This is a genomic window from Spirochaetota bacterium (assembly GCA_004297825.1).
GTDB lineage: Bacteria > Spirochaetota > UBA4802 > UBA4802 > UBA5368 > FW300-bin19.
Genome location: SCSX01000036.1, coordinates 170,814 through 286,156, shown reverse-complemented (window position 1 = coordinate 286,156; position 115,343 = coordinate 170,814). Strand labels below are relative to the sequence as shown.

The following is a 115,343-nucleotide window of genomic DNA, read 5'->3' as shown; positions in this document are numbered from 1 at the left end:
TTCACCTGTTCGAACGGATTGAAAATCATTTCCAGGCTCCGGGACGGGATGCCGATGCCATCGTCCCATACCCCGATCTCAAGCCAGTCCCCGTCCGCATGCGCATTCACGCCCACGCGCCTGCCATAATCCGTGAACTTGATCGCGTTCGAAAGCAGGTTGTAAATGACCTGTTTGATACGCACCTCGTCCCCGTCCAGGCGGCCCAGGCCGGGCTCCACCTCCACCACCAGGGTGATATTCTTCCGGTCCGCGAGCGCCTTGACCGCGGAAGGCGAGCGGGACAGCATGAGCCCTATGTTGAATGGTTTCTTCAGTATCTCCACCTTGCCGGCCTCGATCTTCGTGAGGTCGAGCACATCGTTCACCATTTCCAGGAGATGGCGCCCGCCGTCCCGGATGAAGCGGATGGATTCCATCTGCTTATCGTTCAACGCACCGGAGCCCTGCATTTCCAGGAGCTGGCTGAAACCGAGTATCGCGTTCAACGGGGTACGGAGCTCGTGGCTCATGTTCGCGAGAAATTCGCTCTTCGCGCGGTTTGCCGCATCGGCGGCCTCTTTCGCCCGGCGCAGTTCGTCCTCAACCCCTTTTCGGGCCGAAATGTCCCGAACCGCGACAGATCGCGCCTCAATATCCCCGAACTTGAACGGCCTTCCAAGTATCTCGGCGTCCATGATCGAACCGTCTTTTCGTCTTATTTTTATTTCAAGCCTGGATATTTCGTTGTTCTTGACGATGCCGAGCAACTCCTCGTGAAATTCGGGAAGTACGAGATCCATCCAGTTCATGTCGATGAGCTCGTCGCGCTCGCGCCCGACGAACCTGCATACCTCTGCATTGACGTCGAGAATCCTTCCCTTTTCGAGAATGATGATGCCCTCAAAGGTCGCGTTCGCGATCTGGTGAAAGCGTTGTTCGCTGTCTACCAGCGCCTTCTCCATGGCACGGCGCGCGGAAATGTCCTCGACGATACTGATGAAATACTCCACCTTTTTGTCTTCATTGCGCGCGCAGGAAACGTTGACGCGCACCCAGGAGCCGGAGCCGTCCTTTTTCCTGGTGCGCTTTTCCATGACGTAGGAATCGCGCATCCCCAGGTGGATTTCCTGGAAAAACTCGTACTCCCGCGGGCAGTCGTCCTCGTGGGTATACTCCTTGAAATGCATGCCCACAAGCTCCCCGCGCCCATAGCCCAGGAGCTTCGAGAAGGCTCCATTGGAGAAGATTATCCGTCCGTCGTTTCCCGTGAGCGCCACTCCCACGGAGGAATTTTCGATGATGATGCTGAGCTTGGCCTCGCTTTCCCTCAGGTTCTGCTCGGCGCGCTTGAGCGCGGTAATGTCCCGAAAGCTTTCAAGAAGCCCGATCGGGTCCCCGTCGAAATCGACGATCGGCTGGGAATGGAAAATGAAATGGGCATTCCCCCCGTCCGGCATCCTGGTCTCCACGAGGCTGTCCGGAATCATGGCTCCCGATAGCGCCTGCTGCCGGGGGCACGACTCCGTATCGCAGAAAGGGGTTTTGAGAAACTCGGAGCATACGCGTCCCTCGATCGCGGAAGGCTCAAGGCCGTTCAACTCGGCGTACCTGCGGTTGACCTTGATAATGATCCCTTTTGGGTCCACGATCCGCATGCCCTCCGAGGAGATATCGAAAATGGAATTGAGGAGACGCTCGTTCCGCCTGAGCGCCTGTTCCATTCGTTTCCGACCCGTAATATCGGTCGCGGAGCCCATGATGTATGACGGCTCGCCGCGGTCGTCGCGCACAAGGCTCGCGGAGAGGTACATGTTGAACCGCGTTCCATCGCGGCGTATCCCTTCCATTTCGCCTTCCCAGCCCTGATCCCCGCGCATCAGGGCCTCGAATATCGGCTCCGCGCTCTCCGGCTTCATAAAAAAAGACGGCCCGTATTCGCGCGCGGCCTCGTCGAGACTCGACAAACCATGCATCGTGAGCCATGAAGGATTCGCATACGTGATCCTCCGGTCCAGGTCCACGAACGCGATCGCGTTCGTAGCCGCGTCGATCGCAGCGCTCGCCTGCCGGTATTTCTCTTCCGCGACCCTGTTCTCGATCATGGCACCGAGCCTCGCCGCAACGTCCGCGACCAGGGCATGCTCCTCGGGCAGGAACTGTTCCGCCCCCGGGTCGCCCCTCTCTTCTAGGTATGCGATCTCCACGAGGCCTTCCCCGGTGCCCGAAACGATGATATTCGATGAAAGCATCCAGGGCGTTTCCCTGAACCCGGCGGTCACGGCGCGCGCGCGCCCATAGCAGATGCGTGCGGCGGCTATTTCAGGGTATTGCATTGCGGGCGGAAGCAGGGCGACGGCCTCCTCCAGTATGTCGGGAATGCGGGCGCTCGTCCTTTCGCCCAGCGCGCTTATACGATGAAGGCAGTTGAGCTCCTTTACGCGTTCGCGCACCTGGCTCTCGATGGCGTACCGGGCAAGCGCCGTATCGATGGATACGAGAAGCTCGTTCCTCCGCACCGGTTTCTCAAGGAAGCCATAGGGAACGGCGTTCCGGACCCGCTCGAGGTCCGAACGCTGGTCGCTCCCCGTCACCAAAATCACCGGGACGACGCCGGATTCGCGGATGAGGCGGGCCGCCTCGATCCCGTCGTATTCTCCCGGCATATCGATATCCAGCAGGACAAGGTTGGGATGCATCTCCCGCGACAGCCGTACCGCGAGCGCGGCCGACGCCGCGCGCGGCATCACGGCGAAACCAGCCTCCTCGAGCAGGCGCTTCGTGGCGGAATACCGGATGATATCATCATCCGCGATAAGGATGGCGGCATTCTTCATAGTGATTCTTATCCGCAATCGCGGCCCGGAGATTCGATCGAACCATGGAACAAATTTAGCAAGTCCGCGTTACGATTCAAATTTTCCCAGGGGACACTATCGACTGCCGTTCCGCGCACGCGCCCGTACGACGCTCATTTCCGGGTGCATACAAGCAGGTGGTCATCGAACACGCATCCCATGATGAAGCGGTTCCCGAACGGGGCGGCCACGCTCGCCGCGGAAATTCCCTTTCCGTCATCCATGTACACCTCCGATACCGCGGCCCCCTTACCCGCCGCGTACTCGATCCGGAGGACCTGGGACGGGGAAAATACCCCGGGATTATTCGCATGCCTCAGGAAGGTGATCAACCTTGGATGGGCCGCGATCCAGAGTGCGCCCGTCTCGTCCAGCTCGATGTTGTCGGGCCCCGTGGTCAGTCCTATCGAATCGACCAGGCTCAGCGCCCCGCTTGCCTCGTCGCGCCGGTATACCTCGATCCGGCGCCCCACGCTGGCTGCCGCATACACGGTCTTCCCGTCCCGGCTCATCGCGATCCCGTTGGCGTGGGCGAGCCCCTGGGCGGCGACGGTCATCCTGGTACCGTCGAAGTACACGATATACGAGGCCGCGCGCTGCAGAAATTCCTCCACAGTCCTGCCGAACGCCGAGCGCGCGCCGTGATCGTTCGAGGCGTAGAATTTGCGCGGTCCCACGGGGAGCACGTCGTTGGGGCTGTGCATGAGCGGGTTGCCCACCGATTCGCGATGAATGAGCGCGCCCGCCCGGTACTCGAAAATCTCGACGAAGGGGCCGTCGGCGCGATGGTTGACGACGAACAGGAGCAGGGCGCCCCCCGGTTCCCGGAAGAGGCCGATCCCGTGCGGATGGAAATCCCCGTCGAACCCGGCGCTGATCTCCCGGGGGCGCAGCGCGCGCGCGTTCAGGTTTGCGGCGTACACCGCGCCGCGCGGGACGGGGCCATTCAGTGCCGCATAACGGTCGTCCGCCGAGATGAATGCCGTGCCCGTCTGCGCGTCAACCGTGACGTCCTCGGCGCCCCGAATACCGGGGATATTCTCGCATTCGCAGTCGCAGTGCGGCTCGATCGCGCGGAATTCGCCCGCGTCGCTGAAAATCTTCGCGGCGAAAATCCCGATTCCCGCGAGTACGAAGAGCGTTCCCCAAAGCCATTTCTTTTTCATAATCCTGCTCCCTTCAATCGCGCTACGCTCGCGCTCCACCTCTGCATTATCCCCGAAAACGCGCGGAGTCAAGATATTATCAGCACGCCCGTAAATATGATTGCACCTGTCACGCGGTTACCGCATATAATAGCATACGCGCCGATCGCCACACCAGGGATCGCGGGGGCCGATACTGCTTCATTCAAGGGAGGGCGTGGATGCTGTTCGAGATACGCGAGGTACGACAAATCCCCGGAGAGGGATTGCGCCGCTGGTTTTCCGACGAGTACTTCGATCTCATCGTGTGGCACGACGACCGCGATGAAATAAGCGGCTTCCAGCTGTGCTATGACAAGCAGGGATACGAACGCGTGATGACGTGGCGCCGCGGGCGCGGATACACCCACGACCGCATCGACGACGGTGAAGTCCCCGGGGAGCCCAAGAAAACGCCCATCCTCGCGCTCGACGGCGCGTTTGAACCTGCCGGAACCGCGCGGACGTTCCTGGACGCGAGCCGTGACATCGATCGCGGCATTGCCGGCTTCGTATACGAAACCATCCGTTCTTACGGGTAAGCCCTGCCTGCCCCCGCTAAAAATTGTTTGACCCGCAGCCGCACCTGGTTTAGTATTACTACAAAATATAATTTCTGTGCTCCCCGCGCCATCGTCCGATCCCCCATGCATCCGGGAGGCTTTCCCATGATGAATTACCCGCTCCTGATCACGACGTTCATGAATCGTGCCGCGCGCTATTTTTCAAAAAAGGAAATCGTGTCCGTGTACGCGAACGAGACCTTCCGCTACGATTACGGCCGGTGGTATAAGCGATGCTGCCAGCTCGCACATGCCCTGGAATCGCTCGGCATAAAGCGCGGCGACCGGGTCGCCTCGTTTTCCCTGAACAACCACCGGCATTTCGAGCTGTACTTCGGGGTCCCCTGCATGGGCGCCGTGCTCCATACCCTGAACGTCCGCCTCTCACCGGAGCACCTCGTCTACATCGTGAACCATGCGGAGGACAAGGTAATCTTCATCGACGAGGACCTCTGGTTCATGCTCGATCCGGTCAAGGACCAGTTGAAAACCGTAAAGCATTTCGTGATCATGTCCCAGAGCGGGACCATGCCGCCCACGACCCTTTCCCCCGTGATGCTCTACGACGAGTGGATCAGGGATTTCCCCGAGGAATACCCCTTCAGCATCGACCGGGATGAAAACGACCCGGCCCTCATCTGCTACACCTCGGCGACCACGGGCGACCCCAAGGGCGTGGTCTACAGCCACCGCGCGCTCGTGCTTCACAGCTACACGGTGGGGCTCACCCTCGGGGCGATCGAGCGCGACTGCCTGCTTCACGTCGTTCCCATGTTCCATGCCAATGCCTGGGGCGCCCCCTTCCTGGGCGCGGCGCTTGGCTGCAAGCAGGTCCTCCCGGGCCGGCAGATACTCGACATGAAGGCCTTGTGTAAAATAATCAGCGATGAGCGCGCGAGCTTCACGTGCGGGGTTCCCACGATCTGGCTCATGCTGCACAAGTACCTGGAGGAGGGCGGTGAGCATGACTTCTCGTCCATCCGCACCGTGGTGTCCGGCGGTTCGGCGATGCCGCGCCACCTCATGGAATCGTTCAGGGACAAGTACGGCTTCAACATCGCCCAATGCTACGGCATGACCGAGACTTCGCCCTTCGTGAGCGCGGCCATACCAAAAAGTTACATGGACGGCCTGTCGGACAAGGAGCTCTTCGATATAAAAACCACCGTGGGGATAATCGCGACCGGGCTCGAGGTACGCCTCGAAAACATCGATACCGGGGAGGAGGCGGCAATGGACGGGAAGGATATGGGCGAGATATGCATCAGGGGTCCCTGGGTTGCCTCCGAGTATTTCAAGGACCCCGAGCGGAGTAAGGCGACCTTCAGGGACGGGTGGCTTCACACCGGCGACATCGCGACCATGAACGAGGAGGGCTACATGAGCCTGGTCGACAGGACCAGGGACCTCATCAAGAGCGGCGGCGAATGGATCTCGTCCGTGGACCTCGAAAACGCGATCATGGCGCATCCCCTGGTCCTCGAGGCCGCGGTGATAGGCATGCCCGACCCGAAATGGCAGGAGCGCCCGCTCGCCTGCGTGGTTCCCCTGCCCGGGAAGGAAACCGAGATCAGCCGGAACTCCGTCATGGAATTCCTCCAGGACAAGATCGCCAAATGGTGGATCCCGGAGGAGGTCGTGTTTCTCAAGGAGATTCCCAAGACCAGTGTGGGAAAGTTCAACAAGAAGGAGCTCCGGAAATCGGTGCTGCCCGCATTGCAGAAATAAAGTCGCCACCAGGCCGGGCACATCCGCTCCGGAATTCTTCTTGAATAAAATGCGTCCCTGCATTCAGGTTAACGCATGCAACGCTTCTTCTCATTTCACGCGACTTCCCGGATAATCCTCGCGTCCGCATTGACGTGCGCGGCCATGACCGCTTCCCCCGACCCCGTGCGCGCCGATGCGCACGACGCGCCCGCGATCGAGGAGCGCGGCGACACGGAGCTTAATGCCGCCGGGTTCGCCGCATTCGAGGAGCGCCGCTTCGCGGAGGCGGCGCGGCTTTTCGGACTGGCTATCGCGAAAAACCCGGGCGCGAAAATTTACCACAACAACGCGGCCGCGGCGCTCATGAACCAGGGAAGATACGAGGAGGCCTACCGCGCACTCGAGCGGGCGCTGGAACTCGATCCCCGGTTCTGCAAGGCGCTTTCAAACATGGCGGTCACGTGCTTCCACCTGGGCAAATACCGGGAGGCGTACGGGTATTACCGCCGTGCCAGGGAGGCCGACAGCGCCTATACCGGCGAGCGCTTCGAACGTGGGAGGGTGACCGAGAAGCTTCGCAGGATGCGCGAGGAGCGGCCAGACAACGGAGACATTGAAAGCATCTACCAGGGGCTAAAAAACGGCGCGGGCATCCCCGATGACACGGGGCGCTGACTAGAAGGCCCGGGAGCTGTCCAGGAGTATGGTGACGGGCCCGTCGTTTACGATCTCCACATGCATGTCGGCGCCGAACCGTCCCGTTTTCACGCCGGGAAACCCGGACGCGCACATTTCCACGAAAGCCGCAAATCTCCCGGCAGCGTCCCCAGGCGGCATCGCCTCGGAGTACGAGGGCCGCCTGCCCTTCCGCGCGTCGCCGTAAAGGGTAAACTGTGAGACGACCATGAGTTCGGCGCCCGCCTCAGCAAGGGAGAGATTCATCACGCCTGCCTCGTCGTCGAACACGCGAAGACCCAGGATCTTGTTCGCAATGTAGGAGAGGTCCTCGTCCGTATCGGCGCGATGCAGCCCGGCGAGCACGAGAAGCCCGCGGCCTATCGACGAGACAACTTTACCATCGACCTGGACCTGGGCGCGTAGAACCCGCTGTACGACCGCTCTCATAGCTGCTCTTTACCCATATCACAAAACTGCTTCAGGAGGCCCCCAAAATCCCCCGGAGGGGGACTTCAGCGATCGGCAGAATATGCATTTTCAACCATTGGTAGATACCGTTGCCCCCCGCCGGGTGGTATGGGGGGGCCGGGGATGCCGCCCCGGTGTGGAGGCGCTATTTCAGCTTGGCGCTGAGCACGCCTTCCGGCTGCACTCCCTGCAGGCGCTCGAGGACCTCGCCGTTCTGGAATATGATCAGCGTGGGGATGGCCTGGATGCCGTATTTCTGCGCGGTCTCGGGATTTTCATCCGTGTTCAGCTTGGTGATCTTGGCGTTCACCGTACCGGAGCTCACGAGCTTCTCGAGAATGGGGGTCTGCATGCGGCAGGGTCCGCACCAGGGGGCCCAGAAATCGACCAGGGTCTTGCCCGGGGCCTCAAGGACCTCCTTGCCGAAGTTCTTATCGTTCACTTCCAGTAATCCAGCCATGATGACGCCTCCTGCTCGATTCTCAGCCTACCGCAGCAATCCCCGATGTCAATACAAATTGGAAACCCGGGTGAATTATTGCCTGCAAAATCCGCGCGCGCGTGCCGATAACAAGGACAGACACGTGTCCGTTTCGGCGCGGACGCGGTATATTAGAACCACGAGGATCGGACCCATGAAAAAGCTGTGTGCGGTGCTTATGACCCTGAGTCTCGCGGGAACCCCCGGCGGGCTCCTTGCGCGGGACGCTTCGGAGGCGGACAAGGATAAAAAGGCGGCGGCGCCCGTTTCCGATAAAAAAGGGATCGAGGGATACAGCAAGGCCAAGTGGGGCAGCCCCATGGCCACCGTGAAGAACGAGGTGATGGGCAAGATCAGCTACACCGACGACAAGCGGGTGATCGAGGCTCGCGACGGCGACCTGAGCTATCACTACGGCTTTTTTTTCAAGGAAAAGGTCGGGAAGGACAACAAGACCGAGCAGGAGACGCGCCTCTTCTTCGTGAACGTGCAGTTTCCCTACCTTAACACCGCGGACGTCGCGAAGAAGCTCGAGGAGCAGTACGGCGCACCCACCGGCGACTCGGTGAAGAACAATTCGGGCGCCCTGACCTGGGAGTTCGAGAAGACCACGATCATCCTCTGGGTGGACCAGTACGAGAGGAAGCCGTTCAGCCGGAAGATCACCTACCTGAGCAAGGATCTCACCCGCGAGCTCGCGGATTACCTGAAGGAGCTTTTCAACGCCCAGGAGATCCAGACCATGGGCAAGATCACTCCCTGAGCGCGCCCGTTTCCCGCGCATTACAACAGTCCGCGATTGGATATTCTAAGGTCATTGGCTGGCGCCGATATTACCCGTCCTGCCGGGACGCGTTTCCCCGGTCCCTGAAACCCGCCTCGCGCATGAGCTGCCGGACTCGCCCTCCCGAACGCTTTATCCGTGTTCATCCGTGCGAATCCGTTGCCCAAGCCCTTTTATCAGCCGCGGATTTTCACGGATTTACACGGATTTCGACTGCAGGTCGGAGACCGCTTCAATTCACGGGAATCGTGCCGAATAACCTTTGACGATCCGCGATCATCCGTCAAACCGTGGCCAATACCATTTTTTCAGCGCGCGGATTAAACCTGCAATATCGGACCCCTTCCGATTCTACCTTGTGATATCTAACGACCGGTCACGAAGATGGGAATCACGCCTATCCCGTCCTCCAGCCCGTCCAGGGCCTTTCCCAGAACCGTCCCGATTTTTTCGAACGAATCCACCGTGCCCGCCATCCCGCAGCCGGGCGTAGCCGAGGTTACGATCAGGTCGCCCGGGCGGACCTGGCGGCCGCGCGCGTCGATCTTGCACATCGCCCTTCCGGCGAGCGCGACCGGGTAGAGCCTTTTGTCGCCGGACGCGTTCAGCACGAGCGCGGGATTGCCCGACACCACGCCTATGACCGCGCGCGAATATTCCGAATCCGACCGCGCGAGCACGCCGCCCCCGCGCTCGCTCGCCACGAGCACGTCGCCGTAGGAAATGTGGTCGGCCCCGTCCACCTCGAACATCTCGGCGATGTTCGGGGGAACCCCCTCCGCCGATACGCGCGCGAGGGTGACGGTCCCCGTGAAGTCGCTCGTCCCGTTCACCTTGAGCGCCTCGCCGTTTCCGACCAGGTTCAGGCTGTCGTCGTACTCCTCGATCTTCCCGAACCCGTCCACCACGAGCGAGTATCCGTGCTCGCTGGCGAACACGCCGCCCGCCCCGAAGCGCGATACGCCCAGGACCCCGCATCCCCTGGGCCCGGGATCGGTGCTCCCCGCCGACTGTCCGCGCACGCCGGTAAACCTGCCGTGCCCCAGCACCCCGCAGGAATGCTCCGCGTGTTCGTAGGTGCCGTCCGCCACCCCCGCGATTCCCACGGCGCCCGCCGCGGGGGACTCGTTTTTCGCGTAGATCACCGCGGCGCCGTCGGGCGGCGGGACCACGCCGGTATAGCGCTCGCTGCGCGCGCCGCTCACCGCGATGGTCCCCGCGTGCGCTGAAAATTCATGCACGCGCGGCGCGTAGTCATGGGTATGGGCGGCGGGCTCCCGCGCGTCCGCTAGGCGCGGATCGTCCGCCTGTACGGCGAAGCCCTTACGGCTCTCGCCCGGCTCGGCGAAGCGGACGATGCCGGGCTGCGATTCGTTCGCGTATCGCAGCCGCCGGTCGCTTCCCTGAACCGCGAGCCCGGGGGCGTCCTCGCCGTCGTCGGCGAGCTCCACGATGCCGCGGGCGCCGGTGCTCGCCGGCTTGAGCCGCCGGTCGCTCCCCTGCACCACGACGTGGGGCGCGTCCTCACCGTCCTCCGCGAGCTCCACGATCCCCTTCGCGACAGTGCTCGCGTCCTTGAGGCGCCGGTCGCTCCCCTGCACCGCGACGTTGGGCGCGTCTTCCCCGTCCTCCGCAAGCTCAACGATTCCCTTCGCGGCGGCGGTCGCGTCCCTGAGCCGCCGGTCGTTCCCCTGGACAACTACGCCCGGGCGGTCTTCCCCGTTATCCGCGAGCTCCACGATGCCCTTCGCGACGGTGGTCGCATCCCTGAGACGCCGGTCGCTCCCCTGCACGACGACACCGGCCGCGTCCTCGCCGTCCTCCGCAAGCTCGACCACGCCCTTTGATACGGTGGTCGCTTCCTTTAGTCTCCGGTCGTTACCCTGTACCGCAACGCCGGGTGCGTCCTGGCCGTCCTCCGCAAGCTCCACGATGCCCTTTGCCGTGGTGCTCGCGTCCCTGAGCCGCCGGTCGTTCCCTTGCACCGCGGCGAGCGAAACGGCCTCACCGTCACGGGCAAACCGCATTATTCCCTTCGCACCCTCGGCCGCGTCCTTGAGCCGCCGGTCGCTGCCCTGAACCACGACGCCCGGGCGGTCCTCGCCGTCCTCCGCGAGCTCCACGATCCCCTTTGTGATCGTGCTCGCGTCCCTGAGCCGCCGGTCGTTCCCCTGCACCGCAACGCCGGGCGCGTCCTCGCCGTCCTCCGCGAGCTCCACAATTCCCTTCGCGATCGTGCTCGCGTCCCTGAGACGCCGGTCGCTCCCCTGCACCGCGATCCCGGGCGCGTCCTCACCGTCCTCCGCGAGCTCCACGATCCCCTTCGCGATCGTGCTCGCGTCCCTGAGACGCCGGTCGCTCCCCTGCACCACGCACTCAGCGGCCGACTCGCCGTCGGAGGCGAGCCGCACTATCCCGAAGTTCTCGGCCGTTGCGCGAAAGAGCCTCTTGTCGCTCCCGCGCACCACGCTCAGGTCGGAGTAGATCCCGTCGGGACAGAGCTTGACGATCCCGAAGCTCGATTCGGTGGCCTCTTGAAGCCGGGTATCGTTCCCCTGGACGACGGCCCCCTGCTTGGATTCCCTGTCGAAGGCGAGCCGCACGATCCCGTACTTAGCCTCGGTGGCCGGCTTGAGCCGCCGGTCGCTCGCCTGCGTCGCGAGCCCCGGGGCGTCCTCGCCGTCCTCGGCGAACTGCATGATCCCCTTGAAGATGGTAGTCGCCTCCTTGAGCCTTCGGTCGCTCGCCTGGACCGCCGCGCCCATGAGGTCTTCGCCGTCTTTCGCCATGCGCACCACGCCGTGCTGGAAGACGGAGGCATGCGGTGTCATCTCGCCCGCGTGATGCGTGTGGTCGAGGCTAATGGGCGCCGAAAATACCTCCAGCCCGGCGAGGCGCACGCCGTGCACCTTTCCCTCCAGGGGAACCGTATTCATCTCCACGCGCACGTATCTGGCCTGCGCCAGCGGCACGTCCCAGCTGTAGCGCGTCGAGGGCTCCGCGAGGAAGCCCTTTTCCTCGAAAAGCGGGCTCCACACGTTTTTATCGGTGCTGTATTCGAAGTAGAAGTGCTCGGGGAAACCGTTCGGGACCATGTCGGTCGACCAGAGCGCGAGACGCGACACGGGAAGCACGCGCCCCAGGTCCAGATAGACGAACTCATTAGCGGGGGCGCTTTTTAGATCTGACTCCCACATGCTGCCCTTCTGCCGGTCGAGGAGCTTCTCGGCGCCGTGCATGTAGGATGACGCCCCGCTCGCCGATATCTCGCGAACCCCCGCAATACCCGCCGCGAATGCCCCCACCTCCGCGAAGAAGCGCGTCTGCACCTTGCGCGTTTTGAGCGCTACGAACTTCATGAACCGCGCGACGGTGAACGGGATGTCGAGCACGCACACACCGGAGTCGCCCATCTCGTATTTTCTCTCGGTATGGACGATCCGCCACTCCGCGCCGTCAAGGCTCGCCTCGACGCGAAAATCCGCGGGAAACGACTCCGGGCCCGAGGGCGCCGCGTGAACCTCCACGGTGTTGAGGGGAAGGGGCGACCCGTAGTCGATGCTGAAATATTCCCGGGTTATCGCGCTGCCCTTCTGGCTGCACCAGTATCCGCCCTCCTTTACCACGAACGCGGCCGCGTGCGGCTCGTCGAGCTGGCTCGAGAACGCGGCGACCTTTCCTCGGTGAATCAACCGGGCGCTGATATTGATGTGGTTCATCGGTATTCTCCAATTGGAAATGTACCAGATGATTGGCTCCGGAAAACCCGGTTGTCAAATATTTTATTCGCGCCTAAAAAGTGATTGAATTGCCGCCGGACAGCGGTATTTTTCATGTGATGGAATATTCGGACTTCATAGAAGAAAAATCACCCAAGGGGATGACCCTCAAGATATTCCCCAAGAAAAGCCAGTTCCTCGTTTTCGACCGCAGGGGGAAGAGCGTCTACTCCGACGATCAGAATACGAAGGTGCTCCACCGCATGCAGGCGGTGTATTTCGTAGGGGTGAGCTTCGCGATCCGGAACACCCACCAGGAATTTTCGCTGCTCAAGGTCATAAAGAACCAGATGGTGCTCCCCTACGTGGACCTGGAAACCAGGTCGCGGAAATACCTCTTCCTTGACACCCTGGGCCCGGTGGACATCATGCCCACCCGTCTCCGGGCCTTCGACAACACGGCCTCGCTCGTCCGCGAGACCGACGCAACGGACAAGCCGGACGCAATCGTGGTGTCGCGCGCCATTTCGGGTAACGACATCATCGTGATAAAGAACCGGTTCCCGGCGGCCGTGATCATCACCGCGGGTGTCGAGCGCTCCCTCGACATGATAGAGGAGTCGCCCGCGAAATCGGGCGCGGACGGCGAGGTCAACCTGAACATGATGTCGACCAATCCCGTGTTCCTCGCGCGGGTGCACCTGCGCGACATGAACGTGATGAAGGTGAACCAGATTATGCTGGACTTCGACCTCACCGCGATCGAGGCCGAGTATATCCTGAGCTTCATCCGCGGCATGCTCAAGGACGCGGACGCCAATCCCGATATCGCGAAAAACCGCCCCAAGCTCGAATCCCTCGCCGAGTCGCTCAGGTTCTACATGGGTCTCCTGAATAAGGACACCCAGGAGGTTCAGCACATGATCGAGGCCCTCTCGGACATGAGCCTGCTCGCGTCGTACTCCACGCTCATCACGAAGGTGAAGCTCATGAACCCGGAGAGGGACAACCAGCTCCTCTACACGGACTACGAGAACCTCGTGTACGAAAAAAAGATTTCGAAATAGCCGCCATGTATCGTATCAGGAAGATGGACGACGCCTCGATCGAGCTTGCGCTTGGGTCCGGCCTCCGTGTCTGGGGGGCGGCCATGGCAGTCCTCGGGATTCCGCTCGCACTCCTGGGGATCGCGGCCTTTGCAGGTACCGGCTCCGCAGCCTCGCTCGGGCTGGGCGGGTTCGGCGCGGTCTTCTCCTGCGCCGGTTTTGTCATGCTGCAGGCGCGCCGCGCCCATCCCCGCCGTCTCGTGTTCGATAACGCCGCACAGCACTTCATAATGCGCGGCCGGGGAAAATCGGAGGCGCGGATCGGGTACGGGGAAATCCTGGGCATCCGCGAGCGCTACGTCCGCGAGAGGGGGCATATCGTTTTCCTTCACACGCGGGGGGGCGCGATCTTCGACCTCTGGAGCACGGGGTGGACGACGTCAAAAAAGGGTGAGGCGCTTGCGCGCCGATTAAACGAGACGGTGAAATTCAAGGGCTCGTCCGAGGTCGACGACCGGAGGGAACTCCCGGGATGGATAACCACCCGAGAATCGGGCGGCACGCGGTACTACGCGTGGAAAGACCGCGGCGCGGTGTCGCGGCTCCTGCTTGGGCTCGGAATTTTTTGCGGCCTGGTCATCACGTCCGCCGGCTTCATGTCGGGCGAGGCCCTTTCGGCGACGGCGGCGTATATGGTGCTGGCCCTCGCGGGGGCCGCGGCCGCGGGAGCGGCCGCCCTCGCGGTCCCCATGCTCACGCGCGTGAACGTGCTCGCCGCGGGGCCCTCCGGCGTGCGCTACGGGAGATCGCGCTCCATCGATACCGCTATCCGCGGATTCAAGGTCAAAAAATCCATGGAGCGCGGCAACCTGGTCGGCGTCCGGTACTCGTTCGATACCGCGCAGGGGCTCGGGGAATTCATCGTGTTCCTGGACCGGGAGGCGTATGACCTCCTGGAGGACCTGCGCGACGGGCGCGTGCAGTTCTCTAAAATCGGGAAGACGCTGGGGGCGTACTTCCGAATATTCCGCGTTCACATACCGGGAAGGGACGCATCGGACCTGCTTAATTTCGCGAGATACCTGGGGAAGCAACTTGACATTACATAAGATTCTGCGCCTCACCGCCGTCGCACTCACGCTCTCCGCGCTCACGCTCTCCGCGCTCGCACTCTCCGCGCAGGAGCGCTGGTGGAACGTCTACTTCACCGCGCCCGAGGGGGCGCCCTTTACCGAAAATCCCGAATCGGCGCTCGTTGCGCGCATCGACGCCGCGCGCCGCTCGTTCCACGGGGCGTTCTACTCGATCACCTCGAACCGCATCATCCAGACGCTCCTTGCGGCGAAGGCGCGCGGCGTGGACGTCCGCATCGTCACCGAAACCGACACCGTCGCATCCGGGGTGCGCACGCTCGTGAACGCGGGGATACCCGTCGCGGTGGACGACCGGCGCGGACTCATGCACGACAAGTTCGCGATCATCGACGGCGAGCAGCTCTGGACGGGCTCCTACAATCTCACCGACAACGGCGCTTTTAAGGACGACAACAACGCGATCGTGATCCGCTCGGCGGAGCTCGCATCGATCTTCCAGGCCGAGTTCGACGAGATGCATGCGGGCGGGGTGTTCGGCAACAGGAAGGAACCGGGCCTGTTTGGTTCCCTGACAAAAAAATATTTCGTGAAAATCGCCGACACGAATATCAACGCCTACTTCTCCCCCGAGGACAACATCGAGCGCATAATCCTTGAACGGCTGAAAAAGGCGAGGCGTTCCGTCCATTTCCTCGCGTTCTCGTTCACGAGCGACCCGCTGGGGGAAGAGCTCATCCGGCTGCATAAAAAGGGGATCGCGGTGAAGGGCGTGATCGAGCGCGAGGGATCCGACACCGAAAACAGCGAGTACAACAAGCTCCGCGTCGAGGGGATCGCGGTTAAGATCGACCGCAATCCCGGCCTCATGCATCACAAGGTGATCATCATCGACGAGGCGCTTCTCATCACCGGCTCATTTAATTTCTCAAAGGGAGCGAACGTCAAAAACGACGAGAACGTCATCATCCTCGACAACGCGGAGATCACCGGGGAATACATGAAAGAATTCGCGCGGGTGTACAATTGAAAGCGCGGGCGAAGACGGTACGAAACACCGCGGACGATCGGCTACTCGTGCATGGCATATTTCTCTCTATCGAGGGCGAGACAACCACCGCGGGCTTTCCCTCGGCGTTCGTGCGGCTTGCGGGATGCAACCTCACCTGCTCGTGGTGCGATACGCCCGAAGCCAGGGAAGGCGGCGCGCGTATGAGTGTGGATGAAGTCGTGAAGAAGGTCGCGCGCCTGGGCGCCGTTCATCATGTCACGCTCACCGGGGGCGAGCCCCTTCTGCAAGGGAACAGCATCCCGCTCATCCGGAAGCTTCTCGCGGCGCGACGAAACGTCCAGGTTGAGACGAACGGAAGCATCCCGTTGGACGCCGTGCCCCCCCACGCGAGGATCATCGCCGACGTCAAGACGCCCTCGAGCGGCTGCGCGGGCTCGTTCGTTCTCCGGAACCTCGAGTTCCTGAAAGCCTCCGACGAGATCAAGTTCGTGATCGCCGGCGGGGGGGATTACCGGTTCGCGAAAAGATTCATTAAAAAATATCTTGCGGAATCGGCCGCAGTTGTCAACCTGTCGCCCGTGAGCGACAGGATGCGCCCCGATGAGCTCGCCCGGCTCATCCTGAACGACAGGCTCCGGTGCAGGCTGAACCTGCAGCTTCATACCATCATCTGGCCCGGCGGCGAGCCGAAGGATTTGTGACATGGATTACGTAGGACACGTTATAAGGCCTCCCAGCGAGGCGTACAGCATGATCATCCAGGTGACCGTGGGGTGCTCGCACAACCAGTGCACCTTCTGCGGAACCTACAAGGAACAGAAATTCTATTTCAAGGATATCGCGACCATCAAGCGCGACATAGACGAGATGTCCTCGCAGTACCGGTTCCAGCGCGCATTTCTCGCGGACGGCGACGTGCTCATCCTCCCGACGGAGACCATACTCGATATCATCGCGCATTTAAAGAAGCGGAGCCCCTGGATCGAGCGCATCGGCGTGTACGGCAACACAAAGGCGATCATCAAGAAAACGCCCGAAGAGCTTCGCGCCCTGCGCGCGGCGGGCCTGGGCATCGTCTACCAGGGGATCGAAAGCGGGAACCGGGAGGTGCTCAGGCGCATCAAGAAGGGTGCGTTCCCCCATCGCCAGCTCGAGGCCGCCGAAAAAATAAAATCCGCCGGGATACTCCTCTCGCAGACGGTGCTCCTGGGCATAGGCGGAACCGAACTCTCCGAGGAGCACGCGATCGACACCGGGAAGCACCTGGGCGCGATGTCGCCCGACTACGCCGGCGCGCTCACGGTGATGCTCCTTCCCAACACCTCGCTCTACGAGGATTACGCGAAGGGCACATTCGCGCTGCCGGACAAGTTCGGCATGCTCAACGAGCTCAGGCTCATAATCATCAACATGAAGGTGAAAAACAGGTGTTTTTTCACCTCGAACCACGCGTCGAACTATCTTCCCATCCGGGCCACTCTGCCGGACGATCGCCACAAGGTGATCGCGCTCCTGGAAGACGTGATCCGGCGCGGCGACGAAAAACTGCTCAAGCCCGAACACATGCGGGCGCTCTGAGCGGGCCACGAAAGGACAGGGGGGCCGATATGGACTCATCGATCGAGGACGCCATGAGATTTATCAGCGCGGAGCTCATGGAAAATCCCAAGGCGGACAGGCTCAAGCTCATCGAGGAGGCGTGCCAGCGCTTCGACCTCAATCCCATGCAGGGGGAATTCCTCACCAGCAAGTTCGTGACGAACACCTGATCCCCGCACGCCGGGGCAATTGAAATTAATTTCGCATAACGTTAAATTCGAGTTGCACAAAACGCGTTTTCCTTCAGAATCTTTCCGAAAAGCCCCGGATCGCCGGATGGAGGAATTCGCGCCCATGGACAGACCGCCCCTTGCAATGGAATCCATCATGATACCCGTGAACGGCACGGACACCCTGCACCTCCGGCGCATGCGCGCCCGCGAGGGCGGAAGGCCCGTGCTCATGTTCCACGGGGGCGTGGAGAACGGCAGGATATTCTATTCGGACAGCGGCAGGGGATTCGCCCCTTTTCTCGCGCATAACGGGTACGACGTCTTCGTCGCCGACGCCCGCGGGCACGGGGGAAGCGTTCCTCCCGCGGGGCGGGCGTCCCTGTACGGGCAGCATGAGATGATCCTCGATGATATTCCGGCGTTCTCCCGGGCGATCCGCACGATCCGGGGTGACGCGCCCCAGCTCTGGGTCGCCCATTCCTACGGCGGCGCGCTGGCCGCCTCGGCGATCGCGCGCGACCCGTATTGCCGCGCGTCCGCGGCCGCGCTGGTGTACCTGGGCTCCCGGCGGAGGATCGCGGTGCGCAACCCCGCGCGCTTCATCCAGATCGATTTCTTCTGGCGCTTCCTCGCGCGGGGGGTCTGCGCGGCCTGCGGCTACCTGCCCATGAAGGACCTGCACCTGTTCCTGGGCGACGACAACGAAACGCGTATGTTTTATCGCGACAGCGTGGAATGGCTCGTTTCAAAAACCTGGCGGGACACGGTGGACGGGTTCGACTACGGGGAGGCCATACGGGGCATCACGCTTCCGCCGGCCCTCTACGTCGCCTCGGAGGGCGACCGGTGTCTGGGGAATCCCGCCGATGTGCGGCGATTCATGCGGGAGTGCGGCGACCTGAAGGGCGCGCTCATGGTGCTCGGGAAAAAGCACGGCTCGCTGCGCGACTATTCGCACATCGAAATGCTCACCCACCGGGACGCGGTCCTGGACCACTTCCCCCGCATTCTCGCATGGCTTTCCGGCGCGGCACCGGCCGCTATTTGACGACGAACTTTACGACGAACCGCTTGGCCGGCTTCTCCGGAGGCCCGAACGGGCGCGCGTAGGCGAATTCCACCTCGTCCTCGCCCGCGGCGAGCGCGGTGACCTTCATCACCTGGATGTCGATCCCCCCGACGATCCCGCCGCCCGCCGATTCTATCGCGTGCTCCTTCACCGCCACAAGCCCCCGGGCGGGATGAGCCTCCCACCGGTACCCGGTAGAAACCTGGGCCTCGATCCTGACGAGCATCTCCGATCCCAGCGCGAGCGGGATCGCCCTTCCCTCGTCTGCGGGGGATAGTGCCTGCTCCGGGAGCGATGCGCATCCCTGGATGAGCATGACGGCGCACAGCAGGCACAGGGGGCCGATACTCAGGTTTGTCGTTAATCGTTTCATTGCTCCGCTCCTCACATTCCCTCGACCACGACCCACGCCGCGCCGAAGCCTATATTGTTGCACCCGTACTCGACCCACCCGTATCCGTCCTCGCCCCAGTCGGTGCTCCACGAATTCTTGATGAGGTACGATTTTTTGGAATCGTCCCATCCTACGATCACGATGCCGTGATTGATGTCCCGGGGGCCCCAGGTCGAGGCGAACTCGTCGAACACGCCGCTCCGGTACGCCTGGAAGGCCGGGGTCGCCTTGATGCAGGCCGCCAGCGGCCCGTACTTGCAGAGCGCCGCCTTCATTTCGTCAACCGAAGGGTTACCGGCGTCGGCTTGAACGTAGCCCCACGCGGCGATGCGCAGGGGCACCTCGCTTCCCTTCCTGCACGCCTGTTCGCGCGCCCCGTAGGGGACGCTCGCCTCGTCCACCGGGGAGCTTCGCGTGAGGAAATCGAAGGCGTACCCGTACCACCCGCCGCCGCAGCTCCCGGCGTCGCGGCCGCTCTTGTCGACCGCGCAGTCCACCAGGAACTGTTCCGAAAGGTCCATTTCCCGGTTGTTCACGATGAGCGCGCTCGACTCGACGACCGCCACGGAGGAAAACGCCCAGCAGCTTCCGCAGTTTTCCTGGAACTTGACGGGGGTCACCTTGCCGCGCCGCACCCAGCTGAACGAAGAAGCCTTGGGGTCGGCGTCGGGAGCGAGGGCGGGTTCTTTCTTGGGCTCCTCGACCGGGACCTTGTCCTTCCCGGCGGGCTCTTCGGTCTCGTCCGTGCGCGCGCCCTCGTCGCGCCGTTCATTCGCATCCGGCTCGACCTTCTCTTCGGGTTCCTCCGCGCGTTTTTCCGGCTCGGTCTTTTCCGGCCTTTTCTTTTTCTTCTTAGCGCGTTCGGCCTCGGCGAGCTTTTTTAAAAACATCTGGAACATCTGGTTTCCCAGGCTGCTCTGGACGCGCGCCTCCTTCTCGACACCCCGCGGCACCTCGAGGCCGGTGATCTCCTTGATGTCGCGCTTGATCGCCTCGGTGATATCGACCTTGAACTTGTAGTTTCGCCGCACAATCTCCTGGCGTATCACCTCGACCTTCATCTTGACGAGCTCGATGTCCTTTTTCCCGATATCCTTCTGCTTCTCGACGTCCTGTTTGAACCTTTCCTTCGTCTGGGACTCCACCGCGCGGGGACCCGCGACGAGGGCGGTCGTTATCAGAAGCAGTCCCGCGACGACATTCCTGGTTTTCATGGCGCACACCCCGGCTAGATGATGTGAAAACACGGCACCGTGCGGCGCCGGTCCGGATTACTGTATATGGGCGCGAGGGAAATGCAAGCGAATATCGGCGCCCCGCGCCCCATTAAAAATTGATTGAAAAAGGCCGCGTGTGGTGGTTTGAGTGTACTCCCGCGGCCGCATTCTGCGGGAAGATGAATCTAATCCGGACGGAGGAACCATGAATACGCGCAGCCTGAGAAGCCTCATCGCCGCAGCGGCGCTCGTGACAGTCGCGTGCGTCATGCTTTCCTGCGTATCGGGAAAGCTCTCCGACCGGGAGCGCTGCCTCCTGGAATGCGACTCGCTCTACCGCGAATGCGCCGACGCCTGCGGGGGCTACCGCATGGGGGACACGCAGGACGCCCGGCGAAAGGACGCAGTGCTCTACGGCGGGGGCAAGTGTCTGGAAGGGTGTAACACCAGGCACGATTCGTGCAGGAAAGACTGCGAACAGTTCAAGTCCTATGACCGGATAGAGGAAAAATAGTATGCCGCGCAGGAAGCTCAGGGACATACAGTCCGAGGCCCCGGGCATTAGGGACCTTCCCATAAACAAGGTCGGGGTGAAGGACATCTCCTACCCCGTGGTCGTGCTCGACCGCGCCGAGGGCAGGCAGCACACGGTCGCGCGCGTGAACATGTACGTGGACCTGCCCCACCACTTTCGCGGGACGCACATGAGCCGGTTCATCGAGATCCTGAACCGTTACCGCGAGGGGATCAGCACGCTCAACATCCGGGAAATTCTGGACGAGATGAAGTCCCAGCTCAAGGCGCGCAACGCCCACTTCGAGATCGAGTTCCCGTATTTCATCACGAAGGGCGCGCCCATATCCGGGGAGAAGGCGAAGATGGAATATGCCTGCAGGCTCTCTGCAAATTCCTACGACGATTTCTACACCCTCGCGGTCCGCGTTCCGGTGCTCTCGCTGTGCCCGTGTTCCAAGGAGATATCCGAGTTCGGGGCGCACAACCAGCGCTCGATCATGACCATCACCGTCCAGGCGCGCGAGCGCATCTGGATCGAGGAAATCGTCGATCTCGCGGAGAAGTCCGCGAGCTCGGACATCTACTCGATATTGAAGCGCGAGGACGAAAAGTATCTCACCGAAAAATCGTACGAGAACCCCATGTTCGTGGAGGACATGGTGCGCAGCGCGGCGGCGAAGCTCGCGGGGCTCGACAAGATCCTCTGGTTTTCCGCCGAATCCGAGAACATGGAATCGATCCACAACCATTCCGCCTACGCGCAGATCGAAATGGACCACAGGCGCTCCTGATCCCGCCCGCTGCACGGCACCCTGAATGAAAAAGCCCCCGGCACCGGGAGCTTTTTTACATGGTTTCGATATTTCCGGATTTTCCGGCGCTAATACCGGGGAACGTTCAGGTCCGTGTCGTAGAGCTTGCGCGGGATTATCAGGAAAAGCATGAGCATGGTGATGGACAGGATCACGAGGAGCGACATGCCGACGAGTATGATCATCTGGTTCTTGATCTCGTCGATACGCTCGAGCGAAACGCCCGTGCGCACCGCCCCCCAGTGCCTTCCCTTAACCGTGACGGATGCCGCGATGTCCCAGATCACCTTGCCCGTATCCTGGTAATAAAGCTGGCGAATGGGCTCCTCGTCGTTGTGGCGCGCCGCGCGGATCCCCGTGGGATCGTCGAAAATGCGCTTGCCCCGGCTCATGCGGATATTCTGCAGCGGGTCCGCGGTGGGAAGCCCCGAATACTTGGAGTTGTGCGTGGGCGCGTACCCGTTCACGTCCACCAGCACCGCGTAGGTGAGATCCGGGTCGGCGAGAAACTGGTCAAGGGTTTTCTGGATGAGTTTTTCAAGGAGCTTGTCGTAGCGGGTCGTGTATTTTTTCGGCGCGGTCCCGGGTATCTCCACGTAAGTGGTGTCGAAGAGATCGGCCTCCGTGAGCGTGCGCGCGTCAAGGAGCTCATCCATGAACGCCCCCATGACGTGGGCGCCCACGCGGGCCTCGACCCTGCATTTCTCGTAGAGCTGGCTTTCTATGTTGTCGAACATTTTCGCGATGATGAGATAGGAACTGATGCACAGCAGCCCGCAGAGGCCGAGCACCGTCATTATTTTATATTTCAGGTTCATAGAGCCCGCTGCCTTCCGGATTTGCGCCTTGGCCGGGAGGGCCTGGAAACGCCCTGCCCGCCTGTTCAATTCTGCTGGACAGTATAAATAAATGTCAATAATTTTTATTCGGCGTCCAGGAGCGCATCGGCGGGCCGCGGGACGGTTTTAATCCCCGGCGGGGCGTACGGCATGGGAGATGAGCTCCCGCCTGGCGGGTGCGATAAACGGCACGGGACGACGGCCGGGGGTCCGATATCGCACAGGCCGGAAGGCGCGGGGCAACGGGGGCGCCCTGGAACGCTTCACGTGAATCGGCGCCCGCCCCGCCGTGATCGTCGCGAAGTCCCTTCCGCGTGACGCGCGATTATCAATTGACAGGCCCGGCCGCGGGCTGTGTACTCGTACAGCCGGAAGGAGAACCCTGCATATGTCCGGAGGTTGCCATGAATAGAACGCTTATCAAGGAACTGCTCGTCTCGGGCGCCGCGGGGACGCAGGTGCTCGCGCGCGGGTGGGTGCGCACCAAGCGCGACGCAAAGGGATTCAGCTTTCTCGAGCTGAACGACGGCTCGTGCCTCCGGAACATCCAGGTGGTCGCCGATTCGGCCCTTGCCGGGTACGAGGACATCCAGAGGCTTTCCACGGGATGCAGCGTCGAGGTCACTGGCACGCTCGTCGATTCGCCGGCGAAGGGACAAAAGTACGAGATCGCCGCGTCCGCCGTGAAGGTGTACGGCTGGGCGGACCACGAGCATTATCCGCTCCAGAAAAAGCAGCATTCGTTCGAATTCCTGAGGGAGATCGCGCACCTGCGGCCGCGCACCAATACGTTCGGCGCTGTGCTCAGGGTGCGTAGCGCCCTTTCCTTCGCGATCCACGAGTTCTTCCAGTCGCGCGGCTTCATCTACGTGCACACGCCCATCATTACGGCGAACGACTGCGAGGGCGCGGGCGAGATGTTCGGCGTCACGTCCCTTGACCTGGCCGACGTTCCGCGCCGCGAGGGGAAGGTCGACTTCGAGCGCGATTTTTTCGGGACGAGGACCGGGCTCACCGTGAGCGGACAACTGGAGGGCGAGCTCCTCGCCTGCGCCATGGGCAGCGTCTACACCTTTGGCCCCACCTTCCGCGCCGAGAATTCCAACACCGCGCGCCACCTCTCAGAGTTCTGGATGGTGGAGCCCGAGGTCGCCTTCGCGGAGCTTCCCGACGACATCATTCTCGCCCGGGATTTCCTGAAGCACATCTTCCGCGCGTGCCTGGAGAAATGCCCCGAGGACATGGAGTTTTTCAACGCGCGCATCCAGCCCGGGATCATCCAAACCCTGGAAGACATCGTGAGCGCGCCGTTCGAAACGATCACCTATACGGAGGCCGTGGACCTGTTGCAGAAATCGGGCGAATCGTTCGAATTCCCGGTGAAATGGGGCAGCGACCTCCAGTCCGAGCACGAGCGCTACCTCACCGAGAAGAAATTCAAAAAGCCCGTCACGGTCACCGATTACCCGAGCGGGATCAAGGCCTTCTATATGAAGCTGAACGACGACGGGAAGACGGTGCGCGCGATGGACGTGCTCCTGCCCCGCATAGGCGAGATCATAGGCGGGAGCGAACGCGAATACCGGTACGACGTGCTGGTCGAAAGGATGAAGTCGATGGAGCTTAATCCCGACGACCTGTGGTGGTACCTGGACATAAGGAGATACGGCACGGTCCCGCACGCGGGCTTCGGGCTTGGGTTCGAACGCGCCGTCCAGTTCATCACGGGCATGCAGAATATCCGCGACGTCATACCGTTCCCGCGCACGCCGGGCAACGCGGGGTTTTAGTCGGACGCAACGGGGCAGGAATATATCGGTTAAGGCATCTAATTCATTCCCCCTCCCTCGATGGGAGGGGCTGGGGAGGGTGGAAAGCTCCTCCATGAATCAGGAATTCAACAATGCGAACGGGCGCCACCCGGGAAATTTACCAGGAGACTATCATGAAAATAGCGATCGGATGCGACCACGCGGGCGTGAGGCTCAAGGACAAGATCAAGGCGGCCTTTCCCGATATCGAGTTTCTCGACATGGGGACCAACAGCGAAGAGTCCACCGACTATCCCGATCACATTGCGAAGGTCGCGCGCGCGGTGCAGGAAAAAACCGCCGAGCGCGGGATAGGCATCTGCGGGACAGGGATCGGGGCCTCCATCACGGCAAACAAGCACCGGGGGATACGCGCCGCGCTGTGCGGGAACGAGTTCATGGCCGAGATGTCGCGCATGCACAATGATTCCAATATGCTCATCCTGGGCTCCCGGGTGACGGGGGAGGACCTGAGCTTCGCGATCGTGCGCCGCTGGATCGCCACCGGTTTTGAGGGCGGCAGGCACCAGCGAAGGCTCGACAAGATCGCGGGCATAGAGAACGGGCAGTGCGGTGGCAATCTGTAGAGACGTCAATCCGTAGAGACGTCCCGCCGGGACGTCTCTACGGATTGACGCCGACCGGTTTTTAACCCCCTTGAAATAATGCCGTCCTGCCTTAAAATGTTGCTTTACTTGCGCCCCGTTTTGTGCGATTAAGAATATACAGAAATAAATTACCGGAACCACCCATGCATAAAATGCGCACACGCTACATTCGATATCTCGTTCCCTTCATAGCCTTCATCCTGCTTTCCCCGGCGCCCGAATTTTCCGATTCCGTGAGGTTCGGCCCCAGGGGACTCGACCTCTACAACGTCAGGATGACGCGCGACGACCGTGGAAGGGAGGTTTACCGCCTGGACGACAATTCCTACCGGGAAAAAAACGTGCCGTCCGTGACAGACCTGGTGCTCTCGTTCAACGGGCCCGCCTCCTCGTCGGTGCGCGATGATACCGGGAATTATACCCTCCGTTCATCGGTCTACGACAGCGCGACCGGGAACGGCGTGCTCGGGGGCGGCGGCGCGTCGTTCTACAAGAAGGAGCACCGTGTCGAGATCGAATCGGCGCGCAACCAGTGGATGGGATCGTGCGAGGACCTGGGATCATTCACCATCGAGATGCGCATCTACCCCGTGGCGCTGCGCGAGGACGCGGTGCTGCTTTCGCGCATGGGCCAGACATCGGGCGCGCGGATTGGGATCGAGCTCGTGATGAAAAACGGCCATATCGTCGCCCGGCTCAGCCGGCTCTTCAAGGAGGAGGACGGACGGCGGACCGGGGACTTCGTCCTCAATCGGGGGCGTCTCCTCGAGGAGAAGCGATGGTACCACGTGAGCCTTTCCTTTGACAGGATAACCGGAAAGCTCGCGCTGTTCATTAACGGCGAAGAGGACGAGATGGTCTACGCCTCCGAGCGGGGCGAGCCGGGCGTAAAAGTCTACAAGCCCTGTTTCTCCTGCGAGGACCTTCCCATCGCGATCGTCGGGAAAAACTTCTACGGCATAATCGACGAGCTCCGCATCTCGTACCGCCATTTTGACGATTTAAAGAGGGAGAGCGACATGGCGATCCGCGCGCACGGCGAAGCTGGGCGGATCGGCCGCGTCCCGGTCAACCGCGAGGGCGTAGTCACGAGTCCCGTCCTGGAGTTCCCCCATACGGGAACCGGCGTGCTCCGCTTCCAGTGGGGCGAGACCCTTCCCGCCCACACCTTCATCTGGTTCGAGTTCCGCACCGGGGACGACCTGTTCACCATGAACGCCGACGCGCCCCGCTGGTACCGCATCGAAAACGGGCAGCGGAATATTTACATGGAAAAATCCGGCAACGGCTACCTGCGCGGCCGGTACTACCAGTGGCGCGCGCACTTGGCGCCCTCGCCGGACGGCAACCGCTCGCCGGAGCTTTTCGACATATCGCTCAACTACCTCGACGACGACCCGCCCCTTCCGCCCCGCGCGGTGGAGGCGGTGCGCACGTCGGATAATGGGATACGGCTCCGCTGGCGCAAGTCGGTGGAGGAAGACATCCTGGGTTACCGCGTATATTACGGCACGCGGTCCCGTGCCTACGACGGGGTCATAGGCACGATCGGGGGCGCGCGTATTTCTAATGACACAAGCGCCGATCCTGCGTATATTGAAATAGAGATTACGAACAAGGTGATCGACGAGAACATGAAGAGGGACGGCAGGAAAATTCTTGAGTACCCGCTGTTGAAAAACGGCGTTCTCTATTTCTTCGCCGTAACCGCGTACGACACCTACAGGCCCGATTCCGGGTATAACCACGAATCGAGGCACTCCGAGGAAATCTCGGCGCGCCCGTTCGCCGGTTCGGAGATCACCAGGTAATGGAGGTGCCCATGGGGCTCCAGAACTATACGATTAAGGATCTCTCGGCAAGCCTGCGCCTCATCCCCTACTTCAAGGAAGTAAGCCCCGTCGGGGTCCTCCGGAGCATGGACTTTTTTTCCGACGTCAACGAGGACACGATCGCGTCGATTGCGGCGGACGTGTTTATCAGCGAATTCCCCGAGGGCACCGTGGTGTGCCGGCACGGCAAGTTCGACGAGCGTTTCTTTATAATCCTCTCGGGAACCGCCCGCGCGGTGATCCCCACCGAGGACAATCCCCGGTTCGAGCTCTACAGGCTGGGACCCGGCGACTTTTTCGGAGAGGAGATCGTCCTTTCCACGGAGCCGCGGGGGGACAGCATCATCGCGGAAACGGCCTGCGTCATGCTCGCCATGCCCTCCGAGATACTTAAAACGCTTATCGGCGCGTCGCCGCACGTGCGCGGGCTCATGGACGCGCGCTACATAGAGCGCAACCTGCGCGGCGACCTCAGGCGTATTCCCCTCCTCACCAACCTGGGCGACGATATCTTCGAGCGATTGCTCAAGGAGGTCGAGCTCCTGGACTACACGACGGGCCAGATCGTCTTCCGCGAGGGCGACCCGGGTGACGCGTTCTACCTCATCCGCGAGGGCAAGGTGGACGTATACCGCACGGTGGACGGGGACCGGAAGCTCATTGCCATACTCGCCGACGGACAGTATTTCGGCGAGATGTCGCTCATGTCCGACGAGGTGCGCAACGCCACGGTCGAGGCCGTAAGCAAGGTCTCGCTGGTGCGCATATCGCGCAACGTCTTCATGAAGATCGCCGGGAGCGACGCGCGCGTCCGCGGCGAGTTCCGCGATGTCTTCGCCGAGCGGAGCAAAAACCGCGAGGACATCCTTAAAAACCCGTATATCGCGCACATGACCCGGCAGCTCCTGGACCTTAATCGCGACATCAACATTCACATGGACATCCTGTCGCAGTGCGTGATCGACACGGAGCGCGGCGGGGCGCTCCTGGCCACCATGCCGGGCTCGCGCTACCCGTACGTGTATCCGCGCGACAGCGCCTGCGCCTCGCGCTTTCTCTTCAAGGTCATCACGAGCCCCCTTAAGGCCGGCGACAGCGCCTTCAGGCTCCTGGGGGAGATCGCGCGCTTTATCCTGGAGTGCCAGCGCGCCGACGGCTACTGGGGCCAGCGTTACGGCATCGTGGGCGACGACAAGGCAATCTACAAGCAGGAGGACAACGTCGCGCACGGGATTGCGATCCTCTGCAGATATTTGCTCGCCTGCAAGCGCCGCGGCGCGCCCACGCCCCTCCTGGAACGCATGGTCTCCGCGATCGAACACGGCTTCGATTACGCGAAGAAAAACTACTACCGCAATGAGATTCACCTCTTCTACTCGACCACATCCATCCATGAGTCCGCGATCGAGGAGGGCTATTCGATCTGGGTCAACTTCGCCTACCTGCTCATGTTTCGGCTCATGGAGCGCGTGGCCTGCGATTACGGCATGGTAGAGCGTTTCGCCGACGCGATGGAAATGAAAAGCGGATTCGAGAGCACGATCGAAAAAATCTTCACCATGTCGGGACGATTCGTGCGGCGGCTGAAGCCCAACGGCGAGATCGACCTGAGGCCCGACATCACCCTCATGAGCCCCTTCTTCTTCGGGAGCGGCCTCGTGGAGGATTTTTTCATGGATTCCGAGGAGTTCCGAAACTCCATCCAGTATATCGAACAGACGCTCTGGGACCCTGACCTGGGTATGCTCCAGCGCTACCTTCCCTTTATCGAGGACCCGCACACGCACGTCCACGCGGGGAACGGACCGTGGGTACAGTACACCTCGATGCTCGCGCAGTATTATTTCTATACAGGGAACATGGAGCGCGGCAATAAAATACTTGCAATAATCGACTCGTACAAATCTAAAGAGGGATACTTGTGCGAGCACCTCACCACGCCGGAGCGGTATTTCGAGTTCAAACGCCTTGAATGGCTTTCGGGGGACGATTTCGACAAGGAATTCGCCCCGGGCATTCTTGTCCCCGGAATCCCCTACGACCTCGTGGTCGAGGAGCTCACCCACATGAAGAAGTCTTACGAAGAGGTGGAGCGCCGGTGCGCCGAGGTCGGCAAAAACGGGCACATCTCTTTCGCGACACCTCTCATGTGGTCGCACGCCGAGTACGCGATGGCGCTCATGCTGCGTACCGAGAAAGAGCTTGAGACGCTTAGGGGCAGTTTCGATGAAAACGCTGCACAGGGAAATACGACTGCCTGAAGATACCGCGGGCGATGTCAGGACGATCGCCCGCACGCTGAACGACGCGGGCTTTGAATGCTACCTGGTGGGCGGTTCCGTAAGGGATCTCCTGCTGGGCGGAAACGCGTTCGATTACGACTTTGCTACGGACGCGCTCCCGGAAAAGGTGACCGGCCTGTTCCGGCGGGTGGTCCCCACGGGAATCAAGCACGGCACGGTGTCGGTGCTCCTGGGCGCACGGCAGTACGAGATCACCACATATCGCGCCGACGGCGCGTACGCGGACGGGAGGCACCCCGAGAGCGTCCGTTTCTCGAAGACGCTCGAGGAGGACGTCGCCCGGCGCGACTTCACGATAAACGGAATCGCCTTCGACGTATTGAAGAACGATCTCATCGATTATCCCGGCGGGCTGGAAGACATGGAGCGGAAGATCATCCGCACCATAGGCGATCCGCTCGCGCGCTTCGGGGAGGACGGGCTGCGCCCCTTTCGCGCCTGCCGGTTCGCCGCGAAGCTCCGGTTCGTCATCGAGGAATCGACCTGCGCCGCGATCGGCATGACGCTCGACATCGCGGCGCAGGTTTCGATGGAGCGGGTGCGCGACGAGCTCATGAAGCTTCTCGAGGCACATGAGCCCTCCATCGGGTTCGAGTACATGCGGGAGTCCGGTCTCATGAACGTGTTCCTCCCGGAGCTTGCCGCATGCTACGGGCTGAAACAAAACAAGTACCACATGTACGATATATACTATCACAGCCTGTACTCGACGGACGCAGCGCCGTCCGGTGAGCCGATCATCCGGCTTTCGGCGCTCCTGCACGACCTGGGGAAGGTGCCGGTCCGCCAGGAAGGCCCCGACGGCGAATCCACCTTCTACAACCACGAGGTCGTGGGTATGAGGATGGCACGCCGCATATTAAAAAGGCTCAAGTTTTCGAACGAGGACTCTGCGAAGGTCACGAACCTGGTCGCCAACCACATGTTCCATTACACGGACGAGTGGACCGATGGCGCCGTACGCAGGTTCATGCGCAAGGTGGGACTCGAAAACCTTGACGATCTCATCCAGCTCCGGCTCGCCGACCGGCGGGGCAACGGCATGCGGGACGGCATCCCCCAGCCCATACGGGAGCTCAGGAAGCGGATCGATAAAATAATCGAGGCCGAGAACGCCATCACCGTGCGCGACCTGGAAATAGACGGATACGCGATCATGGAGGAATTCAAGGTGAAGCCGGGGCCGCTTATCGGCGCCATCCTGAACGAGCTCCTCGAGATCGTGCTCGATCATCCGGAGGTCAACGAGCGCGCGCAGCTCGTCGAGCGCGCCCGCGAAATACACGGGAGACTTAAGGATACGGACTTATATATGCGATCAAATAAAAACAACGTGGAGGACGCATGAGGGTACCGGAAGTCACTGTAAGGGACAAGGTCGCGCTGGTCACCGGGGCGAGCCGCGGGATCGGGGAGGCCGTGGCGAGAACGCTGGGCGTGTTCGGGGCCAAACTCATACTGGTCAGCAGGAAGATGGACGATCTTAAAAAGGTCCAGCGCGACATCGGCATCGAGGGCGGCAAGGCCGAGTGCTTCGCGGTCAATACCGGGGAGATGGACCAGATCAACGATCTGTTCAAGCAACTGCGCGAGAAGTACCCCAAGATCGACATTCTCGTCAACAACGCGGCAACCAACCCCTTCTTCGGGGACGTGCTGAGCGCCGACGAGCGCGCGTGGGACAAGACGCTCGCGGTGAACCTGAAGGGATGCTTTTTCATGGCCCAGCACGCGGCGAAGTGGATGAAGGAAAAGAACGGCGGGTGCATCGTGAACGTATCGTCCGTGAACGGGATTCGCCCGGCGCCCATGCAGGGGATTTACTCGATCACGAAGGCCGGGCTCATCGCCCTCACGAAATCATTCGCGAAGGAGCTCGCCCCGTTCAACATACGGGTGAACGCCGTGCTCCCCGGCCTCACCGACACGAAATTCTCGGCGGCGATCACGAATAACGAAGACATCATGAAGCTCGTGCTTCCCTCCATCCCCATGGGACGCTTCGCGCGCCCCGACGAGATGGCGGGCACGGTGCTGTATCTCTGCTCCGACGCGGCGACCTATACGACCGGGTCGTGCATCGTGGTCGACGGCGGCATGCTCGCCTGAGCGCATCCGTCCCGAAAACTATTCTGGACCGACAGGGGGATCGATAGCCAATGCCCGCATTCAGCCACGCATTATCGCTGTCACAGTTTCTTATCCCGCCCATCTGCATGGGCATCCTCCTGGGCGGCTTCCTCCTCTACGTGTACATGTACGGCCGGTACCGGCTCCCGCTCTACGGCGGCATCACGCTCCTCACCGCGCTCGGGATCGTGTTCGTGGGGAGCGAGACGCTCCTGCTCTCCTACGGGTCATGGCTGCACAACCGTGAAATCGCCGTCCAGTTTCATCGCATCGAGCAGGTCGTCGGGGCGTTTTACCTCTTCGCGCTTCCCTATTCGCTCATCCACATACTCCAGCTCAACCGGCAGTGGCAGCGCCTGAACAGGGCCCTCGCCGTAGGAGGGCTCGTATTCGCGGCCGTGATCGCGGTATTCGCATTCGTCCTTCCCGACAGCTTCATCTCCCTCACCGGGCACAAGCCCACGTGGCTCACCTTCGAGGCCGATTACGGGAGGGGGCGGGAGGGTGTGCTCTACCAGGCCAGGGACGCGCTCATAGGGCTGTACGTGGTGTACAGTGTGATCGTTTTCCTGGCCGATCTCAGGATGCACCGCAACTTCAGGTTCCTGGTCTACCCCGTGGCCGGGCTCATGTGCGCCTTTTTCGGGGCGGTCATCGATACGCTGTTCGTCCACCTGGGCGTATTTTACGGCCCGTTCCCCGACGACTATTTTTCCCGCTTCAGCGTGGGCCTCACGATCATGATCATGTGCTTCATAGCCGCCGCCACGCGCCGGTTCATCGACACCGCGAAGGAGGTCGAGGTCGCGCACCGGATTATAAGCATCTCGGAGGAAAAGTACCGCCTCCTGGTGGAGGGCACGAACGACTGCATCATTTCGCTCGACACGGAACTGAACATCCTCAACGCGAACAAGGCGGTGTTCAAACAGCTCCAGGTTCCGGCGAGGGACTGCGAAGGGAAAAAGCTTTTCGACATCCTGTATTTCGATCCCGCTGCCGGGGGAATCGTCGAGCAGTTCATCCGCGAAAAAGCCAGAGAGTTTTTCGAAACCGGCAGGCCCGTCTCGTTCAAGGCCGCGTTCCGCGCGCACGGCACCGGGGAGCCGCGCGAATATTTTGTCCGGCTGGAGTCCATCAATATCGGCGAGAAGAACGAGGTGCTGCTGCGGGCCTCGAGCATCTACGACGATACCCTGATGAAGTATCTCGAGTCGGAGCGGATGCGCTTCTGTATCGGAAACTACCTCATCGCCTCCGAGGAGATCAGCAAGCGGCTGGTGCTGAACCTCGCGAAATTCATGAACCAGAAGGCCGTGAACCACATCAGGATGGGGCTGCGCGAAATAATCATCAACGCGATCGAACACGGGAACCTCAACATCACCTTCGACGAAAAATCGGAGGCCACGATGCAGGGGAACTACCTCGAGTTCATCTTCAGCCGGCAGCAGGACCCGCGGTACCGGGACAAGCGCGTGACCATCGAGTTCCTCCTGAACGCGGAGCGCGTCGCCTACAAGATCGCCGACGAGGGCAACGGCTTCGACTACAAGTCGGTGCTGGCGCGGGCGCGGGACGGTGTGAACGAGGAAATGCTCGCCCACGGGCGCGGCCTCCTCATGGCCTACAATATTTTCGACGAGGTCACGTTCAACCGCCGGGGCAACGAGGTGCTGCTGGTTAAGAGGTTTCACACCGCCACGGGTGATGCGCCCGACGAGGAGGCGGTTTCATAAGGGGTCCGATACGCTTTTCTCCTGCCGGACCCCTATTCCGCCTGATCCTCCCTGCCGATAATAACAATGAGCACAATCACCCAGGAGAGGTACCCAGTCATGGTTGAAGCCCCCGAGATAGGCGCCATTCCCTTTGACCGCATGAAGGAACAGGTGGAACGTGAGATCGTGTCCTTCCTGGAGCGGCGCAAGTACCCGGACGACATCACCCTCCCGCGCATCAGCTACGAGAAGGGCACCGCGCAGGTAAGCTTTTCGATCCCCGCGCTGGGGGACTCGATCCTCAACCGGTTCATTGGCGTCGTCAAGAACCACCTTGACCAAATCCGTATCCACGCCTTCGAGGACGGCTACTACGCGCTCCAGGCGCTCAACAAGAACCTCTACAAGACCGAGAACCTGTACGACAACCTGAAAATCGAATTTCTGGGCCTCTCCTCCCAGTTTCGCGCCGAGTTCTCCAAGAAGGGGAACCTCTCCCAGGAGGAGATCACGCTCGTCATAGAGCTCTTCAAGACCGCCTATTCGCAGATGAAGGACGACCCGATCGTACGACTGCGCAAGCTGGGCGCGTCGCCCTATATTGAAAACGCCAACCTGGACTGGTCCTACATCGCCGGCTACGACGAGGTGAAGCGGAAGATCAGGGAGTCCATCATCATGCCGCTTCAGACCCCGGAGGTGTACGATTCCATAGCGCGCCTCACGCGCCGCAGCTTCGAATCGAACCGCCCGCGCGCAATCCTTTTCGAGGGCCCCCCGGGCGTGGGCAAGACCACCATCGCGCGCCTCATCGCGGGCGAGGTGAGCGTGCCGCTCGTGTACGTACCCATAGAATCGATCATGTCGAAGTGGTACGGGCAGTCGTCCCAGAATCTCTCCCTCATTTTCGACGCCTGCGAGGACCTGGGGGGTTCGATACTCTTCTTCGACGAAATAGACTCGCTGGCCGGGTCCAGGGACCAGAACATGTTCGAGGCGACCCGCCGCGTGCTTTCGGTGCTGCTGCGCCGTCTCGACGGGATCGACGCCGTGGGCAACACGATCACCATAGGAGCCACAAACAGGAAAAACGACCTCGACCAGGCGCTCGTGAACCGCTTCGACCAGACGATACGCTTCCCCCTGCCGAATGAGAAGGAGCGCGCCGCGATATTCGCCAATTACGCGACGCATCTCTCCGCGGAGGAGACGACGGCGCTGGGGGTTGCCTGTGAGGGGCTTTCGGGACGCACGATCAAGGACGTATGCGAGATCGCGGAACGGCGCTGGGCCAGGAAGCTCATCATCAAGCAGCAGTCCGCCTCTCCACCGGATTTCGACTATTACAGGCATTCGCTCCGGATCTGGTCCGATGAACAGAAAGGCTGAGAGGGGCTCCTGGAAAGTAAATCGCGCGCCCGGGATGCGCGTTGATATCGGCCCCCGGGCCACCGCCGAAAATGCCTTCACCCGCGGCCGCGTTCTTCGCCGCGATTCAGCTTATCCCTTCCTGACGAGTTCGGCGATCTCACCGGCGAGGGTGTCGAATATCGGATAACGGGCGGCGCGCCCGGCGGTGAAATCGTTATCGTCCGCACCTGACTCCATCCGGCCTATGATCGTCTCCGCGGCTCCCGTGTGTTCGGCGATCCTCCCCAGGAAATAGTCCCGAAAATTATCGTTGGATATTCCAAACGCCCAGTCCGATGACTGGAGGAGCATGATCTCGCGGGCGGCCGCGAAGATACTGTGCGGGTCCGCGCGCCGGGAAAGTGCACACAGCCGGTCGAACAGGCCGGCCGCGCGCGAATAGACATCGATCACGTCCGGGTTGAGCCAGGTGGCCCCGTAGCCCCCCCTCCCCCACGAAGATTCCGCGGGAACGACCAGAGGCATATCCAAACCCCCGGGAAAATCGTCCGGGGTGACAAGCTCCAGGTCGTCCGATTGTTCGACGGCGCGCAGGACGCGCTCCAGGAAAAGCGGCCCCTCGTACCACCAGTGGCCGAAGAGCTCCAAGTCGAAGGGCAGCGTGAAGACAGGGTCGATGCCCGCGAGCTCCCTCACCCTTGCCGCGCGCTCCCGGACGGCCGCGATGAAGCCTTCCGCGTGCTCGTCGCAGGCGAGCGACGCCTCTCCCGGGTCGTAAAACTTTTTTTCCGAAGAGCCGCCGGTGATGCCGAAAAGCCTTAGCCCGAACGGGGACCGGGTAACGCCGTGAGAGGAGAGCTCCCCCTCGGGGATATCGTACGTGTAATCACGGTGAAACTCGCGATACCGCACGTCGCCCGGGTAACCCGATTCCCTCGACCATATCCGGTCCGAGAGTCCCGCATCGCGCGGGAATACGCGAAGCCCCGTCCCGGTGACCACGGGGAAAAAATTTCCCGTCGGGGGAACCGTGGGTGTCGCGTACAGGCTGTGCGCGCTCAAGAACGTATAGTCGATGCGCGCGTGCGCGAGGAGCCCGTCCAGGCCCGCATAATAACCCATTTCCGGAAGCCAGAAACCGTCGGGCCTGGACCCGATAATTTTCTCGAAACAGCGAAGCCCCGTCTCGACCTGGAGCCTGACCATCCCCGGGGAATGCCTCCACGCGGGCAGGAAGGCGTGGGTAGCGGCCGTACAGATCAGGTTTACCCCGTGTCCGGCCGCCGCGCGTATCGCGCCGACCAAACCACGCTCCTGCCGGGCGAGCCAATCCCCCGATTCCGCGGCCCGGCGCGCGAGAAAGCCTGCCGCACGCGCCGCGTCGAATCCCCCGCGCTTCGCGGCTATCCCGCAAAGCTCCTTCAGCACGGCAAGGTAATCCAAAAACCGCGCGGTGAAGTAGGGATCGTCCAGCATGGAAATCAGCGTAGGGCTGACGGACAGTGTAATTTTGGGGGGAATGCCCGCAGGCCACAGATGCTCGACCATTTGCAGAAAGGGTATGTATGAATCGAGCATCGCCTGGTACAGCCACAATTCCTGAAGGGGAAAGCGCTCCTCCGGGATGCGCACCCAGGGGATATGGGCGTGAAGGACGAACGCGAGGCGCGCACGCGCGCCTTTACCGGATCCCATGGTACTATGTCATGAGGACGAGGACGATCCGCCCGTCTCGCCCCCCGCGCCGGAAATGTCGTATAGATCCTTTACCCCGTTTTTGCGGAGGGACTTGTCCAGCGCGGCGCCGGAGAGCGGCACGTCTATCTCGCCGGATTCGGCAATTATCACGCGGTAGCCGTGCAGGCTCTCGGCGGTGAGGCTAAGGCGGACGCGCCTCCCGGCGAATTCGCCGGTAACGAAGATGTGCCAGCGGTTTTCCCTGCCGTACACGGGATACTCGGTGCACAGCGTGGAGCGACCCTCCATCACGATCCATACTTCGAGAAAGAGGAAGGGATCGCCCTGGTAATCGGCGATCGAGGCCGCCTTCTGTTTTTCCCACACCTGGGACTCGATATGCCACTCGGTGAAGATCAGGTTTTCATCGATGAGCAGGCAGACGAATTTCGTGCTGGAATTCGGTTCCATTTGCTCACCACCGCGCCCTGTGTTCCTCTGCCCAGCCGGTGAGGCCGTCGATACGCTGCTCGCGGCCCGCGTCGGTACGCAACGTGCCGCGATAGGTCCCGAACATCTGGTGGACCTCGCTTGCGATAACAAGAAGGTTCGTCTTCGCGACCCGCTCGAAAAACGGCGTGAGCGTGAGGTTCAGCCTGCCGTCCCGCGAGCTGAAATACCAGGGACGCATGTACGAGGACGGGTCGTACGAGATATCCACCCAATCGAGCTTGGTCATCGCGCCGTTTATGAAGAAGCAGTTTTCCGTGGCCGCCGAAAGGTCGCCGAACCCGCACCCCAGGTTGAGACCCACCGACCCGCCGCCGGGAAGGAACCCCGATGCGCTCGCCCAGTTCCAGAAGCTGGAATATTCCCACACCCCGCGTCCCCAGTCCAGGGTGCCCATGGCGTCCTTCCTGGAAAACGTGCGTTTCTTTCCCGCCACCGTGACGCTTCCCTCCGCGGGCATGCAGTTGATCTTGCGGTTATAATAGAAGCGCTTCGCGCCGATAGGCGTGGTAATCACGAGGGAATCCATCCGCGGCTCGAACAGCGTGATATTCGCCTCGCAGTCGCCTTCATGAAACCCCTTCCACCACACGGAAAGCTCGCGCCGATCGCCTTTTTTGACGAAAGAAAGCCGCGCACCCGGGTTCTCGAACAGGATATCCCCCTGTTCGCTCGAATGCGGGAGATCGCACCCCTTTCCGAGCGGGATGGTGATGCTCCGCTCCACGCAGAAGCCCTTCGCGAAATCGATGAAGTACACGAAGACCATACCCGCGTAGCCTATATGGGACACCGTCGCCGAGAAGAAAAAATCCCGGGCAGTGATTCCATAATAATCCCATTCCTTGAGGCGAAGCCGGTTGAGCGCCCTGCCGGGGTATACCCGTATGTTTTCGGGGTTGTATTCCTGCAGGGGCGAGCGCGCGTATCCCGGTCTGGTGAGCCTGCCATTCCCAACTAACAGCTTTTCTCGTTTCGTTATCTCGGTTTGCATGGAAAAACTATACTATCTGCCGAAGAAAAGTCAAACACGGAATTTTCGCGCCATAAATTGTTGACATTACGGCTCGAAAAGTCACCATACTGGAATTACCGCGCCCCGGCCGCGGAGGGTGTGTATCGATGAGACAAATGGCCCCTATACTCTGCATGGCGATCCTTGTCATGACCGCGACGGTCTCGCAGGCTTCCGATGAAGCCGCAAGCATCGCGGACGCGGTGAGTATCAGTGCCGCCCTCTCCCGCCAGAGTCATACCTTCAGCATCTCCGAAACCGACAGCGAGCATGAAATTCCCTACGAGACCAACGTGACGTGGGACCTTGGCATACGAACAAGCTATCTCGGGGCCGCGCTTGGGTTCAGCGTGGACGCGCCGTGGTCCCGGGGCGTGGAGGACAAGGGGCAGTCCGATTATTACGCGGTGGAAGGCAGTTACTTCCGCCGCTCGTTCGGGGCGGAGGCGAGCTGGAAGCGGTACCACGGCTTTTACGTGCCCAGGGACTCCCTGCGCAATCCCGTGAACCACGACTATCCCCAGCAGCCGAATCTCACCTGCACCAACGCGGGTCTTTACCTCTATTATTTTTTCGACGAACGATTCTCCTATCGCGCCGCGTTCCAGCAGACCGAGCGCGCACACGCGATCTCATCCTCGTTCATACTCATGGGTTTTTCCACCTTCAGCCGGAACGAAAGCGACCGCTCGCTCATCCTTCCCTCGGAATCGACCTACTTCGAGGGACTGTCCGGCCTGGAATCTTTCAGGTTTATCAGCACGGGCCTGTCGGGCGGGTATGCGTTCAGCATTCCCCGCGGACCCTTCTTTCTCTCCTCGGCGCTCCTGTTCGGGGACGCGGTGCAGCACCAGCGCTTTTATACCACGGGGAAAACGATAAACCGCGTCATGGCGTGGAACCCGTCCATGCTCCTGCGCGTTGCGGCGGGATATACGGGCGACACATATTTCGGAGGCATGCTCTTCACCGTCGATTCGAACCAGACGCATTATCGCAGGGTCCGGATAGACCTATTGACTGTCCAGTTTTCAATCAATTCCGGGACAATGTGGTAATCCCGGTTCACGCACCGGCGCCGGCCGGCATCTATCGACCCAGGCGCCGCGCGGCGGCGGCGCGGGAGGAGGAGGAATGATCAGCAGGTACTTCAGGCTTAACGAGCTCGGCACCAGCGTACGGCAGGAGGTGATGGCGGGGCTCACCACCTTTGTCGCGATGGCCTACATCATCATCGTCAACCCCAAGATACTCGAGGCCGCGGGCATGCCCTTTGGCGCCTCGATGGCGGCCACGATCTACACCGCGTTTATCGGGACAATGCTCATGGGCGTGTACGCGAAAAGGCCCTTCGCGATTGCGCCGTACATGGGCGAAAACGCATTTATCGCCTACACGGTGGTCAAGGTGCTGGGTTTTTCCTGGCAGACGGCGCTGGGCGCGATCTTCCTGGGGGGCGTGCTCTTTATCATCATCACGGTGCTCCGCGTGCGCTCGTGGCTCGCGATGGCGATCCCCCAGAGCCTGAAGATTTCCTTCGCGGTGGGCATAGGGCTCTTCCTCACGTTCATAGGGCTTAACGAGACGGGCATCGTCGCGGTGGGGGTTCCGGGCGCCCCCGTCCACGTGGGCAACCTCCGCGACGTGACCGTGCTCCTGGCCATAGGCGGCTTCCTCCTCATCGCGTTCCTCATGATCAGGAAGGTCAAGGCCGCGATGCTCATTGGCATCCTGGGCGTGACCGCGGCCGCGTTCGCGATTCAGACCGCCGCCCCCCATCTTTCCATCATCCGGATACCGGACCGCATCGTGAGCATGCCGCCCGACATCTCCCCGGTATTCATGCAGCTCGATATCGCGGGCGCGTTCACCTGGGGATTCTTCTCGGTGATACTCACGATCTTCATCATGGACTTCATCGACACCATGGGGACGCTTATAGGCCTCTCGTTCAAGGCGAAGCTCCTGGACGCCCACGGCAACCTGCCCGAGATCGAGAAGCCCATGCTCTGCGATGCGGTCGCGACGACGGCGGCCGCGCTTATCGGCACCTCGACCGCCGGCGCGTACATCGAATCCGCGGCCGGGATCGAGGCGGGCGGCCGCTCGGGGCTCACCGCGGTGGTCACGGCGATCCTTTTCCTGCTCGCGCTCTTTTTCGCGCCCTTCCTCACTGTGGTACCCTCGTACGCCTACGGGCCCGCGCTCATCATCGTGGGCATGCTCATGATCGCGCCCATCGCGCGCATCAACTTCGACGACCTTTCCGAAGTGATACCGGCGTTCACGATCATCGCGCTCATGTGCTTCACCTACAACCTGGGCGTGGGCATGACCGCGGGCTTCGTGATCTACCCGCTCATCATGCTGTTCTCCGGCAAGCTCCGCCAGGTGACCTCGGGCGCATGGTTCCTGTGCGCGATGTCGGTTCTGTTTTTTATTTTTTATCCGTATTCGTAAGGGGCGATGCGGCATGGGGTCCGATACGCATACAGGCGCGAAGCGGACCCCCGCCCCTTACCGTGAGCCGTCGCGATCGCGCGTCGCCGCCGGATAAACGCGAAAATGCGCAACCGGCTTATTGAGCAGCTGTCTCTGTATATAACTATATATCCGGGAGAATAGTGTGATTGTACTGAGAAAAGAAAGGGTATCCGTTTACACGCACCTCGCGGGGGTGGCGCTCGCCGTAGCGGGGACCGTCTTCCTGGCGTTTACGACCCGCAAATCGGCAAGTCTGCTGGGGGTATCCCTGATATACGGGTTCTCGGCAATATTCCTCTTTTCCGCGAGCTCGCTTTATCACGCGTTTAAAAGAGAAGAGGACGAGGTTTCGTTCTGGAGGAAGCTCGACCACCTCGCGATTTTTTTCATGATCGCGGGGACCTACACGCCGGTCTGTTACGCGTACCTCGATGGCGGATGGCGCTGGTCGATCATCGGGGTGCAGTGGGCACTGGTGCTCGCGGGCCTGTTTATGAAGCTGTTCTACCTGAACGCGCCGCGCTGGCTTACCGCCGGGGTATACGTCATTATGGGCTGGATCGCGATAATCCCCGTGCATAGGCTCTACGGCATCATGCCCGCCGATGCGCTGCTCTACCTTGCGCTGGGCGGGGCCGCGTATACGTCCGGTGCGATAATCTATGCGATCGAGCGGCCGCGCCTCCTGCCGGGGGTGTTCAGTTTCCACGAGTTGTTTCATGTGCTGATATTACTGGGGGGATTTTTTCACTTCCTGCTCGTATACGTGGCTATGACGGGGGCGCTTAACGCGGCATGATTTGACTACGCGGTTTCAATCCCCGCCCAGGGACCGATAAAGGCGGTCCGCGTCCGCGCCCTCGGTCCCCTCACCGGGAATTTTCAGCGATCCGCGCAAGGCCGTGAGCTTCGCGCGCAGGCCGGGGGTTTCGACCTCGTAAGTGATCGTGCAGTCGTCGCTCTCCCCGTACCGCTCCTCGACTACCCGTCCCGCCAGGATCGCGTCCCGGAACGCGCCGAAAACGGCGTTCCTGCACGCGAGCACCCCGGACGGATCGTCCAGGGAATCGCCCCCCAGTATCCAGGCGAGCTCCTCGACCACGCGCGCCCGTGCAAGCGCCACCGCCACCGTCTTCGCCGAGAGCCTGCGTGCCAGTTTATCGGCGGCATTTTTGTCGGGGACGCCGGGCGCGACCACGCGATAGGCGTTGTCGTTCACCCACTCGCCCGCGAAGAGGAGGGAGGGGAGGAGGAGACTCGACAGCATTACAACAGCGAATATTCTCATTAATAAATTATTCTGCAGCGGGGCAACTTCGCCTGTAACCGCTGTACTCCTTCCTTTGTTACTTTTGTCCCTGTTAGCATTATTGAAATCAAACCATTAAACGATTCAAGATGCTTTAAGCCATCGTCGGTTATATCCGTGTTACCGAGAGTTATTGTTTGAAGTTTGCTAACTAAGTTAGGCATCAAACTCAACGAAACAAGGCCATTATCTGTAATCCTAAGATTATTTAAAGTTAAATACTTTATATTGACCAAGTTTTCAAAATGTTTAAGACCATTATCTGTTATTTGCGTATTCATAGCTTTAAAAATCTCTAATTTACGCATGTTTGAAATATAATCCAGCGAGCTGTCGTCAACATTAGTATACGAAATATCTAACTCAATTAAATTTATTAAATTATTCAGGTGTTTAATTCCGATTGAAGAAATGGCGGTTCGAGACAATCTGATACGTTCCAATGAAATTAAGTTACGAAGATGAACTAATCCATCATTTGTGATGTTTGTTTTTTCTAGACTAATCACCCGAGCTTGTGTAAAATATTGTAGAAATATCAGATCCTTATCATTTATCATTGATACGGAATTCAAATTTATAACTTGATCATCAACTTCTCCGCCCCTAGAATTGAAATAATTAATCGCGTGTTTAATGTCTTCTGCAATACTAAAATTGAATGGAACAATCAAATAGAGACTAAAAATACTCAAAATAGAGATTCTACTCATTTTTTCATCCCCATATTTTAATGATTTATAACTCGTAAAAAATCATATCTCCAAAAATTTTGAGAAGTCACTGAATCCTTTGCCTTCGTTCCATTATAAACTGTTGGCCACCCAGTACAACCCAAATACTTAACCCCATTTTCCGTATATACCATCATATTATGTCCCGCATTTGGACCAAATTCAGGCATATAAATCCTCACCGATCCAAAACAATTTGGATCATTTTGGATCAATTTTTTATACTCATCCCAGGACTGAATTATACACAGTTCAATACTTTCAGTATTGATCGTATATTTCGAGACAAGTTCCGCGGGCTTGTCAATAAATCCATTTTCTAATCTCACGCTGCCATCCATTACCGAATTCGCATAAAACTCCGCAAAGGATTCCATTCCCGAATTTCCGTTCCGAACAGCTCCACTATTTTTCAGCAAGGTATAATAATTTTCAATAGTACAGACCGATTGAGCGAGAATACTTGTGTTAATCTTACTCGTATCATATCCTTTCTCTGCCAACCTTCTCATCGCGCTATTAAGCTCGGTTATTATTCCAGGCCCATATTGCGCAAGTCTCTCAACATCACTACGCACTTCTACGGGGTTATATTTATTATACTCTCCCCGTACATCCAATCCAATCGATCCATCTTCTCTAACCGCAAAATCATATTCCCCATTAATAAGCTTCCCGCTCCTCAACAGCATCAGCTTATCAAGCGTTCCGTCTTTCCACATGCGGTCCGCTTCCGCGATATCGGCTTCCTGGCGGCGCTGGGAGGCGAGTTCTGCCAGCGCGGCTTCGACCTGATTCCTCGTATTGTTATCGACAAAACCGTTTCCCTGCATCCAGTTCACCGCGCTCTGCCCGAGTCTCTGCCCCAATCCCTGGGACAGGGCGAACTCGTTCAACGAATCGAGCATGCCGTTGAACGCGCCCGAAAGCATTCCCCGGCGGTTAAGCGCTTCGTACAGGGCGAAGGATGCGTCCTCCTGCCGGCGTAGTGGGTCTGTATCGGCCCCCGTGCCTTCGCGGGGCAGGGAATCGCTCTCCCGCGCCGCGATAACCTGTTCGCGCGCCTCCAGGTATCGGGCGCTTCCCCTCCCCGCGCCCTCCCCCATGATCCCGGCGAGGTCGCCCCAGGTGAAACGCGCGGCGTCCCAGTTCCATTCCGTGAGCATGTAGTCGTCCACGCGGCCGCCCCGGCTGCCCAGCTTATACGCCATCAGGAGCGAATTGGAGACAAGGCCCGCGGCCATTTTTTCCTCGTACGCGTTTTGCGTTCCCCCCGAGGCCCGCTGCGCGGCGGTTTCTGCGGCGGCGATGGCGAGGGTATCCGCGCCCAGGTTCGGCTCGTACCACTCGCCGCGCCCCTGGGCAATCCCTGCATTCGCGTAATTGGCCGCAAAGTTGTACGCAAGGTTTTTATCCATCCCGCCCGCGGTGCCCGCCATCGCGAGCAGGGTGCTAGTTCCCGCGGCAAAGGCGTCGCGCCTGGTGATTTCATATCGTAAGCCGCCATTCCTGTCAAGCTTTGCCCCGGAGGCCGCAAGCTGGATCCCGCCGCGGATACCCGCGGTCGTATATGCCCCCAGTTGCAATTCCTTCACGTAACCCCCCGCTGCGGTCGCGGCCATCTGCACGAGCGAGAGCGCCATTTCCCCGCGGCCCAGGTTTCCTTCCGCCGCCCGCTCGGCGAGCATGAGCGACTGGATCCCCAGTGAAACCGCGATCCCGACGGGTCCGAAAAAGCTCGCGGCGGCCGATATCCCCTGGAGCGCAATGGTGCGGTTGGCCAGGGACTTGCCTATTTTCTTTTCGTTATGCATGGCGCGATCCAGGATGCGCGCGCGCTCCCCCGTGCCGCCGCCGGTACGTTCCCCGTCTCCGTTATACTGCGAGTACTCGCCCATGTGACGCTTCGCATTTTCAATCTCTTTCCCGAACGCGAGCTCGAGGTCGGTCATGAGCGTTTTCATGAGGTCCCCGGCCCCCGGGTCGTCCAGGGACAGGAGATCGACCGCCGCGTGGCTTCCCTCGCTTTTCAGTTTTCCAAGGTAATAACTCACCCGGCCGTCCAGGAGCGATTCGGCGTCGGCGGTATAGTCACGGTACCCTCCAATGCTGAAATCGAAGCCGTTCTCGGTTTTTCGGTACTCGTTGCCGTCCGCTTTTACATACGAGTACCCCATGAGAAGACCATCGATCTCCGTGTGCATGTACTCGTTCATTCGCGCCACCGAATCCCGGTATCCGTCCGCCATCGCGTTCATCCATTCCAGTTGGCGTATCCGCGAGGTACGTTCGAGTGCGAGACCGTATTCCCCGAGCGCCCCCTGGAAATCGTCGAGCACCGTTCCCCCCGGCTTCCTGGCCGAAAGGCCGGTCATCGTAACCGGAAGGGCGCGGCCTTTCCCGGATTGAATGAATTCGTCGGTAAGACGGCCCGGCATATACCTCATGAGGTCGGAAAGCACGGCGCGCGCATCCCCGGCGGAGACGCCATCCCGCTCCGCGCCATGGAACCGCGCGTCCGCGATCATGCCGTTCACCATCTCCGCAAGCCGGGTTGCGAGGTCCAGGGTATCCTTGTATCCCGCATCGTCATATGCCCTGGACAACCACGCCCTCTCGCGCTCTTTCAAATCGTTCGACAAGGCTTCCCACTCCCGTTTCTCATCGAGCGCGCGGCGTCCCGCTTCCCTGCGCCACTGTTTCCACTCCTGGATAAATGCGCGCTCCATCGCGTCCCACTGCCGGTTCCCGCGGTTGAATACTCCCCGGACCCGCGCGTTCCATCGTCCATGCTCCTGCTCCAGCAAATCCCTTTCGCGCCCCCAGGCATATTCCTGGAGCGCTTCCCGGCGCGAAAGCTCCAGGTCGTTCACACCCTGCCTGTCGCGCACCAACTCCGCGAAACGCTCATGAATCGCCGGATCATGCGAGTCCTCCATTCTTTCAAGTTCCCGGAGATCGGCGACGGTGAATCCCTCGAGGATGCCCGCATACTCGGTCATTGCTTTTCTGTAGGCGGGGTTCTCGCGTCCCGCCTCCGCCGCGGAGGTTTCCAGCCCGGGGGCGATCTCCGCCGCGAGCGCCCCAAAAAGCTTTTCCCTGGCGCGCAGCACCACCGTTTCATCATACGCCGCGTCGCCCCGCGTGCTCATGCCCGAGGTATAATCGAGATAGGTTTCAAGGGCGTCCAGCCGGCCCTGCTCGAGATGCGAGCCGTACGCGGTACAGACCTCCGCCGCATTCCACACCCGCATGTGCTGGTCCGTTTCTTCCAGGTCCTGGTCCAGCCGGGGCGCTTCATGCCAGTAGAGGTCCGCATTCATCGGATCATTTTCTCCGGAAGCACCCCGCACCAGGAGATCGAGGTCCCCCTCGCGAAGCTCGGCGCCGTTGCGCGCGGCAATCTCCCTGATGACCGTCTTCAGGCTTTGTTTGTCCATGGTCTTCGAGTTTCCCTTTTCGTCACGGTACGCGATCACGCCCGCGGCGCCGTCGTCGTCCAGGCTCTCTATCTGCGTCAGCGCCGCGTACCCGAGCCCCGCCTTCTGCATGATGCTCTTTCTCTCACGGAGCTTCGCGCATGCCTCGTTGAGCTTCCGGACCTGCGCCGATGCGTTTTTCAGATTCGTTGCCGCCTTCCGGTAGACGTCGTCCATGTTTCCCGCGATCTGGTCGAGACCCTTCTCCGCTTTTTTCAGGGCGTAACGGAATCCGCTTAAAAGCGCCTTGAGCGGCTTCTTCATCCAGCTCCACTTGACGCGGTCGATTTTCCGTTCGACGGATTTTATCGAATGCTGTATCTTGTGCATGCTTTCATAAAGAACGAGAAACGCGCTGCCGCCCCCGATGTACCTGAACCATTTCGCGACGTTGTCCCTGTAGCCGAGGTATTGCCGGGCGTAGGTCGTAATCGTCGCGTGGATTTCCCCGCCCGCGTATGTTCGGTTTTCCTCATCCTCCCCGTATGCCTGCTCCATGTAATCCATGAGCTCGGGCGCCTCCGGATCGAACGCATCGGTTACGGTGAGAGCCTCGACCACGGGACGCAGCATCGCCAGCGGCTCGGTCCGATACACGTCCTCCACGTTCTCGTCGTACCAGCGCGCAACCTCGGAGAGGTCGTTTTTCATCACGATGGGCGGCAGGATGTAGCGCAGCATTCCCGAGAAGATCGATTTCCAGGGATTCGAGAAATCCTTGCTCGAAAGCGGGGCGGCATCAAGCGTGTAATCGCGCTTCATGAGCCAGTCCAGGAACCGGTCCCTCGACCGGGCATTCTCCTCTCCCGGCGCCGAGGCAAGCATCGCATTTTTCAACTCATCGTATTCCGCCCGCGCGCGCTCATAGGCGATAGAGCGCTCCTCGACCTCGCGGCGTACCAGGTATTCCACCTTCGCGATCCGGTACGCCCGCGAGGCTTTTTCCACGAGATCACGCTCGACGCGCACGTAGCCGGCATCGTCCGTCACGCGCTGCTCCTTGACCCTTTCAACCTCGCGTTCACCGGCATGAAGCCTTTCGAGGCAGGCCCGGTACATCGTTTGTGTTTCGCCGAACTCCTCGGCGGCATCGATGGCGAGTCCGTTATCCTGTCCCGCATCGTCCGCACCCGTTTCCGAGGCGTAAAGATAGGCGCTCGACGCGTACTCGTACACCGCCTGCTTCGTGTCGAAATCCTGCTGTGCGTTTTTAAGACCCGCGTACAGCGCGGCGATGACATTTAACTGACCGATATACCCTTCCTGCGCCGCGCGGTACGCCGCCTGCCTTTCCAGGACGGCGTCCTCGGCGACGCGAAGCGCCGCCCCCGCAAGGCCGTGCGCATCCTTCGCCGCCCCGTATTCGCTTCCCTGCAGGTATCCCTCGGCCCCGCCGGTTATCAGGTCCAGTATGTCCGAAAGAACGGCGATCCGGCTTTTGGCCTCGTCATTTTCGCGGAGCGCCCCTTGTAGGCGGTCGTATTTTTCCGCGGCGGAATGCAACTGCGGGGTATCGAACTGCGCCCTTATGCGGCCGATCATGTCCTCGAGTTCCTGTCCCCATGGCAGCACTTCACCCTCGCTGTCCACGCTCCTGCCGGTATCCACATTGTAAACCTCACGGTAGGCGCGTATCAGATCCGATTCATCCGCGATTTCCGTCCCGCCCGCCTCCTCGTCCGCAAGCGACGCAAGCGCGGTTTCCTCCACATCGGCGGCCGTTTTCAGCCTTTCGAGCGCCCGGCTGAGCCCGGTCAGCGCCTCTACGAGCCCGTTATCCAGCGAATGTCCCGGAACGCCTGCATCCACGAAACCAAGAGTGCTCTCCCCGGCCCGATCCGCCGCGAGGAATCCCGCCTCGAGCCTTCGCGCCGCGAGCGGGTATTCATTCTGTTCGGACATGAAGGTCGCCATGATCCCGTCGGGGACTTCGTACTCGGTCCGCGACAACTTCCGTATGACCAGGTCATCCGCATATCGGGCGGTTTCGATGTCCGATATTTTGCCGTCACCGTCGTCATCGCGCGGAATCTTTTCCCCGGCCGGCACCACGACAAAACGCGCGTCACGGCCCGCCTCGACGAATTTTCCGATATAATAGTCCCAGTTCGCGAGCGCGTCGCTCCACGCGGACCGGTAATCCGCGGACCCGTTCGCACCGTGCATCGCGTAGTCAAGGAGCGCCGCCGCGTCCTCCGCGTCGCCGAGCAGGACGGCATAGCGCGCCTCCACCGCGCCGTACAGTCCGCGTGCGTCCCCGTCCCCTCCCGCAATCCGTCCGATAAGTTCACCCACGGTGGACGAAGCCCCGCGCGCAGCAAGGGCCAGCGCGCACTCGTTCACCATTTCGAGACATGCATAGGGGGACAGCCCATCGGGGACCGCCGCGAAGGCGCGCATGCGCCCCGCCAGCGCCTCGTCCTCGATTCTGCGCGCATCCAGGTACGCCTCGACGTCCGCACCAGGCCCCATGCGCATCGACTCTTCATAGGCGCGCTCGTCCGTATCAAGCCCTTCCCGGAAGAAGGCGCGCTGCTCATCCCCGGGAGCGAGACCGCACGCATCCAGGAATTCATCCACATCGAGGTATTCCCCGGCCATGAATCCCGAATAAAAATCACCCCTCAAAGAAAGCAGGGCAGTCGCGGGATCAAGCTCCCGTTCGATGAACACCGCCGTGTGTGACGCCGCGGCGTCATACGCATAGTGCAGATCGAGACCTGAAAGCGCCGCGGACGGATTGTCCGCCGCAAACGCCGCCCAGGCTGCCGCGTATTCGGGCAACCGTCCCTCGCTCGCTTCCCTGCGGCAGTAATCGAGAAACCGAAGTGCGCATGCATACGCGCGAAATTCCCCGGCGAATTCATCCGGACGAGCCATCCCTTCAGCGGTCGAGCCACGAACGCTATCGAGGTACGACATTGCCGCGAAATCGGCATATGTTTTCATTTCCGCGTCCGGGATCGATGCCGGATCTTTTCCGGTGACGCGAAGAAACGAGTCCAGCCATTCCGCCATCGATCCCGAAACGCGCGGGCCCAGGGCGCGCGCGATGCGCCCCCTGGTGTCGAATGGTTCAATTCGCCCGGCAATTTTCCGGGAAAGCTCCGCGTCCAGCCCGGGCCCCTCGTTGCTATTTTCAAGATGCTCCCTGAACGCATCGAGATCGTCAGGGTAAAGGCCCATAGGGTCCGATAAAAATTCATGCGCGTAGTATTCCACCAGGTATTCCTCGCGCGCCGCCCGCAGCCGTTCCACGAGCGTGCGCACCTCCCCCGCCGCCTCCGCGCCCGCATGTGCCTCGAGCGCCCCTGCCTTTCCGGCCAGCGTTGCGATGACCGCGTCCATTTTTTCAATATCGGCGATGCCGAACACTGCTTCACGGCCCGCCTCCCCGTTCCCGGCATTATCCCGGTAAAGAGCGACGATTGACCCAAGCTCCTCCATGAGCGTACGCGATTCGCGCGCCAGGTCATCCGCATCCCTTTTCAAAGCCTCCGCGCCCCCGACACCCGTGTCCCGGTGCGCCGATATAAATTCTGCCGTTCGCAGCGCCGCGAAACGAGCGCTCACCCCGGCAAGCGCTTCCCGCACCGTTTCGGGGAGATTCTTCGAGTCTTCCCCAGCCGCGTACGCCGCGAGCCTGGCTCCCGCATTCTTCAATTGATCTACGCCGGCGCCCCCGTTCATGAGCGCCACCAGGTCCTCGTAGATGACCCCTGCCCCCTCCGCGACGCGCCTCAGTAATCCCTGGCGCATCACGAACGCATGTTCGCGCGAATTCCCGTAATTCTCTTCCGCGTAGCGCGACAGCACTCCCCACGCACCCGCCCTGTTCGATAATTCGCCAAAGAAACCCTCATGCGCAAAAAGCAGCACCGACCCGGGATCCGAAAGCGCGGCAACCCTGACGACAAGCTCGCGGTACTCCTCTTCCCCCATCGGGGAACCGGCGAGGATATTCCCATCGCTCCCCGTATTCGCCTCGAGGAGCGCACTCCACGCGGCATACTGTGCCTCGACGGTTCCCTCCTCCGTCATGCGGGGCAGGATTTCCGAAAAAAACCTCGCGGCGTATTCCGCAGTAAGCGCCTCACGGTCCCAATCACGCAGGAACTCATCCCATGCGGCTTTGCCCTGGTCTTCGCCGGCGGAATTCAAACGTCTTATTCCCTCGCGAAACTCCGCGCTCTCCACCAGGGTGAGCATCGCGTCACAGATATAGTATTCATTGGTATCCAGTCCGCGAAGGTACGCCCCCGCAAACGCGGCATCCCTACGCGCCAGGAGCGCCCCCCTGATCGTCTCGTAATCCGACCCTCTCGAGGACATAAAGAAGTCTCGCGCTCGCCTTACCGTCTCCAGGTTACTTGTCGCGACGCGGGCCGGAACAGCCGCCCCGGTCCGGTCCAGTTCTGCCTGCATCCAGGCCCGGCTGTAGGGCGTGGCCGCGGTGATCTCCCGGCTTCCCGTAAAATCGGACAGCAGGTACTTCACGACCTCTTTCGCGGACTCGAATGCCCCGTCCAGCGCGTTCTTCGTTTCGGCGAGCGCGCCCATGAGGGCGCCCCTTCGCGCCGAAAGCTCGCTCCGTACCAGCGCGCGAACGCGTTCCTCGATCTCCGGATTTATCGGGCCTGTGGCGGTGTCGCCTTCGGTGCCGAGTATATCGGCCGCCCACAGGGAAGAAAGCGCACGGGCGATGTCACCGGCGCCTTTGCAATAGATTTCCTCCGGACCCAGCCGACCGCCCGAAAGGGAGCAAAGTTCCTCGACTGCCGGGAAATCGCCTGTCGAGGCGGAACGTATCCAGGAAGTGACCGTTTCGAAATCCGGCTTTTGTGTGCCGTCCCCGTACGGGGACGGCGGCAGGAGCTCGAACACCGCTTCATCGAGCCACGCCCCCCCTGCGTCCATTTCCGCCGCGATTCTTTTAAATATTGCATAACGCTCATGCGCTTCCGCGAGCCCGGCGCGCGCACTGGAAAGCCGCACATTTTCCCCGTCCATGTAGTACGGGTCGGCCTTTTCGACCGTGGCGAAGATTTCATCTTCGCGCGCACGCGTCTCGGCCGCAAGCGCGTCCGCCGCATCGTCCTTGCCCCGGGCGGCGGTAACCGCCGCGCCGAATGCCTCCAGGTTTCCCCTGTACCCCTGGGAATCGGCGTCTCCCTCAACCACCGCGATCGCGTCCGCGAGGCGCGCCTCGTAGTCGCGCGCGGATGCGACCCCCTCCTCCACCCTGCGCGCGGCGTAATACTCGCGGGCATAACGAAGCAGCAGGCTCTCCCCGTTTTCCTTTACCCTTTCGAGTTCGCTTACGCGCCGGACCAGCGCCGTGATCTCCTCGAGAAGAAGCTCCCTCGAGTCGGGATTTTCCAGGTACATAAGCCGGGCGTTCGCCCTGCCGAACAGCTCCTCGGCGCGATCAAACTCGAGCTGCGCCAATTGCAGGGCTTCCTGCGCATCGGCGACCCCCTTCGCCTCATCGTTCACCCTGTTTAAAAACACCTCCGTGAGCCGGGTCTCGGCCCGATCCAGGTCCGCCCTTTTTCGGTCGCGCTCGTCCAGCGCCTCCAGCCGGGCGCGCTCCTGCTCATCGCGGCCCGGCCTCGCCGCGCCCGCGAACGCGTATTCGTAGACCCCCTGTGCCGCGGCCATGCGCCGTTTCCAGTATTCCTCCTCGATCCGGAGCTTCTCGAGATCGTACTCGGCCTTCGTCATGAGATAGGGATCGCGCCCGTTGGCGACCGTTCCCTCGAACACCACGTAGGGCGTTCCCGATGCGTCCAGCTCCGTGTAGACCACGTGCATGGTCGCGCCGCGATCGTCGGTAAGCGTTCCGTTCCCGCCGCTCCCCGCGTATTCCTGCCGGAGCTCGATCTCCGCGCGCACGAGCAATCCCTGGAAGCGCGCGGTCTGATTTTCCCAGCGCGTCTTTTCCGCGACGAGCGCGTCCATGAGCGCGCTTTTATCCGGACGGTCCCGGTAGCGGGCGATAAGGGTGTCTAAGTAATAGATGCTTTCCCGCGCTCCCGTGAGCGCGCCCGACCCGGTGTCGACCATGCGCTTGATGCCGGTAATGTACTCGTCCCATTGGCCGCCTTCGGTCCGCACGTACTCCCGAAGCTCCTCCGCGGCCCGCGCCCTGTCCTCGTCGAAATTTCCGAGCGAGGAGAGCCACATCGATTCTCCCCGGCCTATCTGCGCGTCGATATCCTCCATCCATAAACGCCTCTCCTCCCGGATCCGGTTCCAGGACGAGGCCCATTCCCCCTCCGCCGCGTCGAAGCTTTCGGCGCGGTCGCGTTCCCACGCCATGCGCGCGGCCAGCAGCTCTTCCTCGGCGTCCCTCCATACCGAAATTCCCGCATCGATGAGTGCGCGCGCCCCGGACAGGCCGTCCGCCGGCGTCGAACCGGCGCGCGCCCCCGGTTCCCCGAGCCCGCGCTCCATCAGGTCCTCCACGCGGGCGCGGGTCGCCTCCAGTATCCTCCTGGATACCGCTTCCGCCGAGCGCTCTTCGGTATCGCGACGCAGCGAATCGGTGTCCTCCAGCCGCCTGCCGATGAACGCATTCCGGGCCCCTGCGAGATATATCTCCTCGTCGGCCCTCGCGCGCTCTTTCATCGCTCCAAGCCTCGCGTCCAGTGCGCCGATAAACTCGTCCCGCATCTCGTCCGCGTACGCACATGCGGAAACGAGAAAATCGCGCCGCGCGCGTATTCCGTTTTCGTACGTCTCCCAGAGCGAGATGAACGCGCCGCCCGCGCCCTCCTCCCACAGGGCATACGCGTCGCGATAGCTCTCCACCGCGCCGGCTCCCATATCGGCCTCCCGGATCGCCGTGCGCAGGGTTTCGCGCGCGAACGGGGGCACCGCGATCTCGACAAGGCCCGCGTACCATGACGCCTTTTCCCGCGCCGTTTCACGGTCAAGCTCCCTGTCGAAACGCGCGCGCGCCTGCTCGAGAAGCGCGCGCAGGGAATCCTCGACGCCCGCCGCGTCCTCTCCCTGCGCGGTCCGCGCCTCCGCCTCGCGCGCGATCTCCTTCTCCGATTCCCGCTCCCATCGCGCGCGCACCGCCGATGCGCCGTACGAGGCCATGCGTTCCCATTCCGCCTCCATCCGCCTCGAAGACGCCGATTCCAGATACCTCCGGACCTCCGTGCGCGTATCGGAAAATTCCTTCAGGCGCAGTTCGCCCCGGGCATGATTGCCGGCGATGAGCGCGCACAGCGCGATGAGACAGATGCACAGTTTTTTCATCTGGATTCCTCCGGTTTGCTTGTTATGCGGAATTCAACAAAGGAGCGACGGGGACGGGGGGACCGATAACGCCCTCGCGAAGCGGCGACGCCATCGGTGGTGAATCGGGATTTCGGACGGGTCGTGCCGGGAAGGCACATGCCGACTACAGGAATGGCCCCCTTCCGTCCACGCTCGATGAGACGATAATGGCACCGCTCGGGACACGGCGAAACTTCCAGCATCCGCCGCGCGCCGATGCGCGGTCCCCCGGGGCGCGGCCTCGCAACTCGGGCCCTGTTTCCCGGGCCGGCACAGCATCGTTCGTTTCCTCGGACGAATGGGTGCGACTCCCCGGCCGCGAGAAGATTACTCCGGCCGGGCGATTCCCGCAGTATGAAGGGACAATATGCACCTTCAAGCTCAGAATCGGTCCGCATAACAGCGGCATGTACGTCCAGCCGGGTAACACGCATGCCCGTCTCATTCCCGGCGACGGCCGCGCCGCATGTTCCCCCCGCTTCATCCGCGAGGTAGATCGGGTCCGCTCGATTCGCGCATTCCCCGGCATCCGGCGCATAAAAAAAGGCCGCATCCGCGCGGGAACCGCTCGATAAGAGCAATCCCGCGCAGGATACGGCCATAACGGAGGTAAGAAACAACGCGTTCAAGTCACACCCTCTATAAGGAGTTCCATCAAACTCACTGCTCCTTATACGAATGCGAATTCGGTTTCGAAAAAAAATTTGTGGATTTTATCCGGATTTTTTTATTCGATGGGCACCGGCACCATTTATCCCGAAAACGCAGGAAGGAACCCATGAAAATGCGTGTAGCCCTGACCATACTTGTGACCCTCGCGGTAACGGTCGCATTTGCCGCCGATAAGCTCACCGTGGATTCCTCCCAGGGCGCGAAACCGTACCCCGTCTGGGTGGAGAAAGCCGAAAAGATCACGTTTGCCGTCAAGGGGACCTGGACCATGTGGGACCGGTGGGCGCCGGTGGATTACAATGGGCACACCTCGTTCAAGAAAGTGGGCTCGTTCTACCTGGGCCAGCTTATCGGCCGCGTGGAGGGCGGCCCGGAATTCACGGTCACCGACGGCCTGACCTACACGAGCCCGGTCTCCGGCAGGCTCGTCCTCTATCCCAACCGCGGGAACTACGCGCACCTTGCCACCGCGGGCGCGCTCACCGTGAACGTGACCGGCGGCAAGCCCGTCACCGATTCACAGGCCGAAAAGCTCACGGGCTGGGACATCGCAGCGCTCGACACCGCGCGCGGGGAAACCTACCTTTCGGGACCCGAGAAGGACGTGGTGCTTTTCCTCAACAAGGCGCGCAGCAATCCCCCGCTCTTCGCGCGCATGTATCTCGGCACGCGCAAGGAATCGGGAGGCTATGCCCTTGAGTGCTACAACGAAATGCTCGCCGCGAAACCTCTTCATACACTCGCGCCCTCGAAGGCGCTTTCGCTCGCGGCACGCGATCACGCGACCGACATGGGATCTACGGGGGGAACGGGCCACACGAGCTCGTCCGGCGCGGACGCGGCGGCCCGCGTAAAAAAATACGGCGACTTCACCGGCCCCTACACCGGCCCGTGGGAAAACTGCTCGTACGGGGCCGCCGACCCGCTCGAGATCATGCTCCAGTTGCTTATAGACGACGGGGTGCCCAGCCGCGGCCACCGGAAAAACATATTCGAGAAGAACGTGAACTTCGTGGGCGTTTCGATCAAGCCGCACAAGACGTACCGCAACAACTGCGTGATGGATTTCGCGGATTCGATCAAGGACAGGTAGGCGCTCCGTCGCCAAGGTGTATCAACGCATCGTAATCGCCGTGAGCGCGCAGTGCGTCCGGGAGGTCGCGCCCGTTGCCGTGCGTATCGGCGAAGACCGCTATTTTCATGCCGCAGCCTGTCGCTTTTTCGTAAGCGGTACCGGGCGGCTCAGGGCAGCTCCAGCGAAATCAGGAATTCCGCCCCACCCTCCGGCCGGTTCGACGCGATGATGTCGCCCCCGTGGTCGGTGATGATTTTTTTTACGATCGCCAGTCCCAGCCCCACCCCGGTGACCTTGGTCGTAAAGAAGGGCTCGAAGAGCTTGTCCAGGTCGTCGGGCCGTATACCGGGCCCGGTGTCGCGGACCGCGATCTGCACGCGCTTTTCCTTTACGCACGTCGCGATTTCTATCGCGCCGCCGCCCTGCGTGATATCGATCGCGTTCTGTAACAGGTTGAGCATCACCTGTTTCATCTGGTTGAAATCGGATTTCACGAGGGGAACGTCTTCCATCAGGTTAAGCCGGATTTCGAGGCGTCTCTCCTGGAAAAGGTTGCGCAGCAGGTCCACCGTGTCGTGTATGACGTCGTTCACGCTGTTGAATTCGCGTATGTAGGGCGCCGGACGCGTGAAATCCATGACGTTCGAGAGCACCTTCTCGAGCCTTTCGGATTCCTTCAGGATTACCTGGGCCGCGCTGTATATCATCTCTTCCTTTTTGATTCCCCCGCGCGAGAGCTGGGCCACGCGCCGCGCGTATCCCCCCACGGTCACGAGCGGGTTGCGGATCTCGTGCGCAATGTGCGACGCGATGCGCCCCACCGCGGCAAGCTTTTCCGATTCCACGATCGCCTCCTGGCGGTCGGTGAGCTTTTCCATCTCCTTCTTCATGAGCGAAAGGTTGTTGTAGCTTTCTATGGAGAGGGAGGCCTGGAAGGCGAAAATGGAGAGCAGCTCGATGCTGTCGTTGCCTATGGGCATCTGGTTGAACTTGTTGTCGGCCATGATCACGCCGATCGTCTTATTCCCCGCGACGAGCGGCACCACGACGAACTCATTCACATCGGCAAAGTCGCGCAGCTCCTGGTCCACACGTTCGTCCCGCGCCGCGTCGAGGACATGTATATTCTCCACCCCGCGCATCGCCATGACGAGCAGGTTCCCTTCGTCCAGGGGGAAATGGGCCGTGAGCACCTTGCGCAGGAGATTCAGCCCCTTGCGCGGCTGCTCGCCCCTCTCCTTGAGCTGCGAGAGGACGTTCAGCCTGCCCGAGGGGAGATTGCTCCATATCTCGATGGCCTCGTCCAGCGAATCCGGGCCCACGGCCATCTTTCCCGCGAGCGCCTTCGAGGATCCGTCGACGAGCAGGAGCATTGCACGGTTGAATCCCAGTCCCGAACCGGAGGTCACCCCCGTGAGAATCGTATAAAGAACCGTATCGATTTCGGAGTCGCGCTGTATCGACTCGGAGATCTGGCTTATCAGGCTTATCTGGTAGTCCTTCCGGCACCGGCTCGTGATGTCGTCGATGACCATGATTATCTGGCTCGCGCCGCGCTGGTCGATCCTGGAAAATTTAATATCGGCGATCACGCTGATGCGGTTGCGCGAAAGAAGGTGCGTCTTTTCAAGGATGGTGGTTCCGCCCTCAACCTTCACCTGCCCGACGGATTCGAGAATCCTCCCGGTGAGGAAGACGAACACCTCGTCGATCCGCTTCCCGTATATCTCGTCCCGGTCGTACTGGAATTTATTGCAGAAGCTGTCGTTCGCGAAGACGATATCGTTTTTTTCGCCCAGCACCAGGAAGTACGAGGTGATCGAGAACACCACGTTGTTGTACATCTCGCGCAGCTGGTCGATCTCGTTCTTCTGCGTCGAGACGATATCGTCCATGTGCTTGCCCATGATCGCCAGCTCGTTGAACAGCTGGGAAAGCTCGTCGCGGCCTTCCATCGCCTTCGCGGACGCGAAAAATCTCCCCTTCTTGTACTCCTTGATCACCTCCCCGATATCCCTGAGCTTCCGGAAATATAACCGGTCGCTCAGCAGGTACAGGATCGAAGCCTGGACGACAAGGAGCAGGAATACGGGCAGGAAGACGGCGATGAACAGGGGAGCGCGCAGTAAATTTTCCGACCTGAACAGGAAATACAGGTAGACAAGAAGCACCATGTCCGGGAAGAAAAAGAGCGATATCTTGAAAAAGTAGCCCAGCTTCATGGTCTAAGTATACCGCCGACAAGCGGGATTTAAAAGATTCCAAACGACATAATGAACACTATGAAACTGGTAATTGCAACAAAAAATAAGGGAAAAATCGCCGAAATACTGGAACGTCTCAGGGATCTGCCCGTTGAGATCCTGTCGCTTGCGAACTTCGACACCATGCCGGAGGTGGTCGAGGACGGGCGGAGCTTCGCGGAAAACGCCGAGAAAAAAGCGAAAGCGGTCTGCGCGTATACGGGTCTCCCGTCCCTCGCCGACGACTCGGGACTCGTCGTCGATGCGCTTGGCGGCGAACCGGGCGTGTACTCCGCGCGCTATGGCGGACCCGGCGCGAGCGACACCGACAACTGCATCCTTGTCCTCGAAAGAATGGCGGGAGTCCCCGAGGCGAAGAGGACCGCGCATTTCGAATGCGACCTGGCGCTTGCCCTGCCCGACGGCAGGGTGTATCACGCACGGGGTGCCTGCGATGGCGTCATCACCGCCGGGCCCCGGGGTGAAGGCGGGTTCGGGTATGATCCGATATTCCTGGTCCCGGAGCTGGGCAGGACGATGGCGGAAATTCCGCTCGCGGTAAAAAACACCTTGAGCCATCGCTCCCGGGCGATTCAAAAAATGCGCGAGATCCTTGATACGCTTGCAGAAGAAAATCTCTAAACCCCACGTGGAAGCCGTCCGGGGTCCGATTCGCGATATAGCATTTGACTTGGCTTCATTCACGTACCACACTTGATGAAAATATCCTGGAGGCGGGCCATGACGGCGACGGGCATATATCGGGAACTCTGCAAAAAGCTCATGCTGGAAAATTCATCGCTGCTCGCGCGCATCTGGGAGCTGGTCGCGAGCGAGGAAGAGGCCCTCGTCCTTAACGCGATGCCCGGAACCCCTGAGGATCTTTCGGCCCGGACGGGGATCGATCCGGCGCGCGTGGGAGAAATACTCGCATCCCTGTTCCACCGGGGCGCGGCCTTCGAGGCGGTTAAGGCCGGCGCCATTATTTACCGCATGCCGCGGCATGTCGTCCAGTTTCACGACTCGTCGCTTCTCTGGGCGGAGGCGCCTCCCGGTTTTTCGAAGCTCTGGGTCGAATTCATGGATACCGACTACAACCAGCTCGTGGAGCTTGCCGCCGCCGTCAAGCTTCCCGCGTTCATGCGCGTGATCCCCGTAAATAGAACCCTGGAACCCCAAAGCGGCGTGCTTCCCTTCGAGGACGCCGTCCGCCTGATCGAACAGTCGGAGCGCATCGCGGTCGTTCCCTGCGTATGCCGCCTGTCGCAAAAGAACTGCGACTCGCCGCTCGAGGCATGCATCCAGATCAACAAGGGCGCCGAGTACACCATAAAGCGCGGAACCGGCAGGGAGATCGATGCGCGGGAGGCCCTCGCCATTTTACGAAAAGCGGAAGACGCCGGCCTGGTCCACATGGTCGAAAACAAGGCGGGGATGGGCAACGCGATCTGCAACTGCTGCACCTGCTGCTGCGAAATGCTCCGTCTCGCGAACACGGCGAAAGCGAGCAGCGTGCTTGCACCCAGCAGGTTCATCGCCGCGGTCAGCTCCCCCGATTGTACCTCGTGCGGAGTGTGCGCGGACATCTGTCCCGTGGGCGCGATCGCTATCGGGACCGATGGAATCGCGGCGGCAAAGGAAAGCTGTATCGGGTGCGGATTGTGCGCGAGCCACTGCGTGCCCGGGGCGGTCAGCCTGCACCAGGTGCGGCCTGAAAATTTTATACCTTCGTGAGCTGCGGCGCGGAGCGGTCCTTTTCAACTTCATCCTTACAACGGGCGTGCGCCACTCGATTCCACAATTCGGTCCCTTCGGTCATAGCCAGGACTGTGACACGGGACAGCCTTAGTCTTATCTTTGTTTCCGCATACCTATCGTTCCCTTTTCAGCTTGAAAATCCAATTGGCGTTCAGGCGCCCGCCGTCCCATTCCTCAAACGGTTCCTTGATTTCGACCCTGGAAAAATACAGGTAGTCGCCCTTCACCAGAAAAAAGGGACTCAAGCCATAGCCCTTGTCGTAATCGGTTTTCAGGACGTTTCCTTGAACACGGTAATTGTACCTCCCGGAAATTTTCGGTACCGGGCAGTCGTCGCGGGCAACAGCGTCGATCTGCATGTTCCCGCCTGGGGAAAAGCTTATCGTTCCCCGCACGCTGGTGTTCTTGATTGTACATTCCTCGTAACGCCACGTACCCGCAAGAGGGTTCTCGGCCCGGGCCGGTTCCTGCTGCAGGGTCGTGGAGCAGCAAATCGGCAAGACCGAAAGCATTAATCCCGCCCGCAGAAAAAAGACTTTTAAAAATAATCGAATTCCTCCCGATACATTCATGCTGCATTCCTCTGATGATATGATATAGTAAACTGCGTCCTCACAAGGGTGATAGCTTTCCAACATAAACCAGCCTCTCGGAAGTGTTCTCCGTAATGAAGCTTCCCTTCCCGGCAAAAAGCCCCCAGGCTAGAGGCTTAAAAATTATTATTTTTGTGACAGAAGCGATTGCATTGCCTCGATAGGTGTAATTACTTTTCTGACTTCAACCTCTAGCTAATATGGTTTCCACGATTTAAACACAGAGTCGAACTTTTCGTCCGATTCAGCTTCCCAGACGCTGAATCCCACAGCGGGATCGTCTTCAAGACAAAAGGTCTCACCTCGTATGCAGCTTCTATCGAGTTCGCCTTTCTGAAGCCTTTGGCCGAATTCCGTCATGGTCACCAGGTTCACTCTGACTCTCACTAGATATTTCATTATGCGCTCCTCTGATATGATAATCGTTGGATACTGTGAGCCGGAGTTTATTTCACTTTTTTGTCGGAAAATATTATTGAAGCGTGATTTTTTATCATCGTCGCGCATCGAGCGGCAAGCGTTTCGTCAGCGCCGTTGTCGGGGAGTGTTTTATAAAGGAGAATTTCGTCTTTGAACTCCTTGAGTTCTTGTTCGACCTTTTTAATCGGAATCGCGGGATTATACTTTTTTATCCATCCTTGTTTAAGTGAGAACTCGATCAGATTTTCGCATCGGCAAGCATTCCCCTTCTGATAAAGAGAACAATTGCCGCACAAAAAATTCTTTAGATTGTGTCTCGCCCTATGGATCAGAATCCGCGTGGAATTATCCGATTTTTCAAGAATCGTCGAAACCACGGTTACGGGAAGATCGTTCAGAACATTAAGAATAAAGGCGCTGCGCTGGAAGAATGAGAGAGATCTCAGAAGTCCGAGCAGGCATCCTTCCTTGATCTGATCGGTATAATATTGTTTCTCAAACATACCATCCGGGGATTCATGATATGGTGAACTTTTTGTTTTGATCAGATTTTCGATCGAACGGAACGAACTTCTTTTAGCCTTCCTGATATTGCGATAGCAGATGTTCCGGGTGATTGTCAGAATCCATGTGCTAAGCAAACTTTCTTCTCTGAATGTGTGGTAGTTATGATATACCTGAATAAACGTTTCTTGGGTAATATCTTCAGCAAGATGCGTGTCACCGACAATACGAAGCGAAAAGGAGAAAACCTTGTTGAAATTGTCTGTGTAGATTTCGGCAAAGTGCTCTTGTGAGAGAACCGGTTTTTCGGTAATGTTCTCCATAATGAAGCTGCCCTTCCCCGACAAAAAGCCCCCAGGCTAGAGGCTTAAAATTTGCTAAAACCCCAAAATCGCGCTTTTTTTAAAAGACTGAATAAAACGGCCCCTGACCGTTTCTAAAATATTAAGAAAAGGCGATGAAAAGTCAAACCATAATCGGAATCGCACAGAAATCAGAAATGTCTACGGCCCCCGCTTCATGGGCCGGAAATACCCCTTGTAGAGCGAGCACTCCCTCCATATCCTGCACCATATCTTCTCCGCGAAATTTGCAACCACCACGGATGGGAACATCTACCTGCCAGACCCTTGATAGCATAGGGCTTCGTTTTGTTAGGCAAACTCGCCCGGTCTGACCGGCCTCATGTGATTTCTGCCGCCATGAAGGCGGCGTGCAAGACCGGTGCAGGACGCACAAAAACGGCTTGCCTGTTCGTCGGGCCGAGACTTTGCCGCCGGCTTCCTTCGGATTCTGACGTGCATGGACGCACTAATGCCGGCCGAGGCAGAAAGCCGGCCACCTCGCGATGGACACCCTCGCCTCAAGCGCCTACTTCTGGTGCCTTGAGCTAACGGTTGGTGCTATCAGCCTCCGTAGTGGACTTTCACCACCAAGCGTGCGCCCTACCGTGCGCACATGAAAAAACCCCGATGGAAAAAATTCCATCGGGGTTTTTATAATATGGTCAAGCCTCACGACCGATTAGTACAGGTCGGCTGAACACATTGCTGTGCTTACACCTCCTGCCTATCAACCTCGTAGTCTCCGAGGGGTCTTCAGTGGCCTTAAAGGCCAAGGGAAATCTAATCTTAGAGTAGGCTTCCCGCTTAGATGCCTTCAGCGGTTATCCCTTCCGAACATAGCTACCCAGCGGTGCCGCTGGCACGACAACTGGTACACCAGAGGTTCGTCCATCCCGGTCCTCTCGTACTAGGGACAGATCTCTTCAAATTTCCAACGCCTGCAGAGGATAGGGACCGAACTGTCTCACGACGTTCTGAACCCAGCTCGCGTTCCGCTTTAATCGGCGAACAGCCGAACCCTTGGGACCTTCTCCAGCCCCAGGATGCGAAGAGCCGACATCGAGGTGCCAAACAGTGCCGTCGATATGAACTCTTGGGCACTATAAGCCTGTTATCCCCGGGGTACCTTTTATCCGTTGAGCGATGGCCTTTCCATTCAGGACCACCGGATCACTAACCCCTACTTTCGTATCTGCTCGACTTGTAGGTCTCGCAGTTAAGCTCCCTTATGCGTTTACACTCTACGCACGATTTCCGTCCGTGCTGAGGGAACCTTAGGGCGCCTCCGTTACATTTTAGGAGGCGACCGCCCCAGTCAAACTGCCCACCAGACAGTGTCCTGGCCCTGGTTCAACAGGTACCAGTTAGTAGTCCAATTCAATAAGGGTGGTATTTCAACGTTGACTCCACCAAGACTAGCGTCCCGGCTTCCAAGTCTCCCACCTATCCTACACATACTGAACCAAACTACAGTGTCAGGCTACAGTAAAGGTCCACGGGGTCTTTCCGTCCTTCTGCAGGTAGTCCGCATCTTCACAAACACTACAATTTCACCGCGCCTCTCGTTGAGACAGTGACCAAGTCGTTACACCATTCGTGCAGGTCGGAACTTACCCGACAAGGAATTTCGCTACCTTAGGACCGTCATAGTTACGGCCGCCGTTTACCGGGGCTTCAATTCAGAGCTTCGCATAATAAATTACGCTAACCCCTCCTTTTAACCTTCCGGCACCGGGCAGGTGTCAGACCCTATACTTCATCTTACGATTTTGCAGAGTCCTGTGTTTTTGGTAAACAGTCGCTTGGCCCGTTTCACTGCGGCCCCTTCATGCTCCGTCCGCGAGGACTTCACACTAACGGGGCGTCCCTTATTCCGAAGTTACGGGACTAATTTGCCGAGTTCCTTAACGAGAGTTCTCACGAGCGCCTTAGGATACTCTCCTCGCCTACCTGTGTCGGTTTGCGGTACGGTCACCCAATTTCGCGTTTAGAGGTTTTTCCTGGCAGCGTAGAATCAAGACCTTCGCTCCCTCCGAAGAGGGAACTCCTCTACAACCTCAGCCTTAAAGGGATCCGGATTTCCCTAAATCCCAAGCCTTCGTATAAGAACAGGGAAAACCAACTCCCTGCGTCTATATCTTTCTGCGTTACCCCATCACGATAGCCTCCACCGGGTGGTGCAGGAATATGAACCTGCTTCCCATCGACTACGCCTTTCGGCCTCGCCTTAGGGGCCGACTAACTCTGAGGTGATTAACATTGCTCAGAAAACCTTAGGCTTACGGCGAACATGTTTTTCACATGTTTTATCGCTACTCATGCCGGCATTCTCACTTCTATGCAGTCCAGTTGTCCTCACGATCAACCTTCAACCCGCATAGAACGCTCCCCTACCACTCAGCTTGCGCTGAATCTAAAGCTTCGGTGATATGCTTAGCCCCAATCATTTTTGGCGCAGAACCACTCGACCAGTGAGCTATTACGCACTCTTTAAAGGTATTGCTGCTTCTAAGCCAACCTCCTGGCTGTTTAAGCGATTCCACTTCCTTTATCACTTAGCATATACTTCGGGACCTTAGCTGTTAATCTGGGCTGTTTCCCTCTCGACCACGGAGCTTAGCCCCCGTAGTCTGACTCCAATGCTCTGGAGTTACGGCATTCGAAGTTTGAAAGAGTTTGGTAAGTTTGTGGACCCCCTACCTCTATCAGTGCTCTACCACCGTAACTGAACGCATTAGGCTAGCCCTAAAGCTATTTCGGGGAGAACCAGCTATTGCCGAGTTTGTTTAGCCTTTCACTCCTATCCACAGCTCATCCGATAATTTTTCAACATTAAACGGTTCGGTCCTCCACAGGGTTTTACCCCTGTTTCAACCTGGCCATGGATAGATCACTCGGTTTCGGGTCTACTCCATACAACTATTCGCCCTATTCGGACTCGCTTTCGCTACGGCTCCGTGATTACAATCACTTAACCTCGCTATATAGAGTAACTCGCCGGCTCATTCTACAAAAGGCACGCAGTCAGGCATGACTTGCGTCATAGCCCTCCTACACCTTGTAAGCATACGGTTTCAGATTCTATTTCACTCCCCTCTCGGGGTTCTTTTCACCTTTCCCTCACGGTACTTGTGCACTATCGGTCACTGGTGAGTATTTAGCCTTACGAGATGGTCCTCGTAACTTCCTACAGGATTTCACGTGTCCCGCAGTACTCAGGAGACTGAACCAGGAAGACCTTAATTTTTCGCCTACGGGGCTATCACCCACTTTGGCTCTCTTTCCAGCGGATTCGGCTAAACTAAGGTTTTATAACTTCCCGAGGGCCCCTGAATGCCCTCAGTTCAGATCCTATTACCCCGATCCTACAGCGGTCCAGGCCTGTAACGTATAGATCGGTTTAGGCTGTTCCCCGTTCGCTCGCCACTACTTAGGGAATCGCATTTTGCTTTATTTTCCTCTGGTTACTAAGATGTTTCAATTCTCCAGGTTTGCCTCCGTCACCTATGTATTCAGTAACGGATATCGAGGGTTTACCCCGATAGGTTTTCCCATTCGGTGACCCCCGGATCAAAGGATGCTTGCTCCTCCCCGGGGCTTATCGCAGCTTGCCGCGACCTTCATCGCCTACCAGTGCCAAGGCATCCACCGTACGCCCTTACTCGCTTGACCATATTATTTCGTCTGCTGTTTTCAGCAAACCAGGTCGCTCGTACTTGTGTTTGTGCTCGGACTATTACAATTTTCAAAGAACATAGCAGAGTTATTTCAACTTCTGCATCTGGAGGTGAACGGGTTCGAACCGATGACCTACTGCGTGCAAGGCAGTCGCTCTCCCAACTGAGCTACACCCCCCAATTCAAGCTTGCAAAGAACCTTGTCGAATTGGGCCTGAGTGGAGTCGAACCACCGACCTTGCGATTATCAGTCGCACGCTCTAACCAACTGAGCTACAGGCCCATGCCCTTACTCTCTTCTAAACTACAAGCATCGGCCTATAGTTTCGCTCCACCCGTGATTTTAATAACGGTTTCGAGAACTCTGGTTCTCTCAAAACTGAGCAGTATTGCCTTTCCAAGTCCCACTTGGGTTAATTGTGTTCATTAAATCTTCCTTTAAAAGGAGGTGATCCAGCCGCACCTTCCGATACGGCTACCTTGTTACGACTTCACCCCCCTCACCAGCTTCACCTTGGTAACCTTCCTCCCTTGCGGGTTAGATCAGCTACTTTGGGTGCTACCGACTCGGGTGGTGTGACGGGCGGTGTGTACAAGGCCCGGGAACGTATTCACCGCAGCGTGCTGATCTGCGATTACTAGCGATTCCAACTTCATGTAGTCGAGTTGCAGACTACAATCCGAACTGAGACCGGTTTTTTGCGATTGGCTCCCCCTCGCGGGTTTGCAACGCTTTGTACCGGCCATTGTAGCACGTGTGTAGCCCTGGACGTAAGGGCCGTGATGATTTGACGTCATCCCCACCTTCCTCCGGTTTATCACCGGCAGTTCCCTTAGAGTGCCCAGCATAACCTGGTAGCAACAAAGGGTAAGGGTTGCGCTCGTTGCGGGACTTAACCCAACATCTCACGACACGAGCTGACGACAACCATGCAGCACCTCTATACATGCCCGAAGGAGGGTGTATCTCTACACCTGTCATGTACAGTTCAAGCCCAGGTAAGGTTTTTCGCGTATCATCGAATTAAACCACATGCTCCACCGCTTGTGCGGGCCCCCGTCAATTTCTTTGAGTTTCACCCTTGCGGGCGTACTCCCCAGGCGGTATACTTAATGCATTTGCGTCGGCACTAGCAGTAACCCACTAACACCTAGTATACAACGTTTACGGTGTGGACTACCGGGGTATCTAATCCCGTTCGCTCCCCACACTTTCGCGCCTTAGCGTCAGTTCTTGGCCAGAGAGCCGCCTTCGCCACTGGTGTTCTTCCCGATATCTACGCATTTCACCGCTACACCGGGAATTCCGCTCTCCTCTCCAGAACTCAAGAGAATCAGTATTAGATGCAGTTCACGAGTTGAGCTCGTGGATTTCACACCTAACTTAACCCCCCGCCTACACGCCCTTTATGCCCAATAATTCCGAACAACGCTTGCCTCATACGTATTACCGCGGCTGCTGGCACGTAGTTAGCCGAGGCTTTCGACAGGTACCGTCATCACAACGAATATTACCCGTTGCTTATTCGTCCCTGTTTAATGGACTTTACAATCCGAAGACCTTCATCGTCCACGCGGCGTCGCTGCGTCAGGCTTTCGCCCATTGCGCAAGATTCTTAACTGCTGCCTCCCGTAGGAGTCTGGGCCGTATCTCAGTCCCAGTGTGGCCGCTCACCCTCTCAGGCCGGCTACCCATCGTTGCCTTGGTGGGCCTTTACCCCGCCAACAAGCTAATGGGCCGCGGACTCATCTCCAGGTGGTAGGCCTTGCGGTCCCCACCTTTAATAGCTGTGACCTATGTCACCACCATCTCATTCGGTATTAGCCACCGTTTCCAGTGGTTGTCCCAATCCCGGAGGTAGATTATCCACGTGTTACTCACCCGTCCGCCACTCTCACCCCAATGCAAGCATCAGGGATCCCGTTCGACTTGCATGTTTAAGACGCGCCGCCAGCGTTCGTTCTGAGCCAGAATCAAACTCTCCGTGATAGAAAAGACTATATTGAGAGTTTTAGTTACGAAAATTGACGTGAGACTTTCAACAAAACAATACTACTCAGTTTTCAAAGAACCAGTATTAGGAGATAAAAAATCCCCAGCGTTCTGGGAATCGATATGTGAAATTTCGCTGTATAGAGCTTGTAAGCTATGCAGTTACAAGTTACAAGACCCGCTACTCGGAGTCAAGCTGCTTTGTAACTTAATGCAGTATGCCGTCAAACACCCAAAACTTTTTAAAGAACACATACCTGATTCACGACAACGTGAAGTACATATATGGATTGTGACATCCTACGTCAAGTAAATTTTTTAAAAAATTTAACCTGCTTTTATGTACGCTCTTGCGTGGACATGACCATAAAATTTATTGTAGGTACCTGTCAATCATATTAATAGTTTTTTTACCATTTCTTGTTAAGCATATCTTCGTAACCGCACAGGAGGTAGTAGGCGGCCCGGTCGAAGTATAGCACGACCCTGTTGTTGAGATCGAGGGCCTGTTCATATATGGTCGCGTCGTAATACAGTTTGTTCAATACAAAAAGCCACATATGCCTCTTCAACAATACAAGGAACCTGAACGCGGCGGAAAACGGTATCCCCTGCTCATATCTCTCACGGCCGATCTGCCGATAGTAGCGCTCTATTTCCTGTTTAGGATAATTCTTGGAAATCCATTGCGAAATCTCATGAAGGCGCCTATAGGCAGCCTCGTATACGTCCTGTCGGCCCAACTGCCGGTACGCGATCGTTTCCGGGCTTTTCAGCAGGTCGTTCATAAACTGCTCGGCGATCTCTTGGATATTATCTTCAATGAGTAAAACAAACTTGTTGGATAAAATGTTGCTCTTCTTGAGAATCATGGGACTTACCAATCCTCCTGCTCGTTCCTTCCTTTATCAGGATAGCCGGTGGAATTGTTACAAGTAAAGAACTTTTTAGGAACGGCGCATTCGCATTTGAAATTGATGAAAATTCCGATTTTCAGAAACTTATTGAAATAATCAATGGCCGGATATGTTCTGATACTGCCGTACAGGAGGGGATAATGACCCGTGCGATCGAATCTGTGCTGGGAGAACTAATTCAAAAACTCGGGCCGGCGCGGATATACCGAGACACCGATACACTGGAGCGGTACTCAAGGGATGAGACGTCGGATTGCAGTCATCTTCCCGACCTTGTCGTACATGTGCAAAGCGCGGCCGAGGTAAGCGAGGTCATGAAGACATGCTCGCGTCACCGGGTGCCGGTCATCCCTCGTGGAACCGGTACCGGCGTCACCGGCGGCGCCATTCCCGTCGCCGGCGGCCTGGTCCTTTCGATGGAACGCATGAACAGGATTATCGAAATAGACCCGCGCAACATGACGGCGCTTGTCGAGCCGGGGGCGATTACGGGTGACATTCAGCGTGCCGCACTGGAGATGGGCCTCATGTATCCGCCCGATCCTTCCAGCCTGGAATCCTGTTCGATTGGAGGCAATGTCGCAGAAGGGGCCGGGGGACCCCGCGCCGTGAAATACGGGACCACCAAGGATTATATCCTGGGTCTCGAATGCGTGCTCACGGACGGCTCAATAATCACCACCGGTGGCAAGTATGTAAAAAACGCGACGGGGTACAACCTTGTCGGTATTCTAACCGGCTCCGAGGGGACGCTTGCGGTTATCACGAAAATCCTCCTGAGACTCGTCCCCGCGGCCCCCTATACTATGGACCTGCTCATCCCGTACGAATCACTGGATGAAGCCGTAGAAGACGTCTTCCGGATCATATCCGGCAGGATCGTCCCTGCGGCCCTGGAATTCATGGAAGAGGACGCCATCCGGCTGGTGGCGCGGCATTTCGGGCAGGAGATACCCTTTCCCCGCGCACGCGCGCACCTGCTCGTCCAGCTTGACGGGACGACGGCAGAATCGGTAAACGGCGATCTTGAGCGTCTCACGGGGATCCTGAGCATTTCACCCGAACGGGTACTGGTCGCGGAAACCCGTCGGCAGAGCGAACGCATATGGAAAGCAAGGCGCGCCATTCGCGAGGCCATTACGAAAGAGAGCCCTGTTTTTCTTGCCGAGGATACCGTGGTCCCGCGCTCCGAAATTCCCCCCTTCCTGAGAGAGGTCAAGTCATACCTGGAATCCCTGGGCCTGCGCTCCATAATGTTCGGGCACGCGGGGGACGGGAATGTGCATATCGACGCCCTAAAAGACGAAATCGAATACCCGGCCTGGAACGCGATGCTTCCGGGGATGAAGCGCAGGATCTATGAGATCGCGATCGCGCACGGGGGCACGATTACGGGGGAACATGGAATCGGGTTTACGCGGCGGGACTATCTGAACATGGCGCTTTCGCATGAGGAGATCGAATTGCTGCGGCGCATCAAAACGGCGTTCGATCCCGCGGGCATCCTGAATCCGCACAAAATACTTTAAGGCGATTCGATCGAACCCGGTTCAAGCCGGGGAGCGCTCTCTGGAATGTTCGCTTGTCTTGAACCGGCTCACCTTTTCGAGGAGCACCTCGACCTGCCGCGACATCTCCTCGCTCGCCGCGGCCGTCTGCTCCACGAGCGCGGCGTTCTGCTGGCCGATCCTGTCCATGTCCGTGACGGCGGCGTTTATCTGGTCCATGCCCTGGCGCTGTTCCTCGCTCGCCGCGGAGATTTCCGAGATTAGACCTCCCACGCGCTTGATCGATTCCGTGATGTTCTGCAGCGCCTCGGAACTCTTACCCGCGCGGCTGTTGGTCTCCTGCATCTTTTCGAGCGCCTCTTTTATCAGAACCCCAATTTCTTTCGCCGATCCCTGGACCCGCTGGGCCAGGTTGCGCACCTCGGCCGCGACGACCGCGAATCCGCGCCCGCTGTCTCCCGCCCGGGCCGCCTCGACAGCCGCGTTGAGCGCAAGGAGGTTCGTCTGAAAGGCGATGCCGTTAATGGCCTCCACGATCTCGCTGATTTTCTCGCTCGAATGGCTGAGCTCGCGAATGGATTCAACCGCCGAGAGAACGATGCGGTTCCCTTCCTCGCCTATCCTCACCGTCTCGCTCGCCAGTCCGTTCGCGGCCATAGTATTTTCAGCGTTCTGGCGGACCGACGCGACCGCTTGTTCCAGCGAGGATGCCACCTCCTCGAGAGAGGACGCCTGGCGGGAGGTGCGGTCCGAAAGGTCCTGGTTTCCGGTGCTGATTTCCCCCACGGCCTGTGAAAGCGCGCGGGATGAATCCATGATCTCTACGACCAGCCCCTCGAACTGGTCCAGGAAACGGTTGAGCACCAGCGAGAGTTCGCCCACCTCGTCACCGGATTCCACAGGCAGCCTCCCGGTGAGGTCCCCCTCCGCGCTGGCGAGTTCCTGGAGTCGCCCCACCACCACGCGGATGGACTTTGAAATTTTCCTGGAAACGAAGAGCGAGAGCAAAATGGAGATCCCGATGATTCCACCGAAAATCTGGAGTATGCGCACCACCGTGCTCAGGATGCTTTCGCGGACGTCTTCGTAATAGACCCCTGTCCCGATTATCCAGCCCCATGGCTTGTACGCTTTCACGAACGATATTTTGGGCACCACACGTTCCTTCTGGTCTTTGTACTGCCACATGTATTCGACATAGCCCGCCTCTCGTTCCTGACAGATGCGGACCATTTCCTTGAAAAACTTTTTCCCCGTGGGGTCGGTTTTTTCACCGACGTTCTTCCCCTCGAGATCGCTCGCGAACGGGTGCATGATGACGACCGGCTGAAAATCATTTATCCAGACGTAATCCTTGCCCTCGTCCCCGTACCTGATACCGCGCAGCTGCCCGACGGCGCTTTTCTGCGCATCCTCCTTCGTTTTCCCCGCGGCCGCATATTCCTTGTCGATCGCTTCTATCACGCTCAGGGCGGTAGCGACTATATCGCGGACCTTTTCCTTTTTCATCCTAATGCTCTCGTCCTGGAAAAGCGGAATAAGATAGGCGAACACCGTTACGGCGAATGAGAGAATGATGAGCGAGGAAAGCAGGATTATCTTTTTACTTATGCTTAAATTTTTCCACGACAGCTTCATGACAACCTCCACGTTGAATCATGATGCTTCAGCATGCCCATATATCATATAACGTTACCTTTCGCATGTCAACGTCAATTAATCATCACATAAATACCAGACTTGTTGCGAAACTGCCGTCTCACGCCCGCGGGGAACCCCTGCGGGGGCTTTTAAGGGGCTTCGCCCCTTATACCCCGCAAAATTGAGTTATGCAACAAGTCTACTGATTACGGCCGGCATTCCCCTGGCGTGAAAAAAAATGGGGGCATCGGCAATTCCCGTCAGTCGGCGGTCCTTTTCAGGCAGATAACGGTGAAGTCATCGAGAATCTGCGCTTCGGGAATAAAGGAATTAAAATCTTTCAGAATCGCATCAAGTATCTCCTGCGCCGACAGGTCCTTTGTTTCCGAAAGTGATGTCATGAGGCTGTTAAGGCCATAGGGACCTTTGCGCGCGTTCCGGCTCTCGATTATACAGTCGGTAAACAGTAATAACACGTCCCCCTTTTCCGTCGTGAGATTGATCACCGAGGCGGCCTTTTGCGCAATGTGCTGGCCGACCGGCGCCAGGTGGAAATCTCCTTCGCCGTCACCGGCGATTGCGACCTCGCCGTAACCCCGGCGCAAATGAAGGAGGTCCGGGTGGCCCGCGTTAACATATTCAATGTTCGGGCCGTTAAACCGGAGCAGTATACATGAGGCGAAATTGTCGAGGCTCGCCATCTCGCGGGACACCTGTTCGTCGAGCTTCCCGATTATTTCATCGAGGCCGCTCTGCTTCATTGTGCTGAAGAGCCTGAACATTATCGGCTTGACTATCATGGTGATGAGGGCAGACGAGACGCCGTGTCCGGATACGTCGAAGATGGTCATCCCCTCAAGACGGCTGTCTTCGACATAAAAATCGTAAAAGTCCCCGGAAGCGCCGTGCCTCGGCTTGAACGAGAGGGCGATGTCCCAGCCGGCGATCCCCGAAGGCGCGGGAGGGAGCAGCCGGGAGTGCATGTCCGACGCGAGCTCCATCTCTTTCCTGGAGACCTCGCAGCTCGACTCGAGCGTGTTGTGAACCGAGATGAACCGGTTTGCCAGGATCAGGGTTATTCCCAGGGTGAACGCGGAAAATCCATACTGGGCCAGGACCAGGTCGTATGCCCAGAACATCGAATCGAGGATGTCGAATACCGCGCATCCGAACATGACGAGCGCACCGATCAACATGCTTCCCGGGGTGGAGAAGAAGAGTGACCGGTACGCAGACCTGGCTGCGCGGTGCAGCCGCGGCAACGAATTATAATCAGAGAAAAGCTTCTTAAAGTAGGACAGTACCGGCCGGCCGATTCTGTAAAACACGATGAACACAAGCGCGAATAGGGAGGTTACCTGCCAGATACGCAATACGTCGATCGCAAACGGGTTGGATACCGGGAGTACGGTTACGATGATCAGCGCCGAATAGAGCAGCGCATACGCTTTCATTATTCGGCTGAATCTTCCCACGAGGAGGTAGTCGGCGAACGCCCCGAACAGGGGGATAAGCGTGTACAGTGAGCAGTATTCCACGCGATGCAGGACGGTTGAATCCGGGATAACGGCGTAGACCGCGCTGGTACGCGAGACGAGGTAGGTGAAGAGCATGACGGAAAACGCGCTGTAATAAAAATTATACCTCTCGCCCCTGCGCCTCAGAAACAGGAACAGGTGGTACAGCCCTACGAAAAGGTAAATGAAAATGAGAATGAGCTCCGTCTGATCCGACCGCAGGCTGTTCAGCCTGTCCATGGAGTCGATGATAAACGGGGTGCTGCGATGAAATCCCGAATCGATATTGGTAGGATCGCCGATAATTCGGACGGCGAGAATATTCCCGCCCTCGCGGAAGATGCGCGGATCGATGGGGATGAGAACTTTCCGGTAATGCCGGTACGCGGTTATCCGGCCCTTTTCATCCAGGTGAATCTCCGATCCCAGGAGATGCCCGTTCAGGTAAATCGCCCAGTTCTCACCTATGTTGGCAAAATAGACGCCTTTAGGGAAGCACCCCGCCAGGTCCTCTCCGGCAAGTGAAAATTCCGTTAAAAAAGTGAAGCTCTCAGGGGGATATTCGGTTAATGAGAAAACATCCCTCTGGGGCAGGCCTTCCAGGGAAAGTTCTTTTAATACGATCTTACGGCTGCCGGTTTTGCTCCCCGGAATGAAAAGAACAGTTTTTTCATCGACACGAGGAATACTATCCACGAATGAGGGATCGAAGCCTTTCCGCACATAGACGGGTTCGCTGACCAGGTCGATTTCGGACGCAAAAAGAGGGAACGCGTGGAGTAAAATGAGCAAAAGAGGCAGTGTTGATAGTTTATTGAAAAGGAACATTTTCATTCTTCTGACTTCATGGCTGTACCGCCCGTCGCCGTTGTCCATTTCCCAGGAATTCAGTTTCCGTCATTGACACGCATCTTCACGCACACGGATTTTTACCCGGCCTTGATCCTCCGCACAAACCGACTGACCCTTCAGGCACCCGTAGCCGCAGACCGGCAGAAACGCGCCTGTCGAATCAAGTTCCTATTCATATCCAACCGGAAAACATTATTGATAGTATATTCGGCGAATGGTAAGTCAACATATTTACTTCCCCCTCGAAATGAGTTGTTATGCAAATCCGTGTATAGTCCCGAATTTTCCTTGCGCGCGCGGCAAAGTATGCGATATCATGCCCGTACTTTTCCAACGGAGGCGTACATGGGCGGCGCGAAGATCGGCATTATAGGCGGTTCGGGGCTTTATGAAATCGAGGGCGTGAAGGTAATCAACGAGGTGAAGCCCTCGACGCCGTGGGGCAAACCTTCGGACGCCATCACGATAGCCGAGATCAACGGGAGCACGGCGGCCTTCCTTCCCCGGCACGGGCGCGGCCACGTGGTGCTTCCGCACGAGATCAACTACCGCGCGAATATCGCCGCCCTCAAGATGCTGGGCGTCGAGGAGATCCTCGCCTTTTCCGCGGTGGGAAGCCTCAAGGAGGAGATCCATCCGCTCGATTTCGTGCTCCCCGACCAGATCATTGACCGGACAAAGGCGCGCCCCTCGACGTTTTTCGGGGAGGGCATCGCCGCGCACGTGGGGTTCGGGCACCCCTTCTGCGGAAGGCTCCAGGGGCTCGTGGCGCCGGAGGCGAAGGCGCTGGGCATCACGCTGCACACCGGGACGACCCTGGTATGCATGGAGGGACCCGCGTTCTCCACGAAGGCGGAGAGCAACCTCTACCGGGGCTGGGGCGCCGGGGTCATCAACATGAGCACCATCCCCGAGGCCAAGCTCGCGCGCGAGGCCGAGATATGCTACACCGTCATCTGCATGAGCACCGATTACGACTGCTGGAAGGAGGACGAGGCCCACGTATCCGTGGAGCTGGTGGTCGCGAACCTTAATAAAAACGCCGTCCACGCGAAGGCCCTGTTAAAGAACCTGATCCCGCACATGTCCCACGAGCGCACCTGCGACTGCCGCAGCGCCGCGAAATTCGCGGTCATCACGGCGAAGGAAAAGCAGGGCCGCGCGGCGGCGAAGCGGCTGAAGGCGATCCTGCCGGAATATTTCTAGGGCTGAGCCCGCCTGATCGTACACTGATTTGTTTTAATAACCTTTGATTTTTTCAGATGTTATAAGTTAATTATTAATGCCGATTGTTGCTGAGGTATTGTCATGAATGAAGCGCAATTCGCAAAGAAATCCATCCGGGAGTTTCGTATTCCGGCTCTGTGCGGAGCATGCACCGTACTCTTTATCTTCCTGACCGCACTTCCCGCCCGCACCGCAACCCCCCAGGGCCCCGGCATAGGAATCATGATCGGCGAGCCGACAGGACTCACCTTCCGCTATCGCTCGTTTCCCGTGATAGGGCTTGCATGGTCCATCGAGAACCATTTTCATGCTCATTGCGACTACTGGGTGTACACCGCGCCCCTGGCGGCAACCCTGGACTGGTACGCGGGAGCCGGCGCCAAGTTCATCGCGTGGGAGGATAACGACGGGCGCCGAGCCCGGCACGAACCCTCGTCGGAACTCGGCGTCCGGATACCGGTTGGACTCAGTTTTATGGCACTCCCGAAGCTCGAATTATTCGCGGAGATCGCTCCCGGGATATCTTTGCTGCCCTCGACCGCGTTCGACCTGGACGCGGGCATAGGCGCCCGCTGGTACTTTTAGCACGGCAATCGGGGGGCCGATACGCTTTCGCCTCACAGGGATTTCTCCGTCCGCAGCGGTGCGTATCGGACCCCCTTCTCCTTAAAAGCTTCAACCCATTCCGCGCGCCTGCCTGAATCCCGGCCGGGCATCATCCCCGATTACGGGGCAGGGTGACCAGATTCCCTGCTAATCAGAATCGTCCGCCTTTTCGATACTATATACAGCAGCCCGGGAGCGCCCGGGCCGAAAAGGAGCGCCCGCATGAAAACACGCATCTGTCTCGCGTTGACCGCACTTATGGTCCTTGGACCGATCACGCGTCCCCTGCACGCCTTCGTGGGGCAGCGCCTCGACTGGTGGGACATGCGCCTGAAACAGGTGAGCGCCGACAGGGAACGGCTCGCCCGCGAGGGGGCGCACGCGGCGCTCCTTGAATCGATGGACGCGGAGATAGAGGTCGCGCGCGCGACGCTCGGCCAGTTCCAGCGATCATTGAAGGGGGACGGCTCGCCGCGCTACGAAAAACGGGCCTTTACTGCCGAAGAACTCGCCGCCGAGACGAAACGCCTTTCCCAGCCCCTCTTTTCAATAGCCCGGCTCGACATGCTTACCGCGCTGCCCGGCGAAAAGAAGAGCATCGAGGCCGTCCGCGCGGCGTCCGCGACGGCGCTTCGCGCGCGCCTTGCCGGTGGAACCGACGCGGATGAACTCGCCGCGGCGATCCTTGACGAGGACTTTTTCCGGGCGGCGCTCCAGCCCCTTGCCCTGGAAGCGTACATGGCGCGCATGATCACCGCCAGGGACGCGACGCTCGCGAAGTACCTGGACGGGATCCTCGCGAAAACACGGGAAGGCCTCGCGGCCGCGGGGGGACGCCTCTCGCCGCGTGAGCTCGAGGACCTGGTCGTCGACGCCGCCAACGCCGCGCTCGCGGAGATTCCGGCGACGGTCGTGATGGGGCCCGACGACCTGCCAGGATGTCCCGCCTGGCACGCGCTCACCGCGCGCCTTGACAGCGAGGCGGCGCTCATCGAGAAAATGGGCGCGCTCGGCAAAGACGCCGCGCAACTCCCGCCGGCGCGGAAGCGCGCGCTGTTAAAAAATCCCGCGGACCTCGAGCGCACGGTATTCGGCGCGCTCTCGTCCGCCTGCCTCGCGCGGACCGATATCCCCGAGGTCCCGGCGGAAGGTCCCGCGCGCGCGGACGGGGTATCGGTGAAGCTTCCCCCGCTTCCCATGTGCGCCCGCTTCATGCGCGAGGCCGATACGTTCCGCACGGACGCAGCGGCATCCATCACCGGATCCGAAGGGGCGGAGTATTTCGACGCGCTCAGGAAAAAGCTCCTGGAATTGTACGCGCGTTACGCGAAGGACCCGCTCGCGGCCATCGCGCGCGCGGATGAGGAGATCACGCAGGCCCGGGCGAAAGGACTTGGCGTGATCGATGAAAAAGAATTCGGGCTCGCGAAGGATCTTATCACGGCAAAGCTCGGGGCGCTGCGCGAGTATGCCGCGCGATCGGTGGACTACTGCGCGTGGCTCTCACAGGCGCGCCGGACCGACGGCGCCCGCGCGGAGTCCCTCTACCGGGAACGGGCCGCGGAATACGGCCGTTACGCGCAGTTCATCCGGGGACTTATAGAGGAATGCGCCGGCGCCGCCGCGATCGACCGCCCGCCCCTCCACAGGAGATACGCGCTGGCCTACGCGCGCGCGGGGGAGCTCTATAAAGCCATGAAGCACGCCGCGGGGATCGGGAAGGAGAGCCTGCGCTTTTTCAGCAGGGAGCAGGCCGCCGCTGTGAAAACGGCGAAGCGCGATCTTCTCCGGGCGATCGAGGAATCGCATATCGCCGCGGCTAAGGCACATGCTGCTTTCTCCGACGCACGCGCGGCAGCGACGCGCCGCACCCGGAGCGCGGGGAAGGACCTGGACGCGTCCCTGGCCCAGTTCGAGGTCTCGGGGCTCACGGGCCTGCTCGAGCGTCAGCACGCGTCGCTCATGAAACTGGGTTACGCGCGCGAGGCGCTTCCCCTGTACGCGAAGTCTTACCGCGCCCTTCGCGAGGAGCTCGAAGGCGGGCAGACGAGCCCCGTGCTTGAAAAAGCGCTTGCCGCCGGCTCGCTTATTCCCGGCGTTCAGGGCTTCGACGCGGAAAGGCTTAAAAAGGAATACGCCGCAAAACAGGAACTGCGGAAAACGCTCGCGGGGCTCGTTTCGCGCATATCCCTGCTTGTCGCGTTTTACAGGCAGAAGGGCGTCGATATCAGGGACGTCCCCGCGGACGATTGCATCGCGGGCGTACGAAACGCATTCACGGACGGTACCCGGGTCGAGGTCGCCGACTGGACGATGAACGAGTCCAATTTCACGGAGGTCGACCGGAACGCGGCCGCGAAACTCATCCTCCAGCGCAACCGGAAGCTCTGGGGGAAGACGCCGGCCCCGCATGACCGCGCGGATACCGGGAGAAAAATCACGCTTGAAAGCGCGGGCGTTTCGATCACGCTGCCCGAAGGCTGGGTCGAGCGCGCGCCCGACTCCGCGGATGCCAGGGACGGCGTGCTGGGCCGCATGGGAAGCGCCGACAACCGCGCGGACATCACGGTCGCGCTGGTTCCCCTCCAGGGAAGGGCCATGGACAAGGCCTGCGAGGACTGGGTGAAGGGCACGGGGGGCACGATCGTGAAACAGCGCTGGGGGAACAGGGACGGAGCGGAATACTTCTGGACGCTCTCCTCCGAAGTGGGGAAACAGGTGCGGGAATCGTATACGGTGGCGCACAACGGAAACGCACTCATCATAACCGGGAGCGCGCCCCGCGACCTCTACCCGGCGTTCAGGGAAAAACTCGAGGTCGTGTTCGGCTCCCTGGGCGGGAAGTAGGGTTCAATTCCCCGCGGCGGCCGCGCGCACGCAGCGCGTGAGCGCGGAATACGTCTTGAACATGTACTGGGTTCCCTTTCCCTCGTAAAAGTAATAGGCGCTGTCGTACTGTCCCTCGACATGCTCCGTCGAGGACCAGTAGCACGGCGTGTACAGGCACTCGTATATCGCGCCGAAAAATATCCTGTTCCAGTCCACGGGCTCCAGCCGGTCGTGCGCGGCGGTCCATTCCCGAATGGTGGGGAGGCGCAATCCACGCGCCGCGCAAAACTTCATCGCCTCCTTCCATTCCAGATACGCAGGGTCCCCCTGCATCCACTTGAGCTCGACATACTCGCTGAAAAGCACCGTTTTCATTTCTGGTATCGAGGGGGCGCGCTCGTAGAATATCGTCATGCCCGGCCTGACCTGCGCGGCAAGCCGGCGCGACTGGCCCGTGAAACGCGCGCGCTGCTCCTTCCAGCCGCCCCGCACGAGCGCGAGCTCCACGACCCCGTTCGGGAGCCTGATATAGAGCCGGGAGATCATCCCTTTCGTGTCGGCGAAGCCCTCGCGGGAGATATCGATTTCGAAGGTCTGCATGTCCACCTTCACGACCGCGCCGAACTGCATGCCCTCGCCGGCACCCTCACGGGCCGAGGATGTTCCGCCTTCGACCGGGCCAAGCGTCGCGATCGCCGTTAAAAGGGCGGCGATTCCCGCCACGAAGAGTATCGGAACCATTATTCTCATGTCATCCCTCGCTGTCCCGCGCGCGGGAGAATTCCGAAAGCTCCCCCCAGTTCCCCCGGAGCGTCACGCGTTCCAGTGACGAGCGCAGGATCGTCATGAATTCCGTCCGCGGAATCTCGCGGGCTCCCAGGCTTTCCAGGTGCCCGGTGTACACCTGGCAGTCGATCATGTCGAAACCGTTTTCTCCGAGCGCTTCCGCGAGCGTGACGAGCGCGGCCTTCGAGGCGTTGCTCTCGCGCGCGAACATGGACTCGCCGAAAAACATGCCACCCAGCGAGACCCCGTACAGGCCGCCCGCGAGCGCGCCCTCCCGCCAGGCCTCCACGGAGTGCGCGTATCCCCGCTCATGAAGGAGGCAATAGGCCTCGAGCATCTCGTCGGTGATCCACGTGCCGGCCTGGGTCTTACGCGGGGTTCGGCACCCGGCAACCACATCACGAAACGCGCGGTCGAAGGTAACGGTAAATATATTTCTGCGCAGGACCTGGCGCATGGTCCGCGCGATCCTGATCTCCGCCGGATACAGCACGAATCGCGGATCGGGCGACCACCAGAGGATGGGGTCCTCCGGGGAGTACCAGGGGAATATCCCCTCGCGGTACGCGGCCAGGAGGCGCTCCGGGGTGAGGTCGCCGCCCACTGCGAGAATGCCGCTCTCGTGGGCGAGATGGACGGGAGGGAACACGATTTCATTTGGGAGCTGGAAGATAGGCATGAACTTTCCGTAAAGCTATTCTCTATTCGAGCACCCTGATCGCCACGTCGTCGTTCTCGACGTACGCCTCGGCGACGCCCCCCTTAGAAAGACTGCCGAAGAGGACCTCGTCGATGAAGAAGCGCTTCACCTTGTCCTGCACCAGGCGCGCGATCTCGCGCGCGCCGAATTCCGGCGAGAAGCCCTTCTTCGCGAGCCACAATGAGCACTCGTCCGTGACGCGAAGCTCCACCTTCTTCTCCGCGAGCATCGTGCGGAATTCTCCCAGGGCCTTGTTCACGATCTGCAGCACGATGTCCAGGGTGAGGCCGTTGAACTGGACCACCGCGTCCAGGCGGTTGCGGAACTCGGGGGCGAAGATGCGATCCACCGCGGCCGAGAGGGCGTCCATGTTCACGGGCGCCTCCTCGAAGCCGATGCGCTGCCTTCCGATTTCACGCGCCCCCGCGTTCGAGGTCATGATGATCACGACGTTGCGGAAATCAGCCTTCTTGCCGGTGTTGTCGGTGAGGGTCGCGTAATCCATCACTTGAAGAAGCGTGTTGAAGATGTCGGAGTGCGCCTTCTCGATCTCGTCCAGGAGTAGCACCGCGTACGGCGTCTTCCGTATGTACTCGGTCAGGAGGCCCCCCTCCTCGTAGCCCACGTAGCCGGGGGGCGCGCCTATGAGACGCGCCACGGTATGCTTCTCCTGGTACTCGCTCATGTCGAAGCGGTGGAGCGATACCCCCATCACCGCGGCGAGTTGGCGCGCGAGCTCGGTCTTGCCCACGCCGGTGGGCCCCACGAACAGGAAGGAGGCGATGGGCTTGCCCGGTTCGCGGAATCCCGCGCGCGAGCGCTTTATCGCCTCGACCACCATGTTCACCGCCGATTCCTGCCCGAAGATGCGCTCTTTAAGGAGCTTTTCGAGGTCGCGCAGCTTGTCGAGCTCGGAGGAGGTGACGCTCTTCTCCGGAATCTTCGCCATACGCGAGACGACGCGCTCCATGTCCAGGTGCGTGATCACGCCGTCGCTCCCGCTGGTCCCGTACAGGCGCGCGTACGCGCCCGCCTCGTCGATCACGTCGATCGCCTTGTCCGGGAGGTGCCGGTCGGTGATGAATTTCGCGGAAAGCTCGGAGGCCGCCGTGAGGGCGTCCTCGGTGTATTTCACGCCGTGGTAGGACTCGTACTTGTCGCGGATTCCCGCGAGGATCTGCCGTGTCTCGTCTATCGAGGGTTCGGGCACTTCGATCTTCTGGAAGCGGCGCGAGAGGGCGCCGTCCTTGCTGAAGTATTTGCGGTACTCGTCGTCGGTCGTCGCGCCCACGCAGCGGAGCTTGCCGCTGGCCAGGGCGGGCTTCAGTATGTTGGACGCGTCCATGGAGCCGCCCGAGACGGCGCCCGCGCCCACGATGGTGTGAATCTCGTCGATGAAGAGGATCACGTCGTCCATCTTCGAAAGGGCGGCAAGCACCCGCTTCATACGCTCCTCGAAATCGCCGCGGTAGCGCGTCCCGGCCAGGAGCGAGCCCATGTCGAGCGAAAAGATGCGGAAGTTTTTCAGGAGGTCGGGGACCTTCCCCTCCGCGATGCGCAGCGCGAGGCCTTCGGTGATCGCGGTCTTGCCCACGCCGGGCTCGCCCACGTGCACCGGGTTGTTCTTGAAGCGCCGGCAGAGGACCTGCACGGTCCGTTCGAGAATCTCGTCGCGCCCTATGAGCGGCTCGATCTCGCCCGCGCGCGCGCGGGCCGTGAGCTCCACGGTGAACGATTTGAGAATCTTCGCGTCGTCCTTCGGTTTTTCGGCGGCCTCGCCCGCCCCGGCCTCGTCGGCCTTGCCCTCGTCCTCGCCGGGGACGACGCCCACACCGTGCGAGATGTAGTTCAGCACGTCGAGCCTGCTGATTCCCTGCTTCTTTAAAAAAAAGGCCGCGTGGGATTCGTGCTCCTGGAACATCGAGACGACCACGTCGCCCAGGTCGAGCGTCTCCTTCTGCGCCGACGCCGTGTGCCAGATGGCGCGCTCCATCACGTTCTGGAAGCCCAGCGACTGCACGGGCTCGATATCGTCCGCCGCACGGGGAATTTTTTCCGTCATGTGCGTCTCGAGCTCGCCCTTGAGCGCCTCGACGTCCCCGCCGCATCCCTTCACGATATCGATTCCCTCCTTGAAAAAGAGCGAGGCGTAGAGCATGTGCTCCGGGGTGAGAAACTCGTGCTTGCGGTTTTTCGCCTCGTTGAAGGCTGCCATGATTATCTGGTTTAGTTCGTCGCTAATGTTCATGTTTCACGCTCCATTCGCTCTGCCCCCCGACCCCCCAGAGGGGGGCATGGCAATCAATACAAATCACGCAATTCGCTTCTTATCCTGATAAGAACTTCCTCAATTCTATCTTCAATATCGATATTCTTCACGCGCACTGTTACAATTCCAAGACTTTTCAAGTAGTCCTCACGATACGCATCAGTTTCCTTTTGATTAATATGGATATCGCCATCAACCTCAATTGCCAGCTTCTTTTCATGACAATAGAAATCAAGTATATACCTGAACACGGGATGCTGATTCCTGAATTTTAATCCGTCGAACCTTTTCTCTTTCAATTCTTCCCATAACTTCTTTTCTGCCGCAGTTGGATTTTTCCTCATTCCCCTTGCAAGCTCAATCACGTATCGAGGTGATTTTATTCCAGCATTCAAATATTCGCACCTTGTGAACTTTTAACATTTGATCGCGCTATTGCCCCCCTTCGGGGGGTCGGGGGGCTTCTTTGTCCTCGTCACCATAATATACACACGCCCCGACGGCGTCGACGAGGTTTTCTCAAAATTTCGGTCCAACCGCGGCCGGGGGAAATTTGGTTGCATTTTATTCTTTCCGGCCCCTACCGTACTTTCCGAAAAGGCGGCGCCCATGAAACTCATTATCGAAACCTACCAGAACAGGCCCACGAGGGCGGAGGTGTCCCTTTCCCGTCTCCGGCACAACATGGAAACCGTGCGCGCGCTCACGGGACCCGGGGTGCAGGTCATGGCAATGGTGAAGGCGAACGCCTACGGCCACGGCATTAAGGAGGTGTCCGATATATTCCTCGCGGCGGGCGCGTCCTGCCTGGGAGTCGCGTACCTCGAGGAGGCCGTGTACCTGCGCCGGTCCGGGACCACGGCGCCCATCCTTGTATGCGGCGCGATCAACACCGACCAGATCGCCGATTTCCTGGAGCACGACATCGAGATCACGAGCTCGTCGCTCGACAAGTCGCGCGCCATTGCGGAGGTCGCGGCGCGCCGGGGAAAGACCGCGCGTGTCCAGATGAAGATCGACACAGGCATGGAGCGTATCGGCGTCCACTGGTACAACGCCGAGCGCTTCATCCAGGGCACGCTCGACCTTCCCGACATATCGGTCACGGGGGTGTTCTCGCACCTCGCGAAGGCGGAATCGGACCGCGCCTTCACCGATACGCAGATCGCCCGCTTCGCGAACACTGCGAACTACATGGCGCAGAGAAACATCCTGCCGCCCCTCGTGCACCTCGCAAACTCGGCGGGCATATTGTCGTACCCGGACGCGCATCTCACAATGGTCCGCCCCGGCATCATGCTCTACGGGTGCGACCCGTACGGGTATGCCCCGGAGCGGGAATACGCCGGCAGAAGGATACTTCCCGCGATGACGCTCAAGACGAAGGTGTCGTACTTCAAGGTGGTCCCGGCGGGAACGGGCATAAGCTACAACCATACCTACGTCACCAGTGAGCAAACGCGCGTGGTCACGCTCCCCGTAGGCTACGGCGACGGCTACGCGCGCCTCCTGTCCAACAGGAGCGAGGTGGTCATTCGGGGCCGGCGCTGCCCGGCGGCGGGCACCATCTGCATGGACCAGATGATGGTCGATATCGGTCCCGGGGGGACGGCGTATAACGGCGACGACGTCCTGCTGTTCGGCGAGATGGACGGGTGCATGATTCCCATCGAAGAGCTCTGTGACAAGACGGGCACCATTCCGTACGAGATGCTGTGCGGCATCAGCATGCGCGTGCCTAGGGTGTACGTCCCGTAGGGTTGCATTGCAGGGGATAAAGATTGGATCGATAAGCAAGTTTTCGCAGAACCTCTCCGATTCCACGGGGGTTCAAAAGGAAAACGCGCGCCGCATATCCCAGACCATCGAGAGCGTGAACACCGGCGCCCAGGAATTCGCCGCCCGCTCCGAGGAGCTCTCGCTATCGTCGAACGAGCTCAGGGACAAGCTGAAGCAATTCAGGTTGTAAGGGCGTTGCGTCGTGTGCGAAATAGGCAGGAGGTGCGATTTCGAGCGCATCGAGACCTGCGGGGCTGGTTTCGCGCCCCCGGACTAAATTCCACGCCTGGCGGACACGACAATTGCGCCGTGCATTACGGCAGCGTGAGCGCGGATTTCGCAGGCGGAAGTTCCTTGCCCGCGGGCGATCCCGGGCCTTCGATCAGGGTATATTCCTGAACCTGGTTTTTGGAGTTCGTCACACGCAGGATCAGCGGCAGACCACTCGAACCGAAGTTGGCAGGGATCAGCGGCTTCTTCATCACTAAAAAGAAGCGGTATTCATAACTCGATGAAGTAGATATTTTGCTGGTAACCGTTTTTTGAATTACCACAGGGTACGATTCCCCGACAAGCTCCCCGATATCATACCCCGGGAATTCGAATTTAAAGGTTCGCTCATTGGGGGCCAGTTGATCCGGCGAGAATACGCCGTACATCAGGTAGCGTGATTCCTCGAAGGCGAGGGCTTCCACCTTTTTCTGTTTCGCCTCTTTTTCGGCCGCGCTTATAGTACCGTCTATGTGTATCTGCTGGAGGAGAAATTTTTTCTGGTTTTCGAAATCCTGGCCGTCCGGGAACTTCGCGTATTCCGGCATCTGTCCGGCGGTAAAATGAGTAAACTCGTCCCGTGAAGGCTTGAGGGGGTAGGAAAAGCATCCGGCGAGCACGACCAAAAACAAGAAAGAGAATATAACGGTTCCGGTTCTTTTCAACAAGCCCATTAGTAGTACCTCCGCGAATAATGTGTCTTTGTCCGGCAGCGATATGGTATAACCGCCGTCCGGGTATAGTCAATATTGTTAAGCCCGCACCGGCATCCTGAACTTTTATCGCGGATCAAACAACCAGATCACCGACCCTGTCCGCGCTGATGACGATCGCCCTGTCCCCGAGCCGTAGTACAGTTCCTGGTTCGCAGTTCAGCATCGGGACTTCCTCTTTAAGCAGTCCGATTACCGATACGCTTTTTTCTATCCCGCGCAGCTGAAGGTCCCTGAAGGTCGAACCCGCTCCCGCATCGATGCCGACGATATACATCTCCGAACCGCGCGCGTTGGTCGAAAGCTCGAGGAACACCGAGTTTACCCCGGGGTCCATTATCTCGCGCGCGATCAGGTTGACGGAAAGCTCCCCGATGCAGATTATATCGTTTGCCCCCGCGAGTGCGAACTGGTGCTTTTTCTTAGTATCGATCACCTCGACGATCGTGAATACCCGTGGGTTGATTTTCTCGATCACCATGACGGTCACCAGGTTCTGGTCGTCCGCGTGACGGTCGAGCCTGTCTCGCGAGAGCACAATGGCGTGCGTCGCGCGGTCCAGCCCCGCGTTCCGGAGCGTATCCTCATCGGTCGGGCTTCCCTTGACGAACTGCACCCCGACCTCCGCGAGCCGGGGAGGGATCTCCTCAAGCTGCTCGTCCACAAGACAGACGCCCTTGTCCCTCATCGTCCGATCGGACTGGAACTGGCTGACGAGCGCCAGGACCTCGTCGACGTGAGAATAGTTGAATATGATGATATGGTTCGACAGGCTTACGCTGCTCATTCCCTGCAACCTCCGCGACCTGGTTTCGACGAGTTTTGTGGCGACCGAGGTGATGATATAGCCCAGAAAGCCGATACCGAAAATAATGGAGGGAACGCCGACCAGATATCGGCCGAAAAACGTCGTCGGGAAAAGATCGCCGTAACCGACCGTCGCCATGGTAACGAGCGCCCACCAGATCGCGTCGCCCCAGCCCAGGTCGGGTTTGAACTCCAGCTCGAAATAGAGGAACCCCGACGCCGAATACCAGAGAAGGCAGAGAAAGAAAAGCATCGCCTTGACCCTGTTCATGCGCATCGTCGTGGACAATTTCCCGGAGAATAATCTGAACAGGGTAATGATCATCGCGGCTGCTCCCTGTCCTGCATCCACAGGTTCAGAAGATCGAGCGCGCGTTTCTCCAGACGGGCATTGCCCCATATCCCTTTTTTCATTTCGCGCGCGGCGCGCTGCGCTTTTTCATATTTATTGATCCGCGAAAAGGGGTACTTGGTAAAGGCGAGCGTGAGCCCCTCCGACACCATGTCCTCGCCGATATCCACCGAGCTCATGTGAATATACGACAGCAGCCGCTCGCTGGAATCAACCTTGAACTCGTCGAATGCAAGTTCGATCTCATTGTTGAGGATCATCTTCTGGAGGTAAAACAGCGCCGCCTCGCCCGCGCCCTTGTCGAGCGGATCGTTGAGCGTCGAATCGAACGACGAGATGCCGAGTATCCTGACGATGAATTTCTTGTTCCCCATCTCCACGAGGACTTCGTCGCCGTCGATGATTTTCTTCACCGTGACCTTTTGACCGGTCTCGATCCGGAGATTGGCCGCGGAGGCGTTCATGCTTTTCTTTATCCGGGCGATATCGAGCGTGAAGTAGATCGAAGCGCCCACGATCGCCGCCAGCAGAATCCAGAACGCCCTGTCGATGAGGTTTCGCATGGAAGCCCTCTGTGTATAATGGTTCACGTGCGGCTTATTTATAGCAGCCCCGGCGGTACTTGTACACACATTTTGCCGTTTGACGAAAATAATATTTTAAGAAACCGTTCGACATGCCTGCCGGGGTCGTTCCGGGCGCGCCCCGATACCCGATAAGATTTCTCTGCACTACACGCACTGTTCCCTTAACCATTGTCAGCTGCTGCGGATGCTCGCGTTTATGGGAGGATACTACATTCTACACATCCCCACCATCCCCACCATCCCCACCATCCCCACCATCCCCACGAATCCGGGCCCGGCAGAACGGCTCCCAGTGAGGGGAAGGGTACCAGGGAGGCGCCGTCCGGCCGTATCGCGTGTCAGCCAGCAAATAGGTCTATCGGCCCATCGCCTTCGCGATCGCCCTGAACATCTCGATGGACTCTATTTCCATGTCGTCCCCGTCCTTGTTGTAGTCGGGATACGCCGAGGTCTTCGCGATCACGATGTTATATTTCGGATAAATGTAGATCGCCTGCCCGTAGATGCCGATCGCCAGGAAATCCCCGTCCGGGTTCTCGGGAATCCACCACTGGTAGCCGTACCCGAGCACCCAGCTCGAGTTGTCGCGCTTGCCCGGCAGAAGGTGCGGCGCGTCCGGCGTCACCGACGCCTTGACCCAGGCAGCGGGAACGAGCTGCGTCCCGTTCCAGTTGCCGTTTTTAAGATAAAGCCTGCCGAAGCGCGCGTAGTCCCTGAGCACGACGTTGAACCCTCCGAAAACCGTCTCCATGCCGTCGCTGTCGATGAGCCAGGAGGCGTCCGATTCCATACCCAGCGGCTTCCAGAGTTTATCCTCCATGTACTGCGAAATGGTCTTTCCCGAAGCGTTGCGGATGATCATGCCTATGACCTGGGTGTCCATGCTCACGTAATGGTTGAATGTCCCCGGCTTTTTTTCGGGCAGTAGCGAGGCCACGAATTTCTCCAGCGGCATGTTGAGCGCGAAATACCGCCCCATCTTGTTGATGTCGGAATTGAAATCGGCGTAATCCTCGTTGAAGTGGATTCCCGACGACATCTGCAGTACGTCCTTGATGGGCACGCCCTTGTACCCGGACTCGTTGAGCGAGGGAACGTAGTCGGTTACAGCCTGGCGGATGTCCTTGATGTACCCGTCGGCCATCGCGATGCCGAACAATGCCGACACGAAGGACTTCGCGACCGACCAGGATATGGCTTTCGAGGTCTCCGTGTTCCCGCGATAGTAATTCTCGAACAGTATGGTGTCGTCCCTCATGACCAGGAGCCCCGTGGTCCAGGTGCGCTCGATGAACTCGTTCACCGATTTCTTCTTTCCCTGGTGCATGTACTCACCGGGCAGCGCCGCCTGCGCGCGCTTGAGCGGGAAGACCGCGTCCCCGCGATGCACGGTCCGCGATTCGAACTTATCGCTCATCGTCCGGAAATTATCCAGGATCACGTCCTTCTCGAACAGGTTCAGGACGCGGTACAGCCGCTGCCCGCGGTTGAAGTTGAGCGCTCCCGCAATTACGATGACGCCCAGTATCGCGCCGAGAATTATCAGACCCTTCCTTCCGCCTTTCTTGGCTCCGCCATTCTCCGCCATGATTCCTCCCCTTGGTGTTTTTATACTATAATGAAGGCAGGTCGATTATAATGCCATCGGCGCTCCGGTCAACCAGCAAATCGGGTTCCGCGGGCTCAGTCTGGGTGGGAAGGTACTACCTATTTTTACGTCCTCTTCCCGGGAAAAGCTCCCCAACATAAGGTCAATATCGGAAGCATCCTCCACGAAAAAGTCATTACTCCCGGTCCAAAAGCCCTCGGGGAGAGGCTTAAAATTTACAACCTTGCTTATCGGCAACCCGCTCCGAACCTGGAGTCCCCTTTACCAAAGGGGGCGGGCGCGGAGCGCCGGGGGATTTATCCGCTCAGAACATTTCTAGATCCGTGCACCACGGCGAGAACCTCTATGCTGTCAGCCTTAATGTAATAGATGATTCATACGGGCCTTCTATGACCTCCCGGATCTGATCGTTTCTGAATTCTGGAACGATTCTCCCGGACATGGGAAACGCGCTTATCTGCTCCGATCGCCGGAGAAGCCTGTCGATCACCCTTTTCGAATAAGTTTCTGAATGGCGGGAAATATAATCCTTTATTCCGTGAAGGTGGGTTCTTGCCGAATCGGTCCAGTAAACCTTCACTTGGGCAATCCGAATTCCTTTCGAAGCTCTCCGACCTCGGTAAGACGCCCGGCCTTACTGTCTTCGAGGCCCGCCTCGACCGCTTCGCGGACATATATTTCATACATGAGGTCTTCCCACGTCGCGTTTTCCGGCAGGTTGCCTATTGATGATTTTGCGTCTTCTTTCTTTAACGCCGTACCCATGGTCGTAATACTCCTTTAGTTGCTCATACAAAATTATTGTATTCGGTACAGATTGTCAACCATCATCTGCTCCGGATAACGGGGGGCCGATCTTCATGAGGGTCATCAGGAGCACTTTTAAAAGGAGGATGCGAATCCCCCCGCCCCCTTTTCACAGGCCGGAAATATCCCTTGTAGAGCGAGCATTCCCGCCAAATCCTGTACCATGCCTTCCCGGCAAAATTAGAAAATTACAACCTGCACATCCCCGCCATCCCCGCAAACCCCGGCGCGACGATCGGCATGACTTCAGTGCGGGCGGCGCCCGGCTCCTCAAGCCCATTCACCGCGCGCCGGTAGTATTTTCCTATTGTCCAGCCGATGGGCACGCCCATGAGCGCGCCCGCGACGATGTCCGAAAACCAGTGCGCTGAGCTCCTGTGCGCCCCGAGCATACCCACCATCATGTACGCGGTGAGCGAATACCCGCCCGCCGCGACCCAGGGGTTGCCGGGATAGTACGCGGTGAGCGCGGTCGCCGTCGCCATGGTCACGCAGGTGTGGCCGGAGGGCCATCCCCAGTGCAGGCTCCCGCGCGCGAGCCCGATATTGAACTCCCGGGCGTAGGCGTGCCGGTCGCCTTCGTAGTACGCATCCGGGTGCGGACGCCCTGTGAGCCCTTTCAGGATCGTCGTGTACGAAACCGCGACGAGCATCGCCTGCGCCGCCGCGCACCCCGCGCCCAACGTTTCGTTGTCGCCCGCGATTCTGCCGTGGAGATAGAGGGGTCCCGCCACGACGACGGGCAGGAGATACCCGATATACGCGGCCGGTTCGTAGAGCGCCCCCAGCCGGTCATGCTCCTCGAAATATTTCTGCACACGGTAATCCGTCCCGTACTGGGAGAGCGCATACGTGGAGGGGATCGCGGCGAGATGCAGAAGCCCAAGGGGTCCGATAAACGAATCGTAAATGTTGCCCCCCAGGTTGTCGAAGATGCCCGGGCTTCGCGTATCGGTTTTTTCCGGCTGAACACCGTCAGTTTCTGCAGGGAGCGCACCGAGCGGTGCGCACAGGGTCGCGAGAATTATTAGAAGGATGGAGATTATTCTCATCGGCATTCCTCGAAGGTCAACGACCTGCGGCACACCCGCGACCCGGCCGCGCGGTGAAAACGGAGCTCGCCCCGGATCGAAGGACGCGTGCGGCCTCCCGTAAAAAACGCACGACGCTCCTACACCAGGCCTTCGAGCCTTCTCGCCACGGCCTCCACGCACCGCGGGCAGATCGTGTCGAACAGGCCGCGCTCCCGCGCGGCCTTGCGTTCTTCGTCGGTGAGTATCGGCGCGCCCAGGAGCTCCCTGCACGAGGAGCTGCCCAGCTCGCACTCCAGGGCGTCGATAAACTCACGCGTGATCGTGTACGCCTCCTCTTTGATCACGCCCTCCTCCGGGCGCTCATTGCCGTATTTAAGTCCCAGCACCAGCACCCCCGCGCTGATCGCCCCGCACACGTACTGCTTGCGCCCCAGGCCCGCGCCCAGCCCCGTCGCGAGCCTGTGCGCGAGGGCCTCCCCCAGCCCCAGTCCCGGGCCGAAGGCCGCGAGAATCGCCTGCGAACAGGCGGATCCGTTTTTGAACATCGCGAGCGCTTTTTCGGTCCTCGTCATTTCATGCCTCCCCGGGTTCGCGCGTCCTTTCACCGGCCCTGAAACGGAACACCCGCGCCGCCCTAATTATCGCATAACGGTCGAATCGCCGGGACAGGATCATGGCGCGTACGCGCCGATACCGCCCGTCCGCCTCCCGTGCTTGACTGCCATAACCGATGCAATTCCAACGGTCAACACCAAATCGGGAACCTGTCTGCTGATTCGAGATTCTAATATGCAATTTCGCTACGTCCTTATCGAACCGTGCTTCCCCCGCGTCGCGCTTGAAAAAAGCGCCATTTCCCAGGGTACACCCCCAATCCGCTCGGTACGGCCCGCGTCATCCCGCCCTTGCCCGCATCGGTTCGCGTAGTAGACGGTCCGAGAAAAATGTATTTTATTATATGCAGGCCCGTTTATAATTCCAGCACCTTTAACGATTCGGGAAATATGCCATGAAGAGACCTGACTGGTTCGATAAATTGCAGCCGTACGCATACGCCGATATCAGCCGATCGCTCCTTTATATCTGCACATCAGTGGTCCCCTACCTGGCGATGCTGGCGCTCATGTACTTTGTGCTCGATGCGGGGTACCCGTACTGGACGGTGCTGCTCATGGCGGTCCTGGCCACGGGCTTTTACATTCGCACGTTCATGATACTGCACGACTGTTCCCACATGTCGTTCATGAAATCCAAGTACGCCTGTTTCATCCTGGGCCACGTGTGCGGCGTATTCACCTTCACGCCGTTTTTCGACTGGCAGCGGAACCACGGCATTCACCACGCGAACGTTTCGAATCTCGACAAGCGCGGCATCGGCGACGTGTGGACCATGACCCTGGCGGAATACCGCGTATCGGCGCCCCGGTACAGGCTGCTCTACCGGTTTTTCAGGAATCCCTGGTTTCTCTTCGTGATCGCCCCCATATTCCTGTTTTTCATCATGTATCGCTTTCCGCAGAAGAGCACCCGGCGCAAGGATTATTTCAGCATCGCTTTCACCAACGTGGTGCTCGCGGCCATCATGATCGCTTCGTACTTCACGATCGGTATCGGAACCTATTTCGCGATCCAGATGCCCATCCTGGTTCTCGCGACCTCGACCGGCATGTGGCTTTTTTTCATCCAGCACCAGTTCAGGGAGGTGTACTGGGCGCACCAGGGGGAATGGGACCTGATCAGCGCCGCCATGAACGGGAGCTCGTTCTACAATCTCCCCGCGGTGCTGCGCTGGTTCTCGGGAAATATCGGCTACCATAACATTCACCACGCGAAACCCAGGATCCCCTGTTACAGGCTCAAGAAGTGCTACGACGAGGTGCCCGACCTGCATTACACGATCCCGATCACCCTGTTCAGGAGCTTCAGGTCGCTGCGCTACCACCTGTGGGACGAGGCTACCGGCACCCTGCTCAGCTTCGGGGAGGCCCGTGAAAAAATCGGAATGGAAACCGGGTGATTGTTTCGTTATCTTAAAGATGCATCGGGGCATCATCATGACGCGAGAAGCGCCGGGTAGCGTCGCGTAACCGCAAAAAATAGCTTTCGGGAGCGAGGAAACACGTATGCATTCGTTGATTATTGATCCTGATCTTTGCATCGGCTGCGGATTGTGTGTGGAGATCTGCCCGAAGGTGTTCGAGCTCAGGGAGGAAAAGGTCTGGCTCATCAAGCCGAAGGTGTTCGCGCTTACGGAGAGGCGCGCGGTGGCCCGGAACACGGAGGCCTGCGCTATCTGCGACTGCGAGCTCGTGATCGATTCATGTCCCGTCGCGGCCATTTCCTATGAGCCGGCCGGCGCCGCGGGCTCACGTCCGGGAATCAAGGCCGGTGGATCCGGGTGAGGTAGGGGATTGTTGCTGCCGGGAGCGCGGTTTACCCGCGGCCCCCCGGCGGCAGATTCTTACTACAGGCAGGACTCCACAAACTCCCAGTTCACGAGGTGCTCCATAAACGCCGCCGCGTAATCGGGCCTGCGGTTCTGGTAGTCCAGGTAATAAGCGTGTTCCCATACGTCGATCGTGAGGAGCGCCTTCGCCCCGTGCACGAGGGGAAGGTCGGCGTTCCCGGTCTTCATGATCTTGAGGGCCCCGCCCTCCTCCACCAGCCAGGCCCATCCGCTTCCGAACTGGGTGACCGCGGCGTTCTTCATCTCTTCGACGAACTTGTCGAACCCGCCAAACGCCTTGTCGATCATGCCCCCGATTTTTCCCGCGGGCTTTCCGCCGCCGCCTTTCTTCATGCACTTCCAGTAGAATGAGTGGTTCCACACCTGGGCGGAATTATTGAAGATGCCCGCCCGGGCCGCGTCGCCTGCGCTTTTCTTTATGATGTCCTCGAGATTCATTGTCTCGAGATCCGTGCCCGCGATGAGCTTCCCGAGGTTCGTTACGTATGCATTATGATGTTTGCCGTGGTGGAACTCGAGCGTCCTCGCGCTGATATAGGGCTCTAACGCGTTCATTTCATAAGGCAGGTTTGGAAGCGTAATTGCCATTTCTCCTCCTTTGGTTCTGTACATCTTGTTTTGAGTTTTCCCGTGCGGTGAAGGCACGGGTGCATCCTGGAATCGCATGGCACGCCCCGGCATTCGAAGAAGTTGAAATGCACCGCTTTCATACCGAATCCTGATGCGGACATAATTATATGAGCCTTCGCGAAGCGAAAGCCCATACGTTTTCCATGCGTGATGAAATGAAGATACTATCGGAAAATCCAAATGTCAAACGGTTATTGACCATATATCCCCTACCCGGCGATTCTCGAAGCCCTCATCGCGACCGGCCGGAAATTGACTCTGGCCAATGCCCTCTGTATGTTTCATCCACATCTTTCACAGCAAATAAGCGAGGAACTTCAATGAAGGTGCTGATACTGTTTTACTCGGCCTATGGGCATATCTATCGCATGGCCGAGGCGGTCGCGCAGGGGGTGCGCGAGGTCCCCGGCGCCGAGGCGATTTTAAAAAGGGTGCCCGAAACCCTGTCGCCCGAGCTGCTGAAAAAGACCGGGATCGAGGCGGCCTCGAAGGTCTACGCGCATGTTCCCGTCGCCACGCTCGACGACCTGGAACAAGCGGACGCGATAATTTTTGGAACCCCCACGCGCTACGGGAACATGATTGGGCAGATGCGCTCCTTCCTGGACTCGACCGGCGCGCTGTGGGACAAGGGCGTACTCGAGGGCCGCGTGGGCAGCGTGTTTACGAGCTCGGCGACGCAGCACGGCGGGCAGGAATCCACGATCCTGGGCTTCCACGTGAACCTGCTCCATTTCGGCATGGTGATCGTGGGACTGCCGTATTCTTTCAAGGGACAGATGCGCATCGACGAGATCACCGGCGGCTCCCCGTACGGGGCGAGCACCATAGCCGGCGGTCGGGGCGAGCGGCTCCCCAGCGAGAATGAGCTTGCGGCAGCCCGGTTCCAGGGGAAACGGGTGGCGGAGATCGCGCTCAAGCTTTCGCGCTAGCACGGCCCTTCCTGGGTGCCGCGGAACCGGGACCCCGCGAATCGGCGCCCGTCCGGGCCGTGAACGCGGGCACTTAAATGGTTCCAGGAATACATTTTCAACGGAGGTTCTCATGAAGGCGACGGTCGACAAGGACACGTGTACCGGGTGCGAGCTCTGCGCGCAGACATGCCCGGAGGTATTCCGGATGGAGGGCGACGTCGCGGTCGCCTATGCGAACCCGGTCCCGGAGGAGCACGAAACCCTCGCGCGGCAGGCCGCCGAGGACTGCCCCGTCGAGGCCATCACGATCTCCTGAGAAAAGGGTCCTGTCCGCATCCCGGCAGTGCGATCGCGTCACCGGGCATTTCTGAGCGCCCGCAGTGATAGGCGTCCCGATTTTTTGTATATTAGGTGCACGCGGCCGATACGCGGGTCTGCGGCAGGAGAGCGCACGAAATGAAAAAACGCCTGGAAAGCCACCTGTTCGATCTCCCGGCGCAGGAGCTGCGGCGCGGCTACCTGAGCGATATCTACTTCTGGCGGGAAAAGATCACCCTGGAGGAGCACGGGCTGCGACCCGAGGTGACCATGCAGGTCTTCCAGAAGAAGGACGCGGTGCTGTGCGGCATCGACGAGGCGATCGCGGTGCTCAAGCTCGCGAGCGGCCGCTACACCGATTATGCGAAGGCATACATGCTCTTCGACCGGCTCATGGAGCTCAAACAGACGGGCCGCGCGCTCTTCCTCCCGGACAAGGACGCCTACATGGAGGTCGTGCGAAAAAAGATCGAGATATCGAGCGAGCTTGACGCGCTGTGGGAAGACGGGTTTAGCGGGCTTACGATAAACGCCCTGTACGACGGGGATGCGATCGCGTCGTGGGAAACCGTGATGCACATAACGGGCGACGCGAGCCTTTTCGCGCACCTGGAAACGATTTACCTGGGCATACTCGCACGCCGCACGAGGATCGCGACCAACGTGCGCAACGTGGTCCGCGCGGCGAACGGCGCTCTGGTGCTCTATTTCCCGGCGCGCTTCGACCACTGGGCCGTCCAGGGCGGCGACGGGTACGCGGCGCACATTGGCGGCGCCTCCGGCGTCTCCACGGACGCGCAGGCGGGGTGGTGGGGCGCGAAGGGATCGGGAACGGTGCCCCATGCCCTTATCGCCGCGACGGGGGGAGACACGATGACCGCGGTCAGGATGTTCGGCGAGAGCTACCCGGAGGCGAACCTGGTCGCGCTCGTGGACTTCGCGAACGACAGCGTTGCCACGGCGCTCGAGTGCTGCCGCGCGCTGGGCGATCGCCTGTGGGGCGTGCGCCTGGACACCTCCGAGAACATGGTGGACAGGTCGCTCATCCCGGTTATGGGGCGCTTCGCGCCCACGGGCGTGGTCCCGGAGCTCGTCTTCATGACGCGCGAGGCCCTGGACAGGGAAGGGTTCCACGGCGTGAAGATTATCGTGTCCGGCGGCTTCACGCCGGAGCGCATTTCGCAGTTCGTGAAGATGGGCGCACCGGTGGATGTGTTCGGCGTGGGAAGCTGCCTCGTCAGGGGACAGTTCGATTACACCGCGGATATCGTGCGGGTCGCCGGGAGACACTGCGCGAAGGAGGGACGGTCTTTCAGTCCCAACCCGCGCCTCGAGCGGGTGAACGCGTGACCATGCACCGCGTATGACGGGGTAAGGACAATGGAAGAAAAGGCAATTAACAAAGATGTACAGGATAGACAGGATGAACGGATTCATTCAATATCGACACCCTATCCTGTTAATCCTGAATATCCCTGTTAAATAAATTCGCAAGGCCGTTAGTTCCTGGAGGCACCCATGAAGAAGAAAAAAGCGCTCATACTCGTGGACATACAGAACGATTTCTGCCCCGGGGGCGCCCTGGCGGTGAGCGGGGGCGACGCGGTCCTGGAACCGTCCAACAGGCTCATCGAGCGCTTCCTGGATGACGGGATGCCGGTCTTCCTCACGCGCGACTGGCACCCGGCGGACCATTGCTCGTTCAAGGAGCAGGGAGGCATCTGGCCGCCGCACTGCGTGGCCGGGACCGGCGGCGCGGAATTTCATCCCGGATTGAACATACCCCCGGGGGCCGCCGTCATCTCCAAGGCCATGGAAAGGGAGACCGAATCCTATTCCGGGTTCGGCGGCACGGACCTCGCCCAACGGCTCCGCAAACAGGACGTCGATTCCGTCGTGGTCACGGGGCTCGCGACCGACTACTGCGTGAAGAACACGGTCCTGGACGCCCTGCGCGAAGGATTTCGCGTAACAGTGGTGCGCGAGGCCGTGCGCGCGGTCGACGTAAACCCGGGCGACGGCGCGCGGGCGGTCGGCGAAATGGAGCGCGCCGGGGCCGTCGTCGCGGGAATCGAGGAAACCCTTTCCTGTGTCGAGGGCTCGGCGGCGGACGGGCAAAAAGCGCGTTGCCTGTAATGGATAAAGAAGGCAACCGCGAATGCACGCCAATGAACGCGAATTGTAAAAGATCGTTCGCGTCTATTCGCGGTTACTAACACAGCCTGTTGGGGATGAACGAGCGAATCAGGCCTCGAATGATCAACAATAAACGCGAATTTCCCAAGACCATTCGCGTCTATTCGCGTGCATTCGCGGTTAAAAATAATACGATGGAGGGGGTATGACACAGAAGCAGAATCTGCAAAGGCTGCTCCTCGCGGGGATGGTCGTGTGCGCGGCGGGCGGTTTCGGTCTTCATTACCGGATACACGATATCGCAAAGCTGAGCGCCAATTACATTCCATTTTTCTCGGGCTTGGCGAGCATCTTCGTGATCCCGGCCTTGTTCATGTCGCGCAAGACGATATCCTACGGCTATGTGCTGAACGGCCTTACGGTCATCCTGGGCACGGTAATCATGGCGCATTTCTCGATCGCGCACCTGATGCATCAGCACGAGCCCCAGCCGGTCACGCTCTACGTAATCGTGTTCGGGACTACATTGCCCGACATCCTCATTCTCTGGGCGAAGTTCTTCATCGGAAAGGCGCTCTTCGATCTTGAAATGTTCGGCGGCGACCTGAAAGCGGCGCGCGGGGGCCTGTGGTACCGCTATCCCAATATGGGCTGGTGGATGGTTCACCTGGCGGCAATCACGCTGGTCTACACGATCGGCCATATGATCTGGGGGTAATTATGGAAAAATTCAGGTATTTCGGCGTTCGGTGGTTCGTGCTGCATGTTATCGCGATAGCCCTCGTCCTGCTCCTGGGGGCCTTCGTGCGGTTCCCGATGCATTAGGCGCGGCCGGGAAGCGGGGGGTGCGTTATTCCTCCTCCATGCTGCAGCGCAGGGGGAATTCGTGCTCCTTCGCCATCCGGTGCACCATGTCGACGCGTGTCGCCGCGATGTCGTAGGTATAGACGCCGCACACGCCCTTGCCCTTCTTGTGCACGTCCAGCATGATCTGGGTCGCCTCGGCGGCGGGCTTGTGGAACACCTTTACGAGCACCTCCACCACGAAGTCCATGGTGGTGTAGTGGTCGTTGTGCAGCACCACGCGGTACATCCTGGGCTCCTCGATGTCCTGGCGGTGCTCGGTCATGAGCGCGCTGTCGAGGTTTTCGTCGTACTGTGGTTTATCCGGCATGTGACTGTCTCCGCTTCGGCCGTGTCCGGCCCGTGGGCGTTCCCTTTTTTGCGCGGGCGCCGATACCCTTCCCGCCCCGTGATCGCGCCGTTGGCGTATCGACGCCCCCGTGGCGCGCCGCGGCCCCGGTATTAAAGTACTGCCCTGCCCCGGACCGTGAACCATTTTTTTTGCCCCCATGAAAATTTTTCGTGGGGGGTGAAGCCTCCCTTGTACTCCATCCGGCCGCATCCCGGCACGAAGTACCCGAGATAATAGTAGGAAAGCCCCAGCTCGCGCGCGAACCCGATCTCCCGCATCACGCTGAAAATCCCCGGGCTCAGGCGCGCGCAGGATTCCCGGTAGATGAAATACACGGAGCTCAGGCCCTCGCTCGAGCGGTCGAGGAAGCCCACGGCCGCGAGCCGACCGTCCACGTAATACTCGCTCTGGAACGAGGGGCAGGAGCGCTGGTAAAAATTGAACATGAAATCGTCGTGCGCCGTATTCCTGTCGCCAAACCGCATCCCCGTATGCTCGACGTAGATGTCGTAAATCTCGTCCGAATAGGACAGGGGCCCGAACTCCACCCGCACCCCCGCGTTCTTTCGCGCCACGCGCCGCTGGCCCTTCGAGGGAAGGAACTTCGTCGCGAGCACGCGCAACGGGATGCACAGGCGGCAGCCGTTGCAGTGCGGGCGGAAATAGCAGTACCCGAATTTCCTCCAGCCGTCGGCCAGGAGATACTCGAGCTCGTGCGCCGATACGTCTATCGCCAGGAAATACTCCATCCGGCTCAGCCGGTCCGGCAGGTACGCGCACACGGTCTCCTCGCCCCGCTCGAGGTCGCGCAGGATCAGCATTCCACCGAATCCACGGCGCTGAACACGTTGAACGAGGACGAGCGCACCCCACCTACGAGCATGACGTTGTAGCGCCGCGCGAGCTCGACGGCGCGCGTGGTGGGCGCGGCGCGCGACACGAGGACGGGGAGCGCGGCCCTCACGGCCTTGTACACGATCTCGCTGGAGAGCCTTCCCGTGGAAAGGAGCATGCACCGGGAGATCTGGACGCGCTCCAGGAGCGCGCGCCCCAGCACCTTGTCCACGGCGTTGTGCCTGCCGATCTCGTCGAAGAAGAACATCCGCTCCCCCTCCGCCGAGTAGAGCGCGGCGCTGTGGACGCCGTGGGTGAGCGTGTGCGCCTCGGAGAGCTTTAAAAACGTCCCCATGCATTCGGTGAGAAGCGCGGCCTTCATGCGCGGAACGGAGGGTATCGGCGCGAGCCCATCGCCCCCGTCCCCGGTGGACGCCTGGCCGCATCCTGAGGCGATGGAGCGTATGCGGAAGAGCCGGTCGATCATTTCGTCGGACTGGACGGTGACCGCGTTCACCGCGAGCGCCCCCTCGTCGATCTCGAGCGAGACCACGTCGCCGGCGGAGAGTATCACGCCCTCGGCGAGGAGGTGGCCCATGGCGAGCTCGCGGAAATCGGAGCCCGAGCACGCGATGGACACAAACGGGTTTCCGTTGACCGAAAGCGTGACCGCGTACTCGGCGCTCACGGGGATCTCCGCGGGGGAAATGAGCCCGTTCCGGTACTCGGCCGCCTGTATCAGCCTCACCTGGGGGAGCGCCATTATTTTCCCTCCCGGTAATCGGCGTGGATTTTAAGGTAGGCGCGATGGGCAAGCCCCACGCAGTGTTCGTGATGGCCGGGGATCGCGCCTTCCCCGCCGGCGATCCCGGCCGGGTCAAGGCGCGCCGCCTCGTCCGCGCTCATCCCGCGCGCGCGCTCGTTAAAAAGCGACGCGCCCGCGATCGCGTAGCCGCACCCGTACACCTCGGTGCGCACCTCCGCGAGGATGCCGTCTTCGATCCGCGCCGTCATCCGCACGATGTCGTTGCACACCTCGCTTTTCGCCACCGCGCGGTGCGTGGCGTCCGGCGCGGCTCCCATACCGCGCGGGCGGAGGAAGTGGTCTTTCAGGATCGCGTTCTTCATCGGGAATACCAGTATAGCGCGCGCGGGGCGCGCGTCCCGGTTCAAGTGCTGTTACATGAGGCTTCGGGCCGCGTCAAGCAGATATCGGGGGCCCGGGAGCGTATCGGCGGATAATTATTACTCGCCTCGTTCGTATTTTTATTGAATTAATTCATCTCCCCGGTTAACTTTTAAACGCCCCGCGCAACGGGATTCAAGACGATGATATCGGACATCCTCCACTATTTGCTCTACGCCCTGGGCGCCGTTGTCGCGTACGAGGCGCTGCGCGCCTTCGCCCTTTCGCGCCTGCGCGGAAGGCTCTACCGGTCCGTGAGCGCGTACATGGACCAGAACCGGACGAGGCTTGACCGCAACAAGTTCATGCACAAGATCGCGGTGAAGCAGGACCTCCTGAACGATCACGACATCCACGAGGCGATCATCGACCACGCCCGCGAAAAGGGGCTCAAGATACGGGACGTGCAGAAACAGGTCGGGGACTACATCGAGGAGATCGTTCCCTTTTTCAACCTGCTCTCCTATTATAAGATCGGGTACTGGATCGCAAACTCCCTTCTGAACCTAATCTACGAGGTGGTGATCGACCGGGAAAACGCCGCGAAGCTCGAGAAGATTCCCAAGGACAGCGTGGTGGTCTTCATCATGAACCACCGCTCCAACATCGATTACATCCTGGTCGCCTACATGCTCGCGCGCCAGATATCGCTCTCCTACGCCGTGGGCGAATGGGCGCGCGTGTGGCCGCTCGAGTACATCTTCAAGTCGTTCGGCGCGTATTTCATCCGCCGCAGATACCGCGAGGGGCTCTACCACAGGGTGCTCGAAAAATACATCCAGCTTATCAGCCTCCAGGGCGTGACCCAGGGCATCTTCATCGAGGGCGGTCTCTCGCGCGACGGGGGCTTGCGTCCCGCGAAGATAGGCATCCTGGACTACATCATAGGCATCAAGCGCAATCCCAAGTTCCGGCGCGAGCTCGTGTTCATCCCCGCCGCGATCAATTACGACCACGTCCTCGAAGACAAGGTGCTGGTCGCCGAGTGGAAAAAGGGCCGCGAAAAAAGCGGCTTTCTCCAGAACTCCGCCTCCCTCGCGCGCATCGCGCTCAAGGGTCCGCTCCTCGCGACGGTGAACGCCGTGCGCTACTTCACCGGGAGGCTCCGGCGCCACGGCTACGCGAGCGTGAGCTTCGGGGAGCCGGTCTTTCTCTCGAAGTTCCTGCGCGCCCAGAAAACCGACATCTTCAGGCTCGCGCGGAAAAAGCGTCTTTCAAAGATCCAGGCGTTCGCCGATTCTCTCCTCACCGGTATCGCGCGCACCATCCCGGTCACGCCCGTGTGCATCACCGCACGGGCGCTCCTCTCCGGCGAGGCGGACGGGATGGGAAAGGACGAACTCGTGGGACGCGTCGAGAAGCTCAGGAAAATCATCAAGCGGAAAAACGGCCGCGTGGTGCTCGGCAAGGCATTCGAGACCACGCAGGCGCTCTCACAGAGCCTTGAGCGCGAGAAGCCCGGCCGCACCAGGGAGCTCGTCTCCTTCGAGGAGGACCTGATCGCCGGCGACGAGGCCGCCCAGACCGTGGAAACCGCGCTCGAGATACTAAAGCGCAGGAAGCTCGTGACCGTGAGGCGCGGCGTCGTGAAAATCGTCGCCGCGAACCGGCCGCTCGTCGAGTACTACGCTAACTCGCTCAAAACGCTCATTGGAGACTGATGCGGCCGCCCGCGCCGGGTAACGCGCCCGATACAATGCACCGCGCCCATAAAGATGCGCGCTAAAATTATCCTGTTGGTCATCCTGGGCTGCATACTTGTCACGGCAGCCGTATTGATAACTGCGCTTATGTTTGAAGGGGAACCCACATACGATTGCACGAAGTCCCACGACGGCGAGTGGGTCGTGCTCCTGCACGGCATCATGCGCGGCCCCGCGTCCATGGAGAAGCTCGAAAACGCACTCCTCGCGTGCGGGTACCGCGTCCTGAACTTCGGCTATCCCAGCACGAAGGAATCCATCATGGACAGCGCCGATCTCCTGGGCCGGGAGATGGCGAAGCTCCCGCAGGGCGCCACGATTCATTTCGTGACCCACAGCATGGGCGCGATCGTGGTGCGCTACTACCTGGCCCATTACCGGGCCATAACCCCCGCGCGCTTCGTGATGATCGCACCGCCCAACCGCGGCTCATCGTTCGCGGGACGCCTCATGCAGCTGCCCGGCTTCCGCTGGCTCTTCGGGCGCGCCGGCGGCGAGGTGGCCCAGGCGCCCCGCTCGCTCGTGAGCACGCTGCCCGCCCCCCGCTGCGAGTTCGGCGTGATCGCGGGAGGGCTGGGAAACAGCACAGGGCTCAATCCCCTCATTGACGGCGACGACGACGGGACCATCTCGGTCGAGGAAACGCGCCTGGAGGGCATGAAGGATTTCATCCAGGTGAAGGGACAGCACTCGCTGCTGCTGCTGAACAGACGCGTTATCGACAATGTGCTGGCGTTTTTAGAGACGGGCGGGTTTTTGCATTGATATAAATTTGATATGAATCACGGCCATGGCGGGAGACGCGCCAGCGTCGCTTTAGCCAGACACTCCTTTATCAATCCATTCCCTTTACGATTGTCCAGAACTCCCGGGGCGAAATAATATTAACACTCTTGTACTGCTTCTGTGCAAGAAGATTGGCCGAATATGGCCGCAAAGTATCGTCCCACCGTCATCGAATCGACCCCGCGGCTTGATTCGCGCCTCGCTTTCATCTATATTATTCGACTCCAATATGCCAGGAGGAGATGATGAAAGTACGCACATTAATTGTCGCAGTCACGGCAGCCTCCATTGCCTTGTTCGTTTCCTGCGCGGGCTATGACAGCAGCGGTTACGGTTCATCGACATGCGATTACACGGTATCCGGTGACTACAGCGCCATGTACTCGGGAAATCCCAGCATGATGATGGGCGCCCCGGACAATTTTACGTGCAGCGGCGCTTACGGTTATGGGGGAGGCTATCCCAGCGTATCTCTGGACTTGAACAACTACACGGTGCCCGGAACCTACAATCTCAACGGAACGGACGGCACCATGGTCTTCACCTACTCTTCGGGTGTGACCTATACCTCGGACGGGACCACATTGAACTGCACGATCATGTTCACGAGCGATTCCATGGCAACCTTCGCCTGCGATAACATTCCCGAGGATGGGGCAGGAACCGGTACTGTGTCGATAAGCGGCGGGATGTTTTCTTTTTAGGGACGCCGCGCGACCGGCAGCACGATTCCCCGGGCTGACCGGTGCCGGGGAATGCCGGGGGTTCCGGGCAGGGCGTATCGGCGCCTGGATCAGGCTTCTTTTTTGGCCTTCGACTTTTTCTGGAGATCGGCCCGTGCCAGGCTGAAACCTATCTTCATCGTATCGGGATAGAACACGACCGAGAGAAGCTGCTCGCCTTGCGAAAAATTTCCCAGGATTTTCTGTATGAGCATCAGCCCCAGGCCCGCCCCCTCTACGAACTCGTCGCTGTCTTCGGCGAAGCTGGCCTCCCACGAGTACCGCATGCCGATTTTTTTCATGAGCTGCTGCTTCTCCAGCACCGTGATATTCTGGTTGTTCGTCACCCACACCTCGATGGACTCCATGGTCGACTGGAAGGTGATGGTGAAGAACATGTCGTCCTTCCGGGCGTACTCGATCAGCCGGGAAGACCCGTGCTCGCCCAGTTCATCCTTGAACAGGCGCAGGAATTCGGGGTAGTCGGTCTCCGCGGTGATCCCCGCGGGCGACGTGAAGTACTTCTCGAACAGCAGCTTGTAGTTCGCCTTGCTCGCGTTGGTCGCGAGCTCCCTGAGGCAGATGAAAATTTCCCCGTGAAATTCCTGGAGGTTCTGGCGCGTGAGGAGAAGCTCGATTATTTTTTTTACCAGCTCGCCGATCTTCGGAAGGATATCGTAGAGCCTCAGGGATATCCGCCATTCGAGATCCCGGATTCCCATCCGCGTGCTGACGCGCGAAATATCGGCGATGATATCGTCGAAGGGGAACTCATCGCGCAGGTCCAGGAGGCGCACCTTTTTCAGGAAATTGATCTCGTGCTCGTAGAAGGGGTCGCGCAGGAAGTGAATCAGCTCGCGGTCGAAGATCCACTTATGCTTCCGGAGCAGGGCGATGAATTCCTCCTTCCCCCAGATGAGGAGGGTCCTGTTATAGAACCGCTCGCCCTCGTGCGCGAGCATGAACGAGAACATCTTGACGATGTCGTTTTCGTCGGGGAAATTATCCAGGAGCACCTGGGCCGCCGTCTGCCGGGGCACGGGGACGCTTTCCCCGAAACCCGAAAGGCGCTTGAGGCTGAACCGCGAATTCATCGATTCGCCCAGGAAATCGACCTGCCGGGTGTCCAGGGAATTCACCACGACCTCGAGAAACATTTTTCTTACATCATTGCCCATGGCGTACGACTCCGCTCCTGTCCGCGGCGCTTACGGCGCACGCGTCCGCTATTTTTCGAAACGATGAGAATTTGCGCCCGCTTCCTGGTGCACCCGCGAATGGATTTTCGGCACGGGCAGGCATATCTGTATATATGGTCCGTCATTCCCCGGCTTCGTACCGGTCGCGCCGCTTTCATGGGCGCCCAAGGCGCCACATGCTTCTCTTGATGCGCGGCGCGGATACGCGAACCGTACCGGGAAATGAGCATCAACCGCGTAGGTAAAAGTAGCATATCCCCCCGATGAATTCAAATAGTTTTTGCGCCGATTCGCGTTCCTGAAATTCGACGAACCGGTCCTTAATATGAAAGCCGGGCGAAGGTGCGCGGGAGCCCGATCATCCCGAATGGGGACGGGATGGAGATTCGCGCTCGAAAAACCTGCAAAAACAGGTTATTATTGGTTCATTTTTGCTTGTAGTTTGATGAGCACCTTCGACCATTGCGAATTACCCGGGACGTGGGACCGGGTTTTCAAATATCCCAGGGAAATTCCCCTTGAACCGGAAACCCGCCTCCCGCGGGGCGGAAAATACGAGACGGGTGCGTGCACGGCGATGAATGAAATTGAGCAAAAATACAGGGAACTCGTCGAAACGACGGATACCGGGTTCGTCATCCTGAAAGGCGATGGAACGGTCGTGGATGCGAACAGCCAATACGTGCGGCTGACCGGCCATGAATCGCTGGCCGATATCATGAACAGGAGCGTCATTGAATGGACGGCGCCGTACGACAGGGAACGGAACGCCCTGGCCGTCAAGGTATGCCTGGAGCAGGGGCGCATCAGGGATCTTGAAATAGACTACGCCGGACCCGGCGGCGCCGTCACGACCGTCGAGATCAACGCGACCGTGTACGGGAAGGGCGGGGAACTGCGCATCCTTTCGCTCTGCCGTGATATCAGCGGACGGAAGCTGATGGAACGGTCGCTCCACGAAAGCGAGCGGTGGAACCGGTCCCTCATCGCGGCGATGCCGGACCTCATGTTTGTGCTCTCGCGGGACGGGGTATTTCTCGACTTCAAGGCCGAGAAGAGCGAGGAACTGCTGTTCCCCCCGTCCGAGATACTCGGAAAAAACATCCGCGACATGGCCTTCATGCCGGACCAGCGTGCGCTGGTCCTCGAAAAAATAGAGAGCGCCCTCAAGACAAAAGCAGTCACCGAATTCGAATATTTTCTTTCCATGGCCGAGGACTCCGAGATCTGGTCGGCAAGGATGATCGCCATGGACGACGATAAGGTGCTGGTGCTCGTCCGGGATATCACCGAACGCGCCCGCGCCGAGGAGAAGCTTAGAAACGCCAACAGACAGCTGTCCGATATAATCGAGTTCCTTCCGGACGCGACGTTCATCATCGACGCCGAAAAAAAGATCATTGCGTGGAACCGCGCGATCGAGGTGATGACGGGCGTCGAGAAAAAGGACATCCTGGGCATGGACCACCACTACAGCGCCGTTCCCTTCTACGGCCGGCCGCGCTCCTACATCATGGACCTCCTGGACAACGACGATCCCGCGCTCGTCGCCCGGTACGATTACGTCAGGCGGAACGGGAACGTCATCTACGCGGAGGTGTTCGTGCCGTCGCTGTACGGGAATCGGGGGGCATACATTTTCATCGCTGCATCGCGGCTCTTCGACGGTGAGGGCGCGATAATAGGATCGATCGAATCGATCCGCGACATCACGGAGCGTAAACGTGCCGAGGAAGCCCTGCGCGCAAGCGAGGAGCGGTACAGGGCCCTGTACCGCGACAACCCCACGATGTACTTCACGCTTGATACGGAGGGAACGGTAGTATCGGTCAACGATTTCGGCGCGAGCCAGCTCGGGTATTCCATCGAGGAACTCGTCGGCAGGCCGGTGCTGCAGGTGTTTTACGAGCCGGACAAAAGTGAGGTCGTCAGGAAGCTGGGCATCTGCCTGGAAAACCCGGGAGAAACGTTCCGCTGGCAGTTCCGTAAGATCAGGAAGAACGGGAGCATCCTGTGGGTGGACGAGGTCGCCCGCGCAGTGCATAGTCCCGACGGGGTGATCTCCGTCCTCGTCGTGTGCAGCGATGTGACGGAGCAGAAAATCGCGGAGGAGGAGAAGCAGCGGCTCCAGGACGAGCTTCGGCAGGCCCAGAAGATGGATTCCATAGGACGGCTTACCGGCGGGATCGCGCACGATTTCAACAATTTATTAACGGCCATAATGGGAAATTCCTCGCTCGCCCTGCTGGACCTCTCGCCCAACGATCCGCTCCACGCCACCCTGACGGAGATACACAAGGCCTCCGTGAGCGCGGCCTCGCTTACGAAACAGCTCCTCGCCTTCAGCAGGAAGCAGATCATCGAGCCGCAGATGCTCGACATCAATCGCGCGCTGGGCGAGATGCAGAGAATGCTCAAGCGGATCATCGGGGAAGACATCACGCTCACGACAAACCTCCGGGACGATATCGGGATCGTCCGGATCGACCCGGGGCAGTTTGAGCAGATCATCATCAACCTGGTCGTAAATTCCCGGGACGCGATGCAGGACGGGGGCGCGCTCACCATCGAGACCGCCCATGCCGACCTGGACGACGCGTACTGCGCCTCCCATGCCGAGGTCGCCCCCGGTCCGTATCTGAAGCTTACGGTACGCGACAGCGGATGCGGCATGTCCGCCGAAACGCTGGAGCACCTCTTCGAGCCTTTTTACACGACGAAGGGCCGCGGCAAGGGGACGGGGCTGGGCCTTGCCACGGTGTACGGATCGGTGAAGCAGAACAAGGGATCGATCGAGATCGAATCGGAACCGGGGAAGGGGACGACGGTGACGATATTCCTTCCCGCTGCCGCGGGGGCGGCCGCGGCGGGCGCCGTGCACAGGGCGGCGATGGGCCCTGCGACCGGCACCGAGACGGTGATGCTGGTCGAGGACGAGCCCGTGGTACGGGACTTCACCATCAAGGTCCTGCGCAGGTTCGGTTACACGGTGCTTCATTACCCCGATGCGGAGAGCGCGCTCGAGGCCGCGAAGCGGACGGAAACAAAAATCGATCTCCTGGTCACCGATGTTGTTCTGCCGGGAATGAACGGCAGGGTCCTTGCCAGGCGGATCGCGAATATCCGTCCGGGAATTAAAGTCCTTTTCAGCTCCGGTTACACGGACGACGTGATCCTGCGTCACGGCATCTTCGAGGAAGGGCTGCACTTTATCGGCAAGCCGTACGCCCCGGAGGCGTTCGCGAGGAAGATTCGCGAGGTGCTGGACGAGAAGGCGTGAGGGATGGATACGCGAATCTTGGAAAAGGACCGGAGTATCGGACCATGAACCTTAAAAAACTCCGCGCACACCTCCTTGCGAAAGAGGGAGCATACGAGGATTTCCCCTTCGGGATCGACGTGCTCACGGCGAAGGTGAACGGGAAAATTTTCGCGCTCGTGGCGCTCGAAGCGAAACCGCTCTGGATCAACCTCAAGTGCGAGCCATTTCTCGCGATGGAGCTGCGCGAGCGCTATTCGTCAATCATCCCCGGGTACCACATGAACAAGGTGCACTGGAACACCATCATCCTTGACGGTGAGGTGCCGGACGGCGAGGTGAAGAGGCTTATCGATATGTCGTATGAGCTGGTGGTGAAGAAGGGCGGGAAGAAGAAACGCTGAGTGCGGGGCTGCGCTTTCCCCTGCGGGAGTGCCCCTGGCAGGAGCGTGCTTTTGCAGGGGGTGTCGTGCGGCGGACACCCCCTGCACCCCCCGCCGTGACGGACAGGATGTCCTAATGCCGGCGCTGCGACAGGAGGTCGCGTCAGCGCCGGCCTCGCTCAAGCGGCGCGAGGGCCTTGGCCGCCCTTTCTCGCCAAACCCACTACGTGGGATTTGGCTCAGCGCCGGGCGCAGACGCGACATCGTGTCGCGCGCCCGGCACTTGGACATCCTGTCCATCGCAGTGGGCGGATTTGGTTTGCCGCAAAGGCGCGGCGATCGAGGGTCTGTTTGCAAAACACTACAAATTGTAATGAGACGGCGCTTAAGATTCCGGATGTGCAATAACGGAGTTACTGAAAAATACTCCTCATTTGGCAGCCTGCGAATGGGCATCCTGCCCGCCTCGGCTGCGCGGACATCCGTGTCCGCGACTGGTTGTAGAAGTTCTATTACAAAACCAGCCTCCCGGCCTGTATGCGATCGACTGAATTGCTTAATGACGGCATCGGCCGCCCCCACCCTTGTCATTTCGAACCCGGCCTCATCGGGTGAGATATCTTCTCCTTCCGCACGTTAACTTTTACACGCAACCGGCATTCCCTGCTTTTCCCTCCCTCATGCGCATCGGAACCGCCGGCCTCCGCCCTTTTTTCAAGAGGGAGGCTGTTTGATTGTACTTCCGGTGGGGGTCCGCACAACACAGGCGGAATTGTGGTTGACTTATTACATTTTTGTTATATGTAGTGACTAAGATAAAGAGCAGCGCCATTGCACGCCGAGACCGGACCCGCCAGGGAAGGGGGTGTGTTGGGGATAGTGAATCTGTTAAATTCCTGTATATTACTGGAAAACTTAACCAAAGATATTTGAATCTCCGATGAGATAAAAAAGCAATGGGGCCAATATCTCTTTTTGATAAATCATTTCTGCAATCGCTTAGTGTTGATGAATCAGTTTGGTTTGATCATTTTTTTATAGCGAACATCTGCCCTATTTTTTATATTGAAACTTTGGCTGATTTAAGCAAATCAATTCGAGAAGGTCGTTCAACTGAGCAAGAAGTTGGTATTATTGCTGATAAATTCCCTGAGATGCATGGCGGCCCAAATATTCATCATGATATATTGGCAATAAATAATCTTCTTGGTTCTCGAGTTCCTATGACCGGACAAATCCCAATTGCAGGGGGTCGGTATGTTAAAAGTAATAATAAACATAATGTAGTATTTGAAAATACACCTGAAGCTATAGTATTTTCGCGATGGCAAAAACGCGAGTTTTCTAGCATTGAGCGTGATTATGCGTATTTATGGCGGGAATCACTAAAAGCACTTGATCTGGAGTCTTTTGCAAATATATTACGTCAACTGGGAATAAGTAACAAGTCTTGCAGATCTCTCAAAGAAGCAAAAACAATATCAGAAAATATTGTTACGAAAAGAGAGAATGGTATTGATTTGTTAAAATATGCCATAATACTATTTAACGTCCCCGAACACTTACACCCTAAAATACTAAAACGATATTATCTAGCTAATTGCCCACCTCTAGTCATGCATGCCCCGTATGTGGCATATATAATGATAGTCGAAATATTTTTCCAAATAGCTATTGCCGCAAATTTAATATCTTCTCATCGGCCATCAAATCGTATTGATATGGCTTATCTGTTATACCTTCCATTCTGTATGTTATTTGTTTCTTCTGACAAATTGCACCAAAAATGTGCGCCTTTATTTTTAAGAGATGATCAAGAGTTTGTATGGGGAAATAAATTGAAAGCTGATCTTCGTGAAATTAATAAATATTATTCAGAGTATCCGCAGAGTGAAAAAGATAAAGGATTATTTTCATTCGCCCCCAGCCCACCGAAGGAGCACGGATTACTTGTTGCAAGGTTGTGGGATACATACGCACCACGTTGGAGAATGAAAAACTTTGATAGTAATTCCAGCAAGCATGCAGATGATAAAGATATCATAGATGAAATAAAAAGTATTCAAAATGCCCCTTCCTCAGAATGTGAATCGGAATTCGATCCCAATGATTATGATAGCATTATTATCAATCGCCAAATTAGAAAAACCAAAGGATCATGGCACCAAGTTCAAAAGGATATAAAAAAGGCATGAGTTGATAATTACCGCCGCTGCCCTGCTATAGAAGATTGTTTCCAAAGAGTATTTAGTACAATCAGGACGCTACTATGCCGTTCCCCAATAAAACTGGACAACACAATCGATTAAAGATAAGGAATGAAAACCATGAACCCAACCATACGCCTCTCAACCCCCGCCGACTTCCAGGAAACAGAATTCCTGACCCGCGAAGCCTTCTGGGATATCTATAAACTCGGCTGCGACGAGCATCTCCTTCTTCGCAATCTGCGTCAGGTTCCCGCCTTTATCGCCGAGCTGGATATGGTCGCGATTCATGAAGGCAAAATAATCGGCAACATCGTGTATTCGAAAGCGAGCGTGGTTGACGATACAGGCATCGCGCACGAAGTACTATGCATGGGGCCCTTGAGCGTACTGCCGTCGCACCAGGGGAAGGGCGTCGGATCGCAATTGATGAGGCATTCGATTGCGTGCGCGAAAAGCATGGGATACAAGGCGATTATAATATTTGGAAACCCCGCGTATTACCACCGATTTGGATTCGAAAATGCCCAGAAATATGGCATATCGACATCGGAGGGCGCAAATTTCGATGCGTTCATGGCGCTGGAGCTGCAGGAAAACGGATTGAAGGGGGTCCGGGGAAAATTCCATGAAGATCCGGTGTTTAAGATCGACACCACGGAGCTGGAGGAGTTTGAAAAGGGATTTCCTTACAGGGAAAAGCATGTGACTGATACTCAGTTGAAATTATAGAGGAAGAAACATTTGACGTCGTCTGACTTCGCTCCGGGCGACAGAAATATACCTCATAAGACAACATACTTTACGAATTGATTCAACAGGGATAGACAGGATTAACAGGATTGGGGGGCGGTATGAGAGAATCCACTCATCCTGACCATCCTGTACAGCCTTGTTAATTTCCTTTAATTCCACGACAGCTAAACCGCTGATCTCTATGTCTGTGCTACAAATTAAAAAAGGCAAATTTCCCAGAAAAAAGCACAGGAAAAAACCCTTTGAAAAGTATTAATAGATGCAGATATCTATTTTCATTTAATATGACTGCTATGACTACGAATTGATTTATCAGGGATATATAGGATTACAGGATATGAAATATGAGGAAATATCAAAAATGGTCATCGGATGTTCGTTTGAAGTTATCAACGAACTTGGGGTGGGTTTTCTTGAATCTGTTTATGAACATGCCCTATTTCTGACATTAAAGGAAAAAGGACTTTCCGTAAAAAAGCAATTCCCGATCAAAGTAATGTTCAGAGATCATTGTGTCGGAGAATATTATTCTGATTTATTGATAGAAGATAAGGTCATAGTCGAGTTGAAGGCCATAAAAAAACTATTACCGGAACATCAGGCACAGATCATAAATTACCTCAAGGCAACCGGTATTGAGGTTGGACTGCTTATCAATTTTGGTAATTCGCGGCTGGAATATAGAAGACTGTCATTGAAAGAATTAACTAATCCTGCTCATCCTGTATATCCCTGTTAAATTCCGTTGTACTTACACTCCCAACTCTCTCTTCTTCCACAGCAAATACACCGCCGGATACACCAGCAACTCCAGCAGGAACGACGTGAACAGCCCCCCCACCATGGGAGCCGCGATCCTCTTCATAACGTCCGCCCCGGCGCCGGTGGACCACATGATGGGCATAAGGCCCATGGCGGCTGCCATCACGGTCATGATCTTGGGACGGATGCGCTTGACGGCGCCGTGGATGATCGCCTCCTCGAGCTCGTACATGTTCGTGAGGCGGCCGCGCGCCTTCGCGTCTTCGTAGGACAGGTCCAGGAAGAGCAGCATGAAGACGCCGGTCTCCGCGTCCAGGCCCATGAGGGCGATCATGCCCACCCACACGGCGATGGACACCTGGTAGCCCAAAGCGTACAGGAGCCACACGGCGCCCACGAGCGAGAAGGGGACGGCGAGCATGACAATGCCGGTCTTGATCACCGATTTAGTGTTAAAGTAAAGGAGCATGAAGATGAGAAAGAGCGTCACGGGAATAACGAGCTTGAGGCGCTCTGCGACACGCTGCATGTTTTCATACTGCCCGCTCCAGATCATGGTGTAGCCGGCGGGAAGCTTCACGCTCTTTTTGACGATCTCCTTCGCCTCTTCCACGTACCCGCCCACGTCGCGCCCGGTCACGTCCACGTAGACGTAGCCCGCGAGCATGCCGTTCTCATCGCGGATCATGGCAGGTCCGTAGGTGAGTTTAAGCTCCGCGAGCTCACGGATGGGGATGTTCGCGCCGTCCATCGTCCGCACCGTGAGGCGCTCCATCTGGTCAAGCTCGCCCCTGAGCTCGCGCGGGAAGCGCACGCTCACCGAGTAGCGCTCCCTGCCCTGGATCGACGTGGTGACCGTGTCGCCGCCTATGCCCGACATGACGACGTTCTGGAGATCGTCAATGGTGAGGCCGTAGCGTGCGAGCAGCTCACGCTTGGGAACGATGTCCATGTAATAGCCACCGCCTACGCGCTCAGCGAAGATGCTGCGCGTGCCCGGAAAATCCTTGAGCGCTCGTTCTATGTCCTCGCCGATACGCTGTATCTCCTTCAAGTCGGAACCGAATACCTTTATGCCTATGGGCGTGCGTACGCCCGTGGTGAGCATGTCGATGCGTCCCTTGATGGGCATGGTCCACGCATTGGATACGCCGGGTATCCGCATCTCGGAATCCATCAGTGTGATGAGCTCGTCATAGCTGATGCGGTCATGCCACACGGTACGGAAAACCCGTTTCATCCATCCCGGTGCCCACGACGAATACCAGCGCGGTTTCTCACGCCATTCCAGCCGGGATTTCAGAACCACCGTCGTCTCCATCATGGAGAAGGGCGCGGGGTCGGTGCTTGTCTCGGCGCGGCCCGCCTTGCCGAACACGCTCTCGACCTCGGGAAAGGACTTGAGTATGCGGTCCTGTATTCGAAGAAGTTTATACGCCTCGGTGACGGAAATGCCGGGAAGGGTCGTCGGCATATAGAGAATGGTTCCCTCGTTCAGGGGCGGCATGAATTCGGAGCCAAGACGGAAATATACGGGGATCGATACGCCCACGATGAATATCGCGGCAAGTATGGTTTTCAACGGGTGTTCGAGCACCCAGCGGCAAGGCTTTTCGTATAACGCGAAAAGGATTTTGCTGACGGGGTGCTCCTCCTCTTTGAAGTACCTTCCCACCGCGACGGTGTTCACGATCTTGGACAGCAGGGCATTCTTGATCCTGATCGGATCGGCCCGGGAAAAAAGCATGCGTATCGCCGGGTCGAGCGTCACGGCCAGGAGCGCGGCCAGAGCAAGGGCCAGCGTTTTCGTCCACGCGAGCGGCGTGAACAGGCGCCCCTCCTGGTCCACGAGCGTGAAGATGGGCAGGAACGAGACCGCGATCACGAGGAGCGAGAAGAACACCGACGGCCCCACCTCGACCAGCGCCTGCAGGCGCACCTCGTGGAAGTCGCCCTTCCTGCCCCCCTCGATCCAGAGCTCGATCTTTTTGTACGCGTTCTCCACCTCGACGATCGCGCCGTCCACGAGCACGCCTATGGATATCGCGATCCCCGCCAGGCTCATGATGTTGGAGCTTATCCCCGCGTGGAACATGGGGATGAAGGCGAGCAGGACCGATACGGGAATGGTGATGATGGGCACCAGCGCCGAGGGGATGTGCCACAGGAACACGAGTATGACCAGGGAAACGATCGCCATTTCGACGATGAGTTCTTCCTTGAGGTTGTCGATGGACGCATGGATGAGCTCCGAGCGGTCGTAGACGGAGACGAGCTCGACGCCCGCGGGAAGCGAAGGCTTTATCTCCTCGATGCGCGCCTTCACGCGCTCGATCACGTTGAGCGCATTTTCCCCGTGGCGGATGACCACGATCCCGCCCACGGTGTCACCCAGGCCGTTATACTCAGCGACACCGCGGCGTATCTGCGGCCCCGTGGTCACGGTCCCCACATGGCGGAGCATCACCGGCGTCCCTTCCTTGCCGGTTTTCACCACGATATTTCCCAGCTCCTCGGTCCCCTTCACGTAACCGCGCGCGCGCACCATGAACTCGCGCCCGCTCCATTCAAGAAGCCTCCCGCCGGATTCATTGTTCCCCTTCTTAACGGCTTCCATCACGTCCATGATCGAGAGCCCGAAGCTTTGCAGCCGATTGGGGTCCACGATCACCTGGTACTGGCGTTCGAAGCCGCCAATGGTCGCCACCTCCGAAACTCCCTGCACGCTCTGCAGGGAATATTTTAAGTACCAGTCCTGGAAGGAGCGAAGCTGTGAGAGGTTGAACTTGCCGCTTTTATCCACGAGGACGTACTGGTAAACCCAGCCCACGCCCGTCGCGTCGGGCCCCAGCTCCATCTTCGCGCCGGCGGGAAGCGCTCCCTGTATGCGCGAGAGATACTCGGTCACCCGGCTGCGCGCCCAGTAGATGTCGGTGCCGTCGTGAAAGATCACGTACACGTAGGAAAACCCGAAGTCCGAAAAGCCGCGTATCGTCTTCACCCTGGGCGCGCCCAGGAGCGCCGAGATAACCGGAAAGGTGACCTGGTCCTCGATAATGTCGGGGCTCCGGTCCCAGCGGGTGTAGATGATGACCTGGGTGTCCGATAAATCCGGTATCGCGTCGAGCGGGATGTTCTGGATCGCGTACGAGGCGTATAACATTGCCGCCGCGATCATGAATATGACGAGCATCCTGTTATGCGCGGAGAAGCGGATCAGTTTCTGTATCAATGTTTGTGCCCCTGCGATCCCGACCGCGCGCTTTTAAGCGCCGCCTTGAGGGAAGACTCCGAATCGATGAGGAAATTCGCGGAGGTCACCACCCGCTCCCCGGCCTTGAGCCCGGAGAGCACCTCGTAGTAGCCGTTGGACGCCCGGAACCCCAGCGCCACTTCCCGTGGAATGAGCGTATCGTCCTGCCCCTCGACGAACACGTAATCGTGCAGGCCCGTACGCATCACCGCGTCCTCCGGGACGGCGATCTTGCTGCCAAGGGGATAGTGGATCATCGCGTCCGCGAACATGCCTATTTTCAGCGTGAGTCCCGGGTTCGCGATATCCATGCGCACGCGCAGCGTGCGCGTCTCCGCGTTCAGGCTGGGGTAGAGGAAGCTTATTTTCCCGGTAAAAAATTTCCCCGGCCAGAAAGGCAGCGTAATGTCGACCGTCATGCCTTCGCGCACGAAGGGTATATCGCTTTCGTAAATGTCCGCCTCGCCCCACACCGTCGAGAGATCGCCTATGAGCATGAGCGCGTCGTTCATCATGATCTTCTGCCCCGCGATCACGTTCTTTTCAACGACGTACCCGGTCGCCGGCGAATAGAGCGTCACGGTGCGTTCCATGCTCCGCTCGTTCTCGAGCCGCGCGATCTGCTCGTCGGTAAGATCGAAGAGGCGCAGCCTCTCGCGCGAGGCCTTCTTCACCTCCTGGATGCTTGCGCGCACGGATTCGTTCGCGATGCCCGCGCCCGCTTCCTGCGCCCTGAGCGCCGAGATATATTCCTGCTGCGCGCTCGAGAGCTCGGGGCTGTACAGGGTAAGGAGCGGGTCGCCCCTCTTCACGAACTGGCCCGTCTGGTTCACGTAGAGCGCTTCAATCCACCCGCTCACCTTGACGGCGACCCGGTGCATCCGCGCTTCGTCCGCGAGGATGCGCGCGGGCGCCCTGAACTCCTTCTCAAGAGGCATGTATTTTACCGGGTCGAGCGTCACCCCGAGCATCGCACGCTTGGCGGCGGGTAGCGTAACGGGTGCGAGTCCCTCGATCCCCTCTTCATCCGGATCGAAAGGGGCCATCTCCGCGCCCATGGAATCCTTCCCGGGCGTCTCCCTCACCTCGCCCTGCATCGTCTTCGAGCGGTACATGACCTTTCGCTCGGCGAGCGCCGTTTTCTTTTTCCACTGGGCCTCGTCCTTTTTTACGAGTTCCAGCTTCATGCCGCAGATAGGGCAATTCCCCGGACGGTCGCTCGTGATCTGCGGGTGCATGGGACAGACGTACAATTCGTCACCCCCCGCCTCATTCCCATGGAAGATGTGCGTATAATTGTAGAGATACGCGAACGCGCCGCAAAGTACGAGCGCGAGTATGATCGCGTTTCTCTTCCTGGTACCTTTTTTTCTCATTCAGTCACCTCCGTGCCCGAGAGCGCTTTAAGCTCCGCGACGCCCGCGAGACACTGCATCCGCGTCATGAGCGCCTCCTTCCGGTAGCGCAGGAGCATGCGCAGGGTGTCTACCATGGGCATGAACTCGGTCGCACCCGTGCGGTAGCGTGCCAGGTATGCCTCGAGCGCGAGCTTCGCCTGGGGGATCACCTGCTCCTTGTAGAGCGCGCACAGGGCCTCGCTGCGCCGTATCCGGCCCGCGACCGTGTCCGCACGCGCCATGAGTTCGTTACGCCTGTCGTCAAAGAGCTTGCGGAGCATCTCCCGGCGCTCCTTCATCTCCGCGACCATGGGGATATTTTTGGAATAAAACCAGAGCGGCACGTTGACGCTCGCCATCGCCGAGAACATGTCGTCGCGCGGCCCCGCGGGCCCGCGGGCCCGCTGCATATAGGAAACGCCCAGTTCCATGTCGGGGATGTATTCCCTCTCCTTTAAACGGATTCCGTAGGACGCGCCTTCGAATTCGAGCTTCAGAATGGCGAGCTCCGGGCTGTGCGCGAGAAGCTCCTCCTTGACCTTTTGCGGATTCGTTTCCGTCTTCTCGATGGCGTCGAGCGCCGGTAGCTCAAGCCTCACCTCGCCGGCCGTCAGGTAGTTGATCGTGCTCGCGAGCTCTTCTTCCCGCTGACGAAGTGTGATGAGCTCCTCGTCCACCATG

General features: G+C 59.0%; 87 protein-coding genes, 2 tRNA genes, 2 rRNA genes and 1 pseudogene (2 of these 92 cut by a window edge). 46 read left to right on the top strand and 46 right to left on the bottom strand.

The genetic code is table 11. The features are described 5' to 3' along the window. A protein-coding gene (locus EPN93_08180) for a PAS domain S-box protein (GenBank protein ID TAL36785.1) crosses the window boundary here: on the bottom strand, nt 1–2,816 show its 5' portion. 586 nt of this gene lie to the left of the window's left edge; only the first 2,816 of its 3,402 coding nucleotides appear in the window; its start codon is at nt 2,814–2,816; its stop codon lies beyond the left edge, outside the window. 134 nt (nt 2,817–2,950) lie between these two features. Further along, nucleotides 2,951–4,003, bottom strand: coding sequence for a hypothetical protein (locus EPN93_08175; protein TAL36784.1), 1,053 nt, complete (start codon nt 4,001–4,003; stop codon nt 2,951–2,953). A 200-nt stretch (nt 4,004–4,203) separates the two neighbouring features. Between EPN93_08175 and EPN93_08170 the strand changes: the two genes are divergently transcribed. From EPN93_08170 to EPN93_08160, 3 genes are all read left to right on the top strand, one after another. After that, nucleotides 4,204–4,563, top strand: coding sequence for a hypothetical protein (locus EPN93_08170; protein ID TAL36783.1), 360 nt, complete (start codon nt 4,204–4,206; stop codon nt 4,561–4,563). 126 nt (nt 4,564–4,689) lie between these two features. Then, nucleotides 4,690–6,312, top strand: a complete 1,623-nt coding sequence (locus EPN93_08165; protein ID TAL36782.1) for a fatty-acid--CoA ligase — start codon at nt 4,690–4,692, stop codon at nt 6,310–6,312. 75 nt (nt 6,313–6,387) lie between these two features. Further along, nucleotides 6,388–6,969 carry a tetratricopeptide repeat protein gene (locus tag EPN93_08160; protein ID TAL36781.1) on the top strand — a complete coding sequence of 194 codons (582 nt, stop codon included), beginning with the start codon at nt 6,388–6,390 and terminating at the stop codon, nt 6,967–6,969. On the opposite strand, the gene EPN93_08155 is transcribed toward EPN93_08160, so the two are convergent. Together EPN93_08155 and trxA are read right to left on the bottom strand one after the other, a co-directional pair. Continuing rightward, nucleotides 6,970–7,419: a D-tyrosyl-tRNA(Tyr) deacylase gene (locus tag EPN93_08155; GenBank protein ID TAL36780.1), complete on the bottom strand. Its 450-nt coding sequence runs from the start codon at nt 7,417–7,419 to the stop codon at nt 6,970–6,972. Between the two features lie 166 nt (nt 7,420–7,585). Then, on the bottom strand, nt 7,586–7,900 hold the full coding sequence (gene trxA, locus EPN93_08150; protein ID TAL36779.1) for a thioredoxin: 315 nt from the start codon (nt 7,898–7,900) through the stop codon (nt 7,586–7,588). 175 nt (nt 7,901–8,075) lie between these two features. Between trxA and EPN93_08145 the strand changes: the two genes are divergently transcribed. Beyond that, nucleotides 8,076–8,684, top strand: coding sequence for a hypothetical protein (locus EPN93_08145; GenBank protein ID TAL36778.1), 609 nt, complete (start codon nt 8,076–8,078; stop codon nt 8,682–8,684). 386 nt (nt 8,685–9,070) lie between these two features. Here the strand turns inward: EPN93_08145 and EPN93_08140 are convergent, their stop codons facing one another. After that, a complete protein-coding gene (locus EPN93_08140; GenBank protein ID TAL36777.1) occupies nt 9,071–12,424 on the bottom strand; it encodes a hypothetical protein in 3,354 nt (1,117 codons plus the stop codon). A 119-nt stretch (nt 12,425–12,543) separates the two neighbouring features. Here EPN93_08140 and EPN93_08135 point away from each other — a divergent pair, with 119 nt between their 5' ends. From EPN93_08135 to EPN93_08115, 5 genes are all read left to right on the top strand, one after another. Next, complete coding sequence (locus EPN93_08135) at nt 12,544–13,491, top strand: hypothetical protein (protein ID TAL36776.1); 948 nt, start codon at nt 12,544–12,546, stop codon at nt 13,489–13,491. A gap of 924 nt (nt 13,492–14,415) precedes the next feature. After that, complete coding sequence (locus EPN93_08130; protein TAL36775.1) at nt 14,416–15,591, top strand: hypothetical protein; 1,176 nt, start codon at nt 14,416–14,418, stop codon at nt 15,589–15,591. Beyond that, complete coding sequence (locus tag EPN93_08125; protein ID TAL36774.1) at nt 15,558–16,274, top strand: radical SAM protein; 717 nt, start codon at nt 15,558–15,560, stop codon at nt 16,272–16,274. The genes EPN93_08130 and EPN93_08125 overlap by 34 nt, the downstream gene beginning before the upstream one ends. A 1-nt stretch (nt 16,275) precedes the next feature. Then, the gene (locus EPN93_08120) at nt 16,276–17,151 is read left to right on the top strand and encodes a radical SAM protein (protein ID TAL36773.1); all 876 of its coding nucleotides are present in this window, start codon (nt 16,276–16,278) and stop codon (nt 17,149–17,151) included. A 297-nt stretch (nt 17,152–17,448) separates the two neighbouring features. Continuing rightward, complete coding sequence (locus tag EPN93_08115; protein ID TAL36772.1) at nt 17,449–18,393, top strand: alpha/beta fold hydrolase; 945 nt, start codon at nt 17,449–17,451, stop codon at nt 18,391–18,393. Here the strand turns inward: EPN93_08115 and EPN93_08110 are convergent. Beyond that, on the bottom strand, nt 18,386–18,937 hold the full coding sequence (locus tag EPN93_08110; protein TAL36771.1) for a hypothetical protein: 552 nt from the start codon (nt 18,935–18,937) through the stop codon (nt 18,386–18,388). The two genes, EPN93_08115 and EPN93_08110, sit on opposite strands and share 8 nt — an antisense overlap. Beyond that, nucleotides 18,799–20,022, bottom strand: a complete 1,224-nt coding sequence (locus EPN93_08105; GenBank protein ID TAL36770.1) for a hypothetical protein — start codon at nt 20,020–20,022, stop codon at nt 18,799–18,801. Before EPN93_08105 ends, EPN93_08110 begins: the two co-directional genes overlap by 139 nt. Before the next feature lie 208 nt (nt 20,023–20,230). On the opposite strand from EPN93_08105, the gene EPN93_08100 reads away from it, so the two are divergent. Together EPN93_08100 and EPN93_08095 are read left to right on the top strand one after the other, a co-directional pair. Further along, nucleotides 20,231–20,539, top strand: coding sequence for a hypothetical protein (locus tag EPN93_08100; GenBank protein ID TAL36769.1), 309 nt, complete (start codon nt 20,231–20,233; stop codon nt 20,537–20,539). A gap of 1 nt (nt 20,540) precedes the next feature. After that, on the top strand, nt 20,541–21,332 hold the full coding sequence (locus tag EPN93_08095) for a GTP cyclohydrolase I FolE2 (protein TAL36768.1): 792 nt from the start codon (nt 20,541–20,543) through the stop codon (nt 21,330–21,332). An 89-nt stretch (nt 21,333–21,421) separates the two neighbouring features. On the opposite strand, the gene EPN93_08090 is transcribed toward EPN93_08095, so the two are convergent. Then, nucleotides 21,422–22,171: a HAMP domain-containing protein gene (locus EPN93_08090; protein TAL36767.1), complete on the bottom strand. Its 750-nt coding sequence runs from the start codon at nt 22,169–22,171 to the stop codon at nt 21,422–21,424. Nucleotides 22,172–22,596: 425 nt separating this feature from the next. On the opposite strand from EPN93_08090, the gene EPN93_08085 reads away from it, so the two are divergent. From EPN93_08085 to EPN93_08050, 8 genes are all read left to right on the top strand, one after another. Next, nucleotides 22,597–23,982, top strand: coding sequence for an asparagine--tRNA ligase (locus tag EPN93_08085; protein ID TAL36766.1), 1,386 nt, complete (start codon nt 22,597–22,599; stop codon nt 23,980–23,982). 155 nt (nt 23,983–24,137) lie between these two features. Next, nucleotides 24,138–24,590 (top strand): ribose 5-phosphate isomerase B, encoded by a 453-nt coding sequence (gene rpiB, locus EPN93_08080; protein ID TAL36765.1) that lies wholly within the window; start codon nt 24,138–24,140, stop codon nt 24,588–24,590. A 164-nt stretch (nt 24,591–24,754) separates the two neighbouring features. Then, nucleotides 24,755–26,422, top strand: coding sequence for a hypothetical protein (locus tag EPN93_08075; protein ID TAL36764.1), 1,668 nt, complete (start codon nt 24,755–24,757; stop codon nt 26,420–26,422). After that, nucleotides 26,422–28,704, top strand: a complete 2,283-nt coding sequence (locus EPN93_08070; GenBank protein ID TAL36763.1) for a cyclic nucleotide-binding domain-containing protein — start codon at nt 26,422–26,424, stop codon at nt 28,702–28,704. Before EPN93_08075 ends, EPN93_08070 begins: the two co-directional genes overlap by 1 nt. Next, nucleotides 28,670–30,094, top strand: coding sequence for an HD domain-containing protein (locus tag EPN93_08065; GenBank protein ID TAL36762.1), 1,425 nt, complete (start codon nt 28,670–28,672; stop codon nt 30,092–30,094). Before EPN93_08070 ends, EPN93_08065 begins: the two co-directional genes overlap by 35 nt. Then, nucleotides 30,091–30,855, top strand: coding sequence for an SDR family oxidoreductase (locus EPN93_08060; GenBank protein TAL36761.1), 765 nt, complete (start codon nt 30,091–30,093; stop codon nt 30,853–30,855). Before EPN93_08065 ends, EPN93_08060 begins: the two co-directional genes overlap by 4 nt. A 50-nt stretch (nt 30,856–30,905) precedes the next feature. Beyond that, nucleotides 30,906–32,615 (top strand): hypothetical protein, encoded by a 1,710-nt coding sequence (locus EPN93_08055; protein ID TAL36760.1) that lies wholly within the window; start codon nt 30,906–30,908, stop codon nt 32,613–32,615. 66 nt (nt 32,616–32,681) lie between these two features. Further along, nucleotides 32,682–33,986: an ATP-binding protein gene (locus EPN93_08050; GenBank protein ID TAL36759.1), complete on the top strand. Its 1,305-nt coding sequence runs from the start codon at nt 32,682–32,684 to the stop codon at nt 33,984–33,986. A 111-nt stretch (nt 33,987–34,097) separates the two neighbouring features. Here EPN93_08050 and EPN93_08045 read toward each other — a convergent pair whose 3' ends face one another. The 3 genes from EPN93_08045 to EPN93_08035 are packed head-to-tail and all read right to left on the bottom strand — an operon-like array spanning nt 34,098 to nt 37,149. After that, nucleotides 34,098–35,663: a DUF1957 domain-containing protein gene (locus EPN93_08045; protein TAL36758.1), complete on the bottom strand. Its 1,566-nt coding sequence runs from the start codon at nt 35,661–35,663 to the stop codon at nt 34,098–34,100. 9 nt (nt 35,664–35,672) lie between these two features. Then, entirely contained in the window at nt 35,673–36,116 is a 444-nt protein-coding gene (locus EPN93_08040; GenBank protein ID TAL36757.1) for a hypothetical protein, read from the bottom strand. 4 nt (nt 36,117–36,120) lie between these two features. Beyond that, the gene (locus EPN93_08035) at nt 36,121–37,149 is read right to left on the bottom strand and encodes a DUF2804 domain-containing protein (GenBank protein ID TAL36756.1); all 1,029 of its coding nucleotides are present in this window, start codon (nt 37,147–37,149) and stop codon (nt 36,121–36,123) included. 128 nt (nt 37,150–37,277) lie between these two features. Between EPN93_08035 and EPN93_08030 the strand changes: the two genes are divergently transcribed. From EPN93_08030 to EPN93_08020, 3 genes are all read left to right on the top strand, one after another. After that, nucleotides 37,278–38,228, top strand: a complete 951-nt coding sequence (locus tag EPN93_08030) for a DUF4421 domain-containing protein (GenBank protein ID TAL36755.1) — start codon at nt 37,278–37,280, stop codon at nt 38,226–38,228. Between the two features lie 76 nt (nt 38,229–38,304). Continuing rightward, nucleotides 38,305–39,630: an NCS2 family permease gene (locus EPN93_08025; protein TAL36754.1), complete on the top strand. Its 1,326-nt coding sequence runs from the start codon at nt 38,305–38,307 to the stop codon at nt 39,628–39,630. 175 nt (nt 39,631–39,805) lie between these two features. After that, nucleotides 39,806–40,453: a hemolysin III family protein gene (locus EPN93_08020; protein ID TAL36813.1), complete on the top strand. Its 648-nt coding sequence runs from the start codon at nt 39,806–39,808 to the stop codon at nt 40,451–40,453. A gap of 15 nt (nt 40,454–40,468) precedes the next feature. Here EPN93_08020 and EPN93_08015 read toward each other — a convergent pair whose 3' ends face one another. Genes EPN93_08015 through EPN93_08005 form a run of 3 tightly spaced genes read right to left on the bottom strand, consistent with a single transcriptional unit; the run spans nt 40,469 to nt 52,445 of the window. Continuing rightward, nucleotides 40,469–40,942: a hypothetical protein gene (locus EPN93_08015; protein ID TAL36753.1), complete on the bottom strand. Its 474-nt coding sequence runs from the start codon at nt 40,940–40,942 to the stop codon at nt 40,469–40,471. After that, nucleotides 40,942–41,676, bottom strand: a complete 735-nt coding sequence (locus EPN93_08010) for a hypothetical protein (protein TAL36752.1) — start codon at nt 41,674–41,676, stop codon at nt 40,942–40,944. The genes EPN93_08015 and EPN93_08010 overlap by 1 nt, the downstream gene beginning before the upstream one ends. A gap of 17 nt (nt 41,677–41,693) precedes the next feature. Further along, on the bottom strand, nt 41,694–52,445 hold the full coding sequence (locus tag EPN93_08005) for a hypothetical protein (protein ID TAL36751.1): 10,752 nt from the start codon (nt 52,443–52,445) through the stop codon (nt 41,694–41,696). 799 nt (nt 52,446–53,244) lie between these two features. Here EPN93_08005 and EPN93_08000 point away from each other — a divergent pair. Beyond that, nucleotides 53,245–54,231: a CAP domain-containing protein gene (locus EPN93_08000; protein TAL36750.1), complete on the top strand. Its 987-nt coding sequence runs from the start codon at nt 53,245–53,247 to the stop codon at nt 54,229–54,231. On the opposite strand, the gene EPN93_07995 is transcribed toward EPN93_08000, so the two are convergent. Both EPN93_07995 and EPN93_07990 read right to left on the bottom strand, forming a co-directional pair. Beyond that, complete coding sequence (locus EPN93_07995; GenBank protein TAL36749.1) at nt 54,218–54,340, bottom strand: hypothetical protein; 123 nt, start codon at nt 54,338–54,340, stop codon at nt 54,218–54,220. The two genes, EPN93_08000 and EPN93_07995, sit on opposite strands and share 14 nt — an antisense overlap. 40 nt (nt 54,341–54,380) lie before the next feature. Beyond that, nucleotides 54,381–56,435, bottom strand: a complete 2,055-nt coding sequence (locus EPN93_07990) for a PAS domain-containing protein (protein ID TAL36748.1) — start codon at nt 56,433–56,435, stop codon at nt 54,381–54,383. 60 nt (nt 56,436–56,495) lie between these two features. On the opposite strand from EPN93_07990, the gene EPN93_07985 reads away from it, so the two are divergent. Both EPN93_07985 and EPN93_07980 read left to right on the top strand, forming a co-directional pair. Next, nucleotides 56,496–57,098, top strand: coding sequence for an XTP/dITP diphosphatase (locus tag EPN93_07985; protein TAL36812.1), 603 nt, complete (start codon nt 56,496–56,498; stop codon nt 57,096–57,098). 75 nt (nt 57,099–57,173) lie between these two features. Continuing rightward, nucleotides 57,174–58,190 (top strand): 4Fe-4S ferredoxin, encoded by a 1,017-nt coding sequence (locus tag EPN93_07980; GenBank protein TAL36747.1) that lies wholly within the window; start codon nt 57,174–57,176, stop codon nt 58,188–58,190. Nucleotides 58,191–58,327: 137 nt separating this feature from the next. On the opposite strand, the gene EPN93_07975 is transcribed toward EPN93_07980, so the two are convergent. The 7 genes from EPN93_07975 to EPN93_07945 form a co-directional block, all read right to left on the bottom strand. After that, nucleotides 58,328–58,726, bottom strand: coding sequence for a hypothetical protein (locus tag EPN93_07975; protein TAL36746.1), 399 nt, complete (start codon nt 58,724–58,726; stop codon nt 58,328–58,330). A gap of 527 nt (nt 58,727–59,253) precedes the next feature. Next, on the bottom strand, nt 59,254–60,054 hold the full coding sequence (locus EPN93_07970; GenBank protein TAL36745.1) for an RNA polymerase sigma factor: 801 nt from the start codon (nt 60,052–60,054) through the stop codon (nt 59,254–59,256). 677 nt (nt 60,055–60,731) lie between these two features. Next, nucleotides 60,732–63,756 (bottom strand): 23S ribosomal RNA (locus tag EPN93_07965). A 101-nt stretch (nt 63,757–63,857) separates the two neighbouring features. After that, nucleotides 63,858–63,930: transfer RNA gene (locus EPN93_07960), tRNA-Ala, on the bottom strand. 31 nt (nt 63,931–63,961) lie between these two features. Beyond that, nucleotides 63,962–64,035: transfer RNA gene (locus EPN93_07955), tRNA-Ile, on the bottom strand. Nucleotides 64,036–64,193: 158 nt separating this feature from the next. After that, a 16S ribosomal RNA gene (locus EPN93_07950) occupies nt 64,194–65,742 on the bottom strand. Together the 16S and 23S rRNA genes with 2 tRNA genes alongside form the textbook arrangement of a ribosomal RNA operon. 413 nt (nt 65,743–66,155) lie before the next feature. Then, the gene (locus EPN93_07945) at nt 66,156–66,617 is read right to left on the bottom strand and encodes a hypothetical protein (GenBank protein ID TAL36744.1); all 462 of its coding nucleotides are present in this window, start codon (nt 66,615–66,617) and stop codon (nt 66,156–66,158) included. Nucleotides 66,618–66,802: 185 nt separating this feature from the next. On the opposite strand from EPN93_07945, the gene EPN93_07940 reads away from it, so the two are divergent. Next, the gene (locus EPN93_07940) at nt 66,803–68,191 is read left to right on the top strand and encodes an FAD-binding protein (GenBank protein ID TAL36743.1); all 1,389 of its coding nucleotides are present in this window, start codon (nt 66,803–66,805) and stop codon (nt 68,189–68,191) included. A gap of 21 nt (nt 68,192–68,212) precedes the next feature. Here EPN93_07940 and EPN93_07935 read toward each other — a convergent pair whose 3' ends face one another. Together EPN93_07935 and EPN93_07930 are read right to left on the bottom strand one after the other, a co-directional pair. Beyond that, nucleotides 68,213–69,808: a HAMP domain-containing protein gene (locus EPN93_07935; protein ID TAL36742.1), complete on the bottom strand. Its 1,596-nt coding sequence runs from the start codon at nt 69,806–69,808 to the stop codon at nt 68,213–68,215. Nucleotides 69,809–70,071: 263 nt separating this feature from the next. Continuing rightward, on the bottom strand, nt 70,072–72,204 hold the full coding sequence (locus tag EPN93_07930; GenBank protein TAL36741.1) for a hypothetical protein: 2,133 nt from the start codon (nt 72,202–72,204) through the stop codon (nt 70,072–70,074). Between the two features lie 321 nt (nt 72,205–72,525). On the opposite strand from EPN93_07930, the gene mtnP reads away from it, so the two are divergent. The 3 genes from mtnP (at nt 72,526) to EPN93_07915 (ending at nt 76,860) form a co-directional block, all read left to right on the top strand. Further along, nucleotides 72,526–73,386, top strand: a complete 861-nt coding sequence (gene mtnP / locus EPN93_07925; protein TAL36740.1) for an S-methyl-5'-thioadenosine phosphorylase — start codon at nt 72,526–72,528, stop codon at nt 73,384–73,386. Between the two features lie 102 nt (nt 73,387–73,488). Continuing rightward, nucleotides 73,489–73,992 carry a hypothetical protein gene (locus tag EPN93_07920; protein TAL36739.1) on the top strand — a complete coding sequence of 168 codons (504 nt, stop codon included), beginning with the start codon at nt 73,489–73,491 and terminating at the stop codon, nt 73,990–73,992. A 243-nt stretch (nt 73,993–74,235) separates the two neighbouring features. Further along, on the top strand, nt 74,236–76,860 hold the full coding sequence (locus tag EPN93_07915) for a hypothetical protein (GenBank protein TAL36738.1): 2,625 nt from the start codon (nt 74,236–74,238) through the stop codon (nt 76,858–76,860). Nucleotides 76,861–76,863: 3 nt separating this feature from the next. On the opposite strand, the gene EPN93_07910 is transcribed toward EPN93_07915, so the two are convergent. From EPN93_07910 to EPN93_07895, 4 genes are read right to left on the bottom strand one after another with little or no spacing between them, the layout of a single operon-like run. Then, on the bottom strand, nt 76,864–77,592 hold the full coding sequence (locus tag EPN93_07910) for a DUF1566 domain-containing protein (protein TAL36737.1): 729 nt from the start codon (nt 77,590–77,592) through the stop codon (nt 76,864–76,866). 1 nt (nt 77,593) lies between these two features. Then, nucleotides 77,594–78,307 (bottom strand): leucyl/phenylalanyl-tRNA--protein transferase, encoded by a 714-nt coding sequence (locus tag EPN93_07905; protein TAL36736.1) that lies wholly within the window; start codon nt 78,305–78,307, stop codon nt 77,594–77,596. A 22-nt stretch (nt 78,308–78,329) separates the two neighbouring features. Further along, nucleotides 78,330–80,576: an ATP-dependent Clp protease ATP-binding subunit ClpA gene (gene clpA, locus EPN93_07900; GenBank protein TAL36735.1), complete on the bottom strand. Its 2,247-nt coding sequence runs from the start codon at nt 80,574–80,576 to the stop codon at nt 78,330–78,332. Between the two features lie 53 nt (nt 80,577–80,629). Next, nucleotides 80,630–80,941 (bottom strand): endonuclease domain-containing protein, encoded by a 312-nt coding sequence (locus EPN93_07895; protein ID TAL36811.1) that lies wholly within the window; start codon nt 80,939–80,941, stop codon nt 80,630–80,632. A 265-nt stretch (nt 80,942–81,206) separates the two neighbouring features. Here EPN93_07895 and alr point away from each other — a divergent pair, with 265 nt between their 5' ends. Then, nucleotides 81,207–82,355, top strand: a complete 1,149-nt coding sequence (gene alr / locus EPN93_07890) for an alanine racemase (GenBank protein TAL36734.1) — start codon at nt 81,207–81,209, stop codon at nt 82,353–82,355. A gap of 7 nt (nt 82,356–82,362) precedes the next feature. Next, nucleotides 82,363–82,566, top strand: a complete 204-nt coding sequence (locus EPN93_07885) for a hypothetical protein (GenBank protein TAL36733.1) — start codon at nt 82,363–82,365, stop codon at nt 82,564–82,566. Nucleotides 82,567–82,690: 124 nt separating this feature from the next. Here the strand turns inward: EPN93_07885 and EPN93_07880 are convergent, their stop codons facing one another. The 8 genes and pseudogenes from EPN93_07880 to EPN93_07845 form a co-directional block, all read right to left on the bottom strand. Further along, complete coding sequence (locus EPN93_07880; GenBank protein TAL36732.1) at nt 82,691–83,320, bottom strand: hypothetical protein; 630 nt, start codon at nt 83,318–83,320, stop codon at nt 82,691–82,693. A gap of 115 nt (nt 83,321–83,435) precedes the next feature. Next, nucleotides 83,436–84,566 (bottom strand): potassium channel protein, encoded by a 1,131-nt coding sequence (locus EPN93_07875; protein ID TAL36731.1) that lies wholly within the window; start codon nt 84,564–84,566, stop codon nt 83,436–83,438. Then, the gene (locus EPN93_07870; GenBank protein ID TAL36730.1) at nt 84,488–85,081 is read right to left on the bottom strand and encodes a hypothetical protein; all 594 of its coding nucleotides are present in this window, start codon (nt 85,079–85,081) and stop codon (nt 84,488–84,490) included. Before EPN93_07870 ends, EPN93_07875 begins: the two co-directional genes overlap by 79 nt. Before the next feature lie 379 nt (nt 85,082–85,460). Next, a complete protein-coding gene (locus tag EPN93_07865; GenBank protein TAL36729.1) occupies nt 85,461–86,693 on the bottom strand; it encodes a class C beta-lactamase-related serine hydrolase in 1,233 nt (410 codons plus the stop codon). Nucleotides 86,694–87,010: 317 nt separating this feature from the next. Beyond that, a pseudogene (locus EPN93_07860) lies at nt 87,011–87,294 on the bottom strand (type II toxin-antitoxin system RelE/ParE family toxin). Continuing rightward, nucleotides 87,291–87,479, bottom strand: coding sequence for a hypothetical protein (locus tag EPN93_07855; protein TAL36728.1), 189 nt, complete (start codon nt 87,477–87,479; stop codon nt 87,291–87,293). Before EPN93_07855 ends, EPN93_07860 begins: the two are co-directional and overlap by 4 nt. 230 nt (nt 87,480–87,709) lie before the next feature. Continuing rightward, nucleotides 87,710–88,579, bottom strand: a complete 870-nt coding sequence (locus tag EPN93_07850) for a phosphatase PAP2 family protein (protein ID TAL36727.1) — start codon at nt 88,577–88,579, stop codon at nt 87,710–87,712. A gap of 113 nt (nt 88,580–88,692) precedes the next feature. Further along, nucleotides 88,693–89,127: a C_GCAxxG_C_C family protein gene (locus EPN93_07845; protein ID TAL36726.1), complete on the bottom strand. Its 435-nt coding sequence runs from the start codon at nt 89,125–89,127 to the stop codon at nt 88,693–88,695. Between the two features lie 437 nt (nt 89,128–89,564). On the opposite strand from EPN93_07845, the gene EPN93_07840 reads away from it, so the two are divergent. Beyond that, on the top strand, nt 89,565–90,572 hold the full coding sequence (locus EPN93_07840; protein TAL36725.1) for a fatty acid desaturase: 1,008 nt from the start codon (nt 89,565–89,567) through the stop codon (nt 90,570–90,572). Nucleotides 90,573–90,678: 106 nt separating this feature from the next. After that, nucleotides 90,679–90,957 carry a ferredoxin gene (locus EPN93_07835; protein ID TAL36724.1) on the top strand — a complete coding sequence of 93 codons (279 nt, stop codon included), beginning with the start codon at nt 90,679–90,681 and terminating at the stop codon, nt 90,955–90,957. 62 nt (nt 90,958–91,019) lie between these two features. Here EPN93_07835 and EPN93_07830 read toward each other — a convergent pair whose 3' ends face one another. Beyond that, nucleotides 91,020–91,610 (bottom strand): superoxide dismutase, encoded by a 591-nt coding sequence (locus tag EPN93_07830; GenBank protein TAL36723.1) that lies wholly within the window; start codon nt 91,608–91,610, stop codon nt 91,020–91,022. 362 nt (nt 91,611–91,972) lie between these two features. Between EPN93_07830 and EPN93_07825 the strand changes: the two genes are divergently transcribed. The 5 genes from EPN93_07825 to EPN93_07805 all read left to right on the top strand — a co-directional run bounded on the left by EPN93_07825 (nt 91,973) and on the right by EPN93_07805 (nt 95,738). Further along, complete coding sequence (locus EPN93_07825; protein ID TAL36722.1) at nt 91,973–92,584, top strand: NAD(P)H:quinone oxidoreductase; 612 nt, start codon at nt 91,973–91,975, stop codon at nt 92,582–92,584. 112 nt (nt 92,585–92,696) lie between these two features. Then, on the top strand, nt 92,697–92,882 hold the full coding sequence (locus EPN93_07820) for a ferredoxin (protein ID TAL36721.1): 186 nt from the start codon (nt 92,697–92,699) through the stop codon (nt 92,880–92,882). Between the two features lie 377 nt (nt 92,883–93,259). After that, on the top strand, nt 93,260–94,234 hold the full coding sequence (locus tag EPN93_07815; GenBank protein TAL36810.1) for a quinolinate phosphoribosyl transferase: 975 nt from the start codon (nt 93,260–93,262) through the stop codon (nt 94,232–94,234). A gap of 168 nt (nt 94,235–94,402) precedes the next feature. After that, complete coding sequence (locus EPN93_07810; GenBank protein TAL36720.1) at nt 94,403–95,020, top strand: bifunctional nicotinamidase/pyrazinamidase; 618 nt, start codon at nt 94,403–94,405, stop codon at nt 95,018–95,020. A 205-nt stretch (nt 95,021–95,225) separates the two neighbouring features. Further along, nucleotides 95,226–95,738, top strand: a complete 513-nt coding sequence (locus EPN93_07805; GenBank protein ID TAL36719.1) for a hypothetical protein — start codon at nt 95,226–95,228, stop codon at nt 95,736–95,738. Between the two features lie 132 nt (nt 95,739–95,870). Here EPN93_07805 and clpS read toward each other — a convergent pair whose 3' ends face one another. The 4 genes from clpS to EPN93_07785 form a co-directional block, all read right to left on the bottom strand. Then, entirely contained in the window at nt 95,871–96,194 is a 324-nt protein-coding gene (gene clpS / locus EPN93_07800) for an ATP-dependent Clp protease adapter ClpS (protein TAL36718.1), read from the bottom strand. Between the two features lie 131 nt (nt 96,195–96,325). After that, nucleotides 96,326–97,036 carry an arginyltransferase gene (locus tag EPN93_07795; GenBank protein ID TAL36717.1) on the bottom strand — a complete coding sequence of 237 codons (711 nt, stop codon included), beginning with the start codon at nt 97,034–97,036 and terminating at the stop codon, nt 96,326–96,328. Further along, on the bottom strand, nt 97,030–97,812 hold the full coding sequence (gene fdhD, locus EPN93_07790; protein ID TAL36716.1) for a formate dehydrogenase accessory sulfurtransferase FdhD: 783 nt from the start codon (nt 97,810–97,812) through the stop codon (nt 97,030–97,032). The genes EPN93_07795 and fdhD overlap by 7 nt, the downstream gene beginning before the upstream one ends. Further along, entirely contained in the window at nt 97,812–98,177 is a 366-nt protein-coding gene (locus EPN93_07785; GenBank protein ID TAL36715.1) for a hypothetical protein, read from the bottom strand. The genes fdhD and EPN93_07785 overlap by 1 nt, the downstream gene beginning before the upstream one ends. 201 nt (nt 98,178–98,378) lie before the next feature. Between EPN93_07785 and EPN93_07780 the strand changes: the two genes are divergently transcribed. The 3 genes from EPN93_07780 to EPN93_07770 all read left to right on the top strand — a co-directional run bounded on the left by EPN93_07780 (nt 98,379) and on the right by EPN93_07770 (nt 101,428). Next, nucleotides 98,379–99,896: a hypothetical protein gene (locus EPN93_07780; GenBank protein TAL36714.1), complete on the top strand. Its 1,518-nt coding sequence runs from the start codon at nt 98,379–98,381 to the stop codon at nt 99,894–99,896. Between the two features lie 54 nt (nt 99,897–99,950). Next, nucleotides 99,951–100,703, top strand: a complete 753-nt coding sequence (locus tag EPN93_07775; protein TAL36713.1) for an alpha/beta hydrolase — start codon at nt 99,951–99,953, stop codon at nt 100,701–100,703. A 266-nt stretch (nt 100,704–100,969) separates the two neighbouring features. Next, on the top strand, nt 100,970–101,428 hold the full coding sequence (locus EPN93_07770; GenBank protein ID TAL36712.1) for a hypothetical protein: 459 nt from the start codon (nt 100,970–100,972) through the stop codon (nt 101,426–101,428). Nucleotides 101,429–101,517: 89 nt separating this feature from the next. On the opposite strand, the gene EPN93_07765 is transcribed toward EPN93_07770, so the two are convergent. Continuing rightward, nucleotides 101,518–102,624, bottom strand: a complete 1,107-nt coding sequence (locus EPN93_07765) for a hypothetical protein (protein TAL36711.1) — start codon at nt 102,622–102,624, stop codon at nt 101,518–101,520. Nucleotides 102,625–102,970: 346 nt separating this feature from the next. Between EPN93_07765 and EPN93_07760 the strand changes: the two genes are divergently transcribed. From EPN93_07760 to EPN93_07740, 5 genes are all read left to right on the top strand, one after another. Continuing rightward, nucleotides 102,971–105,925: a PAS domain S-box protein gene (locus EPN93_07760; GenBank protein ID TAL36710.1), complete on the top strand. Its 2,955-nt coding sequence runs from the start codon at nt 102,971–102,973 to the stop codon at nt 105,923–105,925. A 44-nt stretch (nt 105,926–105,969) separates the two neighbouring features. After that, complete coding sequence (locus EPN93_07755; GenBank protein TAL36709.1) at nt 105,970–106,308, top strand: MmcQ/YjbR family DNA-binding protein; 339 nt, start codon at nt 105,970–105,972, stop codon at nt 106,306–106,308. A 935-nt stretch (nt 106,309–107,243) separates the two neighbouring features. Further along, nucleotides 107,244–108,482 (top strand): hypothetical protein, encoded by a 1,239-nt coding sequence (locus EPN93_07750; protein TAL36708.1) that lies wholly within the window; start codon nt 107,244–107,246, stop codon nt 108,480–108,482. Nucleotides 108,483–108,614: 132 nt separating this feature from the next. Beyond that, nucleotides 108,615–109,226, top strand: coding sequence for an N-acetyltransferase (locus EPN93_07745; GenBank protein ID TAL36707.1), 612 nt, complete (start codon nt 108,615–108,617; stop codon nt 109,224–109,226). A 361-nt stretch (nt 109,227–109,587) separates the two neighbouring features. Then, entirely contained in the window at nt 109,588–109,989 is a 402-nt protein-coding gene (locus EPN93_07740) for a GxxExxY protein (GenBank protein TAL36706.1), read from the top strand. Nucleotides 109,990–110,001: 12 nt separating this feature from the next. Here the strand turns inward: EPN93_07740 and EPN93_07735 are convergent, their stop codons facing one another. The 3 genes in view from EPN93_07735 to EPN93_07725 are tightly spaced (each overlapping or abutting the next) and all read right to left on the bottom strand, a layout consistent with a single transcriptional unit that may run on beyond the window. Next, nucleotides 110,002–113,244: an efflux RND transporter permease subunit gene (locus tag EPN93_07735; GenBank protein ID TAL36705.1), complete on the bottom strand. Its 3,243-nt coding sequence runs from the start codon at nt 113,242–113,244 to the stop codon at nt 110,002–110,004. Further along, nucleotides 113,241–114,641 (bottom strand): efflux RND transporter periplasmic adaptor subunit, encoded by a 1,401-nt coding sequence (locus EPN93_07730; GenBank protein TAL36704.1) that lies wholly within the window; start codon nt 114,639–114,641, stop codon nt 113,241–113,243. Before EPN93_07730 ends, EPN93_07735 begins: the two co-directional genes overlap by 4 nt. After that, nucleotides 114,638–115,343 carry the 3' portion of a TolC family protein gene (locus tag EPN93_07725; protein ID TAL36703.1) on the bottom strand. The gene runs 548 nt beyond the window's last position, so 706 of the gene's 1,254 nt are visible here — the last part of the coding sequence; its start codon lies off the right edge, out of view; it ends in the stop codon at nt 114,638–114,640. Before EPN93_07725 ends, EPN93_07730 begins: the two co-directional genes overlap by 4 nt.

Excerpts from the sequence above, each read along its gene's own strand:
- EPN93_08045 (TAL36758.1), bottom strand. The coding sequence starts at position 35,663 with ATGGGATCCGGTAAAGGCGCGCGTGCGCGCCTCGCGTTCGTCCTTCAC.
- EPN93_07865 (TAL36729.1), bottom strand. The coding sequence starts at position 86,693 with ATGGCGGAGAATGGCGGAGCCAAGAAAGGCGGAAGGAAGGGTCTGATA.
- EPN93_08165 (TAL36782.1), top strand. The coding sequence starts at position 4,690 with ATGATGAATTACCCGCTCCTGATCACGACGTTCATGAATCGTGCCGCG.
- EPN93_07875 (TAL36731.1), bottom strand. The coding sequence starts at position 84,566 with ATGGGGCAATGCCCGTCTGGAGAAACGCGCGCTCGATCTTCTGAACCT.
- EPN93_07795 (TAL36717.1), bottom strand. The coding sequence starts at position 97,036 with ATGCTGATCCTGCGCGACCTCGAGCGGGGCGAGGAGACCGTGTGCGCG.
- EPN93_07775 (TAL36713.1), top strand. The coding sequence starts at position 99,951 with ATGCGCGCTAAAATTATCCTGTTGGTCATCCTGGGCTGCATACTTGTC.
- EPN93_07830 (TAL36723.1), bottom strand. The coding sequence starts at position 91,610 with ATGGCAATTACGCTTCCAAACCTGCCTTATGAAATGAACGCGTTAGAG.
- EPN93_08005 (TAL36751.1), bottom strand. The coding sequence starts at position 52,445 with ATGAAAAAACTGTGCATCTGTCTCATCGCGCTGTGCGCGCTCATCGCC.
- EPN93_07850 (TAL36727.1), bottom strand. The coding sequence starts at position 88,579 with ATGCCGATGAGAATAATCTCCATCCTTCTAATAATTCTCGCGACCCTG.
- trxA (TAL36779.1), bottom strand. The coding sequence starts at position 7,900 with ATGGCTGGATTACTGGAAGTGAACGATAAGAACTTCGGCAAGGAGGTC.
- EPN93_07760 (TAL36710.1), top strand. The coding sequence starts at position 102,971 with ATGAAAGCCGGGCGAAGGTGCGCGGGAGCCCGATCATCCCGAATGGGG.
- EPN93_08060 (TAL36761.1), top strand. The coding sequence starts at position 30,091 with ATGAGGGTACCGGAAGTCACTGTAAGGGACAAGGTCGCGCTGGTCACC.
- EPN93_08130 (TAL36775.1), top strand. The coding sequence starts at position 14,416 with ATGACCTCCTGGAGGACCTGCGCGACGGGCGCGTGCAGTTCTCTAAAA.
- EPN93_07820 (TAL36721.1), top strand. The coding sequence starts at position 92,697 with ATGAAGGCGACGGTCGACAAGGACACGTGTACCGGGTGCGAGCTCTGC.
- EPN93_08170 (TAL36783.1), top strand. The coding sequence starts at position 4,204 with ATGCTGTTCGAGATACGCGAGGTACGACAAATCCCCGGAGAGGGATTG.
- EPN93_07945 (TAL36744.1), bottom strand. The coding sequence starts at position 66,617 with ATGATTCTCAAGAAGAGCAACATTTTATCCAACAAGTTTGTTTTACTC.
- EPN93_07740 (TAL36706.1), top strand. The coding sequence starts at position 109,588 with ATGAAATATGAGGAAATATCAAAAATGGTCATCGGATGTTCGTTTGAA.
- EPN93_07750 (TAL36708.1), top strand. The coding sequence starts at position 107,244 with ATGGGGCCAATATCTCTTTTTGATAAATCATTTCTGCAATCGCTTAGT.
- EPN93_08100 (TAL36769.1), top strand. The coding sequence starts at position 20,231 with ATGAATACGCGCAGCCTGAGAAGCCTCATCGCCGCAGCGGCGCTCGTG.
- EPN93_07940 (TAL36743.1), top strand. The coding sequence starts at position 66,803 with ATGACCCGTGCGATCGAATCTGTGCTGGGAGAACTAATTCAAAAACTC.
- EPN93_08140 (TAL36777.1), bottom strand. The coding sequence starts at position 12,424 with ATGAACCACATCAATATCAGCGCCCGGTTGATTCACCGAGGAAAGGTC.
- EPN93_07785 (TAL36715.1), bottom strand. The coding sequence starts at position 98,177 with ATGAAGAACGCGATCCTGAAAGACCACTTCCTCCGCCCGCGCGGTATG.
- EPN93_07765 (TAL36711.1), bottom strand. The coding sequence starts at position 102,624 with ATGGGCAATGATGTAAGAAAAATGTTTCTCGAGGTCGTGGTGAATTCC.
- EPN93_07815 (TAL36810.1), top strand. The coding sequence starts at position 93,260 with ATGCTCTTCGACCGGCTCATGGAGCTCAAACAGACGGGCCGCGCGCTC.
- EPN93_07915 (TAL36738.1), top strand. The coding sequence starts at position 74,236 with ATGAAAACACGCATCTGTCTCGCGTTGACCGCACTTATGGTCCTTGGA.
- fdhD (TAL36716.1), bottom strand. The coding sequence starts at position 97,812 with ATGGCGCTCCCCCAGGTGAGGCTGATACAGGCGGCCGAGTACCGGAAC.
- EPN93_07895 (TAL36811.1), bottom strand. The coding sequence starts at position 80,941 with ATGAGGAAAAATCCAACTGCGGCAGAAAAGAAGTTATGGGAAGAATTG.
- EPN93_08075 (TAL36764.1), top strand. The coding sequence starts at position 24,755 with ATGCATAAAATGCGCACACGCTACATTCGATATCTCGTTCCCTTCATA.
- EPN93_08175 (TAL36784.1), bottom strand. The coding sequence starts at position 4,003 with ATGAAAAAGAAATGGCTTTGGGGAACGCTCTTCGTACTCGCGGGAATC.
- EPN93_07930 (TAL36741.1), bottom strand. The coding sequence starts at position 72,204 with ATGGACAACGGCGACGGGCGGTACAGCCATGAAGTCAGAAGAATGAAA.
- EPN93_08090 (TAL36767.1), bottom strand. The coding sequence starts at position 22,171 with ATGAACCTGAAATATAAAATAATGACGGTGCTCGGCCTCTGCGGGCTG.
- EPN93_07730 (TAL36704.1), bottom strand. The coding sequence starts at position 114,641 with ATGAGAAAAAAAGGTACCAGGAAGAGAAACGCGATCATACTCGCGCTC.
- EPN93_07870 (TAL36730.1), bottom strand. The coding sequence starts at position 85,081 with ATGCGAAACCTCATCGACAGGGCGTTCTGGATTCTGCTGGCGGCGATC.
- EPN93_07835 (TAL36724.1), top strand. The coding sequence starts at position 90,679 with ATGCATTCGTTGATTATTGATCCTGATCTTTGCATCGGCTGCGGATTG.
- EPN93_08025 (TAL36754.1), top strand. The coding sequence starts at position 38,305 with ATGATCAGCAGGTACTTCAGGCTTAACGAGCTCGGCACCAGCGTACGG.
- EPN93_07980 (TAL36747.1), top strand. The coding sequence starts at position 57,174 with ATGAAAATATCCTGGAGGCGGGCCATGACGGCGACGGGCATATATCGG.
- EPN93_08135 (TAL36776.1), top strand. The coding sequence starts at position 12,544 with ATGGAATATTCGGACTTCATAGAAGAAAAATCACCCAAGGGGATGACC.
- EPN93_07910 (TAL36737.1), bottom strand. The coding sequence starts at position 77,592 with ATGAGAATAATGGTTCCGATACTCTTCGTGGCGGGAATCGCCGCCCTT.
- EPN93_08120 (TAL36773.1), top strand. The coding sequence starts at position 16,276 with ATGGATTACGTAGGACACGTTATAAGGCCTCCCAGCGAGGCGTACAGC.
- EPN93_07845 (TAL36726.1), bottom strand. The coding sequence starts at position 89,127 with ATGACGAGGACCGAAAAAGCGCTCGCGATGTTCAAAAACGGATCCGCC.
- EPN93_07975 (TAL36746.1), bottom strand. The coding sequence starts at position 58,726 with ATGCTTTCGGTCTTGCCGATTTGCTGCTCCACGACCCTGCAGCAGGAA.
- EPN93_08070 (TAL36763.1), top strand. The coding sequence starts at position 26,422 with ATGGAGGTGCCCATGGGGCTCCAGAACTATACGATTAAGGATCTCTCG.
- EPN93_08040 (TAL36757.1), bottom strand. The coding sequence starts at position 36,116 with ATGGAACCGAATTCCAGCACGAAATTCGTCTGCCTGCTCATCGATGAA.
- EPN93_08065 (TAL36762.1), top strand. The coding sequence starts at position 28,670 with ATGAAAACGCTGCACAGGGAAATACGACTGCCTGAAGATACCGCGGGC.
- EPN93_07880 (TAL36732.1), bottom strand. The coding sequence starts at position 83,320 with ATGGGCTTGTTGAAAAGAACCGGAACCGTTATATTCTCTTTCTTGTTT.
- EPN93_08105 (TAL36770.1), bottom strand. The coding sequence starts at position 20,022 with ATGAAAACCAGGAATGTCGTCGCGGGACTGCTTCTGATAACGACCGCC.
- EPN93_07905 (TAL36736.1), bottom strand. The coding sequence starts at position 78,307 with ATGCCTATCTTCCAGCTCCCAAATGAAATCGTGTTCCCTCCCGTCCAT.
- rpiB (TAL36765.1), top strand. The coding sequence starts at position 24,138 with ATGAAAATAGCGATCGGATGCGACCACGCGGGCGTGAGGCTCAAGGAC.
- EPN93_07970 (TAL36745.1), bottom strand. The coding sequence starts at position 60,054 with ATGGAGAACATTACCGAAAAACCGGTTCTCTCACAAGAGCACTTTGCC.
- EPN93_08035 (TAL36756.1), bottom strand. The coding sequence starts at position 37,149 with ATGCAAACCGAGATAACGAAACGAGAAAAGCTGTTAGTTGGGAATGGC.
- EPN93_07810 (TAL36720.1), top strand. The coding sequence starts at position 94,403 with ATGAAGAAGAAAAAAGCGCTCATACTCGTGGACATACAGAACGATTTC.
- EPN93_07780 (TAL36714.1), top strand. The coding sequence starts at position 98,379 with ATGATATCGGACATCCTCCACTATTTGCTCTACGCCCTGGGCGCCGTT.
- clpA (TAL36735.1), bottom strand. The coding sequence starts at position 80,576 with ATGAACATTAGCGACGAACTAAACCAGATAATCATGGCAGCCTTCAAC.
- EPN93_07755 (TAL36709.1), top strand. The coding sequence starts at position 105,970 with ATGAACCTTAAAAAACTCCGCGCACACCTCCTTGCGAAAGAGGGAGCA.
- EPN93_07935 (TAL36742.1), bottom strand. The coding sequence starts at position 69,808 with ATGAAGCTGTCGTGGAAAAATTTAAGCATAAGTAAAAAGATAATCCTG.
- clpS (TAL36718.1), bottom strand. The coding sequence starts at position 96,194 with ATGCCGGATAAACCACAGTACGACGAAAACCTCGACAGCGCGCTCATG.
- EPN93_08010 (TAL36752.1), bottom strand. The coding sequence starts at position 41,676 with ATGAGTAGAATCTCTATTTTGAGTATTTTTAGTCTCTATTTGATTGTT.
- EPN93_07770 (TAL36712.1), top strand. The coding sequence starts at position 100,970 with ATGAAAGTACGCACATTAATTGTCGCAGTCACGGCAGCCTCCATTGCC.
- EPN93_07825 (TAL36722.1), top strand. The coding sequence starts at position 91,973 with ATGAAGGTGCTGATACTGTTTTACTCGGCCTATGGGCATATCTATCGC.
- EPN93_07985 (TAL36812.1), top strand. The coding sequence starts at position 56,496 with ATGAAACTGGTAATTGCAACAAAAAATAAGGGAAAAATCGCCGAAATA.
- EPN93_08000 (TAL36750.1), top strand. The coding sequence starts at position 53,245 with ATGAAAATGCGTGTAGCCCTGACCATACTTGTGACCCTCGCGGTAACG.
- EPN93_08095 (TAL36768.1), top strand. The coding sequence starts at position 20,541 with ATGCCGCGCAGGAAGCTCAGGGACATACAGTCCGAGGCCCCGGGCATT.
- EPN93_07990 (TAL36748.1), bottom strand. The coding sequence starts at position 56,435 with ATGAAGCTGGGCTACTTTTTCAAGATATCGCTCTTTTTCTTCCCGGAC.
- alr (TAL36734.1), top strand. The coding sequence starts at position 81,207 with ATGAAACTCATTATCGAAACCTACCAGAACAGGCCCACGAGGGCGGAG.
- EPN93_08015 (TAL36753.1), bottom strand. The coding sequence starts at position 40,942 with ATGAGAATATTCGCTGTTGTAATGCTGTCGAGTCTCCTCCTCCCCTCC.
- EPN93_08055 (TAL36760.1), top strand. The coding sequence starts at position 30,906 with ATGCCCGCATTCAGCCACGCATTATCGCTGTCACAGTTTCTTATCCCG.
- EPN93_08115 (TAL36772.1), top strand. The coding sequence starts at position 17,449 with ATGGAGGAATTCGCGCCCATGGACAGACCGCCCCTTGCAATGGAATCC.
- EPN93_08050 (TAL36759.1), top strand. The coding sequence starts at position 32,682 with ATGAGCACAATCACCCAGGAGAGGTACCCAGTCATGGTTGAAGCCCCC.
- EPN93_07805 (TAL36719.1), top strand. The coding sequence starts at position 95,226 with ATGACACAGAAGCAGAATCTGCAAAGGCTGCTCCTCGCGGGGATGGTC.
- EPN93_07745 (TAL36707.1), top strand. The coding sequence starts at position 108,615 with ATGAACCCAACCATACGCCTCTCAACCCCCGCCGACTTCCAGGAAACA.
- EPN93_07920 (TAL36739.1), top strand. The coding sequence starts at position 73,489 with ATGAATGAAGCGCAATTCGCAAAGAAATCCATCCGGGAGTTTCGTATT.
- EPN93_08155 (TAL36780.1), bottom strand. The coding sequence starts at position 7,419 with ATGAGAGCGGTCGTACAGCGGGTTCTACGCGCCCAGGTCCAGGTCGAT.
- EPN93_07855 (TAL36728.1), bottom strand. The coding sequence starts at position 87,479 with ATGGGTACGGCGTTAAAGAAAGAAGACGCAAAATCATCAATAGGCAAC.
- EPN93_08145 (TAL36778.1), top strand. The coding sequence starts at position 8,076 with ATGAAAAAGCTGTGTGCGGTGCTTATGACCCTGAGTCTCGCGGGAACC.
- EPN93_07995 (TAL36749.1), bottom strand. The coding sequence starts at position 54,340 with ATGAAAATAGCGGTCTTCGCCGATACGCACGGCAACGGGCGCGACCTC.
- EPN93_08085 (TAL36766.1), top strand. The coding sequence starts at position 22,597 with ATGAATAGAACGCTTATCAAGGAACTGCTCGTCTCGGGCGCCGCGGGG.
- EPN93_07840 (TAL36725.1), top strand. The coding sequence starts at position 89,565 with ATGAAGAGACCTGACTGGTTCGATAAATTGCAGCCGTACGCATACGCC.
- mtnP (TAL36740.1), top strand. The coding sequence starts at position 72,526 with ATGGGCGGCGCGAAGATCGGCATTATAGGCGGTTCGGGGCTTTATGAA.
- EPN93_08030 (TAL36755.1), top strand. The coding sequence starts at position 37,278 with ATGAGACAAATGGCCCCTATACTCTGCATGGCGATCCTTGTCATGACC.
- EPN93_08110 (TAL36771.1), bottom strand. The coding sequence starts at position 18,937 with ATGGGACGATTCCAAAAAATCGTACCTCATCAAGAATTCGTGGAGCAC.
- EPN93_08160 (TAL36781.1), top strand. The coding sequence starts at position 6,388 with ATGCAACGCTTCTTCTCATTTCACGCGACTTCCCGGATAATCCTCGCG.